Raw genomic sequence first — 115,343 nt, 5'->3', positions numbered from 1 at the left:
ATGGATCTATAGTCGGCAGAACGCTTCATCTGCGCATGCATCCTTGCGGATCCATTCGTTAGTGAACATGAGATTGTTCGGATTTGCGCCTTCTGATTTCTTGTCGAACATGATGGTGTCGAATGCATTCGACATGGAATTCCATCTCACATCGAATTTTCAACCAAATTCTGAATATGATCAAGGTCATGTGGCTAACGAAGCAGAAATGCCGGTTAGTGGAGTTGTTATGGCCTTAAAAAAAGCCCAGTGAGCTTCACTGGGCTTTTTTGTATGGATTTTGGAGATGTGTGACGGACAAACTCGGGTCATGACAGGATTTGTCTTTCTTTTCTCAGAGTCAAATCATACGCTGGAGCTATCTATTGTGACTTGGATTAGCGGCACCGTTTCCTTGGTTGTTCGGTTGTCTGGTTCCAGCGCCGTTATTCATGGGCTGAACATTACCGTTACGAGGCGTGACATCCCTCGGCAGTTGGGGGATGATGCGGCCTACGATGTCGGCAAGTTCACTGGCTAGTCCCGAAATTGGATGACCCTCCTGTATATGCCGACCAAGATCTGCAATCCGGTTGGAAACATCCATATCCGCTGTAACAAGTGCATTAGCACCTGCAGGATCAGTTTTGAGGGCTTCTGCGACTGTGTACTTAATGGTTCCTACTTCTGCACGATCTAAATTTCCATCTACATTTAACCCGACAACAGCGGTCTTGCCCATGACGACACAATTCGCATTGTTAACGCCAGGCACTCGTTCTGCAAGTGCTTTTAGGTGATCGGCGGTTGTGGCATCGACTTGACCGTCATTCGCATTTCGGTTGTTGACAAGGCCGGTATTGGTATTATCCAGATCGGTATTGCCCACATTGTTTGTGGTATAACCTCTGTCCCCATTCATACCCGGGACATTGTTAGCTTTAGCTCCATTCGTTTGATTACGAGGAGAGGGTGATGCATTCTGATTGGCGTTTCCGCAGCCTGCGAGCAAAATCATCACTAGCATAATGGATAGAGCAGCTCTCATGGATTGATCTGTCCTTTCGTAGTAGAATTCTCTAAATGACTCCATTTTTCGCTACGCTTATTATGTCCGGGACGGAAAGGTTTATGTGTGTACCTGATGAAGAAGCAGTGGAGGGATAAGATGAAAAAAATATTTGTGCTGGATACGAACGTATTGCTGCATGATCCTCAATCGATCTATGCATTCGAGGAGCATGAAGTCATTATTCCTGCTGTGGTTCTTGAAGAGATTGATTCCAAGAAGCGCAATGCCGATGAAATTGGCCGAAATGCTCGGATGGTCTCAAGGCTGCTCGATGGGCTAAGGGAACAAGGTCATCTCCATGACGGAGTTCTTCTTGAGAATGGCGGAACATTGAAGGTCGAACTTAATCATCGCAGCTTCGTCAAGGTGCAAGAGTTATTTAGTGAAGCCTCCAACGACAACCGGATTTTGGCTGTCGCGTTAAACTATAAATTGGAAGAGGAGCCGAAGGATGGTGGAAGGGCTGTCGTTCTGGTCAGCAAGGATGTGCTTGTACGAGTTAAAGCTGATGTGCTGGGATTAACGACACAAGATTATTTGTCAGATCGGACAGCTGACCCAAGCGAATTATTCTCTGGTTTTTCCACTGTTCAAGTACATCCTTCGGTGATCGACGAGTTTTATAATTATCGTTATTTGCCGATAAAGCCACTTCAGCTAAGTTACACTTTATATCCCCATGAATTCGTTATACTCAAGGATGAGATGGGATCGGGGAAATCAGCTCTCCTTCATGTAAATGGAGATGGAACCCGCTTGGAGCCTCTTCATTTAAGCAATGAACCTGTATGGGGCATCCATGCCAGGAACGCTCAACAGCGTATGGCGATCGAGCTGCTGCTCAATGATGATATTCCTCTGGTCACCATTACAGGCAAAGCCGGAACAGGTAAAACTTTGCTTGCTTTGGCAGCAGGCTTATCCAAGGTGGAAGATGAACATAAATATAAAAAACTGCTCATTGCAAGGCCGGTCGTGCCGATGGGTAAGGATATCGGTTATTTGCCTGGCGAAAAGGATGAGAAATTAAGACCCTGGATGCAGCCGATCTATGACAATCTGGAGTATTTGTTTGATACAAAAAAAGCAGGTGACATCGATAAAATCTTGATGGGTCTCGGCAGTATTCAGGTTGAAGCACTGACGTATATCCGTGGTCGTTCCATACCTGGTCAATTTATCATTGTAGACGAAGCGCAGAACCTCTCTCGGCATGAGGTAAAAACCATTGTTTCCCGAGCAGGAGAAGGTAGCAAGGTGATTTTGATGGGAGACCCCGAACAAATCGATCATCCTTATCTTGATGCTGTAAGCAACGGTTTGACTTATGTGGTTGAGCGTTTCAAGCAAGAAAACTTGAGTGGACATATTACACTGACAAAAGGGGAGCGTTCTAAATTGGCTCAGCTGGCAGCTGACTTGTTATAAGCTTATTTCCCGAGAAATGATAGTAAGGCAATAATAATAATTGATCATGTATGCGATAGGGACTGTCCGGTAGTTGGGCAGTCTCTTTTGTACTGGCAATACTTTAGTAAAATATGGACAAGACAACAAAAAAAGATAGGACAAGAGCACTAGGAGTTTGGTAAAATAAGGGCATGCGATTAAGGAAGGAGCGGAGATGGGATTTGAAGCGTAAGAAGTATTGGTTCTTGTTTGCCATTTTACTATTATCTTTATCCAGTTTATCTCCCAGCTTTGACTTCACTCATCATACCAGACGAGAACCGCCAGGAGATGAACCCGTTCCTCCACAACAGAGGCCGGAGTTACCGGAGAGTGATCAAGGTCCGATTAAGATCGGAGTCCAATTGAATCCGGATGAGCTTGGTCAACTCCAAATGTTGAACGAAAGATTTATGCAAGAGACCGGTGCCGATATCGAAATAACACCCCTGGAAGCGGGGGAGACACAAACTAAATCGTTGCTGCTCCATATGTCCCTCGGCGAAGGGCCAGATGTTATACTTATGGATTCGCATTATATTAAAGCGCTTGCAATGAGTGGATATCTGCTGCCGATCGATGCTTCACAAGCAGCCATACCGAATGGAGATTTGTTGAATGGCCTTTTGGCGCCGCTGCAGTGGAACGGATATCAATGGGGAATGCCGTTTGATGTCGATCCATATATCCTGACCTGGCAGAATAAAGGGGAGGAAGGTTCACCATTTAAGATGCCTGATAACCCGGTCCTCTCATTCGACCCGGGGGATCCCTATGCTTTTGGTGCGGCGGTTCATGTGCTTGAAGGAGATCCGACCAAACCAGAGGAAGAGGTGCTTGAGAGGTTGATCCGTCATTTCCATGGATCTACTGATAACGAGCAGCAGAGTGGGGATACAAAGGATACGGATCCATCTGCTTCAGAGACAGAGCCACTCCCAATGGTAATTGAACCATATTCGAGCTTTACGGGGAAAGATAGCGAGGGAGTATCTGCTATATTGGGAATGGGAAAAACTCATCTGAATACACCTATCGTCCGTTCCCGAAGCTTTGCAGTAGCAGCAAACACAGAGTCACCTGCCTTGGCCATGGAATGGGTTACGTATATGACATCCAAAGCGGCAGAGGTAGAGTGGAGCAAGGCCGTAGGCACGTTACCTGTTGCTTCCGAAATGTATACCATGAGTACGAACCTCAGGGATCGCGGAATCTGGCAAAAGGTTGCGGTTCCGGTTCAGGTGCTGCTTTCACGAAATGAAGCTGCAGCCTTGGATTTTGGAGAACCAGATGGATTTCACGCTTACACCCAAGCTTCATATCAGTTGTTGATGGGTGAAATCACTATAGAAGAATATATGAACTTGTATACATCTGATTAGTAATAAACATAGTCCAAAAAAGCTGCCTAACGAAGGCAGCTTTTTTGTAACTTTATAAATCCAGCTCCATTTGTACCACTAATCTCTGATTCTCGCTGGATACTTCTGTTGCCTTCAAGAAAGACACAAGCTGCTTCGGATAGAAGCTCATGTCGAATTCTTCCTGCAGCGCTGTACGTGTCGTGTCGGGCAATTCCAACCGATTAAACACGAGTTTATCCACTTGGAACATGATCGCATTCTCGGGATCATTGATTACCGTGTACTTTCCTTCAATCAACAGTGACAGATTGCCGCTCTCACCCGAAGCTATAACTTTTCCGTTCTCGAAATGGAAAGCAAAACTGTTGAAAATCTCATTCTCTTTTCTCAAAAAAGTGTTAAGTTCATCTTCATGGATATCGATGGTGTATACTTTGCCATTCGTCTTCAGGATATTCTTGCTCCCTTGTACGAATTGAGGCAGATTCTCCATGGCATTGGCCAGTGCCTGGAAATGCCGTTTTACTTCATATAGTCCGACATTCTCCCAGTATAATGTGAATTCCTCGATCAGCTTCTTCATGGCTTCAGGATTACTGCTGGCACTTAGCGCTCCGTCAACCTGCTGTTCAAGCGCTAGCACCCGTTCACGCTGCTTTACGAGGCGATCCTTGACGTCGATGAGCTGGTCTGCGTTACGGGCTGCTTCAGCCTTTGCAGAAGCTAGGGAGCGGTATTGATTGTTGTATGCTTTAAGCGTATCCCGGTCATTCTGAATAATGATATCGTAAAAGTCCATGATTCGAAAAAAGCCGGCTAAGTTCTTGGCTGACAACAACATGTAGAATAGTTGACTTCGTTCTCCCATGTAATAGGAGCGAAGCACAGCTCCGGCTCGATTACGCCTGTCCTCGATGCGCAAGCCCATCTCCTGAATTCGAACTTGCAGCTCGCTCTGCAGCAGCTCCAGTTCTTTCATCCGTTTCGTTATCCGTTCGATTTCATAATCAATCTCGACGATGGAGAGACTGTCCTCCAGAAGCTTGCGAGCTTCTTCCGAGTCGGGAGCCATGGGGCTGAGATCTTGTTGCGAATAAACTGCTGTCGGTGCAGTCATAAAGGAAAATAACAAGACCATGCACAGCAAGAACGGGAGGATTGGGTATTTTACTCGTACATTCAAATGGGAGTCCTCCTTGAATGGTTGTTAGTCGAAAGGAATCCATCCGCTGCTTGCCTTGTCCCTTCATTTTAAACAATATATGATGTGTTCGACTCAATTATCAACCTTTAGGACATTAAAAAAGCGATCCGGCAGTGAAAGCACCTGATCGCTCTTTTAAGATACACTTCTCTAATCGCAAGGAAAATCCGCCAGCGTTATATCTGACCTTGGGTTGTCCAAGGTAACACTGGTGGACTTTATTAAATCGCTTGCATGGCTTCTTGATTAGAGTGGTTTGCCCATAATGAAGACCGTCCAATAGCTAAAGCCCGTGAAGGTCACGATCATATAAGCCCAGAAGAGAAGAATATAGGTTCTCTCCGTGAATTTCAAATAACCCAGGATCACGAAAAAAGCAGTCTGCAGGAAGAAGAGCAGCGCCATTTCAATATGATCTCCGGCAAAGGCCATCAACCCGATCGTTAAGGTAAAAAAGCCAAGGACCCGAAACATCCGTGCCACGATTATATCCTCCTCTCGTATGTACGCACATAATGCTGCTATGACCATTATAGCCTTATGGCAAAATCGTGTAAACGCCTAACTCAAGAAAACATTCATTTTTTATATATTAACCCGAAGTATGTCATTGAATTCGTAAACAATTTGTGTTATTCACCGCATTTGCCCAGTAAGAGTATGTTCTGCAATAAAAATGGAAATACATTTTAGTATCAAATAGATTCTATGAACTCTATGAGAGGCATAGAAATGAACTAAGCAGTTTTTATACCCTATTCAGCAGCCGATTACGGTATTGAAGACGGTTATTTTAAGGATGTCGTTAGGAGGGTTTTATGGTATGTCAGCAGTGAGACAGGATGCATGGAGTGCAGAAGACGACTTGATATTGGCTGAAGTGACCTTACGCCATATTCGTGAGGGTAGTACCCAATTGGCCGCTTTTGAAGAAGTCGGAGAAAGAATTGGCCGGACATCGGCGGCTTGCGGATTTCGTTGGAACAGCTGCGTTCGCAAGAAATATGAGGATGCTATCAGCTTGGCGAAATCTCAGCGTCAAAAAAGAAGTTATTATAAAAAACAGCCTGTGCTCAGCGGACCGCAGGTTGCCGGTTTGACTGCTCCAGAAATGGAGCAGGAAGTTTACAAGAATGATGGTGTAAGTGAAGAAACACTGTCCATTGATGCGGTTATCCGTTTTCTGCGCCAGTGGAAAGGTGGACTGCAAGAAAGCTCACGGCAGTATAAATTGCTTGAGAAGAACCTGCGTGAAAAAGAGGATGAACTGTCAAGGCTTCGCAGCGAGAATCAGCGTTTATTGAAGGAAGTAAGCGAAGTGAAAACAGATTATCATGTAGTCAATGATGATTATAAGGCACTGATTCAAATAATGGATCGTGCACGCAGACTGGCTTTTTTAAACGAAGAGGACGAGGAGCTTAAGACTCGTTTCAAAATGGATGCAAACGGTAATCTGGAACGCATCGAGTAATAAAGGTTCCTTTGCTTTCGCCGTAACCCGCATTAGTGCATTTCATGCGCTTTGGCGGGTTATTTGTGCGTATAAGAGATTATTCTGATATATACTAGGACTAGTATTCGATGCTGATGGATTACAGTTATAGTAAATTGGAGGATCTACATGAACATACATATCATTGGAGCAGGCTCTTTGGGATTATTATATGCGGGTAAACTTGCTGATTCAGGCTGCAGTGTCAGCTTATGGTGCCGCAGCGAGGAACAAGCGGATAAGCTCCGAAGCACCGATATCACCATCGAAGACATGGATGGGCAGCAAATGAAGATTAATTCTGAAGGCTTCTCAGTGAGCTCGTGGGCTTCCTTCACCGGGTCCAGTGCCGTAGCCGATGCTGATTATATATTCTTAATGATTAAGCAACAAGGGATTGAAAAAATGGCTGCGGAGTTGCTGGAACCTCTTGGCCAGGATCATCACAGACTAATATGTTTTCAGAATGGTACAGGCCATTTGGAACGCCTTCATGAACTGCTGCCCAATTGGTCCCTCTATGCAGCGATCACCACGGAAGGAGCCAGACGTACGAGTGATGTTTCTGTGCTGCATGCCGGTCATGGAACGACGACAATCGGCAAAATGATACCTGATGAAAACTCCCTGCAGGAGGATGCCGAAATTGAGCTAGTTAGACAGCTGAACAGAGCAGGATTTGAAGCTTTTTTGTCGAAAGAAATGAAGGGGATCATCTACCGCAAACTGCTGATGAATGCAGTTATTAATCCTTTGACTGCCTTGTGGCGAATAACGAACGGAGAGCTGTTATTATCCCCGGAACGGGTTGATTTGATGAAGCAATTATATGATGAAGGGCTAGCCGTATACGAAGCGGGAAGCATACCCTATGGCAGCAATCTGTGGGATGCAATAATACAAGTCTGTCGGTCAACTTCGGGTAACACGTCCTCCATGCTGAAGGATGTTTTGGAGAATAGGACGACGGAGGTTGCTTGGATTAACGGCAGTATAGCCCGTATGGGGCATAAATTTGGTGTATCCGTACCGACGCATGAACTTATAGAGCAATTAATCAGGGGGATGAAAATCTAGGGAGGTCATAACATGGGGTTTTTACAGGGGATATTTCACACATTAAGTCTTTTTCCGCCTATTCCGTTTTTAATTGTTTACTTCGTCGTGTTGTATAGAAATAAAAATCGAAAACAAGCGATGGAGCTCGCTATGGATGTTACCACTTTTTTTCTGCTGTTTTCGGTTTCCGCCTTGTTTAATAATACATTCCAAAACAAATTCGGTTTTTATCTCATCCTGCTTCTGCTGCTCATCGCAGCGGGATTGATCGGAAGCGCACAGAACCGCTGGAAAGGTAAGGTTAATGGAAAACGGCTGGTGCGAGCCGTCTGGCGGCTAGGGTTCGTTTCCATGGCTCTCGGCTACATAGTTTTAACATTTTTTGGCATGGTCTCCTACATAATTAAGATGATGTAAGAACAATATAATAGTTAGAATTTATTGATAAATCTGTTTGATCACTGGATCAGGCAGATTTTTCAATTTGCTGATTTCTGGATTTTTTTGACCACTGGTTGTATAATTGCTAAGCATATACCTAAAATCTATGAGGGGGATACCGCAAGATGAAGAAACAAAAGAAATTAATGCTTCTCATGACGCTGATTCTTGCCTTCAGTTCAGTGTTGGCCGCGTGCGGAGCTGACAAGAAAGATCAAAGTGCCAACAATGGGGAAGCCGGTAACAAGCCGAAAGAACAAGTCTTTCGTCTAAACCTTGCTTCCGACCCTCCAACATTGGATCCAGGATTGTCTCAGGACAATAACTCCAATACAGTCATCAATGCTGTATTTGAAGGTCTGGTTCGTAAAGGTGAAGACGGCACTGAAAAACCAGGTGTTGCCGAAAAATGGGATATTTCTGAGGATGGATTGAAATATATCTTCACGCTTCGCAAGGATGCCAAGTGGAGCAATGGCGATCCAGTAACGGCTAAAGATTTTGAATTCGCGTGGAAACGCGTACTTGATCCAAACTTCACACCAGCTTCTCCGTATACTTATCAGCTGTACTACATCAAGAATGCTGAAAAGTACAACCTTGGTGAGATCAAGGATGCTAATGAAGTGGGGATCAAAGCAACCGATGATTATACGCTGGAAGTTACACTGGAAAATCCAACACCGTACTTCCTTAGCTTGATGTCATTCCAAACCTACTATCCGGTTCATAGCTCCGTTGAAGGTAATGCTTCCTGGGCTACCAAACCAGAAACTTTGATCAGCAATGGTCCGTTCAAAGTTTCACAAATGACAAAAGGTCAAAAGATTGAGCTAGTGAAGAACGACCAGTACTGGGACAAGGACTCCATCAAACTTGAAAAAGTTCAAATGAGTATTGTAAACAGCTCTGCTACTGAGCTTTCGAGCTATCGTAATGATGAATTGGATTATGCAGGTCATCCAACAGGCAACATTCCGACAGATCAGCTGAATGCGATCAAAAAGGAACTTGGCGATGAGTTGATGATCAAAGGCATTTCATCAACTTATTTCTATATCTTTAACACAACGCAAGAACCATTTGACAATGTGAACATCCGCAAAGCGTTCGCCATGGCGATTGACCGTAAGGCCATCGTAGAGAAAATCACACAAGGCGGACAAATTCCAGCATTCGGATTTGTGCCTCCAGGTATCAAAGGTGAGTCTGATGAGTACCGTAAAGAAGTGCCAGACACTTATTTCCAAGAGAATCTTGAAGAAGCTAAGAAATTGCTCGAGCAAGGTATGAAGGAAAAAGGCTACACTACTTTGCCTGAAGTGACTTTGATCCACAACTCCGATGATAATCATAAGAAAATTGCCCTAGCAATTGCAGATATGTGGAAGAATAACCTCGGCGTTTCGGTAAAAGTTCAAAACCAAGAGTGGGGCGTGTTCCTTAAGAACCGTTCGGGTTTGAACTTCCAGATTGCACGTTCCGGTTGGGGCGCGGATTATAACGACCCGATGACTTATATTGACATGTGGACATCTAAGAGTGGAAACAACGATACCGGCTTCAAGAGCGAAGAATACGACAAACTTGTGAAAGATGCTTATGCAACTAGCGATAACGCTAAACGTATGGAGTACATGTCTCAAGCTGAGAAGATTCTCGTGGAAGACAACCAGGTTGTAATGCCGATCTATTACTACTCCAGTGTCTCCCTGGTTAAGCCATGGGTGAAGAATCTTCATCTGGATTATAAAGGTGATCTTGATTTCACACGTGCCTATATCGAGTAGTCCTTTGTACAATATTTAAAGGATTGCGTTTCGGGATATATATGTGGGGTGTTTCAACCTCATATATATCCCGATTTTTTATATGAGCGCAAGGTTTCCAAATCTTGTGTCCATTGGTGGAAGTTAAGGGATGCCAGGTTCGTCCTGAAAATAATACAATGAAATGGACGGGCTTGGCTTAGAACAACTGATCAGGAGGCTAGCGAAATGCTGAGGTATGTGGCGAATAAGTTTTTTTATATGCTTGTATCGTTGTTCATACTGATCTCAGCCACTTTTTTTCTTATGAAAGCCATACCGGGCGATCCGTTTATGGGAGAGAAAAAGCCATCGCCTGAAATTTTGGCGAGGCTGATGGAACAGTATGATTTGGATAAACCGGTGTTTCAGCAATATACGAAATACTTGGGCAATATAGTCCAGGGTGACTTTGGTTTGTCGATGAAGAAACAGGGAGAATCCGTAACTGGTATTATTGTAGACACATTTGGTCCTTCACTCCGTTTGGGGCTGATCGCGATTGTGGTATCCGTCATCGTGGGTGTGCTACTGGGGATGCTTGCAGCTTTGTATCACCGCAAGCTGATTGACAACATCGCCATGATTATCTCGGTTTTGGGTATCGCGGTACCGAGTTTTGTACTTGCGTCATTGCTGCAATATGTGTTGGCCGAAAAAGCGCATATTTTTAATGTTATGGGCTTTGAAGGTCCGCTAGATTATGTGCTGCCAGTAATGGCACTATCTGCACAACCGATTGCATTTATCGCTCGTTTAACAAGGTCCAGCATGCTGGAAGTTCTGCATGCGGATTATATCAAGACGGCTAAGGCAAAAGGTCTTAACTGGATTGCGATTATGTTCCGCCATGTTATTCGAAACGGGATTCTTCCGGTCGTCACATATGTTGGCCCAATGACAGCGAATATTATTACTGGTTCGGTCGTTATTGAGCAGATTTTCGGTATCGGCGGCATTGGTAAGCAGTTTGTTGAGAGTATTACAAATCGTGATTACACAGTAATTATGGGAATCACCATATTCTACGGAATCTTGTTGATGCTGGCTCGTTTTCTCACGGATATCGTTTATGTATTTGTGGATCCACGCATTAAATTGACCGGCGGGAAGGAGAGGTAGACATGGAGAATGAACAACGTATGCCTCATCCCGCGGCACTAAACTTGACGCCTGAAGATTTTCAGAAGATTGGTCCAGACGAGAAGCAATCTGAGGTTATACAGCGCGAAAGTTTATCCTCTTGGAGAGATTCATGGGAGAGACTGCGCAAGAACAAGCTTGCTATGACAGGCTTGATTATTATGATCCTTATTGTCATTATGGCCATCATTGGCCCGATGATCTCGAATTACGACTATGAAACGAATGATTTGATGAATACGAATATGCCGCCTTCATCAGAACATTGGTTTGGAACCGACGATCTGGGTCGCGATGTATTTGTCCGCACCTGGATGGGAGCTCGGATTTCCTTGACCGTTGGTCTCGCAGCAGCTGCGATTGACTTGATGATTGGTGTTATATATGGCGGCATCATGGGATATTTTGGTGGCCGCGTCGATGAGTTCATGAATAAGTTTGCAGAGATTTTGTACTCTATTCCTTACCTGCTTGTGACGATTCTCCTGTTGGTTGTATTCGAACCGAGCTTGGGAACCATCATACTCGCTTTAACGATCACGGGCTGGATTAACATGTCCTGGATTGTAAGGGGCGAGATTATGCAACTTAAGAACAGAGAATACGTGCTCGCATCGCGTTCGATGGGTGCAGGCACAGGGCGTCTGTTGTTCCGTCACTTAATCCCGAACGCCATGGGTCCGATTATCGTTACATTGACTCTGTCGGTACCAAGCGCGATTTTTGCCGAGGCATTCTTAAGCTTCCTTGGTCTTGGAGTTCAAGCGCCTGTCGCTTCGTGGGGTTCCATGATTAACGATGCTTTGTCCGGATGGATGTATTATCCATGGCGGATGTTATTCCCTGCTCTATTTATCAGCTTGACGATGTTGGCATTTAACATTTTCGGTGATGGACTTCGCGACGCGCTTGATCCGAAATTGAAAAAATAGGAGGTGGGAAGGTATGGAACCGATCTTGCAGGTGAAGGACCTCAACGTATCGTTTCATGTGCGCGGAGGAGAAGTGAAAGCCGTCCGCGGCATGAATTTTGAAGTCGGCAAGGGGGAGACGGTTGCCATCGTCGGTGAGTCCGGAAGCGGTAAAAGTGTTACTGCCCAGACCATTATGCGATTGATTCCGTCCCCACCCTCGGAGATAAAAAAGGGAGAAGTCATTTTTCAAGGACAGGATCTTCTCAAGAAAACGAATAAACAAATGGAAGCGATTCGGGGAAAGGACATCGGTATGATCTTCCAAGATCCGATGACTTCGCTGAATCCTACTATTAAAATAGGCAAGCAAATCACAGAGGTGCTGATTAAGCACCAAGGGATGTCATTCTCGGAAGCCAAGAAGCATGGAATCGAAATGCTGAAGCTAGTGGGCATCAAGAATGCGGAGGAACGCTTTGATCAATATCCGCATGAGTTCTCCGGTGGTATGCGTCAGCGTGCGATGATTGCCATCGCCCTTGCGTGCAAGCCGACTCTGCTGATTGCTGATGAACCAACGACTGCACTCGACGTAACGATCCAAGCACAGATTATGGACGTCATGAAGGAAATGCAAGAGCGTCTTGGCACTTCTATCATTCTGATTACGCATGACCTCGGCGTTGTTGCCGGCATGTGCGACCGTGTCATCGTCATGTATGCAGGTGAAGTCGTGGAAACGGGAACGAAGTGGGAGATTTTCAAAAATCCACAGCATCCTTACACCAAAGGTTTGCTACGTTCCATGCCGCGCCTGGATCAGAAGAAGGATGAGCCGCTGATTCCGATCGTGGGTACTCCTCCGGATCTGATTAAACCGCCTGTGGGCTGTCCCTTTGCTGCTCGCTGTGACGAGGCCATGCGAATTTGTGAACGGGTTGACCCGGGTGCAACGGAATTCAGCGACACGCATATGGCGCGCTGCTGGAATCTGCATCCGATGGCGAAGGAGGCACAGGGCTCATGAAGGATAACCACTTGATTGAGGTAAAGGGTCTCAAGAAGTATTTTAATGTCGGCAAGGGACAGATTCTTAAAGCGGTTGATGACCTGAACTTCTATATACGTGAAGGTGAAACGCTTGGTATGGTAGGAGAATCCGGCTGCGGCAAATCTACGGCTGGACGGACAATTCTACGGCTCTATGAACCTACGGCTGGCAGTGTTAATTTTAATGGCACGGACATCTACAAGCTGTCCCCCGGCAAAATGAAAGCGATGCGCCGCGATATGCAGATGATATTCCAGGACCCGTACGCTTCGTTGAACCCAAGATTCACGGTGTCGGACATTATCGGAGAAGCTTTGGACATTCACGGCATGACTAGCAGCCGCGCCGAGCGCAAGAAGCGGATAGAAGAACTGCTGGATATGGTCGGCTTGAACAGTGACCATGCGACCCGGTACCCTCATGAATTCTCGGGCGGTCAGCGCCAGCGGATCGGAATTGCCCGTGCACTTGCTGTTAATCCGAAGTTCATCATTTGTGATGAGCCGATATCGGCTCTGGATGTTTCGATACAAGCACAGGTTGTCAATCTATTGAAGGATCTGCAGGATCGCCTTGGCTTAACCTATCTGTTTATTGCACATGACCTGTCCATGGTCAAGCATATCAGTGACCGGGTAGCCGTTATGTATTTGGGCAAAATGGTAGAACTTGCAGATAGTGAAGAACTGTATGCGAATCCAATCCATCCGTACACGAAAACCTTACTATCCGCAATTCCAATTCCGGATCCGGAGATTGAAGCGAATAAAAAACGCCTTAAATTGGAAAATGATATGCAAGGACCAATTTCAGCTGCCAAAGGGGAAGATGGAACGGTTCAATTGGATGTCAAGGATTCTGAATTGGTGGAAGTGTCTAAAGGCCACTGGGTTGCCAGGGCCTACGCTTAAGATAACCCAGTTAAAATTAGCAAGCTGCTTTAAGAATAGCCGCAGGCCTTGTGCCGGCGGCTATTCTTTTCCTTTGACGGAGAATACCAACATTCGGTACAATCAAGAAAGGCAAAATGATAAGCAAAGATAGAATTTGCACACAATTTGATTTGGTTGCGACGTAGAATAGGAGGCATACCTCATGAATATCGTTCCGGAACCATTATCCCTCGCTTCGCAGCTCGCCCATGATTATATTCATCATTTTGAGCGGGTAAGCGGGTTCTACGGTGAAGATTACCGCGGTGAGCAGGGTTATGCCGAGCGGGCAAGATGGCTGGATCTTTCGGAAGACAAACGAGTTTCGCGCAAAGCGCTGACAGACTGTCTTCGAATGTACAATACTAAACACAACGATCATCCTGCTGTACATAAATCTCTCCAGCTTTTGGAGCAGCCAGGAACTTTAACTATGGTGGGCGGGCAACAAAGCGGTTTGTTCACTGGACCTCTGCTTGTGGTCTATAAAGCAATGACGGTGATTCAAGCAGCACGAGACGCAGAGGAACGTCTAAACCGCGCTGTCGTACCCGTCTTTTGGATCGCTGGGGAAGATCATGACTGGGATGAAGCGAACCATACGTACTTCCTGGGTCAGGATCAGAAGCTTTCCAAAATCAAGCTTGAAGCCAAAGATGGACTTAGGACATCGGTTAGTTATACTGACGTTGCTGAAGAAGACTGGAGCGAGATGTTGAAAGAGCTCCAGAATCAACTGGCTGATAGTGAATTCAAGGCCGACCTGCTGAAGCTTGCACGGGAAACGTTTAACGAATCGGCCAATTTAAGCGAAGCGTTCGCTAAATTCATGAGCAGGATGTTTGGTAAATATGGATTGATTCTGCTTGATTCTGCTGATCCAGCTCTTCGGGCGCTTGAAGTACCTGTCTTCAAATCACTCATCACTCGAAATGAGTCACTAGGACTTTCGTACCAGCAGGCTGCGAGGGATATTGCAGGATTAGGTTATGAAGTACAAGCTGATGTGTCCGAGAATGGGGCCAACTTGTTCTATTTGCATGAAGGCAGACGCCTGCTTCTATATCGGGAAGGCAGGATGTTCACAGACCGCAAAGGCCTTGTGTCATTAACCGACGAAGAGCTGCTTCGTGACTTAGATCAGCATCCAGAACGGTTCAGCAACAATGTGCTGACACGCCCGATCATGCAGGACTCATTGCTCCCCGTGCTTGGAACGATCCTTGGGCCTGGCGAGATTTCCTATTGGGCGATTACGCGTTACGCCTTTACGGATCTGGGTTTACAGATGCCGCTGATCATTCCGAGGATGTCATTCACCATGGTCGACGACACCATTCATAAGCTAATGGAGAGATATGGATTATCCTTCAACGATGTTCAGTATCGCTTATCGGAGAAACGGGAGGCTTGGCTTGCCAGTAAGGATGAGTTGAATTTAGAGGCGAGATTCGACGAGACGCGAAAGCAGTTTGAAGAATTATATCAGCCTTTAATAGAAGATCTTGGCAGAATGCAGTCGGGGCTGTTAAAATTAGGCCAGACCAATAAAGATAAAATATTGGGACAAATGGATTATTTATTAACAAAATCCCGTAATGCTTTAGAACTACAACATGAAGCTGCCTTGGCACAGTGGAACCGGATTGAACAGACATTGCTGCCAGAAGGTAAACATCAGGAGAGGGTATACAACATTCTGGAATACATGAATCATTACGGAATGAATCTGGTAGACCGACTGATGGAGATCCCTTATGAAGCTTCGGGCATTCACAGAGTCGTTTACGTATAATGATCAGGAAGACAATCATCAGATCATAGGAGGCTGTAAAATGAGCTCATCTTCAATCCAAACCAGCAGTATTACCGATTTGAAACTGGCACCAGAAGGTCATTTAAAAATTGATTGGGTGCAGGCGCATATGCCGGTGTTGAACCGGGTTCGTGAGCAATTCGAGAAAGAACAGCCGTTTAAAGGCTTGAAGGTAGCCATTTCATTGCATTTGGAAGCCAAGACAGCTTATCTGGCTAAGGTCATCCAAGCAGGCGGAGCTGAAGTAACTATTACTGGAAGCAATCCGCTGTCTACTCAAGATGATGTGTGTGCGGCTTTGGTAGAAGACGGAATCACCGTGTTTGCGAAATATAATCCGGAACCGGAGGAATACAAGCAGCACCTCATTTCAACGCTTGAAACTCGGCCGGATCTGATCATCGACGATGGCGGCGATCTAGTAACGATTCTGCATTCCGAGCGGACAGATCTCCTTGAAGGAGTTCGCGGCGGTGCCGAAGAAACGACGACAGGTATTCTGCGGCTGAAGGCTTTGGAAAAAGAAGGGGCCTTGAAATTTCCGATGGTTGCTGTGAATGATGCGTATTGTAAATACTTATTTGATAATCGATATGGTACAGGACAGTCGGTATGGGACGGCATTAATCGGACGACGAACCTGGTGGTTGCAGGCAAAACCGTTGTTGTTGTGGGATATGGCTGGTGCGGCAAGGGCGTGGCCATGCGTGCCAAGGGTCTCGGCGCCAACGTCATTGTGACCGAGATCGATGCTATTAAGGCGGTTGAGGCTTATATGGACGGCTTCCACGTCATGCCGATGCGTGAAGCGGCTAAACTGGGAGACTTCTTCGTAACCGTCACAGGCAACCGCGATGTTATTAGCGGCGAAGACTTTGATGTCATGAAGGATGGCGCTATTCTGTCCAATGCCGGACATTTTGACGTTGAAGTCAACAAGCCGGATCTGACAGAACGTTCCCAGTCAATCCGAACGGTTCGCCGTAATATTGAAGAATATCATATGAAGGATGGCCGTAAGATCTATCTGCTGGCAGAAGGCCGATTAGTAAATCTCGCCGCAGGAGACGGGCATCCGGCTGAAATTATGGATATGACATTTGCGCTTCAGGCTTTGTCGCTCAAATATGTGAATGACCAGTATCAGTCCATCGGTAACCGTGTATTGAACGTTCCATACGATTTAGACCAACAGGTGGCTTTATACAAACTGGAAAGTCTAGGTATCGCCATTGACAGTCTGAGTGACGAGCAGAAATCGTACTTGGACAGCTGGGCTCAACACTAAACCCGCAGCAGCTTTAGACCATATTCAGACCTCCTTTCCATCCCCTTGCGGGAGGAAAGGAGGTTTTTTGTGCCGTCATTCTGAGAGAAAGTTCCAAAAAAACAAATGCTGCCTAGAAGGAATTTGATTCTTCACGCCGAATCTATTATCCTAAAGTGGTGGAAAGTGGTGCAAAGTGGGGAATCGGGGTTAAGGGGTGGAGTGCCTGATGTTTATGGGGGAGTTTCAGCATAGCATCGACGATAAGGGGAGAATCATCATCCCTGCTAAATTTCGTGATCTCCTGGGCACCTCATTTGTTGTAACCCGTGGTTTGGACAATTGCCTCTTTGTATACCCCAAAGATGAATGGGCCATCATGGAGCAGAAGCTCAAATCCCTATCCCTCATGAAGTCGGATGCGCGTGCATTCACCCGGTTTTTTTTCTCCGGTGCGACGGAATGTGAATGGGATAAACAGGGAAGGGTAAATTTGCCGGGCAATTTGCGCGAGTTCGCCAAGCTCGAGAAGGAATGCGTCGTGATCGGCGTATCGAGCCGTGTGGAGATCTGGAGCAAGGAGCAATGGCAGAATTACTATCAGCAATCAGAAGAAGCGTTTAATGACATTGCTGAGAAACTGGTAGACTTTGATTTTGATTTGTAATACAAATCATGATCAACATCATCGCAAATGAACAAGCAACTTAAAACAAAAATTTGAATCAGACACAATGGAGGGCTGCAGCTTTGTTTCATCACATCACAGTGCTTAAGCAAGAGGCGACAGAAGGGCTGCGCATCAAACCAGACGGTATATATGTTGACTGTACGCTCGGGGGAGCGGGCCACAGTTCGCTTATAGCTTCCCAACTAAGTTCGAATGGCCGGTTAATCGCACTGGATCAGGACGACTGGGCTTTGAATAATGCCCGGGAAGTGATGAAGCCTTACGCAGACCGGATAACTCTTGTCAAAACCAATTTTCGTGATTTGGAGGATGTGCTCCGTAGCGAAGTCGGCGTTGACGATAACGGGCAGCCACAGGTTGACGGTATACTGTTCGATTTGGGCGTATCTTCTCCGCAATTTGATGAGGGAGAGAGAGGTTTTAGCTACAATCATGATGCGCCGCTGGATATGCGGATGGATCAGTCTGCCGAGCTGACCGCAGCGAAGATTGTAAATGAATGGCCGGAGCAGGAAATTGCTAGGATATTGTACCAATACGGCGAAGAGAAGTTTTCAAGACGAATTGCCAAAGTCATTGTTGAAAAAAGGGAACAGAGTCCTATTCAGACAACTGGAGAGCTTGTCGAAATGATTAAGGAAGGGATACCGGCCGCAGCTCGGAGAACGGGCGGCCACCCAGCAAAGCGAAGTTTTCAAGCATTTCGGATTGCAGTTAATGATGAGCTTGGCGCATTTGAAGACGCGCTTCACCAAGCGGTGAGATGTCTGGCGCCAGGGGGCAGAGTTTCGGTGATTACCTTTCACTCGTTGGAAGATCGAATATGTAAGCAGATTTTTAACAGTTATATTCCTAAGTGCACTTGTCCTCCTGATTTTCCAATGTGTGTATGTGGAGGCGGCCAAGGTGATCTGAAGCTGGTAAACCGTAAACCGCTTATTCCCTCAACAGAGGAAATTGAGAGTAATCCTAGGGCACGATCGGCGAAGTTGCGGATCGCGGAAAAATTGTAGCAACGTATAAATCCCTGAAGAAGGAGAATCAGCCATGGCTTACACGCGCGGCAATCTAGCCGTACAGGAGAGACAGAAGGAAACGCAGCAGTCCGCCTATCTCGAGAAGACGAAGGTCATTAAACGTCGTTCCCAGCTTCCGCAAAAAGAAAAGCTGCTGTATTTGTTGTCCGTGGTGTTTGTGGTAGCCGTCATGGGCGTAATCGGCATGAGCCATGTTCATTCTTATGACTTGAACCGGCAAATCCATGATACGGACAATAGGATACTCCAAGCTAAACGAAGTATTGATCAGCTTCAGGTTGAGAAGCAAACGTTAGAGATGCAGGTGCTGGAGAAGGCGAAACAGTTGGGATATGTGCCTATCGAGGACAACAATATGATCCATCTATCACCCGTCTCGGGGGCATCCGGGACACAGAATTCGGACTCGGGACAAAATGATTGAAGTGCGAGGTTTTGACCGATGGTTAAAAAAATCAAACTGCGTACCGTGCTAATAGGGGGATGTATAACCCTCTTTTTTGCTTTATTGGTTGGTCGGGTATTTTATCTGCAGGTAATCGATAACGACTTTTGGCAGGAAGAAGCCTTGAAGAGGTGGTCACGGTCCCAAACTCTGCCTTCTTCTCGAGGTACGATTATGGACCGGGATGGTGATATCCTGGCGATGGACGCTCCTGCCTTTACGGTCATTCTGAATCCAGCCGTCATTCAGGCTAACGGCTTGGGAGATGAGATCGTGAAAGGATTGCACGAGATTCTCGGCAAGGCTGAGAGCGAGCTACGGGAGATGGTTGAAGCTAAAGATAGCAAGGGGGAATACCGCAAAGGCGTCGAGGTCCGTTATGAAGGCTGGAAGATTGACCAGGAGAAGAAGGAAGAGGTCGAGAAATTCAGTGAGAGCCTGAATCAAAAATTGAGGGACGCCCGCAAGGTGCCCGATTCGGGCATTGGCTTTCAGCGAGAGCAAAAACGCTTCTACCCCCAAGGGACATTAGCTGCGCACATACTGGGCTACACCGACAGACAGGGCATTGGAATTGGAGGCATTGAGCAAAGGTACGATGAAGAACTGAAGGGTACAGATGGATTTGCTTCTTACAAGAGTGATAAGAAGGGAGTCAAGCTGCCCAGCAAAGATGATTTGTACCAGCCTGCAATAAATGGGAAAAATTTAGTGCTGACGACCGACGATACAATCCAGTATTATATCGAGGAAGCGATGCGGGATACGTATAACAAATATAAACCAGTCAGTATGACCGTGATCGCAGCCGATCCGAATACGATGGAAATACTGGGGATGGCCAATATGCCGACTTTTGATCCCAATACATATGGGAAATGGAAGCCGAAGAATTTTACCAATCATGCCGTAAGTTCAATCTATGAGCCGGGGTCTACCTTTAAAATTGTAACGCTTGCCAGCGCGGTGCAGGAAAAGCTGTTTAAACCGGGGGATGCTTACCAATCCGGTTCCATCCGTGCAGGCGGAAGAACCCACCGAGATATTAATAGTGTAGGGTGGGGCCCTATTACTTACTTGGAAGGTGTCAAAAAGTCCAGTAACGTTGCATTTGTAAAATTGGGGTATGAAATGCTGGGCAAGGAAAGGTTTACCAATTATATCCGTGAGTTTGGATTTACAGAAAAAACAAATATTGATCTTCCGGGCGAAACCCTCGGTGTATTAAATATGACGAATGACTCCGATATTTCAACAATGACCTATGGTTATGCCGTTTCGGTAACTCCAATCCAGCAGCTGGCCGCTATCTCAGCAGTGGCCAACGGTGGTAAGTTGATGAAACCGCATATGGTGAAGGAAATCGTGGATCCGAACACAGGTAAGTCCGAGAAGATCGAGCCCGAAGTTATTCGGCAGATCATATCACCCGAAGCTGCAAAAGAGACCGGATTATATCTCGAACAAGTCGTAGCTGACCAAGTAGAAGGTACAGGGAGATACGCATATATTGATGGCTACAGAGTTGCAGGGAAAACGGGAACAGCTATTAAATTTACTGGCGGTTATTCGGATCGTTCCAAACAATTGGCTTCATTTATCGGTTATGCTCCAGTAAATGATCCGAAAATTGCCGTATTGGTCATCATTGATGAGCCGAATGAGGAAATCGGTGGCGGTAAGTTGGCAGCGCCAATATTTAAAGAGATTGTCTCCAAGACGCTGAATTATTGGGGCGTCCCAAAAGCGAATGCGACACAGCAGTCAGACAAGTCCTCCAAAAAAACTGCTGCAAATTCGGAGAATGCCCGCATCTCTCCTGACTTGAAAGGCATGAAAGTCAGCGAAGTGAAAACCAAACTGCTTAACGAGGGAATGACCTTTGAAACGCTGGGCAGCGGCAGTACGGTTAAGCAGCAGTATCCTCCAGCTGGAGTGGCTATGAGTGCCGGTCAGAACATCTATCTGCTTACCGAGGATAATGCGTCGATGGGAATACCACATTTGCAGGGCGAATCCCTTAGGGATGCCATGGAAGTACTTACCTTAATGAAGGTGAAAGTGACTGTGCAAGGCGAAGGCTATGTTACCGAGCAATTGGAAACCAGCAAGAATGGCCAGCGAACCGTGCACTTAACATTGAAATCAGCGGAGGAGTTGGTCACTGGTAGAAGTACCGATGATGGCGCTGCTTCAGAAGACGATGATAAAGGCGCTTCTGCTGACGATTCATCCTCTGAAGAAGGCATAGACGCTGAGCCAGAAGGCAAGGCCGAAGGAGAATAGCTTGTTCTAACCCACGTTTGTCCCGAATACTCATGTGAAGAACGCATTTCATGAGCTTACGGGTTCAAACAGGGAGGGACGCTGAGGTGAAAGTATCCAAGGTATCGCAGCGGAGAAGATTGCTCTGGAGCCTGCTGCTGCTGCTCTTGCTATTCTCCGCATTGATCATCAGGCTGGGTTATGTACAGATCGGGAAAGGCGCGGAGTTATCCGCGAAAGCGGAGGATTTATGGCGGCGCGATATTCCTTTTGCCGCACAGCGCGGTGAAATATTAGACCGTAATGGAACCGCTCTGGTTACGAATATAACAACACCAACCATTTGGGCGATTCCTGTACAGATTAAAGATCCGGATCATACTGCCGAGACATTGGCAGGATTTATCGGCATGGATAAAGCCGATATCCAAAAGATCATTACGAAACGTTCAAGGTTGGAGCGGATAAATCCCGGTGGACGAAAAATTACGATGGAGCTGGCTCAGAAAATTCGTGATTTGAAGCTGCCGGGTATCGTTGTTGCTGAGGATAACAAGCGTTATTATCCTTATGGGGAACTGGCTGCCCATATCTTCGGTTTCACGGGAGCATATAGTCAGGGACTGACCGGACTAGAAGCGATGCACGACGATAAGCTGAAAGGCTTCGAAGGCGGGGTGTCTTACCTGTCTGATGCAGGCGGAAGAATTATGCCAGGCTCTTCGGAGAAATATGTGGAGCCCCGGGATGGTCTGAACCTGGAATTAACGATTGATAAGTCCATCCAGTCCATTATGGAAAGAGAGCTTGATCAGGCTATGGTGAAGTATCAGGCGAATGGGGCCTGGTCGATCGCCATGGATCCCAAGACTGGCGAGATTTTGGCGATGGCCAGCCGGCCTACATACTCACCGGCACGTTATCAGGAATATTCGGCGGAAACATACAATCGCAACCTGCCGATCTGGATGACCTATGAACCGGGCTCGACATTCAAGATCATTACACTTGCTGCCGCACTCGAAGAGGACAAGGTGGATTTGAAGAACGACCATTTCTTTGATGGTGGAGCGGTAGAGGTCGGTGGAGCGAGATTACGCTGCTGGAAAAGAGGCGGCCATGGCAGCCAAACTTTCATGGAGGTTGTACAGAACTCCTGCAACCCGGGTTTTGTGGCACTAGGACAGAAATTGGGTAAAGAAAGTCTGTTTCAGTATATTCGTGATTTTGGCTTCGGGACGAAGACAGGCATCGATTTGAATGGGGAAGCGACCGGAATTCTGTTTAAGCTTGATAAAGTCGGTCCTGTTGAACTGGCCACGACAGCATTTGGACAAGGGGTATCGGTCACGCCGATCCAGCAGGTGGCCGCAGTCTCGGCAGCAATCAATGGTGGTAAATTGTTCAAGCCGCATGTGGCCAAGGCATGGATCAACCCCGAAACAGGTGAGAAAGTCGAGGAAATCAAGCCTGAACTTATAAGACAAGTAATCTCAGAAGAGACATCCAAGCAAGTCCGTGAGGCGCTGGAAAGTGTTGTAGCTAAGGGTACGGGACGTCCGGCTTTTATCGATGGTTATCGGGTTGGCGGGAAGACGGGAACTGCCCAAAAGGTTATTAATGGCAGATACTCCTCAACCGAGCATATTGTATCCTTCATTGGATTCGCGCCTGCAGATGATCCACAGATTGTAGTTTACACGGCTGTAGATAATCCCAAGGGCATCCAGTTCGGCGGAGTCGTAGCAGCACCGATCGTTCAAAACATCCTGGAGGATGCGCTGCATTATATGAATGTTCCTCCTCGTAAGGATCAGCTCGCCCGCGAGTATAAATATGGCGAGACACCGACCGTGACCGTACCTGATCTGGTCGGAGCAACCGTACAAGATTTATATGAGGATCTTAATATGAATTTTATGCTGGCCAAGTCCGGAACCGGGAATACGGTGGTTTCTCAAGCACCTAAGCCGGGAAGCCGGGTGGAGCGTGGTTCAACCATTCGAATTTATATGGGGCAAGATCCGGAGGAATCCAAACATGAACATTAAGGGCATCGTCCGAGCTATGAAGATGATGCTGATATATAGAGAGAGGGATAACCATGAAATTGATGCAATTAACGTCCGTATTGACCGCGGCAGTTATCGATGGGGATGGAGATGTTGAAATCGGGGGGATTGAAACAGACTCCAGAGAGGTAAAACCAGGAGATTTGTTCATTTGCTTGCCTGGTCATACCCAGGATGGACACCTGTTTGCGGCTCAAGCCGCGGAGAAAGGCGCGGTCGCTCTCGTTGTTGAACGTAAGCTTGAGACGGATCTGCCACAGGTCATTGTGAAAGACAGTCGCTTTGCAATGGCGGCGTTGGCGAGTACCTTCTTCAATCAGCCTAGCGAACGCATGAGGATGATCGGTGTTACCGGCACAAACGGCAAGACGACGACCACCTATCTGATTGAACAGATACTGAATGATCATGGCCTGAAGACAGGATTAATCGGTACGATTCAGATGAAATACGATGGCCAGTCATTTCCGATGCCGAGAACGACTCCCGAGGCGCTGGAGCTTCAACGCTATTTGAATGACATGGCTAACGCCGGGACAGAATGCTGTGTGATGGAAGTATCCTCGCATGCACTAGAGCAGGGACGGGTCAAAGGGACGGATTTCCGGACGGCCATATTTACTAATTTGTCGCAGGATCATCTGGACTACCATCACACTATGGAAGAATATCGCGGGGCAAAAGGGTTATTTTTCTCTAGGCTGGGCAACGCTTTTGCCAAGGATGAACGTTCTCGCAAATATGCCGTTTTGAATGCGGATGATGATGCTGCGGCTTACTTTGCGAAACAGACCGCCGCAGAAGTGATAACTTACGGGCTTGGCGATGACGCCGATGTGCGGGCAAGTAATATATCGATCACTGCCCAAGGAACATCGTTCCATGTAGATACGTTCCGCGGTCAGGCTGATATATCGATTCGTATGGTAGGCAAATTCAATGTGTATAACGCCATGGCTGCTATTGCTGCCACCCTATTGGAGGGTATACCACTCGAAGATATCAAGAACAGTCTGGAATCCGTACCGGGTGTTGCCGGGCGCGTCGAGGCTGTTGATGAAGGTCAGCCGTATGCTGTCATCGTGGATTATGCGCATACGCCGGACGGGCTGGAAAATGTACTCCGTACCGTTAATGAATTTGCGGTAGGTAGGGTATTTACGGTATTTGGCTGCGGGGGGGACCGCGATCGAACCAAACGGCCAATCATGGGTAAAATTGCCGCGAATTACAGTGATGTCGTGTTTGTAACCTCTGATAATCCCCGCACGGAGGATCCGGAGCTTATTCTGAAGGACATTGAAGCTGGCTTAATTGAAGAGGGAGTGGCAGCGGAAAGCTACAAGCTCATCGTCGATCGCAGAAAAGCGATCGAAAAGGCTATTGAAATGGCAAGCCCGGGCGATGTAGTATTGATTGCGGGGAAAGGTCATGAGACCTACCAGCTGATTGCGGGCGAAGTTCTTGATTTTGATGACCGCATCGTAGCTAAAGACGCGATAAGGGGCAGACAATAGTGATCCATATATCATTACAGAGCATCGCCGATATGTGTGGCGGTACGCTCTTACGTAACCAAGACAATCAAATTCTTATTCAAGGGGTCAGCACTGATTCCAGAACGATACAGCCGGGCAATCTGTTTGTTCCGCTTGTCGGTGATCATTTTGACGGGCATGCGTTTGCCGAAAGTGTGCTTGCAGCCGGAGCCGGAGCAGCTCTCTGGCAGAGAGATCATGAGCCGATTCCGGATTTGCCGCTCATCCTTGTTGATGATACATTAGCGGCACTCCAAGCGCTTGCTGCAGCCTATTTGTCGAAGAGCAGTGCAAAGGTGATTGGCATTACGGGCAGCAACGGGAAGACCACGGTGAAGGACATGGTATCGGCACTGCTCGAAACTACGTATAAGGTTCATAAAACGCAGGGGAATTTTAACAACCATATCGGACTTCCATTAACGGTATTGGCCATGAAGGAAGATACGGATATTATCGTGCTTGAGATGGGTATGAGTGGACGGCATGAGATTGAATTGCTCTCAAGCATAGCTCGTCCTGATGTAACTGTGATTACGAATATCGGAGAAGCACATATGCTCCAGCTCGGTTCCCGGGAAGAAATAGCCCGTGCCAAGCTTGAAATTATCAGCAGCATGAAACCGGGCGGTATGCTGATTTACCATGGAGACGAACCTCTGATCCGGCAAGTGCTGGCCGAAGAGTCAACCGTGAAGCCAGAGAAGCTGCAGATATTTACATTTGGTAATCAAGACACCAATGATGATTATCCGACAGGCCTCATGTTCCATGCCAGAGGAGTTATATTTACCTCCAAGCGGCATGCTGGCGAAGGCTTTAACTTGCCGCTTCTGGGCCGTCATAATGTGGTGAATGCGCTGGCAGCTATGGCCGTTGCAGACCATTTGGGAATCGGCGATGAAGCCATTCGCAGCGGGTTTGCGAGCCTCAAGCTGTCCAGCATGCGTATCGAAGCCGTGGAGACCGACTTCGGTGTAACTGTGCTAAACGATGCGTATAATTCCAGTCCTACGGCCGTGAAGGCGGCTATAGATGTGCTTGGAGATATGAAAGGCTATAATAGACGGATTGCTGTTCTCGGGGACATGCTTGAACTGGGGCAGCAGGAAGCGGATTTTCATGCCGAGATTGGAGATTATTTGTCTCCAGAACATGCCGATATTGTGTTCACATACGGACCTTTGTCCTTGCATACGGCGAGAAAGGCAGAAGAGAAGTTTCCTGAAGGCACCGTGTTTTCATTTACAGATAAAGAGCAGTTGATCGAAGCCGTCCTGAAGCAGGTGACAGCAAAGGATATCGTATTGGTTAAAGCCTCGCGCGGTATGAGGCTGGAGAATGTGGTCGATGCCCTGAAGTCCCTGCCTGGCGGCCATAACGGAGTGAGGGGGTGAGCTGATGGACTTTCAATTGCTGTTATTGACAATCGGTGTTGCGTTTGTGCTTGCAGTCATATCGGCTCCGCTGCTCATTCCCTTGCTGCGGCGGATGAAGTTCGGTCAGCAGGTTCGTAACGATGGACCGCAAAGCCATTTGAAAAAGGCAGGAACACCAACGATGGGCGGAGTAGTCATTCTGCTCGCTTTTACATTGACTTATATTAAATTTTCACCTGTAGATACGGACTTTTACGTGATGATCGTAGCGACACTCGGATTCGGATTGATCGGATTTCTTGATGACTATATTAAGATCGTATTCCGGAGATCCTTGGGACTCACGGCTAGGCAAAAGCTGTTTGGACAGCTTCTGTTCTCGGGAATCATGTGCTGGCTGTTGATCTCGAACGGTCACAGCACGGCTATCGGCGTTCCGGGAATCGACTGGTCCTTTGATTGGGGGCCTTGGTTCTACTATCCGTTCATCGTCATTATGATGCTTGCAATCAGTAATGCGGTCAATTTCACCGACGGGTTGGACGGTTTGCTGTCAGGTGTTAGTGCTATTGCTTTGGGAGCTTATGCCATAGTCGCCATCCAGTCCACCTCGTTTGCTGCAGCTTTCTGTGCGGCTGCGATGATTGGTGCGGTTCTTGGATTTCTCGTATTTAACGCACACCCTGCTAAGGTATTTATGGGGGATACGGGGTCGCTGGGTATCGGGGGTGCCATTGGTGCCATAGCAATTGTAACGAAGAGCGAGCTGTTGTTCCTTATCATCGGCGGAGTCTTTGTCATTGAAATGCTATCTGTTGTCCTTCAGGTCCTCTCGTTCAAAACAAGAGGTAAACGTATATTCAAGATGAGCCCAATCCATCACCATTACGAGTTATCCGGGTGGTCGGAGTGGCGGGTAGTCATCACATTTTGGACCGTGGGTCTGATACTTGCGGGACTTGGACTCTATATCAACAAGGGGTTGTAGCATATGAGACAGCTAGATGATTATCGAGATAAGAATATCGTGGTACTGGGACTTGCCAGAAGCGGAGTGCAGGTAGCTAAGGTGCTTCATCAAGCCGGAGCTACTGTAATTGTCAATGATAGAAAGGAACGGGAACAGTGTCCTGAAGCTTCGGAGCTCGAGGCTTTGGGCATTTCTGTTATTTGTGGAGGTCATCCGGATGACCTCATTCATTCCGGTGTAGCGCTGCTAGTCAAAAATCCAGGTATCCCATATTCCGTCCCGCCCGTGCAGAAGGCGCTTGAACTCAACATACCTGTTGTGACCGAAGTCGAAATCGCCTATCACTTATGTGTTGCACCCATTATCGGCATCACAGGCTCCAACGGCAAAACAACGACGACAACATGGGTAGGCAATCTGCTGGAAAGCGCAGGTCTGTCCCCAATTGTCGCTGGTAACATCGGCACGCCTCTATCCGAGGCTGCAGCCGAAGCGACGGAGAATGACTGGATGGTCGTTGAGCTGAGCAGCTTTCAGTTAAAAGGTACAGAGAAGTTCAGGCCGCGCATTGCCGCACTTCTCAACATTGCGGAAACGCATCTTGACTACCATGGCGGAATGGATGATTACATTGCATCTAAGGCGAAGCTGTTCGCCAATCAGACAGCCGAGGATATCGCTGTGCTCAATTGGGATGATCCCGTGTGCAGGAACCTTGTCCCGTATATCAAGGCGCGCATTGTGCCTTTTTCTATGAACGAGAGTCTTCGTGAAGGGGTTCACATAATCCCGCCATATGCTGCCGACGGTTCGGATTCGGATGAAGGCGATCAGGGACGAACGATGGTTTATACAGACGGCGACGGATTTACGCATGAGATCATCCGTGTGGAGAACATCGGGCTGCCTGGAAGATTCAATGTGGGGAATGCAATGGCCGCTTGTGCGATTGCCATCTCGGCAGGCGTAACTCCAGACAAACTCGAAGAAGCCCTGACTCATTTTCGCGGCGTGGAGCATCGTTTGGAATTTGTATCTGAACTTCAGGGAGTTTCCTATTACAACAACTCGAAAGCGACAAACTCCAAGGCAACGCATATGGCTCTGACTTCTTTCAAGGAACCGATCATCCTCATCGCAGGCGGGCTTGATCGAGGCTCGGATTATGAGGAGTTGATCCCCTCCTTGCAAGGTAGGGTAAAGGCAATTGTTCTTCTTGGCGAAACCAGGGAGAAGCTGGCGAAAGCCGCTATCAAAGCCGGATTAAAGGATATCATCCTCGTCGATAATGAGAAGGACGCCGCTGCAACTTTAACCTCAGCTGTGCAGAAAGCTGCAAGTCTCGCGGAAAAAGGGGACATTGTTCTCTTATCTCCTGCGTGCGCGAGTTGGGACATGTTTCCTTCCTATGAAGTACGAGGAGACATTTTTAAAGAGGCGGTGCATAACCTTTAAGTAGGGGGGTGGATAAGCCCCTACTAAGGATGTACGAGGTGGCCTATCCATGAACAAGAACCGCCAGGCGCCCGATTTGTGGCTGCTTATCTGTATTTTGGCCCTGCTGGCCATCGGAATCGTTATGGTGTATAGTGCAGGATCTGTACTCGCCTTTCATGATTATGGAGACAAATTTTATTTTGTGAAGCGTCAGCTGTTTTTTGCCTGCCTTGGGCTGGCTGCAATGTACTTCACATCGAAAATTGATTTTCGGGTTTGGAAGAAATACAGCAAGCTTGTGTTATTGGTCTGCTTTTTTATGCTCGTTATCGTACTTATTCCTGGTATCGGTGTTGTTCGCGGCGGAGCCAGAAGCTGGCTTGGCATCAGCTCGTTTGGCATTCAGCCCTCCGAGTTTATGAAGCTGGGCATGATTCTGTTTCTATCACGCTGGCTTAGTAAACAAGACTATGATATAACGTCTTTTACCAGAGGACTTTTGCCACCGTTAGGATTGATCGGACTAGCATTTGGATTGATTATGCTGCAGCCCGATTTGGGTACAGGAGCCGTCATGCTTGGCGCCGCGATGATGATCGTATTTACTGCAGGAGCACAGATGAAGCATCTGGGCTTTCTCGCCTTAGGCGGAGTCGCCGGATTTGTCGGTTTGATTCTGACAGCTCCTTACCGGCTAAAGCGGATTACGGGATTTTTGGATCCCTGGTCCGATCCGCTCGGCACAGGCTACCAAATCATTCAATCTCTCTATGCGATTGGTCCAGGCGGACTAGGGGGACTCGGACTCGGTATGAGCCGGCAGAAGTACGCTTATGTACCTGAACCGCAGACTGATTTTATCTTTTCGATTTTAGCCGAAGAGCTGGGTTTCATCGGCGGCTTGATTGTACTGCTCCTGTTCGCCGCGCTCGTGTGGAGAGGCATGAGAGTCGCTATGACAGTCTCCGATAGCTTTGGCAGCCTGTTGGCCGTCGGAGTTGTAGGCATGGTCGCCATACAGGTCGTGATCAATATCGGCGTCGTTATCGGTATGATGCCGGTAACAGGGATTACGCTGCCACTTATTAGTTATGGAGGCAGTTCTCTGACACTGATGCTGACGGCGCTGGGCATTCTATTAAATATTTCCCGTTATGCGAGGTGAAGGGTATGCGTGTCGTATTGAGCGGCGGCGGAACGGGGGGACATATCTACCCCGCTGTTGCCATTGCAAGACAATGTGAAAAAGAAGATCCTAAAACGGAGTTTTTATATATAGGGGGAGAACGAGGCCTCGAAAGCAAGCTGGTACCCCAGGAGAAGCTGCCTTTTGAAAGCATCGATATCACCGGCTTCCGGCGCAAGCTGTCCTTGGATAACGTGAAAACGGTCCTGCGTTTTTTCAAAGGCGTGAAGCGGTCGAAGGCACTGCTTAAAGAGTTTAAACCCGATGTTGTGATCGGTACTGGCGGATATGTGTGCGGACCGGTGGTTTATGCAGCCGCCAAGCTCGGGATACCGACCGTGATCCATGAGCAGAATGCGATACCGGGTCTGACCAACCAATTTCTCAGCAGATACGCAGATACAGTCGCTGTCAGCTTTGAAGGATCGGAAACCTCGTTTCCCAAAGCCAAGAGATCGGTATACACAGGCAATCCACGCGCGACAACGGTTTTATCCGCTAACCGCGAACGTGGATTTGCTACGCTTGGCATTCCCATGGAAGCCCAGGTGGTGCTGATCGTCGGCGGAAGCCGGGGAGCCAAGGCGATCAATGATGCAATGATTGGGATGGCACCGTTTATTCATAAGCTATCCGGCGTTCATTTTGTGTTTGTAACAGGTGAAACGTATTTTGAAAATACAAGGGAAGCGATTCTGTCCCAACTAGGGACAATGCCGAATCATCTTCATATTATGCCTTACGTTCATAATATGCCGGAAGTGCTTGCGGCTACTTCTCTGATTGTAAACCGGGCAGGGGCGTCGTTCCTGGCCGAGATTACATCACTTGGCATTCCGTCTGTTCTTATTCCTTCTCCCAACGTCACCAATAACCATCAGGAGGCGAATGCAAGGCAATTGGAGGAAGCAGGGGCTTCCAGGATGATCCTCGAGAAAGATTTGACAGCCGAATCGCTGTTTCAAAAACTGGAGGAAATCATGACCAATGACGCTGCCAGGGAGAGAATGTCAGCAGCTTCGAAAAAACTGGGCAAACCGGATTCAGCTGCCGTAATTGTGCAGGAAATTCGCCGTTTAACCGGTGGACATTAAAACGGCTGGGCGATTGTCACACACCAATGGAGCCTGACATAAGATACTCTATAATCGTGACACACCCATGAGGCCGGCATTACTGACAGCGGCCATCTCTTCAACGGGTTGAAGGAATGGCCATTTGGTTTTGAAAGTCAAGGGAGGTTAATTTTAAAATGCAGCAGTGGAAATCGCTATTATCTGAAGCCAATGTCGGAGCCGTGTTATGGAATGAACCGCTGGCAAAGTATACGACATGGAAAATAGGCGGACCAGCCGATTGCTTGATTATTCCAGAGAATAAGGAGCAGCTCAAAGAACTGGTCACCCTTCTCCATGCCCATCGTATACCCTGGACACAACTGGGACGCGGTTCCAACATGTTAGTTGCCGATAAAGGCATTCGGGGAGCGGTCATCAAGCTGGGGCAGGGATTTGAGGGACTTCATTTTGACGGAGAGACGGTAACTGCAGGCGGCAGTCTGTCATTTGTCAAACTCAGTGTTCTGGCCGGAAAACAAGGATTATCCGGTCTGGAATTCGCCGGAGGCATTCCTGGTTCAGTTGGAGGGGCTGTTTACATGAATGCAGGTGCCCATGGGTCTGATGTGTCACGCATATTCAAGTCCGCTGACATTGTACTGGAAACAGGGGAATTGGTTACGTATGCTGCGAAAGATATGGCGTTTGATTACCGGCATTCCATTCTGCATGAACGAAAAGGGATTGTGACTGAAGCGGTATTTGAGCTCCGGGAAGGGGACCGCCAAGAAATTTCAGCTGTTATGGCTTCCTATAAGGACCGTCGCCGACGTACTCAGCCGCTCCAATCCGCAACGGCAGGTAGTGTATTCCGCAACCCGCCAGGCGATCATGCCGCAAGATTGATCGAGGCTGCCGGTCTTAAAGGACTGCGGATCGGGGGCGCAGAAATTTCTTTACAGCATGCCAATTTCATTGAGAACACCGGTCAAGCGACAGCAGAGGACGTGCTCGCACTGATAGAACGCATTAAGGAGACCATCTCGGAGAAGAACGGAATCCATATGGTGCCTGAGGTGTATGTACTGGGCGAGCGGTAAACTCGGAGGTGATACATTGGACAAATTGGTGATTGAGGGCGGAAGGCCCCTATCTGGAACCATACGTATCCATGGAGCAAAAAACGCAGCTTTACCCATTCTGGCAGCAAGTCTTCTTGCTGAAGGGACTGTAAGACTAAGCAATGTCCCGCATCTGCTGGATATTGAAGTGATGCTCAGCATTCTCAGCCGGCTTGGCTCAAAGTGCAAGCATGAGCTGGAAACCGTTACCGTGGATACCTCATCTGCCAATTCGTTTCATGTCCCGGAAGATTTAATGAAGCAGATGCGCTCCTCCATCTTCTTGATGGGACCTCTGCTGGCTCGTTTTGGTGAAGTGACGATCTACCAGCCGGGAGGCTGCGCAATCGGTGAGCGTAAGATTGATCTTCATCTGCATGGATTGCAGGCACTAGGTGCGGAAATTGAGGAGAGCGACGACAAAATTCATTGCAGGGCTAGTCGATTGATCGGCACCGATATTCATTTGGACTTTGCAAGCGTTGGAGCGACAGAAAATATCATGATGGCGGCGGCAACCGCGTATGGCACAACTGTGATTACCAACGCTGCCAGAGAGCCTGAGATTCAGGATCTGCAGCAGTTTCTGAATAAAATGGGAGCTAACATTATCGGTGCAGGAACAGACACCATTACAATCCAGGGCGTAGAGCGTCTGGAGCCATGTGAATATGAGATTATACCTGACCGGATCGTTACCGGTACCGTTATGATTGCAGCTGCTGTGACCCGCGGAAGTGTAACGCTTACGAAGACCAATCCGTCCCATTTAACTTCCCTTATACATGTGCTGAAGCGCTCCGGTGTTCAAACCAGTATATGCAATGATATAATAAACATAAGCTGTATGAGCCGTCCTAAAGCAGTCGAACGAATTGTAACTTCACCGTATCCTTCTTTTCCGACGGATTTGCAATCCCAGGTCATGGTTTTGCTGTCCTTGGCGGACGGATTTAGTGTGATGAAAGAAACAGTGTTCGAAGGGCGATTCAAACATGTGGAGGAGCTTTCCCGCATGGGAGCAGACATTTCGACGGATATGAATTATGCGTTTATACGAGGGGTTCAGAGAATTTACGGTGCCACTGTGGAGGCAACCGACCTTCGGGCTGGAGCGGCGCTTGTCATTGCCGGTTTGGCCGCGCAGGGAACGACAGTGGTGGAGCAGGTCCACCATATTGACCGCGGTTATGATCGTATTGAAAACATGTTCCAAGGTTTAGGCGCACAGATGTTTCGTCAATCACCGGTGCCCAAACCGCTTGATTTAGCCAATTGAGGTCCTGAGCATCCCCTCCCGATCCAGGAGGGGATAGCAGGTCTTTATGGAGAGATTGAATATGTCCAAGACACATATGCCTGTTCTGAAGCAGGACAAGCCCAAACCGAAGACAGCCAAAAAGATCATTTGGATATTGCTGCTGCTTTTCGTAGCCCTGCTGACAATCCTTTTCTTTAGGTCATCGATCAGCCAAGTGACCGAGATTCAAATTAAGGGCAATACGTTTAATACAAGTGAGCAGCTTACCAAGCAAAGCGGGCTTCGTATCGGAGACCAGTATTTTGGCGTTGATCCTAAGGTGGTACAGGAACGTCTGGTGAAGCTCGGAACTATCAAGTCGGCCGAAATAACCAAAACCTTTCCTGGTCAAATCAGTATCGTGGTTACAGAGCATCCTACGGTAGCCTATGAACTGTCTGAGGACGGAGAACTTCAGGCGATTCTGGCCAGCGGCGCCTCCGTCCCTGTTACAGCGAGTGGTATTGCCGTGGAGAAGCCTATCTTGACCAAGTGGGATGCGTCCGATCCGAACAAGGCCGAGCTGAGCAAGGCTTTGGCCGAAATACCAAATAATCTTACTTCTGATATTTCGGAGATCATGCCGTCACCAACCCTTTCTTTTCCCGACCGGATCAAGCTGTACACACGTTCCAAATTTGAAGTGATTACTTCGGTATCTCTGCTGCGCGACAAGGTAGAGTATCTGAATCAGGTCACTGAAATGGAGCGTCCGGGCCTGATTACAATGCTGGAAGCGGACTCTTATGTGCCGTTTGAAGAAGAAGTTGTTGAAGAGGCGGAGTAAAGGCAATAACCCCCTACTCAGGAGTATGAATAAATGGTACACTTGAAAGGATTGACTACTTGTCTCTGGTCTTCTTTTTTGAATGACTTTTACGGCCTGTCATAGCAAAAGTTGGCAGTAAAAAAATTGTTGAAAAAAGAGGGAAAGACCTGCGAGTGTGGAATAAGTAGAAATGTATTCTATATTATCAAATTATATTAGTTAAGAAATAGGAGGTGCCAGAGCTTGAGCAACAATGACATCATTGTTAGTTTGGACATCGGTACATCCAAAGTTCGTGCTATTATTGGTGAAGTTAACAATGGAGCCTTTAATATTATTGGAGTTGGATCTGCCGACTCGGAGGGAATTCGTAAGGGTGCAATTGTAGATATCGACCAGACCGTACAATCCATTCGCAGCGCTGTTGATCATGCGGAGCGTATGGTCGGTATTCAAATATCCGAAGTATATGTCGGCATTTCAGGTAATCATATTGGACTTCAATCCAGCCATGGTGTTGTGGCAGTATCGAACGAGGATCGCGAAATTGGTGAAGAAGACATCGACCGCGTGCTGAAAGCAGCAGAAGTCGTGGCACTTCCACCAGATCGAGAAATTATCGATGTGGTTGCTAGACAATTTGTAGTTGACGGTTTGGAAGGAATCTCGGATCCGCGAGGAATGATCGGTGTAAGGCTGGAAGTTGAAGCTACGATTATAACTGGCGCCAAAACGGCAATACATAATCTTTTGCGATGTGTTGAGAAATCAGATTTGAAAGTGAAGGATCTGGTGCTGATCCCGCTTGGTGCAGGACAGCTCGCATTGTCTAAGGATGAGAAAACGATGGGCTCGGTATTGGTGGACGTCGGAGCGGGTTCAACCACATTGGCTGTGTTTGAAGGCGGCAGCATTGCTGCGACCTCAACGCTTCCGGTTGGCGGAGATTTCGTTACGAATGATATCGCCTACGGTCTCCGTACTCTGACGGATCAAGCCGAGAAGGTGAAATTGAAATATGGGTGCGCACTGATCGAGAGTGCGGCTCCTGAAGTAACATTTAAAGTAACGAGGATCGGAAGTAATGTGGACAAGGAGTTTTCACAAGAAGATCTGGCAGCCATCATAGAACCTCGCATTCAGGAGATTTTCCAATTGGTGCGCCAAGAAATTAAACGCTTGGGTTACAGTGAGCTTCCGGGTGGTTATATACTTACTGGGGGCACTATGTCCATGCCTGGTGTGCTGCAGGTGGCACAGAATGAGCTGGCGACTTCCGTGCGAATTGCGGTTCCCGATTTTATCGGTGTCCGTGATCCGGGATACTGCAGCGGAGTCGGCATCCTCCACAATGCAATCCGGAACGTACGTGTTCGCAATACGGGAGGAAGCAATAACAGCAGCGGAAATAGCAAGAAACCGGTGAACCGCGCTAAGCAGCAAAATCCTGTCGCAGTAACTCAGGAAACCAGCCAAAAGCCGGGATTTATTGAACGCTTGAAGAAGATGTTCAGCGAGTTTATATAGCGGATTCATTCGACTGTGGACGTGCCATCCACGCACATTGAGGGGGAGATGGGTTAGATGTTGGAATTTGATTTTGAAATGGAGAGCTTAGCTCAAATTAAAGTAATCGGAGTCGGCGGTGGCGGAAGCAACGCTGTTAACCGTATGATTGAGAATGGTGTGCAAGGTGTTGAATTTATTACTGTAAATACGGATGCCCAGGCACTCCATCTTGCTAAATCCGAACATAAACTGCAAATCGGGGATAAGTTAACTCGCGGTCTTGGCGCTGGCGCTAATCCTGAAGTGGGTAAGAAGGCTGCTGAGGAATCCCGCGATTTGATTATGAACACCCTGAAGGGTGCCGATATGGTATTTGTCACCGCCGGCATGGGCGGGGGTACCGGAACGGGAGCAGCTCCTGTCATTGCCGAAATCGCCAAGGAATGCGGTGCATTGACAGTAGGCGTGGTAACTCGACCGTTTACCTTCGAAGGCCGCAAGCGTGCTTCCCAAGCGGAGCTTGGCATTGAAGCATTGAAAGAGAAAGTGGACACACTCATCGTCATTCCGAATGATCGCTTGCTGGAGATCGTGGATAAGAAGACACCGATGTTGGAAGCGTTCCGAGAAGCTGATAACGTGTTGCGTCAGGCCGTTCAAGGCATTTCTGATCTAATCCAAGTGCCGGGTCTGATCAACCTTGACTTTGCCGACGTGAAAACGATCATGACAGAGCGCGGTTCGGCCCTGATGGGTATTGGACTGGCTACTGGGGAGAACCGTGCCTCCGAGGCTGCCCGCAAGGCGATTATGAGCCCGCTGCTCGAAACCTCAATCGAAGGTGCGCGCGGTGTGATCATGAATATTACGGGAGGAGCCAATCTCTCCTTGTATGAAGTGAATGAAGCGGCCGAGATTGTAACCTCCGCTTCCGATCCGGAAGTGAACATGATTTTCGGTGCGATCATCGAGGAGAGCATGAAGGATGAAATCAAGGTCACGGTTATCGCTACCGGATTCGAGAGCAAACCTCTAGTCCCTCCAGGACGTCGTCCTGCAATGCCGCAAGGGGAACAGCAACAGCAACAGCCGGCAACGGACAAGAGCAACGTGAATCTGAAGCCGTTTGGCAATCAGGGCAGCAATGATCAATTGGATATTCCGACGTTCCTTCGCAATCGTTCTCGTAATAATGATTAAATCAATTTGTATAAATAAACGAGCCTATGTTTCATCATCATGGTGAAACATAGGCTCGTTTTTATTCAAGATGGTCTAACTTCCCCTAATCTCCCGAGCTTATTTTCCCATATGTGACCTCTGTATGACGACAAGGGCTGTTCTTGGCTCCGGCCTCTATAAATTGCCCTCCATCGACAAAAAAAGTCTGTAATCCGCCCACAGGTTTAGACAGACTTTGAACTCTATTCTTCTTATACTAGTAACATCTCCCAATTGCCCCAAATACAACAGAAACGGATGTCGGACTAGGCAGGTGAACAACCTGGTTGTTTATATTGATCTCATATTTCTGGCAAACCTTTTCATTGATGGTATTTTGCTAGCTTTAACCGCTTGGATGCGCAAGGCCAAGCTCAAATGGTGGAGACTAGCTCTGTCTTCTATGGTAGGCGCATTGTATGTTGTCATGATGTTCGTCCCACAACTATCATTTTTGTTTACCTTTCTCATCAAGTTTAGCCTATCATTGATCATGCTTTGGATTGCTTTCGGTTTTACCAGCCTACAGAGTTATCTGCATCATTTGGGAGCTTTTTATATGGTGAATTTTGCCGCAGCCGGAGGGATTATCGGATTTCACTATCTGATCCAGAATTCGGGAGAATTGTTCAGGGGGATATGGTATACGACATCGGGGGGCTTATCCTTCGAATTAAAGGTAGGATTCTGGTTTGCGTGTATTGTTTTTTTTGGAGTTGTGCTCATATTTAAAGCTGTTCAAACTACAAAACGCATTACGGAGAAGCGGGAGTCTTTATTAGGAGAGGTAACGGTATGGATCGGCAGCGTCAAAATATCCTGCGTAGGACTGCTTGATACCGGAAACCAATTAAGTGATCCGTTGACCCGAACACCTGTTATGGTCATGGAAGCTGCCCTATGGGAGTCTTACCTGCCCTCAGGATGGAGTAAACGGTTGATGGAGGGGCAGCCCGATCAACTAATTATGGGTCTTGCGGTGGATGAATTTGAATGGCGAGATCGTTTGCGGCTAGTTCCGTATCGTGGCGTCAACCGAGGGGCGGCTTTTATGCTGGCCTTAAAGCCCGATCAGGTACGGATTGAGCTGGGGGGACTGGAATATACGGCATCCAAAGTGTTAATTGGTCTTGACGGCGGCACGCTTTCGGGTGACCGGGCGTACAGAGCGATCATTCATCCATCCTTAACGGACGGGGAAGGGCAGCCAAGGACGAGCAACAGCGCTGATCCAATGAATGTGCCTGATCCTGCTGCTACGACAAGTATGGACCCCAAAGACGCAACATCCGCTGGCTGAGTAAATTGTGTGGATCTTAATGCTTCAAACATACGAGTCTTTGAAAAAAACGATGTTGGGCCACCGCCGTGTTCGACAGAGCAACGGCAACCAAAAGAATGAAGGTTGAGATCCCTTCGGGAAAACGTTTTAGGAGGATAAGAGATGCCTGTGAAATGGAGATTAGCATTCCAGCTGCAATATTACCGCGTACTATTTTTGCTAGGCCTGAAGAGTCAGGAAATCTACTATATCGGTGGTAGTGAGGCGCTCCCGCCTCCGCTTACGAAAGAAGAAGAGGAGTACTTGCTCAAAAAGCTGCCTACTGGCGATGCGGCCACCCGTGCGATGCTGATCGAACGTAACCTGCGTCTGGTTGTATACATTGCCCGCAAATTCGAAAACACCGGCATCAACATTGAGGACTTGGTGTCGATTGGTGCGATCGGCTTGATTAAGGCTGTGAATACCTTTGATCCCGAGAAAAAAATCAAGTTGGCCACGTATGCTTCGCGCTGTATTGAGAATGAAATTTTGATGTATCTCCGCCGGAATAACAAAACGCGCAGCGAGGTTTCTTTTGATGAGCCACTGAATATCGATTGGGACGGCAATGAATTACTCTTGTCTGATGTGCTCGGTACAGAGAATGATACCATCTACCGTAATATTGAGGAGCAGGTCGATCGGAAGCTGCTGCAAAAAGCACTCGACAAATTAAGCGACCGGGAACGCATGATCATGGAGCTTCGTTTCGGCCTGCAGGACGGGGAAGAAAAGACGCAAAAGGATGTAGCAGATCTGCTCGGCATCTCACAATCCTATATTTCCCGATTGGAAAAAAGAATTATCAAGCGCCTCCGCAAAGAATTCAACAAGATGGTGTAACTGGAAAACACAAGGAATAAAATAACCCCCCTCGGAGATAATGTACAGTAATGTTTCTCCTTGGGAGGTTAGTCATCATGACGCGAAACAAAGTTGAAATATGTGGTGTGGATACATCCAAACTGCCTGTCCTGACGAATGTGGAAATGAGGGAACTATTCCATAATTTGCAGCAGAACAACGAACGATCTGCTCGAGAGAAATTGGTGAATGGCAATCTGAGACTGGTGCTCAGCGTCATCCAAAGGTTTAACAATCGGGGAGAGTTTGTTGACGATTTGTTTCAGGTAGGCTGTATTGGACTGATGAAAGCCATCGATAATTTTGATTTGTCGCAAAATGTTAAATTTTCCACGTACGCCGTACCGATGATTATCGGAGAAATACGCCGATATTTAAGGGATAACAACCCGATTCGCGTCTCCCGATCACTACGTGATATTGCTTACAAGGCACTACAGGTTAGAGATCAACTGACGAATACGAATTCGCGTGAACCAACGATTTTTGAAATTTCCGAAGCGCTGAATGTGCCCAAGGAAGATGTTGTATTTGCACTTGATGCTATTCAAGATCCCGTATCGTTGTTTGAGCCGATTTATCATGATGGAGGAGATCCGATTTATGTGATGGATCAAATCAGCGATGATAAGAACAAAGATGTGTCCTGGATTGAGGAAATAGCGCTCCGGGAAGCCATGCATAAGCTCGGACAACGTGAGAAAATGATTTTATCCATGCGGTTTTATGAGGGCAAAACCCAGATGGAGGTTGCCGATGAAATCGGCATCTCTCAGGCGCAGGTATCCCGTTTGGAGAAGTCAGCGATCAAGCAAATGCAGAAGTACGTCAAAACTTAGGAAGACCAGCAATCAAACGAACAGATAACGATCCCGTTTTATGGGGTCGTTTTTTTAAATTTATATAAGTTATTTTTGCCGTGCGGCTCATATATTGAATTGTGGGAGGTTTGAGGAAAAAGCTTCACAATCGGCCTCCTGAATACTTCTAAGGTGTGATGCTCGTGATACCTGATAATCAAATGGTGGGGAAAAAGATGAAAATATCCGATCTTCAAACGAAGGATGTTATTAATATCATTGATGGCAAGCGGCTTGGACAGGTCAGCGATTTGGAACTGGACCTGCGGCAGGGCAGGATCGAAGCGATTGTCGTGCCGAGTTATGGCAAATTCATGGGATTGTTTGGGGGCGGGAGTGACCTGATTATCCCCTGGCGAAATATCGTTAAGATCGGGTCCGATGTGGTTCTCGTCAAAATGGAGGAGCTGAGGAGAGCACCAGATGATCCTGAGCCTGTGGAGTATCTGGACCGCCCGGATCGCTCCGATCGGCGATCTTACTAAACGGACCGATCGGTTCATGTGTCTCCTGAGTAGATTTCTGGTACACTGGTCATAGAGGTGAAGTGTGGATGGAACCGTTTGTTAATCAAGATGAGCACACGGCGAGTCTGTTTGTGCTTGAAAAATGGGGCAAAGCGCCAGGAGGCACTTTGCTTACTGCCGGCTTCACAGGCAGAAAAGGCGGCGTAAGCCTGGCCCCTTATGACAGCTTGAATCTTGCTTTTCATGTTGGAGACAGGCCGGATGATATTGTAGAGAATCGTAGACGAACAGCTGCAACGCTTGGTTTTTCGCTGGATGATTGGACTTGCGGTGAGCAGGTGCATGGTGTTCGGATCGGTGTGGTTCGAGAAGAGGACAAGGGTAGAGGGAGCCAAGATCGGGCATCGGCTTTTCAGGATACGGACGGACTAGTAACGAATGTTCCCGGTATTCTGTTGGCTTCCTTTTATGCGGATTGTGTGCCGTTATATTTTTGGGATCCCGTTACTAGAGCAGTCGGTCTAGCTCATGCTGGCTGGAAGGGCACGCTTGGAGGTATAGCCGAGGAAATCGTCCGCAGCATGGCTGCCGAATACGGAAGCCAGCCACAGCATATCCATGCAGCGATCGGTCCATCAATCGGCGAATGTTGTTATGAGGTGGATGATCGGGTAATGGATCATGTCCGTGACAGCGGAAACGGCCTGGTTATATCCGATGAAGTTACAAAATCGGCTCTCTATCTCGACAAGGGAGACGGGAAATACATGCTGAACTTGAAAGAAATAAACAGACACATTATGATTAAAGCAGGAATATTGGCGGAACATATCGAATGTACATCATGGTGTACAAGCTGCAATCACGATCTTTTCTTTTCTTATCGTAAAGATGGAGGGACTACAGGTCGAATGGCAAGTTGGATCGGGATGAGAAAGAGGTGAGTCGTCCCTTGAGTTTGAAGGAACGTATCGATCAAGTAGAACAGCGAATAACGGAGGCATGCGCTAGAAGCGGCAGGGAGCGGAATGATGTGAATATCATTGCGGTTACTAAATATGTCTCTTTGGATATGACAGCTTCGGTATTGGACCAGGGACTGCAGCATATCGGCGAGAACCGCTGGCAGGATGCCCAGGCGAAGTGGAATGCGCTTGGGAACCGCGGGATATGGCATTTCATCGGTCATCTTCAGACTAATAAAGTCAGAGATGTCATTGATAAATTTCAATATATTCATTCGCTCGACCGCATATCCTTGGCCCGTGAGCTGGAGAAGAGGGCAGCTGCACTAAATCTTCAGGTTTCAGCCTTCATGCAGGTCAATATCTCAGGGGAAGAATCCAAGTATGGCCTCCCACCAGAGAAAGCAGCCGAGTTTTTGAAGGAAATCCACAGTCTCTCCCATGTGAAGGTAACGGGACTTATGACTATGGCTCCCTACGAATCATCTGCGGAGCAGACGCGTCCTGTTTTTCGCGGTTTAAGACAACTAAGAGATGAGCTGAACGAGCAGGCGCTTACGGCGGAGCCATTGACCGAATTGTCCATGGGTATGTCGAATGACTTTGAAGTAGCCATAGAGGAAGGGGCGACCTGGGTGCGCCTCGGCTCAATTTTAGTAGGAAAAGAGGAGGATTGACGATGGGCGTGATGAACCGGTTTATGAATTTCTTGGGACTGCAAGAGGAAGAAGAAGTTGTGGAACGCGAGGTGCTTACCTCGCAGGACGAGCCGGTGGAGGCAACGCCGTTTGATCATCGAAAAAACCAAAAAAACGGCAATATTGTGAGCATACATTCACAGAAGAATGTTAAGGTTGTGTTGGTGGAGCCCCGTTCATATGATGAAGCACAGGAGATTGCAGACCATTTGCGATCCTTCAGAACCGTTGTAGTTAACCTGCAGCGCGTGCGAAATGATCAGGCGCTGCGCATTATCGATTTTCTCAGCGGGACGGTTTATGCGCTTAGCGGCGGGATCTCGAAGGTGGGCGGTAATATCTTCTTATGCACGCCGGATACCGTGGAAATCCAAGGTACCATCTCAGAGATTTTAGCAGACGAGCATGAATATAACAGAACGAGGTGATCTAGGCTTTGACCTACGAAATTTACAAAATAGTGGATACACTTTTTCAAATTTATTTTTACATGATTTTAGTCTATGTCCTGATGTCATGGCTTCCGAATGTGAGAGAAAGCTTTATCGGAGAATTGCTGGGCAAATTGGTAGAACCGTATCTGGCACCCTTTCGCCGCTTTATTCCACCGATTATGGGCATGATAGATATATCGCCGATTATTGCATTGTTTGTGCTTCGGTTAGCGGAACAGGGCGTATTTGCGATTCTCAGATATCTATTGTAGCAGGTGAGTGAGCGATGAAACTGGACATTTATGATCATTTCCATAAGGATGAGCGGGAATTTGTGGACCGGGCTTGGGAATGGGTAGTGAATGCCGGGCAATACCATGAAGCCAAGCTGACGGATTTTCTGGATCCTCGTCAGCGGTTCATTCTGGAATCTCTTGTGAACCGTCATCCGGATGTGCATGCCATGCTCGATGGCGGACATGCCGATGCTGAACGTGTCCGTGCGTTGATCGCTCCAGATTACCGGGACCTGGAAGACGAGGACTTAAAGATGAAGGTGCTCAGCATTTCTTCAGGAGATCAGAAGCTTACGGAGCTGGAGCATGGCGACTACATGGGATCGATTCTGGGTCTTGGCATCAAGAGATCGAAGATCGGTGACATTCATGTAATCGAAGAGGGCTGCCACGCCGTCGTTGCGGAAGACATCAGCGCTTTCCTGCATTTGAATCTTAGTCAGGTTCACCGGGTGCATGTTATGACTGAATTATTGCCGCTAGACAAGCTACAGGTTGCTCGCACGAATTTTGAAACGATGGATATTACGGTATCTTCCATGAGACTGGACGGAATTGCCAGCGATGCATACCGAATCAGCCGCACCAAAATTGTGGTACCGATCAAGGCTGGTCGATGCCGTGTGAACTGGAAAGTGGAGGAAGATCCCTCGACGAATTTAAAAGAAGGCGATGTCGTCTCCATTCAAGGATTTGGACGGTTTAAGGTTTTGGAGACAGGCGGCCTGACGAAAAAAGGGCGGTACCGTATCAAGGTTGGGAAATATGCCTGACCTTTGAAGGAATTGCCGTTTTTTTGTCGAATGAAATAGTGGTGTAAGAAACAGGACTACAGTAGCATTCACAATAACAATGAAACTACCGATAAAACGTAAATGGTCATCATAGTCTTTGACGGCCCAGATGGCCTGGCTAACATTAGCGGATGAACCGTTCTGTAAGGACCCATATATTTAGGAGGTGCACACCATGCCATTGACACCGCTTGATATACATAACAAGGAATTTGCCCGTCGAATTCGGGGTTATGATGAGGACGAGGTCAACGAGTTTTTGGATCAGATTATTAAAGATTATGAAAGCGTGATCCGCGAGAACAAAGAATTAGGGAACCAGCTTTTGACAATGCAAGAAAGACTGGATCACTTTTCGAATATTGAGGAAACCTTATCTAAGACCATCATTGTCGCCCAAGAGGCAGCGGATGAGCTGAAGAACAATGCGAAGAAGGAAGCTCAGCTGATTATTAAGGAATCCGAGAAGAATGCGGATCGCATTATTAACGATGCACTCGGGAAATCCCGGAAGATCGCGCTTGAGGTCGAAGAGCTGAAGAAGCAGGCTTCCATCTATCGTACCCGCTTCCGTTCGTTGGTTGAAGCACAGCTCGAGCTTCTGAAACAGGAAGGCTGGGAGACGCTGGAGAGCCGTGAACCAAGTCTTGAGCCCAAAGAGGTATACTAGGCGACTAGCAGGTTGACTTTTTTCTCGAAACGTTCTATAACTAATAACATATTGTGATTCATACGAGAATTCGTTGATGGGAATAGTATGCGAAGGATCTGTCCTTCAGAGAGCCGGCATTTGCTGAAAGCCCGGCGTTCAGGCCAAGCAGAAGATCATCCCGGAGAAGTGAAGCTGAAGCGTTTAAACCGCGTGTGTAAGCTGAGCCGTCAGCCGAACGTTATATCGGACCTTGCCTTGAAGTAACAGGCATGGACATTGAGGTGTCGCTTGAACAGACTTCTACTGTAGAGGTTGGTCACAAGCGAAATTAGGGTGGTAACGCGAGAACAGGTTCTCGTCCCTTTGGGGATGAGGCCTTTTTTTATTTTCACAGAAACATTTACAAAAAAGGGCGAGTTCAAAAAGGTCGGTTTTCAGCACCGAGAAGGTTGAATGAAGCTAGGGAGTGAGGAGCGGAGCGTACGTAGTTTGTACGTGAGCACCGGAAGGCCCGGCTGAATTCAAGATTCGATGCCGAGTTGCTTCTTGATTCACTATGTGATCAAAATCGGACTTTTTGAACAACCTCGAAAAAGGTGAAAGGAAGATCTGCATGAATAGAGTAGACGTCAAGGAAAAGGCGCGGGCAAGAGAGCTGCGCATCTTGAACAAATGGAATAAGGAGAATACGTTCAAGAAATCAATCGAACAGCGGGCTGGCAAGCCGAACTATGTATTCTATGAGGGCCCCCCAACCGCAAACGGTGCTCCCCATATCGGTCACGTGCTTGGACGGGTGATCAAGGATTTTGTCGGTCGTTATCAGACGATGAAGGGCTATCACGTTGTTCGGAAAGCGGGCTGGGATACGCACGGGCTTCCGGTGGAGCTTGGCGTTGAGAAGCAGCTGGGTATCTCGGGCAAGCAAGAAATTGAAAATTACGGCGTGGAGGCCTTTATCAAGAAGTGTAAAGCCAGCGTATTTGAATATGAGCATAAATGGCGCGAGCTGACCGAAGCGATTGCGTATTGGACCGACCTAGACCATCCGTATATCACGCTTGAGAATAACTACATTGAGAGTGTATGGAACATTTTGGCGACGATTCATGACAAAGGCCTTCTGTACCGTGGTCACCGCGTGAGCCCGTATTGCCCTTGTTGTCAGACGACGCTGAGCTCCCACGAAGTGGCACAGGGTTATGAGGATGTTAAAGACCTGAGTGCAACGGCGAAGTTTAAGCTGCATGATAGCGGAGAGTATGTACTGGCTTGGACGACGACGCCTTGGACGCTACCATCCCACGTAGCGCTCGCTGTTAATCCGGATATGGAATACGCACGCGTTGAGCAGGAGGACGGCATCTACATCGTGGCTAAGAATCTGGTAGAGGATGTCATGAAAGGCGACTTTACCGTTCTGTCAACGCTGAAAGGTTCCGAGCTGGTCGGCAAGACGTACGACCCTCCGTTCCCTTATGTAAAAGCGGAGAAGGCAAATATTATCGTTGGCGCGTCCTTTGTTACCGATGCAAGCGGTACGGGGATTGTACACATGGCTCCTGCGCATGGTGAGGATGACTACCGTGTATGTCGCGAGAATGGCATTAGCTTCGTGAGCGTTGTTAACGGTCAAGGCCGTTATACTGATGAAGTGACGGATTTTGCCGGACGCTTCGTGAAGGATTGCGATCTGGACATTGTGAAGGCATTGTCTGAAAAAGGACTCCTGTACAGCAAGGAGAAATACGAGCACAGCTATCCATTCTGCTGGCGTTGTAAATCTCCGCTGCTCTATTATGCAATGGAGAGCTGGTTTATCGAAACGACAGCGGTAAAGGATCAGCTGATTGCGAACAACAATGAAGTGACCTGGTATCCGGGCCATGTGCGCGAAGGTCGCTTCGGTAAGTTCCTGGAAGATTTGGTGGATTGGAATATCAGCCGGAACCGTTATTGGGGCACACCGCTCAACGTCTGGGTCTGCGATTCTTGTGAAGGACAGTTTGCACCGCACAGCATTGCAGAGCTTCGTGCCAACGCAGTAGGCGAGGTAGCGGAGGATCTGGAGCTGCACAAGCCTTATGTGGATGAAGTGAAAGTGAAGTGTCCACATTGTGAAGGCGGCGTGATGGAACGGACGTCGGAAGTCATCGACGTGTGGTTTGACAGCGGATCGATGCCGTTTGCGCAGTACCATTATCCATTCGAGGATAAGGAGAAATTTGAACAGCAGTATCCTGCCGATATGATCTGTGAAGGGATCGACCAGACGCGCGGATGGTTCTACAGCCTGCTGGCCGTATCGACGCTCTTTACAGGTAAAGCACCTTATAAAGCGGTCATGGCTACGGGTCATATTCTTGATGAGAACGGACAGAAGATGTCCAAATCCAAAGGTAATGTTATCGATCCTTGGGAGATCATTGAGGAATACGGCACGGATGCGTTCCGTTGGGCGCTTCTCGCTGATAGTGCGCCTTGGAACAGCAAACGCTTCTCCAAAGGTATTGTAGGCGAAGCCAAATCCAAGGTTGTGGATACGCTCGTTAATACTCATGCGTTCCTGACCTTGTATGCCGGCATCGACGGCTATGATCCGAAGGAACATGAGTTCAAGGGATCGGCTCACAAGCTGGACCGCTGGATTCTATCCCGCCTGAATAGTTTGATTCAAGTGGTTGATAAGGGACTGGCCGTTAATGATTTCCTAAACGCTGCCAAAGCGATCGAAGCGTATGTGGATGAGCTGAGCAACTGGTATATCCGCCGTTCGCGCGACCGTTTCTGGGGCAGCGGTCTTGGGGAAGATAAGCTGGCTGCATACGGAACGCTAAAGCATGTGCTCCTCACCCTCTCCAAGCTGATGGCTCCATTCACACCGATGCTGTCCGAAGATATTTTCGTGAATTTGGGCGGAGGAGAGAGCGTGCATCTGGCTGACTTCCCTCAAGCAGACGAAGCATTGATCGACAAAGCGCTTGAGCAGGACATGGAGACGGCAAGACAGATCGTAGAGCTTGCACGCAACGTCCGCAACGAGACAGGGATCAAGACCCGTCAGCCGTTGTCTGAGCTGATCGTATCCATGGATCGAGAGTTCGATCTCGCTGGGTATGAAGAGATCATCAAGGATGAGATCAACGTCAAAGCAATAGAGGTAGAGACCAGTGATAGTGGCTTCGTTGACTTTACGCTTAAAATGAACTTGAAGGTGGCAGGTAAGAAATACGGTAAAAATATCGGATTCTTGCAAGGCTTCCTGAAGGGCATGAGCAGTGACGAAACCCGCAAAGTGGTTCAGACAGGCGGCGTGAACGTAACTTCGCCGGAAGGAGAAGAATTGCAGATCACGTCCGAGGAGCTGCTGGTGGAGAAGAAGGCGAAGGAAGGCTTCGCATCAGCTTCAGGTTATGGGGTTACCGTTGCGCTTCATACGGAGATCACGCCTGAGCTGGAGCAAGAAGGCTGGGTTCGTGAAGTGGTCCGCGCCGTTCAGGATACGCGGAAGAAACTGGATCTCCCAATCGAGAAGCGGGTAAACCTTACTTTTGACATGGATGATGAGCTTAAAGCGGCAATCACGGCATTTGAAGGGGTTCTGCGAGAGAATGTCCTCGTTAATGAAGTACAATTTGGACAAATTCAAGGCATGGAGCGCGTTGAGCTTGGTGACAAGATGATTGGCATCCATATAGCCTAAGGATAAGAAGACCACGGTTCTGAGTATCAGGACCGTGGTTTTTTGTGTTCTACAGAAGTGACATCCGTTTTCAGACTTCCCGCGCGCATGAGATTTTACCAGTAGATGCATAATAAACAACGATCCTGTGGAAATTCAGCTGGTTCAAGCAACGAAGACGTGTGTTTCCACTCAAGTTAAATTTTTGCTGAGTTTGATGTTGTACAGGGGGAAAGGAGCATTATGCATGGCGGATAAACCGGAGGATGGGGCAATCATAGGAGATAGCAAGTCATTGGGGGAAGAGAGAGAGCATATCAGTGCTATTTACCGCATGACTTCAGACATCGCACATCAGCTGGAGAAAGCGCGGATCGCTGAATATGCTCAATTGCTGACCCGCCCCTGGAAGCTGATATGGACCAATCTGCTTGCCGGGTTAGCCCGAGGTGTGGGGATCGCGATTGGTTTTACATTTTTTGCAGCGACTATTATCTACTTCCTTCAGGCCCTTGGGGCTTTGAATTTACCTATTATCGGCGATTATATTGCGGATATTGTCCGTATCGTTCAGCGACAGCTGGAATTATCCTGATTGACTGGCAAGGGTATGTAGATGCCGGCAGCTGCTGCAATTTTCGTATGCTGCCGGCTAGGGAGACTTAACTAAAAGATTCATCATCTGGATCGCCATAGGGATCAAGCAGATAGCTTCCTTCGCCGCGGTTCAGATAATCGATATATTGGGGACTTCTTACAACAAAGACTTCAGAGCCGTCAATATTGGTGGCCACGAAGTTTTCATACACTTCAACAAATCCACCGTGGTCATCGCCGTTCTCGATATCCATCTCGTTATAACTGTCTATTTCGTTATTCTCTGCCATAGCAGGGGAGTTGGAGCTGCCCCAGCTTTCAACGATCTGCCAGGCATCTTCGCCGTCAAACGCGGCATAATCATGCTCATCCATGCTGGATTTACCAAAAGCGGGAGCGAGCACCTCCTCTTCAACCGGGCGGTCGCGGGAAACTCGTTCACGAGGCGTGTCCTTCACGCAATACTGTGTATCAGGAAGAACCTCTAAGCGCTCATACGGTATTGGCTGGCCGCAGGTAACGCAGATACCGTACCGATCATGATGAATGGATTCAAGTGAGAAAATAACGCGCTGAAGCTCTTGATCTACCCTGTCTTGAAGCGCAAGGTCTTTTCCTCTCTCAAACACCTCGGTTCCGACATCGCCGGGATGGTTATCGATATGGGATAGCTCGCCTGTCATATCTCTTTCGGATTCCCCAAGCCCATGCTGGTCGTTATATACCATGCGCCGTTCAAGCTCAACTTTTCGTTCCATCAGCTTCTGTTGCAAATGATTGAGTTGTTCCTGAGTTAGATGCGACAATGTCAGGCTCCTTTCACGGTCCGAAGTTGACCTCTTGGTTCATATGTATAGAGTGCACCCTTTGTGAATGTTTTACTGACGGAAAATGTTCTCGCCACTGGGCAGGAATGGACGATTTCTGAGCCGCTGTGCTACAATAAGACGAGTTATGACCGATCAGTGCAGGATCGACTGATTGGAGAAGACAGGAACGGAGTGACATAAACAAGTGGTGTATTATGTGATTGCATTTGTTTTATTTCTAATCGATCAGGGAACCAAGTACTTGATTGCAACGAAGCTCGAACTTTATGAGCAAATTCCGGTCATCGGAGATTTTTTCCTGATTACGTCCAGCCGAAATCGGGGAGCAGCCTTTGGTATTCTGCAGGATCAGTTATGGTTTTTCATTGTTGTGACGTTAATTGTTGTCGGTGGAATCGTATGGTATTTGCAGAAGGTATCGAAGGAAGGCCGAAAACTGCTGCCTGTCGCCCTAGCACTTGTTCTAGGCGGAGCAGTAGGGAACTTTATTGATCGCCTCGTGACGGGTGAGGTTGTTGACTTCTTGAAGTTTAATTTTGGCAGCTACACCTTTCCCATCTTCAATATCGCCGATTCTTGCATCGTCGTCGGTGTCGGATTGATTATATTGGATACGCTTCTGGAGGGAAGACGCGAGAAATTGAGAACAACAAGTGAAGTCTCTGGTTCAGAAGGGAATGAATAAGGTTGTCAGACAGCATAAATAGGGATATAGACCGAGAATGGGCAGATGACGAAGAAGCGGTGCAAGCGGAAACTCACGAGTGGATCGTGGATGCCGGCTCGGCGAAAGCCCGAATTGATAAATACATCACGGAGAACCTTGATGAAGAAGCCTCGCGCTCCCAGGTGCAATTATGGATCGCGGATGGGCATGTTAGCGTAAACGATGGCCCGGTAAAGTCCAATTATAAAGTAAGTTCGGGTGATCGCATCCTGCTTAAAGTTCCAGAACCTTCGAGAGTCGAGATCATTCCGGAGGATCTGCCGCTGGAAGTTGCATATGAAGATGCCGATGTCATTGTGGTAAACAAGCCGAGAGGGATGGTTGTCCATCCAGCTCCGGGTCATTCATCAGGTACTTTGGTGAATGCATTAATGTATCACTGCAAGGACTTATCCGGAATCAACGGGGAGCTTCGGCCTGGCATTGTTCATCGGATAGATAAAGATACCACGGGTTTGATCATGGCAGCGAAGAATGATAAAGCTCATGCTTCTCTTGCCGCGCAGCTCAAGGAGCATAGCGTCAATCGGCGTTATTTGGCCCTCGTTCACGGAAATATCAGTCATGATCAGGGAACCATTGATGCACCAATCGGCAGGGATCCGCATGATCGTAAATTGTATACCGTTACGGATCGAAACAGTAAGCGAGCGGTTACTCATTTTACAGTAGTTGAGCGTTTTGGTGATTACAGTCTTCTTGAATTAAAGCTGGAGACGGGACGTACTCATCAAATCCGTGTGCATATGAAGTATATCGGTTATCCTCTTGTAGGGGATCCTGTATACGGCAAAAGCAAAGGAATCAAATTAAACGGCCAGGCACTTCATGCCGCTGTTTTGGGCTTTGTGCATCCTTCCTCCGGAGAGTATATGGAGTTTTTAGCACCGATGCCTGATGATATGGAGGAACTGCTATCTATTTTAAGGGGCCGTTAACGGCTCTTTTTTTCTTGCTTACTAAACGATGCTATGTTATATTGGTGACAACTTTATTGAAGGAGGTGAGGTAGGTGAATATCGAGATGGTTAACAACCGTATTAGCCAGCTGCCTATGGCTATGGCTGGCATTGCACATGCATTTTTCCTAAACGGGAGAGGTCTGTCCAATTTTAATGATACGGTTTGTACCATCGCGAGAAGTCACCTGCCTGCCTGAACGAAAATAAGCCTATTTCACTTGGCTTACTATTCTTAGGGTCCGCGGAGCTTGCTCTGTGGGCCCTTTTTGCGTGCAGTCCGGTTCTTCTCCCTAATTCATATGTTGTCTGAACACTTATAGTTCGCAGCGTACAGGAGGAAATCTGGAATGAATATGATCAATGTACAAAAATTAAAGCAATACCACGGCGCTCATCTGGTCTTGGACCAGATATCGTTTGAAATACAAGAAGGCGAGAAGGTTGCGCTTATCGGAAGGAATGGAAGCGGAAAATCAACGCTGATGCGCCTGCTTGCAGGTCTGGATCAGCCAAGTGAAGGGCAGCTGGCTATAAAGAAAGGAACAAAAATCGGATATTTGGAGCAGATTCCAAGCTATATGAATAACTGGACAGTGCTGGATGTACTGGCACAGGGGTTGAGTCACTTGAAGGACTACCGGGCGGAAATGACGGAGCTTGAGCATAAGATGAGTGATCCGACCATCGCCGGAAATGCAAATCTGCTTGATCGAGTTCTGCGAAAATACTCAGCGCTTCAGGAACGGTTTGAAACCGAGGGTGGATATGAGCTGGAGGCAAGTATTGATAGAATTGCTACCGGACTGGAAATATCCAAAAGTGAGTACGGAATGACCTTCGGCTCGTTATCCGGTGGAGAACAGACTCGAGTTATGTTAGCTTCACAGCTGATCGTAAAGCCGGATTTGCTCCTGCTTGATGAACCGACCAATCATTTGGACTTAACGCGTACCGAATGGCTGGAAGGGTTCTTGCTTGAATATCCGGGAACCTGCATCATTATTTCCCATGACCGCTATTTTCTGGATCAGGTGGTGTCCAAAACGATTGAGCTTGAAGATGGCGAAGCTTTCTCTGCGTATGGCGGCTACTCCGCATTCATGAAAGAGAAGGAGGAACGCTTGCTGCAGCAGTTTGCCGACTATCAGGAACAGCAGAAAGTAATCAAGAAGATGAAGGAATCGATTAAGCAGCTGGAGGAATTCGGACGAATTGGCGGCAATGAGAAGTTTTTCAAGCGCGCGGCTTCCATGAGGCGGGCGCTGGAGCGAATGGAGCAGGTCAAGAGACCTGTCATGGAACGAAGACAAGCAGAATTTGAACTGGATCCTCACGATCGTTCCGGTCGCCGCGTGGCATCCTTTGAACAGGTTGAGGTTTCATATGGAAATCAGGCAGTGCTGAGAGGAGCTTCTGGCCTAATTGAATTCGGAGAAAAAATTGCGCTCATGGGTTCCAACGGCAGTGGGAAAACAACGCTGCTCAAAGTGTTGTTAGGTGAGCTTTCGCCCGCTTCCGGTTCGCTTGAATGGGGTGCGCGCGTCGATGTAGGTTACTTGGCTCAGCAGGAGGAACCGGACAATCCGCAGGAAACGGTGCTTCAATATTTTCGGGAAAACGCCGGAGTGGAAGAGGGAGAAGCTCGAGGGATCTTGGCAAGGTATCTATTCTATGGGGCGGCTGTCTATAGATCGGTAGGGCAGTTGTCCGGAGGAGAATGGACACGATTGAGACTCGCACTGCTTATCCACCAGAAGCCAAACCTGCTGCTACTGGATGAACCGACAAACCATCTGGATATACCCTCCCGCGAATCACTGGAGCATGCGCTGCAGGGGTACTCGGGAACTGTCCTCGCCATCTCGCATGATCGCTATTTTGTGAATCAAGTATCAGGTAAAGTGTGGGATTTGCACCAAGGCAAGCTGCAGGTCTATCACGGGAATTATGACGATTTCCGAGATAAGAAAGCTCAGTTAGAGGCGTCGTTGCAATCTATGGGCCAATTATTACAGGAGAGCGAGACTGTTCTCTTGCAGAAGGCCACGCACCAGCTGAGAACAAAAGACAAACCTGCCCAGCATGATAATCGGACTAGCAGGAACAAGCCTTCTACTGTCAGCGTCAAGTGGTTGGAGGAGGAGATTGCCCGTATAGAGACCCGAATACAGCAGCTTGACCTATGGCTTGAGTCGGATGGCGAAAGACATCAGGATACGGATATCTCGCTGCTTGAGCAGCGCTGGAATGAACGGGAGTCGCTCTCGGCCTCGCGTGACAAGCTTCTTGAGGAATGGATGGAGCTGTCTTGAAAAAGTACAAATCATTGAATATATAATACATGGTTACTCCCGCGATTTTACTGCATATTTAGGTTATACATGCAAGTTGGGGCAGGAGATGAATACAAATCATGAGTATAGACATTTACCAGAAATCGTACATTCAACAGAACTTTGCAAGTCGGATTGGCGGTGCTGATTACGGCAAAGATACAGCCATTTACAAATTTGAGAAGATCAAAAGGGCAAAGGCGGCTGCGAAGCTGGAACATCCTGATATGGAGCTGATCGATATGGGGGTTGGCGAGCCGGATGAGATGGCTGATGCACGAATCGTGGCTAAGCTTGCCCAGGAAGCAGCAAAGCGAGAGAATCGCGGTTATGCCGATAATGGAATAACTGAGTTCAAGCAAGCAGCTGCTCGTTATCTAAATAATGTGTTTGGTGTTGAGGGTCTTGATGCCGAGGCAGAAGTGCTGCACTCTATCGGCACCAAGCCGGCACTCGCGATGCTGCCGACCTGCTTCATTAACCCTGGTGATATAACCATTATGACGGTTCCCGGTTATCCGGTGCTTGGAACGCATACCAAATATCTAGGGGGAGAGGTCTTCACCGTAGAGTTAAAAAAAGAAAATGCATTCCTGCCGGATCTCAGCTCGATCCCTGATGACATAGCTCGTCGTGCTAAACTGCTCTACTTGAACTATCCAAACAACCCGACGGGAGCCAGCGCAACGGCCGAGTTCTTCGAAGAGGTAGTAGATTGGGCACGCAGGCATAGTGTGGTTGTTGTTCATGACGCTCCGTATGCCGCACTTACCTACGATGGATTGAAGCCGCTCAGCTTTCTATCCGTCCCTGGAGCTAAGGATGTCGGCGTGGAGCTTCACTCTTTATCCAAATCTTACAATATGACGGGATGGCGCATTGGTTTCCTAGCTGGAAATCCGCTTGTAGTAAAAGCGTTTGGCGACGTGAAGGATAATAACGATTCGGGGCAATTCATAGCCATTCAAAAAGCGGCAGCATATGGTCTGGATCATCCGCAGATAACAGAGAAGATCGCAGAGAAATACTCCCGCCGCCACAATATGCTGGTGGAAGTTCTGAATGAGCTTGGTTTTACGGCGGAGAAGCCAAAGGGCTCATTCTTCCTGTATGTTGAATCTCCCGTAGGTATCAAAGGCGGCCGCCGCTTCGAGTCAGGCGAAGATTTCTCCCAATATCTGATCCGCGAGAAAATGATTTCAACCGTTCCTTGGGATGACGCAGGACACTTTGTTCGTTTCTCCGTTACGTTTATCGCTGATGGTGAGGATGAGGAGAAACGCGTGATATCCGAAATTCGCCGTAGGCTTAGCGATACTGAATTCGAATTCTAATATCAAGAGATGGCATAAACCCTGCTCAGTATGGATTATTCGACACGATCACAGTTGACATCTTCTACTGTGTCTGTCATAATGAGATCAATTGAATAGCACCTTTAAATCAGTCCCGTGAGGCTGGCAAGGTAACGTGAACCGAGGTTCATTAACAGGAGGCACTAGCTCTATCTGCGGATAAATGCTGCGCTTTCCACACTAACTCTATGAGACCAACTCCTTGTCCAGCCGGGCAAGGAGTTTTTTGTGTGTAATGAACTCACGGATCGACTGGAACAATGAAGAGGGCTAATTAAACGTTATCAAGGAGGGCTTATTGGATGAGCAATGAACAGCATGTGATTATGGACGAGACGGCCATCCGCCGCGCACTTACGAGGATTGCCCACGAAATATTGGAAAAAAATAAAGGGATCGAGGATTGCGTACTGGTTGGCATTCGCACAAGAGGCGTGTTTTTGGCTCAGAGAATTGCTGAACGTATGAATGAGATTGAGGGTACCCCGATTCCTTGGGGGGAGATTGATGTGACTTCTTACCGGGATGACAGGGACAGCAAGGAAGTCTCCGAAGAGAGGGTGAAGGGAGCAAAGCTCAGTCTTGAACACCTGAACATCCATGATAAGAAGGTCATTCTGTTTGATGACGTGCTCTACACCGGACGTACGATCCGGGCAGCCATGGATGCTTTGATGGATTGCGGAAGACCTCGAATGATACAGCTTGCGGTATTGGCAGACCGTGGACATCGTGAACTGCCGATTCGACCCGATTATATTGGTAAGAATGTTCCTACTTCGAAACAAGAGGAAATTACAGTGGCGCTAACAGAAATCGACGGCAAGGACGAAGTGACGATTAGCTCAAGAGAGGATCGATAATCATGACAACGGCCATTTCATTGAAACAACGCAGCCTCTTAGGATTGAAGGATATTAGCAGAGATGAGATTGGAGCGATCCTGGATCGGGCGGCTTATTGGGAAGCGCAGCCCGAAAAAGTAGTTCCGGTACTTAAATCGAAATTTGCAGTGAATATGTTCTTCGAGAACAGCACCAGGACAAGATTTTCGTTTGAAATGGCCGAAAAAAGACTAGGAGCCGAGGTCATGAACTTTGCGGCGGCAGCATCCAGCGTGGAGAAGGGAGAGTCGATCTATGACACCGTGAAGACGCTGGAATCCATGGGAGTGGATGCAGGTGTCATCCGGCTGAAGCCAGCCGGTGTACTTCAGGAGCTGGCGAAGCGGATCTCGATTCCCCTGGTCAATGCAGGAGACGGCAATAATGAACATCCTACGCAAGCGTTGCTTGATCTCTATACGATGAAGAAAAAATTCGGCGAACTTAAAGGATTAACGGTTTCGATCATTGGAGATGTCAAACATAGCCGGGTTGCAAGATCAAACTTGTGGGCATTGCAGAAGTTTGGGGCCCATGTGCAATTCTGCGCACCGGAAACGATGCAGGCGCCGGAGTTAGCACAATATGCACCCTATGTGTCAATGGAGAAAGCATTGAAGGCAGATGTAGTGATGATGTTGAGGGTTCAGCTGGAACGTCATAACGAAGGTGTATTTAAATCCAGCGTGGAGTACAGGCAGCATTATGGTCTGACGGAAGAACGGGCGGCCAAGCTGTCGGAGCACACGATGATTATGCACCCGGCACCGGTGAATCGGAATGTTGAAATCGACGATGCAGTTGTAGAAAGTCCTAAATCGGTGATATTCAAGCAGATGGCGAACGGAGTGCCAATTCGCATGGCTGTTATGGAGCGAGCAATGGGCTGATGAGGCTGGATAACGTGAATGTCAGGACAGATGAATAAATTATCAATATTTATACACAAATATGAATTTTTATTATACAATATACAAAGAAGCTGAAGCGGTGCTTCTTTTCGCGGAGGGGAACCAAGATGCAAATGCAAGTGATAAAGAATGCCAAAGTGATCAATGAACAAGGACAGCTCGACGTTAAACATATCGTCATAGCAGAAGGGTTGATTCAATCGGTTGTCAGTGATGTGGCAGCCCTGCCGGAACTGGGCGATAACGTTAAGATAATCGATGCCGAGGGCAAACTGGTCACTCCGGGATTCATCGATATGCATGTGCACTTGAGAGAGCCGGGTTACGAGCATAAGGAAACGATTGAAAGCGGCAGCCGTTCGGCAGTCAAAGGCGGCTTTACAACCATCGCCTGTATGCCGAACACCAGACCGGTGACCGATTCACCGGAAACCGTGAAGCTGGTGCTGGATAAGGCTAGCGAAGCAGGTCTGGCCAAGGTTCTGCCTTACGCAGCCATTACCAAAAATGAACTCGGCCGCGAGCTGACGGATTTTGAGGCACTCAAGGCTGCAGGTGCGATCGGGTTTACGGATGACGGCGTTGGTGTGCAGAATGCACAGATGATGAAAGATGCCATGAAGAAAGCCAAAGCGCTCGGTATGCCGGTCATTGCTCACTGTGAGGATGACTCGCTGGTGAAAGGAGCTTGCGTAACGGAAGGCAAGTTCGCACAGCAACATGGCTTGAAGGGAATACCTAATGAATCGGAAGCGATCCATGTCGGTCGGGACATATTGCTTACAGAGGCAACAGGCGTACATTACCACGTATGCCATGTGAGCACAGAGCAGTCCGTCCGCTTGATCCGCCAGGCCAAGGCGATTGGCATCTCGGTAACTGCTGAGGTGTGTCCGCACCATCTGGTTCTCTCCGACGAAGATATTCCCGGCCTGGATGCCAACTGGAAGATGAATCCGCCACTGCGCTCCCCGCGTGATGTGGAGGCATGTATAGAAGGACTGCTCGATGGCACGCTGGACATGATCGTAACCGATCATGCACCCCATAGCGCTGAAGAAAAAGCAAAAGGTATGGAGCTTGCCCCATTTGGTATCGTGGGATTCGAAACAGCGTTCCCGCTGCTCTATACGAAGTTTGTTGCCACAGGCAAATGGGATCTCGACCTGCTGGTGAAACGAATGACAAGCGATCCGGCAAGAGTATTCGGACTTGCAACGGGGATGCTGGAAGCGGGTAAGCCAGCGGACCTGACCATGATTGATCTTGAAGCAGAGAAAGAGGTGAATCCGGAAGAGTTCGCGACTAAAGGCCGCAACACGCCATTCACTGGCTGGAAGCTGAAGGGCTGGCCTGTGATGACTTGGGTGGACGGCGAAGTGAAATGGTCCGAGCAGCACGGATTTTAAGTAACACTTAGGCAAAAGACTTATAAAATAAATTACACATAGATGACAGGAGTGATCGGGATGCAGGCAAGATTGTTACTGGAGGACGGGACGCTTTTCACCGGAAAATCTTTTGGCGCAGAAGCTGAAATGACCGGAGAGGTTGTATTTAATACAGGGATTACAGGATATCAAGAGGTGCTGAGCGACCCGTCTTACTGTGGACAGATCGTGACGATGACGTACCCATTGATTGGCAATTACGGTATTACGCGAGATGATTTCGAATCGATACGACCATTCGTCCACGGGTTTGTCGTTCGCCGACATGAGCCTGTTCCTAGTAATTGGCGTGCCGAATATAGCGTTGACAGTTTATTGAAGGAATACGGAATCCCTGGTATAAGCGAAGTTGATACGCGGATGCTAACCCGTATCATTCGTCACTACGGTACGATGAAGGGCATTCTGACCACTTCCAACAAGCCCGTAGAAGAACTTAAAGAGATGCTCGGAGATACGACCATCGCTGAATTGCGTAATCAGGTGGCAAAAACCTCAACTCCGCAAATGTTCTCAAGCCCAGGCACCAAAGAGCGAATTGTTCTGGTTGACTTCGGTGCAAAAAGCGGCATTCTGCGTGAGCTGACATCTCGCGGCTGCGATGTTGTGGTCGTTCCGCATGATACGACGGCAGAGGAAATCCGCAGGCTTCATCCGGATGGAATTCAGTTGTCTAACGGTCCTGGGGACCCGAAAGATGTTCCATATGCTGTCGACATGATTAAAGAAATCCTGGGCGAGTATCCGATCTTTGGCATCTGTCTCGGTCACCAACTGTTTGCACTGGCTGCCGGTGCTGATACTGAGAAGCTGAAGTTTGGTCATCGTGGTGGTAATCATCCAGTAAAAGAGCTTGCCAGCGGCCGCTGTTATATCACTTCCCAGAATCATAGTTTTGCAGTTAGAGAAGATTCCATCAAGAACACGAATTTGGAAGTTACACATATCAACAATAACGACAAGACAATTGAAGGTTTGAAACACTCGAAATATCCGGCCTTCTCCGTGCAATATCACCCTGAAGCTGCACCTGGCCCGCTCGACAGCAGCTACCTGTTTGATCAATTTCTCGATATGATCAGAAACCATAAACAGAATGAAATTCGGAAACCGCGCCAGGCGGTTCTGGCCGCAGCCGTGAAGGGAGCTCATTAATATGCCTAAGAATGAAACTTTAAAAAAGATACTTGTCATCGGCTCCGGTCCGATCGTTATCGGCCAAGCTGCGGAATTTGACTACGCCGGAACACAAGCTTGCCAAGCACTGAAAGAAGAGGGCATCGAGGTTGTGCTCATCAACAGCAACCCGGCGACCATCATGACAGATACCAATATGGCGGACAAAGTATATATCGAGCCGATTACACTGGACTTTGTAACACAGATCATTCGTCAAGAGCGTCCGGACGGACTGCTCCCAACACTCGGTGGGCAAACCGGTCTGAACATGGCCGTTGAGCTTGCTCGTGCGGGGATTTTGGAACAGGAGAACGTTAAGCTGCTCGGAACGCAGTTAGAGTCGATTGAGAAAGCGGAAGACCGCGACTTGTTCCGTGAACTCATGCGAGAACTTGAGCAGCCTGTGCCAGAGAGCACCATCGTTACGACATTGGAAGAGGCACTTGATTTCGCAAGCGAGATTGGCTATCCGCTGATCGTTCGTCCGGCGTATACGCTTGGCGGCACCGGCGGCGGTATCTGCGCAACTGAAGAGGAACTGCGCGAAACCGTCAGCTCCGGCCTTCGTTACAGCCCGATTACCCAGTGTCTGATTGAGAAGAGTATCGCAGGCATGAAAGAAGTCGAGTACGAAGTAATGCGTGACGCGAACGATAACTGCATTGTGGTATGTAATATGGAGAACTTCGATCCGGTCGGTGTTCATACTGGCGACAGTATCGTTGTGGCCCCGAGTCAGACGCTGTCCGACCGTGAATATCAAATGCTCAGATCCGCATCGCTCAAAATCATCCGCGCTCTGAATATCGAAGGCGGTTGTAACGTGCAATTCGCACTGGATCCGGACAGCTACCAATATTATGTTATCGAGGTTAACCCTCGGGTCAGCCGCTCTTCTGCCCTGGCTTCCAAGGCAACAGGTTATCCAATCGCGAAGATGGCAGCAAAAATCGCAATGGGTTACACGCTGGATGAGATCGTTAACCCGGTTACGGGCCAGACTTATGCATGCTTTGAGCCTACGCTGGATTACATCGTCAGCAAAATTCCGCGTTGGCCATTCGACAAGTTCATTCACGCGAATCGGAAGCTGGGTACCCAGATGAAGGCAACGGGCGAAGTGATGGCGATTGGCCGCACATTTGAGGAATCCATCCATAAAGCGGTTCGCTCCCTGGAGATCGGCGTGCACCGCCTGTACCTGAAAGGCGCTAACGAGCTGAGTGATGAAGTGCTCCAGCAGCGTCTGATCAAGGCCGATGATGAACGGATCTTCCTGATCGCCGAAGCATTCCGCCGGGGATATGAACTGCAGCAGATTCAAGATCTCACCAAGATCGATTGGTGGTTCCTGGATAAGATCGAGCGCCTGATCCAATATGAAGATCATATTCGCAGCGAAGCGTCACTGACTTACGAAACGCTGTATGAAGCGAAGCGCCTTGGCTTTACGGATCGCGCCATTGCTGAACTGCGCGCCGAAGGTAAGGCCAGCACGCACACAACCGAGGAGTCGATCAAATTCCTGCGCAGTGAGCATGGATTGCGTCCAGTTTACAAAATGGTGGACACTTGTGCTGCGGAGTTCGAAGCAACGACACCGTATTATTACTCGACTTACGAAACAGAGAATGAAGTTATCGAATCAGCCAAGGAGAAGGTCGTTGTGCTGGGGTCCGGACCGATCCGGATCGGTCAAGGGATTGAGTTCGATTACTCTACGGTACATGCTGTATGGGCGATCCAGAAGGCGGGATACGAAGCGGTTATCATTAACAACAACCCGGAGACCGTCTCCACTGACTTTAATACATCAGATCGTCTCTACTTCGAGCCGCTCTTCCTGGAAGATGTCATGAACGTCATCGAGCAGGAGAAACCAATTGGCGTTATCGTACAGTTTGGCGGACAGACAGCGATTAACCTGGCTGAGCCGCTCAGCAAAGCGGGCGTGAAGATTCTGGGTACCAGCCTGGAAAGCATTGACGAAGCCGAAGATCGTAAAAAGTTCGAAGCCCTTCTGTCCAGACTGCAGATTGCCCAGCCAAAAGGTAAAACCGTAATTTCAGTCGACGATGCGGTGGAAACAGCACAATCACTGGGATACCCGGTATTGGTAAGACCATCGTATGTACTTGGTGGACGTGCAATGGAAATTGTATACTCCGACAGCGAGCTGCTCAGCTATATGGAAGAAGCGGTTAAGATCAACCCGGAACATCCGGTTCTGATTGACCGTTACATGATGGGTGAAGAAGTGGAAGTAGACGCAATCTGCGATGGCGAAACTGTCTTGATTCCAGGGATTATGGAACATGTCGAACGCGCTGGGGTTCACTCCGGGGACTCGATCGCGGTATATCCGCCTCAGTATTTGTCCCAGGATTTGAAAGACAAGATCGTCGAAATTACGATCAAGATTGCCAAAGAGCTGAATACGCGCGGACTTGTCAACATCCAGTTCGTTATATATAAAAATGAAGTGTACGTAATCGAAGTGAATCCGCGTTCTTCCCGGACGGTTCCATTCTTGAGCAAGGTGACCGGCATTCCGATGGCGAACCTGGCAACTCAGGCTATTATGGGAGGCAAGCTGAAGGATCTGGGTTACGAGGAAGGCATGTGGCCGGAAAGCGAGCATGTATCGGTTAAAGTGCCGGTGTTCTCCTTTGCTAAGCTTCGCCGCGTCGAGCCAACGCTTGGACCGGAAATGAAATCCACCGGTGAGGTTATGGGCCGTGACGTGAAGTATGCCAAAGCTTTGTACAAAGGTCTGATCGGTGCAGGCATGAAGATTCCTTCAACAGGCGCGATCATCGCCACGATTGCTGATAAGGACAAGGCGGAAGCTGCTGCACTGTTGAAAGGCTTCCACAAGCTTGGATATAAAATCATTGCAACAGGCGGCACGGCAGCAGCGCTGAAGGAAGCGGGCCTTGACGTGACGACTATCAACAAGCTGTCCGAAGGAACACCGAACATTCTGGATATGATCCGTACAGGTGAAGCGAACTTCGTCTTTAACACATTGACCAAGGGCAAAACCCCGCAGCGTGACGGATTCCGAATCCGCCGTGAAGCGGTAGAGAATGGTGTAGTATGTATGACCTCGCTCGATACGGTTCGTGAACTTCTCACGATGCTGGAGACCATCAACTTCTCCTCTGAAGCGATGCCGGTTTAATCGAGAAGGAGGGGTATAGATGAACGCCAGCTACAATGAAATGGCGGGCCGCCTGATGGTGGCCCTGGATTACCCGGATGCCGAGCATGCAAAGGCTTTGGTACAGAAGCTGGAGGGAATCCCGTGTTATATGAAGGTCGGCATGCAGCTGTTCTATGCTGCAGGTCCTGACTTTGTAAAAGAATTAAAATCAAAAGGCTACTCCGTGTTCCTGGATGTGAAGATGCATGATATTCCAAACACGGTAAAAGGCGGCTCGCATAGCGTAACGCGGCTCGGTGTGGACATGTTCAATGTCCATGCCAGCGGCGGCATGCTGATGATGCAGGCGGCAAAAGCCGGGGCGGAGGCCGCAGTGGCGGACACCCCGGGTCTTGCCATGCCTACAATCATTGCTGTAACACAGTTGACCAGCACGAGTCAGGATGTCATGAATCACGAAATTGGTATTCCGGGTTTGGTAGAAGATGCGGTCGTACGGTACGCTAAGCTTGCTCAGCAAGCCGGACTGCATGGTGTTGTCGCTTCGTCGCTTGAAGTGGAGGCCATTTCACATGCCTGCGGAAATTCGTTTAAAACCGTGATACCAGGCATCCGCCCGGCTGGCGCGGATATCGGTGACCAGTCCCGGGTCCTTACCCCTGGAGAAGCGATTCGCAAGGGCAGTCATTATCTGGTCGTCGGTCGTCCGATTACGGCGTCACCTGATCCGAGACAAGCTGCTGTACAAATTATAGAGGAGATGGTTCAAGCATGAGTACACTCGCGAATATTCCACAACAGATCGCATCCTATTTGCTGAAGATTGAGGCAGTATCCCTTCGGCCTCACCAGCCGTTTACATGGACTTCGGGTATCAAATCCCCGATCTACTGTGATAATCGCCTGACCATGTCCTATCCTGAAATTCGCGACTACATTGCTGAATCGTTTGCTGCCGTTATTCGGGAGCAATATCCGGAGGCAGAGGCAATTGCCGGAACGGCCACAGCCGGGATTCCGCATGCGGCTTTTGTATCTCAGAAAATGAACCTGCCGATGTCGTATATTAGGGACAAAGCAAAGGGACACGGCAAGGAGAACCTGATCGAGGGTTTGATTAAACCCGGACAGAAGGTGGTCGTAATTGAGGATCTGATCTCCACTGGCGGCAGCTCTTTAAAGGCTGCACAGGCAGTAAAGGATGCAGGTGCAGAGCCGCTGGCCGTACTGGCTATTTTCAGCTATCAGCTGGATAAAGCGGTACAAGCTTTCTCCGATGCCGGGATTCCTCTGCAGAGTTTGTCTAATTACAGTGCACTCATTGAGGTAGCATTATCTGAGAATCGGATTCAGAAAGAGGATGTAGAGCTACTTCAATCCTGGAGAGCAAATCCTGCATCATTTGGTGTGTAAATAAATCTTCGTTTCAAGAGCGGCCGCCGTCTCTGGCATTATCCAGAGCGGCGTCTTTTTTTGTTTAGACGATAGCTCCAAGCATCTCATAAACCGATGAATCTATCCTAGAAAATGACATTTTCCGCTCCTTGTTTTATTATCGTCTGATTTGGGTATATCTTCCTATAAATTTAGGGCCAGGACTTGGTAGAGGGGAAGAAGATGTTTCACCTATAATGGTAATGATACCTGCGAATTGGAAATAGACAGAAGAAAATGTAAGGAGGAGAGACCTTTTGGATCGTGCATCGAGGATCAAACTGACCGGCAAACAATTTTTTGTGTTAACCGGCATTGTTGGTGCGAGGGCTGTGATTGGACTGGAGGATCCTTTTCGCGGAACATTGGCTGAGGAGATGCCAGGTGAAATTGCCAAGGTGGAACAAGAGTTGTCCGAACAGGGTTTGATTGATACAAGCAGCAGTGAGCCTGTTCTTCTCCAGAAATTACTCGAATACATAGAAGTATGCAGCAGGACACTGCTGACGATTCATATAAGAGTATCTGGCTTCGAAGACGAACAGAAGGAATGTTTCATTTATTATAGTTCAAGTCTTGTTGTAAAAGCGGAAATTGAAAGCGACTCAGACGGTACTAGAGCCTATGTGCTGCAAGAACTGGGAACTCCTTCGCAAGCTTGGCTGAAGATTATGAGCTACTTGCAGCTGGAGGATAGGAAAAACCGGGATACAGGTCAACTGACACTGCCTAAAGGTTGGTTACAACAGTGGATCCATGCCGGACAGGGTGATGGGGAGCCTCAGAAACACCTGCTCGCTCAAGGCTATTCGAAATCAGTTGTTTCTTCCCTGGTTGACAGCGTCAGCCATCCGGAGCGATATGCTGCATTTACAGCGTATTATTGTCCGAATCTCAACTGCAGAGTTCAGGGAATCGAGCTGTTGAGGGGCAAAGATGCCAACTGGCTGATTCGCAGCGAAGGTGACCAAGATCAGATATGGGGTGCCACGGTAACGGAAATCATCCGTGAACTTGGTGCAGTCATTGAACGTGTAAAGTAAGAATTCTGGTTCCCTCTGTGAACACCTTCCCGATTAAACACATGGAGGATTGTTACTTATGACCAAAATACGTGTGGTGCCCGAAATGCTGAGCCAGCAAGGAGCAGCGGTATCTGATATTGCACGGGAAGTCCAGCAGCTTCAAGAGCGGATGCAGCAGCGCATTCAGAGCATGGCTTGGGAATCGCGTCATCGTGCCCAGGTCGAGCAGCGTCTCGCCCAATGCCGTGCCGCTTGCCAGTCCGTGGTAAGCCGTCTGGAGCAAAACCGCGGGCAGCTTGTGAAGAAGGCGGGGGATTTTTCGGAGACAGATCAATCACTTGGGAACCAGTTGTCCTTCGGCAAGCAAGCGGTCGCACAGGTTTGCCCGCATCTGCTGCTTCAGACGAGTCTGGCACAGAACGGGAATAAAAAGGCAGATCCACCGGTGACGGCGGCAGGTGTTGAATTCAATGCACTTGCGCCATTTGGCGGATCAACGGATCAATGGATGAACAATCCGCTAACATCAGCAGGGGTATTGTTCGGAACAGCAACCGCATCGGGTACGATGTACAAATACTGGGATATGTACCGGAACGGTTTTGGCGTGTGGCTTGAGAAGGACAAGCGCGGCAACATGCGCGCTAACGTCACCAACGGTATGCTGGCTAATATCCGAAAGAAATCCTACGCTGAATATAACTGGAGAAGTCATCCGAGGATTCCTAAATATGTTCTGCCCGGTGCGGCCGTAAAGGATTCGCTTAGCTTGAAAGGCGGCAAGCTCGGTTATGCAGGCATCGCCTTGCAGACGGTAGGTAATTTGGTAACCAATATCAACGAGCACAAGAGCGGCGCTAAAATCGCGGGAGATGCTGTCGTCGATGTGGGGGTCGGAGTCGGTACGGTGGTCGCATCAGCAGCTGCTGGAGCGAAAGCGGGTGCGCTTATTGGGACAGCTGTAGGTGGCCCAATCGGTACTCTTGCAGGTGCAGCCATCGGTTTCGGTGTGTCGGTAGGCGCTTCCTATGTGATGGATGGCATCAAGTTCGCAGATTTTGACGGGGATGGTAAGAAGGATACCATCACCGAAGGTTTGAAAATGGGGGCACAGAAGATAGGCTCTACGATAGCAGGCTGGTTTAAATAAGGGGAGTGTCGAGGATGAGTACGAAGGTTTCCGAGGAAGAGCAGTTTCATTTCCGGCTTATCCCCGCCGAGCAGATTCGGGGCGGCATTGTATGCTTTTTGTTTATAATGCTGATCCCTGTATTGGTTACGCTGGCAGCACCGATGATGTCGGTGTATTTCTATGTGGCCGCGGGGGTGTGGGTGGCTATGCTGCTATGGGGCCTGGGGCTGAGTACAGACCCGTATCGGGCCGAGGTTAGTTTTGTCCTGTATTTAGGAATATACGGCTTGGCACTAGCTACTGCTTGTCAGGCCGCCATATTAAAAATGATGTATGACATGGCTGGTGTGGATTCCATCGGATACGGGCTTAGCTCTGTAGGGGTTATGCTGGTGCTACTCGTTGCTTTTTACTTGTTGCATGTAAGAGCTCTGCAGCAAAGGTCTTACCAGTCCATGGAGCGAAACGGAAGCATAGGAAAAGCAGGTAAAGCAGCTTTCCTGTTGGCCGGGATCGGCTATACAGGATATTACATCATTGTTGCTGTTGCTGGGGATCTTGGTGGATTTGTAATGGGAATGGCGGCTTTTTCCGTGCTGCTGCTACTCGGTTTGTACATGGCCGTCGTGTTTATTCATCGGTATATCTTTATTCTGAATCATATGGATCATTTGAAGGCGCATTATCCTGTTCTGGGATTACCGAAAGAGAAACGGAATGCGGCTTATTTAAACAAAATGAATCAAGGCAATAAGGCTCCGGCATCGCAAAGAAAGAGTAAGAAAAGGAGAGGATCGTTATGACGCAACAATTACTGCCTAATGGATCGATTGTCATTTTGAAGGAAGGCGAGAAGAAGCTGGTGATTTACGGTCGCAAGCAGATTTTGGCGCTTGAAGAGTCGCAGATGTTCGACTATTTGGCATGCCCATATCCCGAAGGGTATGTCAGTCCGGAGTTTGCTTATGTTTTTAATCATGAAGATATCCGGGATATTATCTTTACCGGTTACCAGGATGAAGAGGAAGAAGAATTTCAAGCTGTTCTGGCAGAGGTCAAGCCAGAGTAAATAATTCATTCACAATCATACTGGGAGGAGGGGAGCTATGTCTGGACGAATTGAAGTGTCCCCTGAAGAGCTGCGTCGTGCCGCGGCAGATATTCGAAGCGGGAGCGAGCATGGTGGCGAATTGGTTGCAAGGCTGTCGCATGTCATTGAAACGTTAAATGCGGAATGGGAGGGAGTTTCCCAGCAGCGATTCCGTACTGAAGCGGAGGAGACGAAGGCACAGCTTATGAATTTCATCCAGATGATGAATACGATGGAGCAGGAGCTAATGAGCATCGCTGCACGGTTTGTAGAGGCTGACGGCCAGTAAACTTAATAATGTGCGCTGCAAGGGGAATAACCAGTTGGATTCCGATAACGATGTGATTGCAGGACGGCTGGTTATCGTCTTTTTAACGGAGGAATAGGTATGAATTTCATGGGGAGGTGGATTTTTTCTGGGAGCTTGGACATACTAGGGTGACAGCATAATATTATGATCTCTCGGTAAGGAGTCGCATAGAATGAACTGGGTATATTATGGAAAGCTTTATACAACCAAGTTTCAGGCGGGGTGTTTTGCTAAGAGGCTGGAACAGGATGGATGGCTGTTTGGGTTTCATGATCCGCGGCTTGTTGAGATTTACCGTTCCAAAAAAGGTCGTTATGGTGTCCGATTTATACCTTAACGAAAATTCCATCAAAACAGTACTTGACTTCAACTAGGTAAATGGTGTATATTTATTCTTGTCGCTGTTTCATACAGCATTGCCGCGGGGTGGAGCAGTTCGGTAGCTCGTCGGGCTCATAACCCGAAGGTCGTAGGTTCAAATCCTGCCCCCGCAACCAATTTAATTTCATTGTATGTATGACGTCCTTATGTTTATGTGTACTTGTATGTTCAGGGCCCTTAGCTCAGTTGGTTAGAGCGGTCGGCTCATAACCGATTGGTCACAGGTTCGAGTCCTGTAGGGCCCACTCACAGAAAAACCCTTGCGATGCAAGGGTTTTTTGCTATTTGTAAGGTTAATTATTTGATGGTATATCAGACGATAATAGGTTGCGCTCAATGAATTGCTAACGCATTTGCTAACGGGAGCTTAGTAATCAACAGGACTAAGGTCTGTTTGAGCGAGTTTAAGGAGCGTGACAACAAGTGTCGAAGATTCTTGGCTTTTTAATAGTGGAGGAAGGATCACTACTCAATAACAACGGAAAGTATAGTTTGGAATTTATTGATTACGCACCTTAGGGTGCTTTTTTTATTGGGGCTAATCATGGAGATCAGGGTCATACCAATAGTTCGAATCAACCAAGTGGCATACAATCCAAGAGTGGATTTACAGCCCGGAGATCCGGAGTATGAATAGCTAAAGCGAAGCATAGAAGAGTTCGGCGATGTGGAGTCGATAGTTCGCGTAGGGGTTTCAGTTGAGAAAATTGAGCGATTTGACCTATCATTTGTCCATATCCATTAAATTCAAGGACTCATATATATGTTAAGGATTCGTTGATAAAAAAGGAGGAGGCATGAAATGGGCAAAAGAACAGGACTAGGAAAGGCAAATAATACGCTCAAACAGCTACAAGCACCTAGAAGACAGAAAGGAATCTGGGCGGGTAGCGTTGCAAAGGCAATGAGAACGATAATTGCCGCACAAAGATCATTGAATGCACAAAATCCGGTTGTTATTAATCAAAGAACCCGGAGAATAAGTACGAATCGAAATTGGGTAAACGCACTGGAAATCGAGCGAAATCCAGCATGGGTAGCGCCGCAAGCTGGTGAATCGTACGTTTGGGGAAGAAATGACCCTAACGGTCCTGCTGCTGTGGTCGCCAGAAGATTTACGATTAGAGACAATATTCAAAGAGCTAGTTTATTCCTGGCCGTTGATAACTTTGCCATTGTTTTAATAAATGGCCGGTCGGTAGTTATCGACAATCCGCAAGGCAATGTTTCATTCTTTAATCCGGGAAGATCGTTTAATATTAGGCGTTTCCTTCGGAGAGGTACAAATGATATCGTGATCGCCGCTTTTAACTTCCCATCAAATGCAAACAGAAGCGGAGATAATCCAGCTGGTGTCCTTGCACGTATCGAAATTGAACTAGAAGATTAGTCCCTTAGTATCTCTTAGTTCAACCGGTTGCGAACGCGATAACGTTGCTGAAGTCGTGATCAGCGCCATGTTCGAGTTTTATTCGCCGCAACTGATTAAGCTAACGGGACCAGTGTATAGAACAAACCGTCTAATGATTGGGCGGTTTTTCTTATGCCAAGATATATAGAAAGGGGAACGACCATGAGAACATCGCAGGATAAAGGCATCTTGATGCAGCATGAGCCCACGGTGCTGGAATGAATCATTGAGTCAAAGGAACAATACCGGAAGATTGTTAAGGAAGCTATCGCCCAATGGGTTAAGGACCTCCAGGCTGAACATATAATGATGAAGGCGGTCGCTGACTTGGAGCGGCTGATGGAATTGGATATTAAGCTTCAGAAGGATGATGAGTTCTGATTTCCTTCATCGTGTTAGACAAGTCTTAAAAATCCTTATAGTGTAGATAGCCACCTTGTGAAGGTGGACTACACCACAAATTAAGTGACCTGGCGTGTGCTTAGTTATATAAGAAAATATCAGAGTCTATATCTATGAGTAGTTAAGATTCCTGAATATCTGACTCTATATTGAAAACCACATGAAGGTGATCGGTTGTAAGCAAAGAAAAAGGCGAGTATGACACGCACGGCTGCATGAATGCGTCATAAGACCGGGCGTGACTCTTCTCGCCTTATTGTTATCATTTTCAAATATTAATCTTCGTCTCTCCTCATTTGGTAGTGGTGGTGAAAATGGTGATGATGGTGATGATGATGATGGATCATATGCTGGCCTGACGGTTGACTATATGGATGAAAATGTGGGTGATGGGCATGCTCATGGCCATAATGATAAGGCTGTGGCTCCCGTTGTTGATTTTCTTGAACGCTATAGCTTTGTTGATTCATCGATCTTCTCCCTTTCGTCATGAGATAGTGCATATTATGTATGCAAATGAATAGTGACACTTGACCTAAATAAATTGGGCTCCCAAGATAATTACTAAACCCAATGGATGCCAACTTTCTAGCAATTATCATCGGGTCTCTACTGACTCTACATGGATCGTAAGGGGATGATTACACAACGTAAGATTGAGGTGCTGGCGGTGAAGGATGGGCGAGTTCGAGCGAAGTGTTTGCAGATAGGAGCGCCGCGCGTATTTTTGGAAAGCAATATTCTCTCGATGAAGATCTGTAGGGGTAACCGGTGCGCATCCTGATCTGGGTATAGAAGCAATATTTGCCCGAAATCCCTGAATTTTAGACGGTGGACATGATTCCTAACTTCAAATCGGGAATAGAATGTTATGAAACAAATCGGGAGGTGAAAAAATGCCCATGAATAACATACCGCTTTATTATCCCTTTAGTTCAGAGTCAACTTGTTATCCTGGTTATCCATATTATCGTGGTGAATCTCAAGAAGCTACTTACAAATCGTTAGAAGAGGCACTGACATTAATTGAACAAGCAGTTTCCGGTGAGCGAGAAGATGAGCTGTTTTATGATTATTTAATTTCCGTAGCACCTACCCAGCAGGAGAAAGATATTATTAGCAGTATCAGGGATGATGAGCGTAGACATAATAAGATGTTTCGTATGATTTATGAGGCATTTACCGGAAGAGCGATCCAGACTCCAACGGAAGTACAGTTCGAAAAACCTCAATCCTTTATTGAGGGTGTTGAAAAAGCTTTAATGGGTGAGTTAAAAGCAGTTGAAAAGTACCGTAATATCAGGGCAGGCCTGCCAAACCAATACTATCGGGATATGATTTTTGAGATTTTGACTGATGAACTTAAGCATGCAAGTAAGTATAATTTTATCATGAACTTGGATCTCAGAAGAAAAGTAAAGGATCTAACGAGTTAATATCCCTCTTACTATATGTTCTAAACGGAGTGATGTAATGGATCAGGATGAGGGTAAGCGCATTATTACGTTTATTGTTATAGTTATAATCATTTATTCATTTATCACGGGGCCGCCAGAAGCTGATGGAGGGGTTGAACCAGTAATAGTGGGTTAGTTTGGGGGTAAGAGCAGTGAGAAAAATTGGAAATAACGGTAATGAAAAAAACAAGAGAAACGGTAAAAACAAAAAAAACTCACTGCCTAAATTATCCCCTGCTCAGATTGCAGTTGTTGTCGGTATACTTACCAATGCTTTGAAAGTTAACTCTGTCCTAGTCGATAAAGACCAGAGGGTGGAAATTTTATTAGAAGGTTCACTTAGAAAGAAAACAAAAGCTGATAAACTTGCGGAAGACCTTGATGATATTAGCGTAAGTGATTTAATTGAAGCATTTATCTTACGACAAGGGTAGCAGTTGAACATTTCACCTTTGTCGTTTTATTTTTATATAATTACCTGTAGCTATTTTTCATTTTTGCGCGATTCTTGGGCATTATCAAACATGAATTCTCCGGCGGTTGTTAGGTCAGTCCTATATCTCTTACAAATAGAAAAACCCTTGCTCTGCAAGGGTTTTTCTGCTATTTATCATGATACGCCTTATGATCGAAAGAACAATCAACAGGCAGCTTCAGACGCAGAACCTCTTCTACTGACGCTCTGGCGAGCGTCGTTTAAGACCTGCCAAGCCGACGAGGCCAAGCAATCCAAGCCATCCCCAGTCTGTACGTTTATCCTGAGTCGTAGCATTGGTGTGGTAACTGTTGGTGTTCACATTGTTTGTGTTCATATCGTTTCTGTTCATGTTGTTATATTCTGCAAAAGCAGGAACAACAAGAACCAAGGCAATACTCCATGCAGCCAAGAAAGACACGCAGATTTTCTTCATCGTTTTACCTCCCTCCAGGTCGATTTAGACTGATGTTGGTTCAGGTGCCAAAATTATCGTGCCCAGAAGGTTCTATAATATTCTAATTAACCAGAACTATAAGGGGTGTGCAAGCACTTTAGGGGAATATTGGAGTCGATATAATATACTGTGTATTGCAACATGCTGTTTAATTGAAATTACGGGCGACTTCAGGTACATTTTAGATGGAGTCGGAAGAATCCATGAGTAAATGATGAGAGCTGGTTAAGCAGCGAGCAACGGATTCGTACATAGGATGGGGGATCATCGATGTCAGGATGGATTTTAGATCAATCATGGGGTTTACCTGTGTTAATGGCCTTTTTAGTGATCGTATTCGTATTTGAAACAAGGAAAGCTTTCAAGGCATACAAGGAACAAAAACGATTTGAGTTAGGATGGGCTTTATTATTTGCACTTGTGGCGTTACTGGCGATTGTGATCCTGGCCACGAATGGAAGATAACGACAGAGTATAAACAAGACCCCACCGAGAACAGGTGGGGTCTTGTCATGTTGTTAAGGCTGAGCTGTTAATGTTCATTCATGACAGCTTCAGTAGCTTCCCAGGCCCTCCCTGCACGCATGGCCAGGAAGAAGCAGAGGATGAGGACGATGGAGGCGGAGATATATGGAAAGTTGATATTTAAATCAAACAAATAGCCTGCCAGGAGCGGCCCAGCAATATTACCCAGGCTGGTATAAGCTGAGTTCAGGCCGGCGACGTAGCCTTGCTCATCTTTCGCCAGCTTGGACATTTGCGTACCGATGGCGGGACGCAGGATGTCGATGGACAGGAACACCAGGAAGGTTACCAGGAAGATGAGCCAGTATTTATGGACAAACAGCGTTAATAGAATGCACACGCCTGCAGTCAGCAAACTGAGTGTAATGACTCTTTTCTCACCGAATCGATTCAGGATCCAGCCAAAGATCGTCGCTTGCACGACAGCACCCGCGATCGAACCAAAGGTAATGATCATGGCTATATCTTTCGGCGTGAAACCGAACTTATGATCCACGAAGAGACCAAACACGGTCTCATAATTAGCAAGACCGAATGAGAGAACAAACACGATAATCAAACTCAGGAAATAAGGTTCCTTAAATGAACGGACCAGCTGTACAGCCAAACTTTCCTTCCTTTGCCCGAGCACGGTAGGGGCTTCTCGTTTAGCGGAGGACTCTGGAAGCAGCAATAACGTAATTAATGCGGCTACTGCTCCTGCAATGGCTGCAGCGTAGAAGGGCACACGAATACCGAACTCCGCAATAAAGCCCCCAATGCCAGGTCCAATAATAAAGCCGGTCGTAATCGCAGCATTGATGAAGCCCATTCCTCTGGCGCGTTCTTCATTCGAAGTCACGTCAGCCGTGTAAGCCATAATAGCGGGCATAATAAGAGCAGCGCCGACGCCACCCAGCATCCTGGACGCAAAGAGCAGAACTGGCGTACTGGCAGCTCCGAACATCCATTCCGAGAAGGCGAACACGATCATACCGGAGATGATAATTTTCTTCCGTCCTACGGTATCAGATAATCTTCCCGCTAGAGGCGAGAACAATAGCTGTGTTAATGAAAAGGCAGCAACGAGCATGCCTACCGTACTGCCGCTGATATGCAGTTCGGTCATATAGGTTGGCATAATAGGTATGACGAGCCCGATGCCGGTGAACACTAAAAATATGTTGAACATAAGGAGCAGGATCGCTCCCTTATTTCGCACTAGTAGTGACATGATGATATCCTCCAAAAATATAAGGCCATTTATTCCGAGATAAAGAATGAGTAAGGCTTACCCAATCCGTTATACTGAACGTTCGGTTTGTAATGGGACGAAAGAGATTCTCCATGAATTGGAGGCTAAATAAAAAGGCAGCAAATGATCAAGATTTCTTTTCGATGCCATACAGAAATACTTTAATGGCAGCATGATAAAGGGAAAGTGCATTTTCCACCTTCGTAATTCGCGACATCTGGCTTAAGCCTACAATGAGGCTCTCAAAGATGATGGACAGCTGCTCTACGTTATGATTCTCAAATTCCCCGCGGTCTATCCCTTGCTGTAGTAACTTCTGGTTGAACTCCAAATGACTCCGAATGATCTGAACGATTCGTTGCTCCACGTCTTCGGTCATGTTGTCATTGCTGTTCATAAATTCATCCAGCGCTTTGGAAAAAGGGTGATTCAGGTCATCAAACACCAATTGATCAGCAATTCCGTACAGCTTATCAATGGTGGTAGTGTACTGCTGTTCTTTGCAACTCCATTTCTGTTCCCATTCAAGGTCCCACTCCTCGATCAAGTACAGAAACAGCCCTTCCTTGCTCTTAAAGTGATAATAAATATTTCCTTTGCTGCTGCCGGTGGCATCCACAATTTCTTCAATAGAAGTTGATTTGTAACCTTTTTGCATAAACAGTGTTTTGGCGGCGTCAGCAATGCGTCGCTTGGTATCTTCTGTCTGTTGCTGTTTTTTATTCACGCATGTTCCACGTCCCTCCTAATTCCCTTACCTATCCTAATCTTATATACTGAACGTTCGTTCTGTATCTTATCAAATGAAATTACGATGTTCAAGTGGAAATTAACATGATAATGAGTACGACTCAAAAGATCTGCAAGAAAACCGTTACCAGAGTGGCAACGGGTAGCTGGATCCTATGATTCAATGGTTCACTTCCATGAATTTATTCGTTTTTTCCTGATATGACATTAGCTCTGAGACTGTAACAAATTCAAACCCTCTTTTTTGAAGCTCTGGCAAAATGATAGCAAGTGCTTCTACCGTCTGTGTACTGCTTGGCACAAAGTCATGCATTAATACGATGTCTCCGTTGCGAGCGTTATCGAGAACTTTTTTCACTATCCGGTTGACACCGGGCTTCCGCCAGTCCAGCGTATCCTGATGCCATGACCATAACACGGTTAGCATACCGAAATCTTTGCTTGTTCTCACTATCGAATCATTGTAGCTGCCACCAGGTGGGCGGAATAATACACTTTTTACTCCGGTTGCATCAAAGATTGCTTCCTGGGTCTGGTTCAATTCACTTAATAATTTTTTGCTGCTGATATTGTGAAAGGGCGGGTGGGTGTAGGAATGATTGCCGATTTCATGTCCTTCCTGCAGTTCCCTGGATACGATGCCTGGATGCTGCTTAACCCGGTTGCCGACAACAAAGAAGGTGGCTTTGGCGTCGTACTGCTTTAATAAATCCAAAATTTTCATCGTGCTTTGATTATCGGGCCCGTCATCAAACGTAAGAGCAATTACTTTGCTGTGCGTAGGTACCTCCCACAATATTTCGCCGCGTTCCTCATAATAGTCTCGGCCCCTTGAAGCGGAAGGCCCTTGACCTGCATTCGCATTCATTGGATAGCAAAGGGAGAGGGAGAGGGCAACCCACAGAATGATAAGACATTTTTTCATGATGATCTATCCTTTTCTCTATAGTTCCTGTCTTAATGAAACATGCAAGCTTTATTATCATTTGCAGACTCGGACATATTATTCTGAACATGATACAATTCAGGTTATTTGTAAATCAGTGATTACCTTAAGATCAAATGCAAAAAATATATTGACATCATATGGATAGACATGTTATTATCGATTTTGTCGCCAGAACGAAATATGCTTGGTTGCTGTCGTAAGATATTCCACTAGTTAGCTCGGAATCCCATGCGACGTGACGAATTAAGCGTAGTGTAAAACGCGGGAATACCGTATCAATATGCCGGGGTGGCGGAATTGGCAGACGCACAGGACTTAAAATCCTGCGGTAGGTGACTACCGTACGGGTTCGACCCCCGTCCTCGGCATTATAATTACTAAGCGAAAACCCTTGATCCCAAAGGGTTTTTCTTATATCAGGATCATAATTTTTATGACCGGTCTTTTTCATTATCAGCTGCCTTTTTTATTGTTGGGGACGGATTGGGGACGAATTTTTGGATCAAATGAATCCCAATGCGATGCTGTCCTGTGACTCATTTTTTTAGTTACATGTGTGTAGGTTTGCGTTGTGATCTGCGGGGTGGAGTGACGAAGCTGCTGCTGGATCTCCTTGATCGAGGCGCCCTGGCTCAATAAGTACGTTGCGTTTGTATGTCGAAGGCCATGTAAGGAGACATTCCTGAAACCATTCTTCTTACACCATTCAGTCCATCGCTGGGAAGGAGTGGTGTGATAGTATGGTTTGCCAGATCCTGAATGAAAGACATAATTCTTTTCGCCACCAAGCCATTTATCCTTAGCTTTCATTTCCAGTTTAAGGCGCCGCATTTTTTTTACATGGGTTTTTAAGTCAGCCATGTACCAACCGGGCATGTATACATAATCATCTGAAGCCTCGTTTTTGGCATCAGTCACCACAGCCTGTCCACCTTCGGTGTGTGATATATTTTCGTCAACACGGATCCGATTTTCAGTAAAGTCAATATCATCCTCAGTAAGCGCGATCAACTCGCCTCGGCGGAACCCTCCAAGGATAGCACCGAGAAAGTAAAGCCTCCATGGCGTGTCTGATTTAAGTAACGCTCCAATTACGTGCTCAGCTTCTTCATCTTCGAAAAAGTTTTTTCGATCCTTCCACGCTTTTTTATCCTCTTTGCTCACTTGTGGCCGCTTTATGCCTTCTAACGGGTTACGTGAGATAACACGCCATTCTACCGCTCGTTTAAATATGCTATTAGTTACATCAAAGGTATATTGGATCGTTCTCGATTTGATTGGTTCATCTTTTTTACCATCGGCTCGACTGCCTGGTTTTCTCATTTTGGCAAATAAATCAACCATCATCATCGTTGTGATTTCATCCAGTCGGAGATGACCTACTGTTGGTAATACATGGTGTGTAATCTTCGAACAATGAGATAGGTATGTCGTCCGTTTAAGGGTCAGAGCAGCAAATTTAGGTTGCCACTCATTGACAAAGAAATCTTTAAAAGTCATTCCGGATGGAGTAATATAGTTTCCGCTCAAAACTTCTTGTTTGAATTGAGCCAATTCGTCATTCAAATAGTCCCTTAACCGCTTGGTCGTCTTCAATAAAGAATCGTCCTCGACTGTGATCGTTTTCCTTTGGCGATTACGAGTACCATCTGCATGCGTTCCAAGATCTATGGTCAGTCGCCATGTTCGCTCGCCACGTTTTTCAATACTTCCCTTTGCCATTTCTTACATCACTCCAAACATATGTTCTTTTTTTATGTATAGTAAACAGCCTTGCGGCCGGTAAGCGTGAAGGTTGAAAAAATACTATTCTACTTTAACAACCCATAACGGGTCTAAAAAGATAACGTAATTTTGGTAACCTGCGATTAATCCGTACTTATCGCGATACCTATCTATAGTGGCTTGTAAAAATTCTTCTGTAACACCAAGGAAATCGGCGATTTCATGTCTTCCGTTTACTTTTGCTTGGCGGACTTCGACGATCGCCGATAATGGAATGAGTTTTTCGTAGGCCCATTGTCTTGCTCGGAGTTCCTGCTTCCGGTTGCGAACATCCTGCTGATTGAGTATATCTCCTGTTGAAGTATGGTGATGGCCAATTTCCTCAGCTAAGATGCAAACCTTCTCGATACAATTCTCAAGATCTTTATCAATGCAAATAATGTTATCCGAATAAAGGCCTTTTAATGTTCCAATGAGGGGTCGCTCGAAAACCTCGATCCCCTCGCTTTGCGCCTCAATAAGCAGGCTTTCATATGACATACTCACGATGGCGTCACTCCTAGCTGTCTTTTCTCCGCATTTTAACGAATTCTTTGAAACGTTCGATTTCTTCTAATTCTTCTTTGGTAAATTCATCACCATCGTGGTGAGCTGCTATCGTCTCAAGTTCATAGGTTTCAGACGAATCGCGTTCTTTCGCATCGTTAAATGCAAGGTATGAGTTAACATCACCTTTGAACTGTGAAGGGATCTCCATATCAAAAAGACCATACTTATCAAGAAATTCAGGAAATGTTATTCCGAAAATACCCATCATCTTATCTACTAAGTCTTCGGTGATGGGTATTTCTTGTTCCTCATATTTGACCAATTCAGTCACATCAATATCTAAAAGAGTGCTAAATTCTTCGGCGGACAACCCCTGTTCAAGCCGTTCTTCTTCGATATAAGGCCCTAAATCAAAAATGGTCCCTCTGTCCAGCAAATAATCTACGGATACTTTCAGGTAATTAGCGACTCGCTCCAATTTATCTATCGACGGTGAGTTTTTATCCCAGTTGTATACAGAACCTCTGCTCAAACCCAGTGTCGCCTCTAATTTAGGGATTGAGATGCCTATTTCAGAACACAACGACTTGATATTTTCGACCAACGACATAACTCTTGCTCACTCCTAAATCCAAATTAACAAAAAATATTCAGTCATTTTATTGACTAACAGAAAATATTCAGTTATTATAGTCTCAACAGCTTAATTCAAGGCAAAAAAGGCAACAAAAAACCAGAGGGACCTTTGTCCCCTTATTAAAAATCGTTCCCCAACGACGTTTATTTGGTTATGCCTTCTTTACTGATATTAGAATATTTTCAGTCGCGTGTCAACAATTAAGCTGTAAATTTTACAACATTTAGGAGGGAGGGTCTTAAAATGCCTCATTACACCGAATTTGGAGCTGAATGCAGAAAGGTAATGTTTCAGAAAAATATCAAAATGAAAGATGTAGCTAAGGAGCTTGGAGTTTCTGTAACCTACATTTCAGAGATTTTCAAAGGGACGCGTCCTGGCGAAAAACAGAAGCCGATTATTGCTAAAATGCTTGGCCTGGAGAGCGAGGTAATTAAATGATCGCGAGAGGTATCCTCCCAATGATTGAGAGGGATGGTGAGGCTTCATGACAGCTATCGAAAAAGCGATCGCTGATATTGTAGCGGTCCATGTGGCTCAAGCCGAGAAACGAATCATGGAAAGATTATCGGCCACTTCGGATAGGGACTTAACTTTCACCGAAGCTTGCAAACATCTCAATATGTCATCTTATACGCTCCGAAAGTTATGTTTGGCAAAGCGTGTTCCTCACCGGACTGTAGGGGCTGAGGGCAGTAAAAATCCCAGATATGTTTTTAGTTCCATCAGTTTAGATCGTTGGAAAAAAGAACAAGAAATGATGAATTACAGAAGGGAGAGTTCCAATGAGTAAGGTTCTAAACTTGGCAGCGGAAGAAGAAGTCATTGACTACTGCGCTAATGAGACATGCGGCAAGGAGATCCACTTTGGGCAACTGGCATGGAAAATCGATTTCGAACTCGTATGTTCAAGCAACTGCTTGCTCAAAAAGCTTGGTATAGTGTCGGTGACTGCTGGGGAGGGAGGAGTCTAGTAAGTGGAAACCCTTAGTTTTACTTACGATCCGCTTGCCCTTATACGTATCGTCTTACAGCGCTTCATCGAAGAGAACATTCAAGGGCGATATTATCGTGCGAAACAATATGCTTGCTATGAGTATTTGAATGAAAACTTGAATGACGATCTACTAAACGAAATTCTTTCTGAGTTCGTCAAGCGTCACAACCTTGAAGCGATAACGCTACTGGATTGGCGTGAAGATGCTCGTTTGATCTTCGACATCATTTTTGAACGTAACGATTATAAGTCCGTTGAAGTGTCGTTCAAGCGGATGGGGTTTGGTAATACCGGTTTGGGTGTTTATGATCGCCAAGCAGGATTGTTTTACGAATGCGGCATGGCCCATCATTGGCGGACAATACGTGACATTGTGAGGGACAGTTATCCTGAAAAGCATGAGGCATTAGAGAAATTATATTGCTATAGCAGGTTAACAGAATACGGTGGATTCAGTAGAGAGGAAATCGAAAATTTCGTGATGGACAATTTCGAACTGGTTGGCGGTATGAAGTCAATTAACGAGTACTTGTAAATTCGTACCGAAACAATTGAAAGGAGGTGAAACAGGAAGGTGAACAAGAGGCTAAGGGTCTGGACTTGTGGGAATCTGCAGCAGCTGATCGAGATGACCAAGTCAAAAGAGCTTCGCGAGATTTACCGCAAGCAATATATCAGCTTGGCATCAAGGATGAAAAAGAAAAATGCAGCTTGAACGGGGTAGGAGCCGTCAAACTGCTGCACTTGAAAAACTACTTATATTAAGGCCAGTTTAACACCAACAGAAGGGAGATGGCAATATGAATGTTTCTCGTTGCTTCATTTGCGGAGAACAGAAGTATATGAAGCTTTCGACCTTTTATGGTAAATCGATTTGCAAGACCTGCATTAAATCTATCGTTGATGACTATGACAATTTGTTCAAACCCATTAATTCTTAGGAGGACTTATACATGCCGGTACAAATCACGATCAACGGCGATAACGCCGCTCAAGCTATAGAAGAATTTGCTACACTGTCAGCCGCATTCGGTGGTACTGCAGCTCCGGCTACGCCTGCAAAAGAAGAAGTTAAGCCACGTCAGCGAAAGGTTCTCGAAAATAAGAAAGAAGAATCGAAGGTTGAGGCAGACCAAGACTCCTCTCCAGATGAGGGGGTTGAGGAGATCCAACCGAATGAAGATGAGGAGATTCCAACTGTCGTTGAGCTTCGAGCTAAGGCTCAGGAAGTGGGCAAAGACCCAAAGAAGAAGCCGGAAATCAAGAAACTGCTTGGCGAGTTTGAAAGCGCGTCGATCTCGGATGTCCCAGAAGAGAAACGGATAGCCTTCATGGCAGCATTGGAGGCTCTATGACACAGCCAGCACATGCTGAACGGGCTCATGCCTTATTGGGTGCGTCCAAGGCGGACCAGTGGATAAACTGTCCGCCCAGCGCCCGGCTACAGGAGAGTATTCCGGATAAGCGTAGCGAGTTTGCAGATGAGGGGACCTCAGCGCATGAACTGTCCGAGCTGATCCTTCGCCGGAGGCTAACACCTTGTAATGCAGCTGAGCGAAAAAAACTTGATAAGGCAATCGCAGATTTCAAGAAAACCAACTCTTATTACGGTCCGGAAATGGAAGACGCTGTGGCTGCCTATGTCGATGTGGTTGAGGAGCGATTCATGGCGGCCAAGGCTCGATCGAAGGATGCCGTGATACTTTTCGAAGAGCGAGTGGATTTCTCAGAATGGGTCCCTGATGGTTATGGGACCGGAGACGTTGTAATCATCTCGGACTGGATGCTTGATGTCATTGATCTAAAGTACGGCAAAGGTGTGCCTGTCAGCGCGATCGGTAACCCTCAGCTCCGGTTATATGGCCTGGGAGCTTGGGCTAACTGGAATTACCTCTACTCGATCAATGAAGTCAGCATGACAATCGTACAGCCCCGATTGGAAAGCGTCAGTACCGATACGCTTCTGCTTGGTGAGCTACTCGAATGGGCTGCGGACGTTGTTACACCTGCAGCTGCACTGGCAGACGCTGGTGAAGGTGAATTTAAACCTGGCAGCCATTGCCGATGGTGCAAAGTTAAAGGGAACTGTCGTGCTCGGGCTGATGAGAATATGAAGGCCCTGGCGTATGAATTTCAGGATCCTGCTCTGCTTTCTATTGATGAGATTGGTTCAGTTCTATTCGTAGCAGAGCAGTTGAAAGTCTGGGCCAAGGACGTTGAAGAATATGCCTTCGACCAGGCTAAATCAGGTGCAAGGATCCCATCGTGGAAACTTGTAGAGGGTCGAAGCAATCGGACCATTACCGATAAGGCTGCCGCTCGTAAAGCCTTGGAGTTAGCTGATCTTGAAGCAGAAAAGTATCTCAAGCCGCAGGAGCTGCTTGGCATTGGCGATCTGGAGAAGAAGATCGGCAAAAAGGAGCTTGCTTCCTTGTTGGACGGTCTGATCGTGAAGCCGCCGGGTAAACCTGTGCTGGTCCCGGAGACGGACAAGCGGTCGGAGTTGAATAGCGTGGATCAGGACTTCGCTGGAGAGGAATTTGAGGTGTAGTCATGGGTGAAATAGCTGATTACCACGTAGACAGAATGACGTCCGGTGCTTGGTCAGTTGGAAGAACTAATTCAAATAAAAGGAGAAATGATCAAATGGCAATCGATAATCAATCAACAAAAGTAATCACAGGAAAAGTACGTCTTAGCTACGCCAATGTATGGGAGCCTACTCCCGATGATAATGGAGTCCTCTGGTACAATTCGTCCATTCTGATTCCTAAGGATGATAAAGATACCCTACGCAAGATTAAAGGCGCGGTTGATATCTTGAAAGAGCAGGCGAAGGCAAAGTATGGCGGGAAGATTCCACCTAAGTTCCATACCCCTCTGCGAGATGGTGATGAAGAAAGACCGGATGATGAAGCCTATGAGGGTCACTATTTCTTCAATGCCAAAAGCAAAAACAGACCTGGTATCGCGAAGCCGATCGGTAAGGACAGCAACGGAAAAACCAAATTTCAAGAGATCACAGACACAACTGAAGTATATTCCGGCTGCTATGCCAAAGTCAGCATTAACTTCTATCTATTTGACACTAAAGGAAATAAAGGTATTGCAGCCGGCCTTAATAACATCGTTAAAGTACAGGATGGCGATTTCCTGGGTGGCCGTAGCAGCCTGAACGACGATTTCGCTAGTGAAGATTTCGACGACATTGTAGACATCAGTGACGATGACGATTACTTGAACTAATCAATTTACTTCTTTGGAGGGGCTTGGTATCAGGCCCCTTTTTATAACCGCAAAATCTCAATATGGAGGGGACGTTTTGGATCTTCAAGTGAAATATCAGACTGAGTATGGTAAGTGGTTGTGTTTTAAACATGCCGTAAAAAGAGCTTTAGCTGACGAAGATATTCACACCGTGGTCGATGATTTTGGATCTGAGTATGACATGCGTGATACAAGCTGTGTCGATTGTAACGAGGGCGAGTGATATGACTCTACTGCAGATCGACCTTGAAACATACAGCAGTGTAGACATCAAAAAATCGGGCGTCTACCCCTACGTTGAGGCTCCTGACTTTGAAATTCTTCTTTTCGGTTTTGCTTTTGATGATGATCCAGTGACTGTCATCGATCTGATGGATTATGAAGCCCTGCCTGGAGATGTAATCAAGGCCCTCAAAATGGACGTCATCAAGACAGCTTTCAACGCCAATTTTGAACGAACTGCGCTGGCGAAACACTTAGGCGTGCCGATGCCGCCGGAGCAGTGGCGCTGCTCAAGCGTTCATGCTCTGACGCTGGGCCTTCCGGGGGACCTGGCCGGAGTTGCCAAGGTGCTGAAAGTGGATGAACAGAAAGACAGCTCTGGTAAGGCGCTGATTAAATACTTTTCAACGCCATGCAAGCCGACCAAGGTCAACGGTGGGCGCACACGGAACCTTCCGTACCATGATCCTGAGAAGTGGCAGCAGTACAAGGAATACAACCGACAGGACGTGGAGGCAGAACGAGCTGTTCGAAAGAAGATCGAGAAATACGAGATATCCGATTTTGAACATAAGCTCTGGGCTTTAGATCAAAAGATCAACGACAACGGGATTTTGCTTCATCCAGACTTACCAGCTCGGGCCATTGAGTGCGACAACGCTTTTAAGGAGCGAACGATTAAGGAGGCCAAGGAGTTAACTGGACTGGAAAACCCCAACAGTGTTGCACAGTTAAAGGCCTGGGTGGAGGAAGAGGAAGGGATCCAGATCGAAGGCTTAACTAAAGACACGATACCTATTCTGATCAAGGAAGCGAAGAGCGAAAAAGTTAAAACGATGTTAAAGCTTCGACAGCAGCTGTCTAAAACATCTGTGAAGAAATACGAAGCTATGCAGCGTGCACGCTGCCAGGATGGTCGAGTTAGGGGGCTATTTCAGTTCTACGGAGCTAACCGGACGGGGCGCTGGGCGGGAAGGCTTGTGCAGGTGCAGAACCTACCGCAGAACAAAATACCAGACCTGGAGCTTGCGAGAGATCTCCTGCTGGCCGGGGATTATGAACTGCTGGAAATGCTGTTTGGCCCTCCTCCATTTGTCCTTTCTCAGCTGATTCGGACGGCCTTCATACCTTCGTCCAACTGCGCCTTAAATGTCTCAGACTTCGCAGCCATTGAGGCGCGGGTAATAGCCTGGCTGGCGGGTGAGACGTGGCGGCTGGAGGTATTCAAGACCCATGGCAAGATCTATGAAGCCTCTGCGGCGCAGATGTTCAACCTTAGTCTTGAAGAGATCACCAAGGACCTACGCCAAAAAGGGAAGATCGCGGAGCTTGCGCTGGGCTACGGTGGCGCTGTTGGCGCGCTGGAGCAGATGGGGGCCCTCAAAATGGGGCTTTCTCAAGATGAGCTGCCGCCACTCGTTAAGACATGGCGGGCAGCTAATCCGAAGATTACACAGCTTTGGTGGGACGTAGACAGGGCAGCCATGACGGCCGTCCAGGAGCGAAGAACAATCAAGCTGCAGTACGGTCTGACATTTTACTGTGAAGGCGGCTATCTGTTTATCCGGTTACCATCCGGACGGCGTTTGTCCTACGTAAACCCACGGATCGTTGACGGGAAGTTTGATAAACCGGCATTGGTTTATGACGGCGTGGACCAGACAAAGAAGACATGGGGCAAGATCGACACTTACGGCCCTAAGCTGGTCGAGAACATTGTACAGGCCATCAGCCGGGACTGCCTGGCCGTGAGCATGCTTCGTCTGGACGCTGCCGGCTTTGAGACTAGAATGCACGTCCACGATGAGGTCATTGTCGATGAGCCTTACGACAATGGTAGGGATTCCTTAAACGAGATAACTGAAATTATGGGGCAGCCGATCGAATGGGCGCCGAGGCTTCCACTTTGTGCCGAAGCATTCGAGACGGACTTTTATAAGAAGGACTAGGAGCTGTGGATGATTGAGTTCAAGTTTTTAACTTTTAAATGTTTTTCCACATATGCACGTACTTGATATAGCGGTAATGGAAAACCAGCATCTCTAAGTTCATCCTTCACTATGGCAACAAGATCATTAATTTCTGGAGTAGTATTGTAGTTCGAGAAGTAATTATCAAGAATTTCTTTTACCACATTATCCAATCTTGATTCTTTTGCAAATTGTTTAATAGTTTTTTCGAGATTTGAAGGCAATTTTTTGGAGATGGCAGAGGCTTTTAACTCAGCAATATCCATTTGAATATCTTGAACTGCTCTGATAAAAAACTCATTTGCTGATACTTCATCCTCTTTTAAAGTTGAAACCTTGAATGTTCCAAAGCTCTTTAAAAAAGGGGAATGCTCAGGGTCTTTAATTGATTCTTCATAGGTTGCTTTTACCTTTTCGGCAAGCTTTTCTTTAAAATCTACAATGTCTTTATATCTAAGATCTCTCGGATATTGGAGGTGTTCAATGACCCCAGTATCAAACGAATATCCAGTCTGATCATCTTTTATAATTACAGTTGGTTTGTCGAAAGCGAGTCGCATACCGAGCTCAAACATAACGTTAGGGTTCTTGCAACTAACATCACACACAACTATGTCAGAGGTATAGAGCCCTTCTACAATACGTTTATGAATAAGTCCGGTGCTATCTCCTTCACTTACAATTTTGGGGTTTGTATCATATTCTGGGATGCTGGCTAGCGATTCTGTAATGATTCTTTTTACATCAAGCCAGTGTTCAGTAGTGCAGCCATCGATTGGAGCAATTGGCATTACAAGTCCAACGTTAAGGAACTTTTTTTCTTCCGTCATAGTACCCTCCTGGTTTATAAGAACTAGGAATATTATACCATTATTGGAGTCTAATAATCTCTGAGAAAACAATTTTACTAATTAATATTTTTGAAGTTAGTTGAGGTGGCATCATGCAGGAACTGGACATTAGCTTTGGCAAGCACCGGGCTGATACGAACTGGAAAACTGAATATTTGACCTGGAATGAGTTCGTGGACCGGCTGAAGAAGGTCCGGCGGACAGCAGAGACGATGGCCCAGTACGACAAAATGAACAACAATGCCCGCGGTAAATTGAAGGATGGGCCTGCTTTTGTTGGCGGGCTTGTCCGCACAGGGCGGCGGAAAAAAGAAAATGTCGATAGTCGGAGCTTGATCACCCTGGATGTCGATCGCGGAGACAATGATTTCCTATTCTCAGCTGAGCTTGTGCTGGGTGGAACGGCTTACGTTATCTACTCCACCCATAGCCACAGACCGGAGAAGCCGAAATACCGCCTGCTCATTCCAGTGGATCGTAATATGAGCCCAGACGAGTATGCAGCCGTTAGCCGTAAACTCTCGGAGCATATCGGGATGGAGTATTTCGATAAGACCACGTTTGACGTCCACCGGCTTATGTACCTGCCAAGCTGCAGCAAGGACGCGGATCCGGTCCTGGAAGTTTTCGAAGGGGAACCGCTCTCTGTGGATAGGATCCTGGACGAGTATGCGGATTGGCATGACGTCATGGCCTGGCCGCGACACCCGGAAGATAAATCCCCTGCTCAGCTGGCAGCCAAGAGAGCGCAGGATCCTCGGGAGAAGTTCGGGACGATCGGCCTCTTCTGTAGGGCATTCACCATTGAAGAAGGGATAGAAACCTTCTTATCGGATGTTTACGAAAAGGGCTCAATGCCGGATCGGTACACATACACCAAGGGGTCCAGCGGTAATGGCCTGGAAGTCTATCCGGATCAGGATCTTGCATTCTCACATCAAGACAGTGATCCGATCGCAGATGGTCGCACTTATAATCTTTTTGATCTAGTACGAGTTCATAAATTTGGTCATCTGGACGAACGGGTGAAAGAGCACACTCCGGATGCGAAGAAGCCGAGTCACCTGGCTATGGAGCAGTGGGCGGCGCAGCGGCCGGAGGTAAAGAAGCTTGTCTTCGCTGAGCGCCAGGCGGATTTCGCCGAGATGGCAGACGAGTTTCCCGATGATGAGGACGATCCGGATGAAGTGGATTGGGAGGATCAAATGGAGATCCATCATAAGACAGGGGAGCCACTGCCCACGGCGGGAAACGTAGAGCTCATGTTGTCACACGGGCCGTGGAAGAACGTCCTGGCTTATGACGCTTTTGGGAACACGGAGGTTATCCGGCGGTCGTTGCCATGGCGTGACCAAGAACGTCTTGGACGGTCCTATGAGCCGTGGCTGGGTGCCGATGATAAACGGCTTCAGCATTGGTTTGCCAAGGTGCATGGTATCAATTCGGCTAAGACGATTCAAAACGCCTTCACAGAGGTCGTTCATAGGAATACGTTTCATCCGATCAAGTCTTATGTCGAGAGTGCCGATTGGGACGGCCAGCCACGGGCAGAACGCATATTTATTGATTACCTGGGCGCCTCAGACATCCATTACACCAGGCAGGCGACTCGGAAGATGCTGCTGGCTGCCGTTGCTAGGCTATATCATCCAGGGTGTAAGTTTGACCAAATGCTGGTCCTTGTTGGGCCACAGGGTGCTGGGAAGAGCTCTCTACTGGCGAAGCTAGGACGTGAATGGTTCTCCGATTCCTTACGGACATTTGAGAACAAAGAGGCCGGAGAACACCTGCAGAGTGGCTGGATCTTCGAGATCGGTGAGCTGTCGGCCATGAAAAAGACCGAGGTTGAAGAGGTCAAGGCGTTTTTATCCAAGACCGAAGACCGCTATCGGGTGGCCTATGATCGCCAGGTATCTGAGTTCCCACGGAAGTGTGTGTTCTTCGGGACAACGAATACCCGTGATTTTCTTCGGGACGCAACTGGTAACCGGCGCTTCTGGCCTATCGAGATTTTCCCAGATCGAGCAATAAAGAGTCACTGGGAGGAATTGACCGAGGAAGAAGTGAGCCAAATATGGGCTGAGGTTTTGAGCTGGTTTAAGGCGGGGGAAACCTTGGAGCTTGACAGCGAAGCCCGCATGGAGGCGGAGCGACAACAAGCTGCACACATGGAGATGGACCCAAGAGAAGGCATCATACAGGAATGGCTTGATATGCCTTTAGAGGATGAGATGGGTCGGCCTACCGATGACCTTCGGGATCGAGTGTGTGCAGCCCAAATATGGACTGAATGCCTCGGAAAGAAGCGAGGCGATATGCGTACCTGGGAGTCAAAAGAGATTATGGACATTATGCGACGCTTCCCTGAGTGGAAGGAGCGAAAAAGCAAAGCTAAAGTGCCAGGCTATGGAGTTCAACGAGTGTTTGAACGAATCTAGATAAGGTTGCCTTAAAAGGTTGCCGTAAGATTAATTCACGGCAACCACGGCAACCGAAAAGTTGCCGCAATTGCCGTGAGGTTGCCGTAAAAATCGTTTTAAGGCAACCGGATAAAACCGCATAACATCAAGCCTTAAGGGGTGCTGGTTGCCGTGGTTGCCGTGAAATCTACTATTTTAGTAAAAATATAAATTAACCCGTATACGACATACGCAAATATAACTTAAACGCGTAAAAACTCAGTACGTGCGCGTACAAGGCAAATCGGCAACCTGATGAAAGGAGCAAATATGAGAGAGTCTGCACTGGAACGCCGTCTGGTCCGTGAAGTCAAAAAGATCGGTGGCGAAGCACCTAAGTGGGTTAGCCCCGGAGAGCGAGGAGTCCCTGATCGGATCGTGCTTCTCCCTAACGGCCAAACAGTTTACGTGGAAATGAAGGCACCAGGGGAGCAGCTAACCCCATTACAGGAACGTTGGAAGAGAAAGCTGCTAAAGCTGGGACACCGGCATTATAAACTTGATTCGAACGAAGATATTGAGCGGTTCATAGACGAGGTGAGCGCCAAATGAAGTTTAAACCGCATCAGTATCAGGAGTATGCTACTCAGCGGATCCTGGACACACCTTACATTGCGTTGCTACTTGAGATGGGATTAGGCAAAACCGTTAGTACCCTGACAGCCATGGATTTATTGCTGAACGATTACTTTGAAGCAGGAAAGGTATTAGTGATTGCCCCCTTACGAGTAGCAGATGACACTTGGGCCCGAGAGATTGAGAAGTGGGACCACCTGAGACATCTCCGGATCAGTAAGGTTTTGGGCAGTGCAGCTGTACGTCGGAAAGCCTTGAAAGCAGAGGCGGACATATACGTGATCAATCGTGAAAATGTCGAGTGGCTGGTCAGCGAGTACGGCAGCCAGTGGCCGTTTGATACCGTGGTGATCGATGAGCTATCCAGCTTCAAAAACCCACAGGCCAAACGCTTCAAGGCCCTTCGCAGGGTTCGGCCCATGATGAAGCGTGTGATCGGTCTGACCGGCACGCCAGCCCCCAACAGCCTTATGGATCTATGGGCGCCGATGTATCTGATCGATCAAGGGGATCGCCTTGGTAAGACGATAACGGGATATCGCGATCGTTACTTTACACCAGGTAGCCGTAGCGGTCATGTTGTTTATGAGTGGAAAGCCAAGCAGGAAGCAGAGGAAAGGGTATACGAGGCCATTTCCGATATTGCCGTTAGCATGAAAGCCGAGGATTGGCTTGAGCTGCCTGAACGGATTGATCGGACGATCCAGATTCCTTTAAGCCCTAAAGCAAGAGAGCAATACATCAAACTAGAGAAGGAGCTGCTGCTTCCGTTTTTGGACGCTGATGTCGTGGCTAATACTGCAGCTGTCCTGTCGAACAAGCTTCTGCAGATGGCCAGTGGCGCAGTGTATGACGAGGAAAAGGGCGTTAAGTTGATCCATGAGGCAAAACTGGATGCCTTGGAGGATGTGATCGAGGCAGCAAACGGTAAACCGGTTATGGTGTTTTACAATTTCAAGCATAGCCTGTCGCGGATCCAAGAGCGATTCCCACAAGCACGGATCCTGCGAAAAGGTAAGGACGGCAATGAAGATATCCGAGCTTGGAATAATGACGAGATCCCGCTATTGCTTTTGCATCCGAAGTCAGCAGGCCATGGCCTTAATCTTCAAGATTCAAGCTGCCGGACGGTTGTCTGGTTTGATCAGATATGGAGCCTGGAGGAAGATCAGCAGGCTAATGCAAGGGTACACCGCCAAGGAGTAAGGCATAACATCGTGGTTATCCGCCTGGTAGCTGAGGGGACTATGGACGAAGACGCTGTGGCAGCATTGGAGCGTAAAGCTGCAGGGCAAGATGCTTTGATGGAAGCTGTTAAAGCCAGGATAGAGAGGATGAAAACCTAAATGATAAGAGTCGACCAAGCTGACAAGAGTTATTCACGGTGCAATTCTTGCTTTACGAGCAGTGATGAAGGCGGCGAAGTGAAATCCATAACGGTTGGATTAGATGAATATGATACACGTTCCATTCGCTTGTGCAAGAAATGCAGAGAAGAATTAAAGGACAAGCTTTAGGAAGGAGTGGAGGTAACATGACAACAGAACAACACGTGATTGAACAGCTTTCCCAGTACCGGCAAAAGAAGGCCCGCATACAGGCACTATCGACGTATAGCGTTGGTGCCGGAATCACCGTTTCCCGATTGAATGAGGATGACCAACTGCAGGAGCTGCACGGGAGGTTACGCGGGTTGCCGACATACATGTATTTGTCGAAACAAGAACAGGAGCTAGAAACAGTGGCTCACGCCTACATGTCCAGTTACCCAGCTGGGGTTAAAGCCCAGAAGCAAGCTGTCCCAGCCCAAGTGATGGATCCGGAAGACACGGGGCTGCTGCAGGAGCTGCGGAGAAAGGTTCAGAAGGTGATCGCTGCGAGAGGATATGACGTACGGGATGGAATAGAAGCGATCATTGAGCGACTAACTGAGTTGCAGGATCTGCAGGCTGAGGTTGATCGGATCGATTTTCTTTTAACTACACTTGAAGAGTACCGGCCTAATGATGCAGAGCTGTTAAGATTGATATACGCAGATGGCGTTGAGATCCCAGTTATCGCGGATAAATTACAGCTAACTGAACGCACAATTAGCCGTAGACGAAGAGTCGCAGAAAGCGAGTACATTAATTTGGCACGATAATGTCAGTAAAATGACTTTAAAATGTCGAACGTTTGTTCTTGTTTTCCGTGTCAACCCCTGCTAAAATGATATTGTGCCCTTCATGTAAGGAGACGGTCGGCAATGGACCAAACGAGCCGTTAGGCGGCCGTCTCTTTTTATAACCGGATGTAGTGTAGCTGGGTAGCACGCTTGCCTTGGGCGCAAGTAGTGTGGGTTCAAATCCTGCCGTTCGGATTATTCGTAGCTTTTTCATCTCCCCCTTTTGCCGTCTCGGATCGAGGCGGTATTTTCTTTGAAGGAAAACGCCTTTTCAAATTTACCTGAAAAGGCGTAAAAGAGCAGTAAGAAAGAGCAACTAGTTTAGACAATAAGCAATGAACTTTTTACCAAATGGGGTTAATTCGACACCATCCCGTAAAGAGTTGTCTTCTCTACCACCGAACGACATACCCGTAGTAAATGTTCTTATAAATCCGTAGCCCTTCAGTCTACCGATTGCACCAACGATGGCGTACTGTTCGACTCCATCTTTTCGAATGGAGCCGACTTCTAATGCATCGAGCGCCTTTCTAAGAAGAGCTAAAATATCACACTCTAGAAAAGTCATGTCGCTAACAGCATCAAGAAAGAAACGTTGTTCGTCGAAATTACCTTTTGGTTGAGACAGTGTTGATAATAAGAACTGCTTAAGGAAGTCTCTTTTTGCTTCTGTATGTTCTCTTTCGACCTTTTCGTTTAGCTCTTCAATTAAAAAGACTAATTCATCTTTGTTAAATTCATCAATTCCACGAAATTGATGGCCGGATTTTGAAATGTATTCTGAGAATTCTTGATAAAAGGATTCTAGCCTTTTAAATCGCTTTTCTTGCTTTGTCCCGTAATATAACGTGGCAAGTGAACCACCTATGTACGGGATTAATTGTAGCCCAGCTTGTATTGCGATATCTTGTTCTTCTTTAAGTGATAACTTAATTTCAGCACTCATTGAATCGCCCCCTTGTTGGGACTATTATACTATGAACCAGGAATATATTGGTATAGGAGTTGATAGAAATGGCATTGACGGCCAAACAGCACCTATTCGTCCAAGAGTACCTGATAGACCTCAATGCCACTCGTGCTTATAAGGCCGCTGGCTATAGCGTGAAGAGCGATAACGCAGCCGGCGTGGAGGGTCATCGGCTACTAAGGAACCCTAAGATTGCCGCCGCTGTAAAAGAGGCCATGGATAAACGGTCTGAGCGTACGGAGATTACCGCAGATATGGTCCTGGAGCGATGGTGGACGATTGCAAATGCGGATCCGAACGATCTTATCTACCATCGCCGGGTCTGCTGCAGATATTGTTTCGGCCAGGATCATGCGTATCAATGGGTTGATAAGGAAGAGTATCTAAATGCGGTACAGATCGCCCGTCAAATGGAGAAGCCGCTTCCTGTCAACAACGGAGGGTACGGATTTGATTCGACACTTCGCCCGCATCCTAAATGCCCTCGCTGTCATGGTGAAGGATTCGGAGAGATCCACGCAACGGATACCCGAGACCTTAGCCCTCAGGCACGAATGTTGTATGCCGGTGTCAAACAGACTCAATCTGGTTTTGAGATCAAGATGAGAGACCAGGATAAGGCCTTGGAGAATGTGGCTAGGCATCTTGGTATGTTTAACGACAAGATGGAGCTTACAGGCAAAGACGGCGGCGCTCTGCAGGTGATTTTCGATAAGGGGATGACGAACGATGAGTAATCAGGTTGTTATTCCCTATAAGCCCCAGCCCCGGCAGCAGGTGTATCACCAGACTGAGGCGGATGAGATCCTGTATGGCGGTGCTGCTGGCGGAGGTAAGTCTGAGGCGACGATCTGGGACGCGTTGAAATATGCTATGCAGTATGCAGGCAGCCGTCAGATCATCTTCCGGCGTACATATCCCGATCTGCAGCGCTCTATCATTTCCCGTACGATGCAGGTATACCCGAAAGAGCTTGGTAAATACAACAAGGCCAAGCATGAATGGGTATTCGTGAATGGCTCCATAATCGAATTAGCGTACTGGGACAATGATGCCAACTATACGAATTACCAGGGCGCGGAGTACGATGTCATCCGGTGGGAAGAACTGACCCAGTTCGAAGAGAAGTGGTATCTATATATGCTGTCTCGTCTGCGTGGTAGCAAGCCCTTCCCTCGTTCGGTAAAGAGCACAACGAACCCTGGGGGCGTGGGCCATACCTGGGTGAAGAAGCGTTTCGTATCGATTGGACCAGCTGAGACTGTCCACCGGATCATGGAGACGGATGACGATGGAAACACATTGTACTGGCCGGAAGGAACACCCAATGCCGGCGAACCTATCATCCGCAGCCGGATCTTCATTCCCGCTAACGTTCACGACAATCAGGCTCTGGTCCAAACGGATCCGGGCTATTTGGCGCGTCTGTTGGCTCTTCCCGATATCGAGAGAAAGCAACTACTCGAAGGGGATTGGGATGTATTTGCAGGCCAGTACTTCAGCGAATTTACCCGGTCTATTCATGTTGTTGAGCCGTTTGACATTCCGAGGGATTGGAAAAGGTACCGGGCGTTTGATGAAGGGTATACGGATCCGTTCGTTTGTATCTGGTTGGCTTTGGCTCCTGATGGTACAGGGTACCTGTATCGGGAACTGGCACAGAGTAAACTGCTCACTTCAGAACAGGTGGAGCTCACGAAGCTGAACAGTCCTGTATCTGAACGGTACGAATACAACGTGGCTGATACGTCATTCTGGAATAAGTCCAAAACGGAGAACATCACTCCGGCTGAGATATTCGCCCAGAAGGGTGTACATCTGATCCAGGCTAAGAAGGAACGCGTAAACGGATGGAAACGGCTGAGGGAATGGCTTCATGTATACGATGCGATTGATCATGTGACGGGCAATCTTTACAAAGATACGAAGCTTAAGATCTTCAGCACATGTGTAAAAGCTATGGAAGCCATCCCGGCCTTGATGCATGATCCTCATAAAGTAGAGGACGTAGCCCCTCATGCGCTGGATCATATACCGGATGCGTTGCGCTATTGGGTAATGAGCCGACCAACTGCAGGCAGGGTAAAGGATGCTTGGTCAGCTAATCCGGACGAGATCCGCGAATCCCAGGACGACTTTGACCAGGACGATGACGATGATGACATACCAATAGTGCAAGGGTTCTGGTAAGTCCGATTATTCACTGTTTATGCAAGACATGTGCACAAAACACAAGGTTTTGTGAAATAGTCTGTTAGCGCAAACCCTTGATACATAAGGGTTTATTTGTTTTGTGTTGAAAATGGTTTATGCATAGCGTATGCAAGAAGCCGGGAAGCCGCATGGTTGAGGGATTTTGGTTTAATCGTATTCGTTACGAAATACATCATTTATACATGAAGGAGAGTGCGGAAATGGATGCGCAGGATAGCGACTTAATCGGAGAATGGATTAATGAACGATGTCCCAGATGCGGTGCAGCTCTCCTGGGAAACAAGCGAGGAAATAAGTGGTGTTCAAATGCAGGAGGAACCAGTATAGCTACATGCAGTTATGGACTGGACCCAGAAGAGGAGGAATAGATAATGTTCTACTTTTGTGCATTTATTTTGTTAATGGTGATCACTTACCAGGGTGTGCAGCTGACCGTTCAGCAGAGAACTATCAAGGATCTAACCGATCGGCTCATGGCTAGGAATTATACCGAGTATGCGGCCGGTCGTGCAAGAGAAGACCCGCCTCCAGAGGTAAAGAGTCGAAAGCCCCTCAGCTGGTACGATGATCCGGATATTCCGGAAGATGATTATAACGATGATATGAATAAAGGATTTATTCCTGGTTTTAGGCGGTGATGACGAATGACGCTACTTGGTAAGGTGAAAGGCATCTTCGGCAGCTCATCTGGTGATGATCAAACGGATAACCCCAATACACCTGATGAGCAACGGATCGTGGATGAGGTCATGACAGACTTCAATGTATTCAAAGAGCCGCGCCAGAAGATGGATGACATCTGGCGGAAAGAGCAACGTATTTATATGGGCGATCATTGGTATGGGCTGCGCACGGAAGCTGTGTCCAAGCTCCGGCCAGATGCCGTTGAGAATGTGGCTTTCTCGCAGATCGAGAGCATTGTCGGCAAGCTGACGGGCTGGATGCCTTATCCGGATTACGATGCTCAGGAGGAAAATGACGAGCAGAAGGCTCGGGATCTCAACGACTTCATGCCGTATGAGCTAAGGCAGATCAAGTTCAAGCAGAAACATTCAAGGGCAATTCGCCGGATGGTTATTCATGGACCGCTGATCTATAAGACCGTGTTTGATCCAACGGTGGAAGGTGGAAGAGGTCAGAACAGATATACGGGCCGGAATGATATCTTGCCGGTGGATCTATTCAGCTTTTATCCGGATCCGCGAATATCAGATTTCATTCATCTTCAGGAGATGGGTGCAATCATCATGAAATATCCTAAGACCCTGGAGTATTTCAAAAAGCGTTGGCCGAAGCAAGGTGAGAAGGTCCAGCCGGATTCCTCAGCTGGTAATGAGGGGATTGATGGCGACTCTACCGACAGCATTTCAGGACTAACGGAAATTAACACCAGACAGAAGTCGTCCGGATTGATCGAATACTGGTATCGTGGACTGCCTAAGGTCGTTACCCGAGAGGATCGGGAACTCTTTCGGGATCTGGCCGAGGAAAAGCTGCTGCAGGGAGTTGATCCTTCCGAGCTGATCGCAAAGGCAGAAGGCAATATGGAAGGTGTGCACTGCATCTACATTTCATCGGATGGCGTGTTCCTGGAGCATAAGGCATATGTGTATGATCATGGTCAATACCCGTTCACCGCAAGGACGTTGTATCCTGATGAGGGCAACGTGTGGGGTAAGGGCTTCATGCGCGACATGATCAAGCCTCAGATTATTAAAAACAAGTATGCCGAGATTGCAATTGAAACCATGGCCAAACAAGGTAACGGCGGGATCATGTATGAGGAAGGAGCAATCACCAGACCAAATACATGGCAGGAGCGTCGTAGTCTCCCTGGGGCTATGCTTCCAGTTGCGCACGGTCGAATGAATGACGTTAAGGAGCTTCAGGGGATCAACATCCCAGGGAGCTTATTTAACATGCTGTCTTATTATGATGAGATGCTGCAAAAGATTCCGGGTCAGTTTGATAGTTCGAACGGCCAAGCGAATAGCAACGTCACATCGGGAGAGCAGGCCAAAGCACTCATGGCCGCTGCCGGTACGAGGCTGAATACAACATCTGATCTTATACAGGATGCGCTGGAAGAAGTGTTTGGCCAGTATGTTGAACTGATTGCACAGTTCTATACAACGGAACGCATTGCCCGTATCACAGGCCGCAAGTTGAGTATCAGTCGGGATACGATCGTCTCTCAGGTCCCATCTGAATATGATACCGGTGAGCAAATCCCGGATCCTGATACTGGTGAGCCTGTGCCAGACATAAGACCGGTCCAGGAAGAGTATGTGCCTGAATTCGATATCCTTGTTCACATTGGGGTAGACAAGCCGCAGGATCGGGAGTACTGGCTACAGCTTGCCTTCAACCTACTTCAAACAATCGATCCAGTTACGCAGCTGCCTATGATTGATGCTGAGGGCGTCCGGTACGTCATTAGCACAGGACGTATGGAACCGATGGATGTCATCAAGCGCCGGATTGAGCAAGAGGCTGGTACTCAGCAACAGATGCAGCAACTTCAAATGCAGATCCAGCAGCTCACACAGCAGAATCAGGAACTCCAGCAAACTACGGCCCAGCTCACGGACCAGAGTGTACAGCAGGAGACGCAACAGCGTGAATTTGAACAATCATTGAAACAACAGAAGATTAATCTTGAAGCAGCGAAGACGGCAAATGAGATCATGAAGAGTCAGCAGCCGGCTTCACCTGTTTTACCTGGCCAGTGGTGAGAATCCATCTGGCCTTTTATTATCTGCCGCCACCCATAGCGGAATAGGAGGAACTAACATGTTTGATGTAAATGACCCATCCACCAACCCAGGTGAGCAAGTCGAGTCAACCCACCCACAGGCTGACGAGCAACAACAGGAAATGAGAAGTGTTTATGAGGCGTTCGATCTTCAATATCCAGAGACCGAATCAGACGATGACGACCATAAGGATCCCGAAGATGAACTGGACGATAGGACAGCCGCTCCACCCAAAGACGGCGAACCGGACGATCCTGAACAACGAAAAGGGATAACGGTCAAGTATAACGGTCAGGATGTCTTCATCCCGGAAACAGAAGTCGAGGCCCATGCCCGTAAAGGTCTGAATTACGACAAGATCGAAGGCCGGGCAAAACAGTACGAAACCGCACTGGATCGACTAGCCCGCCAGCAAGGGTATAAGGATCACGCTGATCTGATTGCGAACCTGGATAAGATCGAACAGGAAGCCGTACAGCAACAGCAAAATCAATTCGATCAGCTTAAGGCGCATTTACGTCAAGAGGCTGAGGATGCCGGAATCGATCCAGATTCTATGGAGAGATACCTGGATAATCATCCTCTGATCAAACAGGCCAAGGATGTCATTCAGCGCAGTGAGCAAGAGCAGCAGATCAAGCAGCAAGAACAAAGCCAGCAGCAGCTTCTGCAGGGGTGGGAAGACCTCTTTCGCAAATACCCGCATCTGGCCGATCAGGTGAACCCGGATGGTGGATCAGCTCCGTGGTTGACGCCCGAAATGCATGCCAGGCTTGAGCGTGGCTATGATCCGATTGATGCCTATGAGCTTGTCCACCGTGATAGCATAATGGCTGATGAACGCAAGCGAACAGAGCAGTCCGTACTGAAGAATCAGCGGCTGAATAAGCGAGCGCAGGTAGTTGGTCAGGGTAACGGGGAACGGCAGCCGGAAGTTCCGGCGGAGCTGTCTTCTGCTTTTGCGGCCTTCGGTATCGACCCGAAAAATGCCCAGAAGTACGCTAAAAATTTTGAGAATAAATAGGAGGGGTTAGCATGCCTCAAGGATTTAAGTATGTATACAACGATTACGGTAAGGATCCGACACGGATTACTGAGCAATTGATGACTGATGGCGAGGCGGGTTTTGCCAATCAAGCTATTAAAATTGTTGGCGGTCGAATTACTAAAGCTGAGCCTACAGATCCGATTGCTGGCTTCTTGACGGCTAATATTGAGGCGGGGAAAGACAAGCCTGCAGAGTACATTCTAGCTCGTGAGGGCGATTGGTACGATGCGGCTTACACGGGAACCGCAGATGCTGGCTTTGTTTCAGGTGCAACTGAAGTCGCACTGGATGCAGATGGACTCTCGGCTGATGCAGCCGCTATTGTTGGAGGCCCCTTGGCTGTGTTTGAGGTAAACACCGAGCGTAAGACGGCTCGTGTCAAAGTAAAGAACCGTCAGTTCTCATAATTCTAAAGGGTATTCAGAGAGGAGATATAAAATATGCAAACAGCACTTCGTTGGGATCCGCGAGTATTGGAGCCTGTATTTAAGGAACTCTATTCGCTTGAAATGAAAAATAAAAAGGACTATATTCCGCTCCTGTATAACGTAACGACCTCCACTAAGCCATTGGAATCCTATGAAGGGATCGGCGGCGAGGGTCTGATGGAAGATTGGAAACATTCGAATAACCAGGTTTACTATGAGGACATCGATGAACTCTGGCAGAAGATCATCAAGAACCGCAAGTTCTCCGATGGTCGTATCATCGAACGCGACTTCATTGATGATCTTCAGTTGACCGAAATTAAACGCCGTATTGCTTCTCTTGCAGATTCTGTTTACAAAACCCAGCAGCTTCAAGCTGTTGAGTTCTTGGTGAACGCCTTTTCGGCAACAGGGCCAAACTGGCGGGGGCGTATTGACAGTTATGTCGGGCCAGATGGTAAGCCGCTTTGCGCAGCGGATCATCCGTACAGTCCAACGAACAGCACCGATGTGCAATCTAACCTAGGTGATAAGCCTCTGAATATCGACTCTTGGGATGAGACGGCAGTCGCTATGCAAGAGTGGGTCGATGATAAGGGTAACACCATGGCCGTCATCCCGGATACGCTTATTGTTGCACCTTACAATGCTCGCGCAGCATTCAAAATTGCAGGCTTGCCAGATTCGGATCTGCCGAAGTATGAACCTGGAAGCAATAACTTCGACGCCAACATGTACATGGGAGATATCAATGTTATTGTTGATCCATTTATCAAAGCTAGCCATCGTAAAAACTGGTTCGCCGCTGATTCTGCACGGTTGAAGCAGTTCAATATCTGGCAGTGGAGACGGAAGGTCGAGAATGGTACGATGACAGATTTCGACACCGAAGCCACTAAACACAAGGCAATCGGACGCTGGGGATATGCTTTCCTCAACTATTCCTTCATCTACGGTCATAACGTCAAGTAGATCATAGCGACAAGCAGAGGGGGCTTTGGCTCCCTTTCCTTGTTTTAAGCATTCGTACCCGAGTTTTTAAAAGAAGGAAAGGAGATGCTTATGTATCGGGATGAACTTGATGCACTGAATGCAATTCACTTGGAACAAAAAAGGACGAATGAGCTCTTAGAGAAATTGGTATCTGAGATGCTGGAGCCGAAGGTAGATCCAGCGCCAGCAGAACCACTAGAGCCAGTAGAATCACCAGCACCGTCAGCACCAGAACCAGCAACAATTGAGCCTATCAATGGGGAGGAGGCTGCCGACAATGCTGCTAAAGGACGTGGTCGAGGAAATCGCGGAAAAGGTTCCTAATTACCTGTCTCCCGCTTCCATTGTCCGGAAGGTGACGCAGGTCCGGGATCGGCTGCTAAGGCAATCAGGCGGAGCTCAGCAGCAGGCTGATACGGTGTGTACCGCTATTGACTTAACTGCGGGTCAATCGCTGTATACACTTCCTTGTCCTCCAGGCAATGTGGTGGATGTAGATATGATGTGGGACGAAGAGTGGCGGAGGATCCCGCTTCGACAGTTCCATCAGCGATCAATGAAGCCATATTACTATTTCCAGGCAGGGACGATCGGACTGGTGCCAACTCCGGAACAAGACTGTGTAACGGGCTTGAAAATATTTCATATCCCTGTGCTGCCTGAATTGAGATTAACGGATATGAACGGGCCAACCGGCTTCGATCCTGATTACGACATGGTGCTGGTATATGGCGTCTTGCGTGAGATTACTAATGGCAGAGATGCACAGGAATATGACGCTAAGTATCAGGAGCTCCTGAGTGGTTACCAATCAGCTAATTCAGGCTGGGAGCGATACGAGGTAAAGGAAAGATGGTGAGATCATGAGTAGTAGATTTCCTTGGCGTGATACGAGTGAAGATATTGCTAAGCAAGGTCATCCACAATGGGAAACACCAGGCGGGGCACAGCAAAAGGCAGATAAGGCAGAGAAGAATGCGAAGGATTATTCTGATTCTAAGTTATCGGCTCACATCGGAACTGGTGGATCAGCACACGCGCTTGCAGTTCCAAGCGGCAAGGCTGGATTTATTTCTGGTTCTGATCAGGCAAAGTTGAATGGGATCAAGCCAGGGGCCGAAGTGAATCAAAATGCCTTTTCGAAAATAAACGGCATACTCGCTTCAGTAAAGGAAGACACCCTAGATATTGAAGCCGGTGTAGGCATCACGATCACACCGGATCCAGCTAATAAAAATGTAAGGATTACAGCAACCGGAACTTCTACTCCTGGACCACATGGCATTGAACATGCGGGTGATGGGACAGATCCAATTCCTGAAGCGACGGAGACGGTGAGTGGGTTGATGAGTGCAGCCGATAAGGTTGAACTCAGAGAAACAGCCAAAGGTCTTGAAGAAGTTACTGTGCAGTTGGCGGATATTGCGATTAATGTTAAGCAATACGGAGCTAAAGGAGACTGGAATGGTGCAACAGGGACTGATGATGCCTCTGTAATTCAATCAGTTTTAGATATGTGTTCTAATGATGGTGGGGGGCTTGTATCTTTACCCGATGGTCGTTACTTCGTAGCAACTAAAATAACCGTGCCTTCCAATGTTACGTTAGCCGGATGGTCATTGGGCTCAAATGTAAATAATGCAAATGTTGAAATTATCGGGGCTGCTTCGCTCCCGATTGTTGTTGAATTGAATGGTGGGGTAGTGAGTGCCCAAACATCTCTCAGAAATATATCAGTTACAAGAGAACCAGGGGCGATACCTCCAGGGTCGATAGGAGTTAAGGTGGCATCGACAGACTATTCATCGTTGGTAGATGTTAATATACACCAACATGCCATTGGTTTGGAAATCACTGGGCAACTATCATGTAATGCTGAACGTGTTGTGATTTACTCTGTAACAGAAGCTTACACTTCACTTGAGAACACACCGCAAATAACATTTAAGGATTGTTCATTTGGTCGCAATGGTGGGGAAAATGGGATTGGCCCGGCGATTGATATGATCCGTATATTAAACGGAATAGATACATTGTCGTTTATAAGATGCCAAATAAACCCGACAATAACCGGAGTCCAAAATGCAATACATTTTAAAGGTTATAATAATCCGAATGGCTACTTTTATTTTACATCGTGTCATATTGAAAATATGCATACGATCATCTCGAGCGACTCACTGACTAGCGTAATACCGAGGGTCATTTTATTAGGTTGCACAGTAAGTAATTTTGTCAATAATCCTTTTATAGATTTAGATCCGGCCACTGATGTTTACGAATGGAATATATCAAGTTGTATTATCACAGGCACCACAACATTTACAAAAGGAAGTGCCGTAAACATAACAGGGAATCGTTTTTCAGGTGCTGTGTTACTAGATATGGAATCCGCAAACATTACAGGTAATACTTTCAACACTGGAGTTACTTTGAAGGGTGTATGGGAAAATCTAGTGTTTGCGAATAATGTTTTTGACGGTCCGGGTCAAAAAATAATAGATATGTCTACTGGAAACAAGAGCATCTTTGGTAACAGTTCGGGAAATGGGTACATCAACAACAATATACTTCCAGGTGATTTTTTACGGGTTGGTTCAGGGTTATCATTCGCAATTAAACGCTATACAGGCACATTAGATGCATCTGGTGCAGTTAGCATTCCCCATGAGATCATAAGCGGACACCATTCTATAGTTATTGCTCAAGCGTTTTATAAGGGTGGGGCTGGTGGAGAGATGCGACAAATGAACATCAATTATATAGATGGCGCAAACGTAGTCATCTCTGGAGGTTCAGTAAATGCTCCTTATCGATTGACGCTTATATTCAGCGACAATAAATCGGAATGGTAGTTATGAAATCAACAATTGGACGATATAGTACTCAGATGTTTAAAGTCACTGCTGAATATTTGCTGTCAATGGATGGAGGAGCCACAATATACCTGAAAGGTGCTTGTCGGTTAGATAGTACGGTAGAACTATATAGGGTGTATTCTCTCATAAACTATGGTAGCGATATTGCGGTTATTATTTTCTTTTTATCGATGTCGGGGTAGAATGGTCCCAGTATAGATAAAAAGGGGCTGAAGCCAATATGAGCGTGAAAAAATTCGGGTGGATCGATTTTCTTAAAGGGCTTTCTATTTTAGCTGTTGTTTTTGATCACTTGTTTGGGATAGTCTATCATAATCAATCTGTTCATCTACTGACAGAGTTTTCAGTAACAGCCTTCATTTTCTTGGCTGGGGTAACATCGGTGATATCAATTGAACGTAATAAGATGTCTTTACGGGATTATCAAATAAGAAGAGTCAAAGGAGTATTGATCCCATATCTTATCGCGACAGCTATATATGTATTTGTCAATCTTCATTATAATTTTGATTTGAAGGTGTATTGGAACGCGTTACTGAATTTCAATGCATCCGCACCATTTTATTTCATAGCTTTTTTTATTCAGTTAGTAATAATTGCTCCTTATCTTTATAAATTGCTGGTAAATAAAAGGATATGGTTTCAATTACTAAGTTTAATTATTGTTTACCTTATTGCTAGATTATTCACGCATAACAGTGTAATAGGTGAAATATACGGCGGGGGAGGTAAATTATTAGGGGGATCATATCTTTTTGTTTTTTTCTTGGGGATGTTGACATATATGCTATATAAAAAACACTCGGATATTTTCAACAAGAATTACGTAAATGTTTTATTAATGATTGTTTCGATAATTGCACTCGGGGTTGTATATTTTACTGGATGGTTAAATTTAGGGTGGACCAACCCTCCGAACAAATATACTATTATTTATTCTTTGAGTGTAATGGTTTTTGGCTTTTCATTGTTTATGCTTCTAGCAAAATGGAGAGTGTCCAAAACATTCTTGTCCATGTTTGAAACCTTGGGGAAGTATTCGTTATATATATTCCTCTATCATTGGCTGGGTATTGACTATGCTAAGGAATTGATTGGAGTTGCAGAAATTAATTTCTTCAATACGATCTGCCTCTTTGTATTTGCTGTTGTTTTCCCTACCATTATAGGTATGTTAGTTAAATACCGTTGGAAAATCGTCAACAACAAAAAAATATTAGGGTGGGTTTTAGACACCAACATATCCAAATGACATATTTAATTTGGATATGTTGGACGAAAACTGTGCAATAAGTAAGAACATAATGCAAGTGTTAATTGCTATGAAAGGAGGCCTGTTATGAACATTGCAGAGATCATCACCCAGGCAGATATTCTTGTCCCGAATGAAGTCATGTCAGCTGATAAGGTTATCCATCTGAATGCGATCAACCAAGACTTCTTCAATGTTGTAAAGATACCAAAGATATCTTGGTTCATCTGTTCGCCTGATCAAGTCGAATATGATTTGCCTCAGGATGTCCGCCAGAAGAATATCGATAAGGTGATCATAGGGATGTTTCAATATCTCAGCCTTAATTCAGATGATGTGACGCCCACCCAAAATGTATATTCTTTTGATGACCAATCTCATACGCTTTCCTTGTTCCCTGCACCCTATACGGACCTGCAGGGATTTTTGCGCTATCGTCGGATCGGGACAACGGTATTCACAGCAAACAACCTGAACGCCGTACCGGATGCCCCAGAGGAATACCACTGGACGTACATCCCAGCGCTAGCAGCTTATCTGGCTCATACCCAGGACGATAGTGTAAAGGCAGCCAACTATGAGAGCCAGTACAAGGCAGCGTGGAATGTGGCAGCACAGAATTATCAAGCAGGTGATTCAGGATGAAGCCAGTCCAATATTATCAGCCTAATTACCAGGCGCTTCCCGGAATATCGCAACCGATCCCCATCCGTGATTTTAAGGGCTTGAATTCGTTTGATGCTCTATCTATTCCGGATAGCTTTTTCACCGATATGCAGAATATGACGAGTGATGATTACCCGGCCGTTTCGACACGACCGGGTTATTCTATTCTAGGAACCTTTGGATCAAGAGTTCTAGGGATGGGAGTGTGGAAAGACCGTGAGCTGCATGCCGTATTCAATGACGGAACTTGGAGACGATGGAACGGGTCATCCTGGTCTACCTTGGCAACTGGCCTGAGTACTTTGGCCGATTGGTCCTTCACAAACTTCCAGGGGGACCTGCCAGATGTGAACCTGATTGCCTGTAACGGAGTGGATCCAGTGAAGAAGTATGACGGAAGCAGCGTGTCAAACTTGAGCGGCGCACCTTCTAACGGGAAGTACATGACCACATACCAGAACCGGCTTTGGTGTGCGGTGGATAATGAGTTATGGGCTTGTGCGCTGGATCAGCCCGATCGATGGGATAAGTTCACTGGAAACAAGGATGACAGCTACCGACGTCAAATGGAATCCACGCGAGGCGAGCAAATTAATATGTTGACTGGGAGTCTGACCAAATTGACGATTGGCATGCCGAACAGCCTGCATGAGCTCTATGGCGCCTTGCCAGAAGACTTTACTACCAAGCTGATCACCGAGGACATGGGCGTATCTAACCATAAGAGTGCGGTCACACAAGAAGGTTTTATGCGCTTCATGCACAAGGTTGGAATCTTCGAATACGGTGGCGGCGTGTTACCGAACAAATCGTTTTCGGATGTTATCGGGAAATTCGTGACAGGGGTAACGGATACGAGTGTCGCCGGCTCTGACGGTACGAAGCTGTATTTCAACCTAACCCCTGACAGAATGCTAGTCTATGATCCTCGGCCTGGTGTACAAGCTTGGAGTTTATGGAGAGGCATACACGCCGCGCAGTTTGCGTCCATGCAAAATCAACTCTATATCGGTGATGCATACGGTCGTATTTTACGAATGGAGGGCTCTACAGACGGAGGCGATTCTATTCGCTGGTCGGCTACTACGAAGCCTTTCAATGGTGGCTCCATTGCTCAAAAGATGCGTTGGTATAAACTTTGGATGGTCGTGGAGCTTACTGGCAGCATGGAAATTCATCTTTCATCCTCGATCAGCGGAGGAGATTGGACGCTGGTCCAGTCGATTGCTGGTAGCAGCTCGCCACAAGTGCGCAGGGTCATCATACCGGTATCCAAGTTCGCACGTGAAAATTGGATCCGTGTAAGATTCTCTGGTACTGGCTGGGCTAGGATACATGAATTCACAAGACAAACGCGGCAACTGCCGCTTTATTAGGAGGTTGATGTCATGGCCTTATGGAGCGATACTCCTCGGATCAGTGCACCGCCCAATACACAAGATATCGGCCAGGTACTGTCTTATGTAAAAGACTTGGCGAATACAGTCGCAAAGATGGCGAAGGACTTGGAGTTCCTTGTGAATGGTAATCTGGATGCGAACAATATCCGAGCTAATAGTATTGAGACGAAGAATCTTAAAGCAAACTCCATTACTGCTGATAAGATCCAAGCTGGTGCTATCACAGCTGAAAAGATTGATGTTAACGAACTCTCTGCCATCTCAGCGAACCTAGGGCATATTACAGCAGGGTTGATAGAGGCAGTACAGATATTTGGGTCTTATATATCTACGAATCGTTACGGGTATCCTCGTGCAGTAATGAGTTCGGATAATGATGTGTTCGGAGTCTATAAGGATGCTAATAACAATATCACTATGGAAGCTGACTATGGTGGAGCACCAGCACAAATATATACTTCTCAAGGGATGACCAAAGCACGTATTAGCACTCTTCTAGGTACGATGTTAATTGATGCAATTAACCAAATGGAGATTAATGTAACTAATAACGGTTACTTGATACTACCTTCATTCTCAAGAATTCTAGGTAATGGCCGTAATTTAGGCGCTGAGTTAGAAGACAAAGCCTTAGCAGGAATATCAACTAATCCTTCTGGTAGCCACAACCACGGGATTCCAGACTTCACTCAGTTTAAAGATGTAAATGGTGTAATCCATACTTTCAGAGCTGCAGGAACTCATACTCACGAGCAAACTAATTAAGTATTACTAAAGATCGATATAAATGGTATAATCACACCAAATTATGACATTGAGGTGTGGTCATGAAAAAACACTTAAAAAATATAGGACTATTGTTTATCGGTTTTGTAGTCGGTGTAACAATTGCATTTGCTTCTGATATTCAAGCAGCTGCATCAAAACTATTAGGTGGAAAAGTAGCCAAAGTTATTACAGTGAAAAAAGATGGGAGGGTGATCGGGGAAGGTGGAATTATTAACGGGACTACCTATCTTCCGATTAGAACTATTGTTAATTCATTGGATGGAGTTGAGGTGGGAAGTGTGAATTCGAATGAAGTGAACTTGGTTACGAGTGAAACGGATAATGGCGAAAGTGAAGCTTCAGTGACTAGTCCAGAAGTAGATGGAAAAGAAATCGCGGATCAAGAACAAGCCGAATTAAATAGATTAACTCAGGAGAAAAACAAGAAAATTAATGAAGTGCGTACTGAAATAAGATCAATTAATAAGCAAATTGAAGACGCTCAGTTTAAGATTAAAATAGAAGAAACCACTGCTTATAAGTCAGCAAAAATGATGGTCGAAAATTATGAGAATGGTCTCGGTGGATCAGCATCAGAGAATGATTACAAAATCTACAAAGCAGAATACGATAGAATGAACAAAGAAAAACAAGAGGCAGAAACATCGCTTTCTGGTTTGAAAAGCAAACTCGCCGACCTCGAATCACAATTGGCTAAATTGCAGAATTAAATAATACTATACGAAGGACCTTCATCTGAGGGTCCTTTTCTCATGCAAAGAAATGGAGGTGTGTTATGGCAACCTATGATTACGGCATTAGGCAAGGGCTGAATAGCAAAGGCGTGGATAACGGTCGGATCGGCTATTCCAATGGTTACGTCACAGTAGATGGTAAGAATTTCATGAAAGCTGATTACAACAACAAGGGTACGACATACTCCAATCAGCAGAATTTCAATAACGCCTGGAACAGCTTCAACCCTGGTAGCTCTATGAGTATGCAAAAGACAACAAGTCCGTTTGTTCAGGCAGCTACGAATGTAAAGAGCAACCCGCAGCCTGCTTATACGCCATACACCAGCCCGACCGAAAACACATTAAACCGGATGAACGATTTCATCAATAATATGAGCGGCTTTCAGTTCAAAGCACCAGACCCCTTCGAATATAATCCGCAGTCTGATCCGGCATATCTATCTCAGTTGGCAGAGGCCAAGCGGAATATCGCAGACCAGCAGGTGGACACAAATGCTGTTCTCCGGGCGCAGGGACAAGGTAAGTCGTCGTACAGTGAGCTTGTTCAGAATCAGATTGGAGATAAGACGCTGGCTAGCTTAGCGGATACACTTGTCCCGCAGCTTATGAACCAGGCATATCAGCGTTATAACGATGATGCTAACCGGTCCCTACAGGTCCAACAAATGAATTATGGTACCCAGCAGGATACACTAGCTAACCTTGGCAGTCTATATGGCTTGCAGCACCAAGAGTACTTCCAGAATCCGATCCAGGAGGCGCAGCTTACCGGAAACTATTTACCGAATGAAGCGAAGCAGGCGATCAGCAACCTACTGGATCTGAAGCGTCAGGCGGAGACAAAGGGGATGTCCCGTGAAGATCGAGCGGCTCTCAGCCAACAAGCGGATGGTATACGATCACAGCTTCAGGCATTAGGCATTGACCCAAGCTTCTATGGGGCCGATGTCCACTCCTCGAAAGCTAGTCAGAATAACCCAGCGCTTCGGACCCTACAGGGACAACAGGTAGACTTGCAACGCCAAACAGCGAATTGGGACGCAGCCCGTAACGTTTGGGATGCATCAGGACAAATGGTTAGTCCACAAACGGACTGGTCTGGTCTTATTCGCCAGACACAGAAGGGCAATGCTCCTTTGACCATGGCGGCTCAGCAGCAAGCGTTTAGTAACCAATTCACACTGGAACAGTTTGCATATCAGAAAGCACGAGACGCCATCAGTGACCAGCAGTGGAAATTGAAGTTTGATCAGGATGTAAATCAATTCGGTCTGAACTATGCTCTCCAAACGTTGTCTGAGCAGAACCAACAAGCATACCGAGAAGCACAGATCGGTCTGAGTCAGGATGATAGCGCACGTGCTTGGGCACAGCTTGATTATCAAATGGCGAATCCGTCCTCGGAAAGCTACAGAGGTCTGTCTGCTAATCAAGTATTACAGAGTATGCAGAGCTTATACACTGAACCTATTTACTCTACTGATGAGTTCGGTAATCAAACCAAGTCAGGGACTCAAATCACCAGCAGCCCCGCTAAGCGTGAACAGATGTTTCTGAATGTAGTTGACTCAGGCCTTAGTGATTTGGAAACGAACCAGATACTGAATTCACTTGGCATGACCAAGGCTGAGATCGATAAGTATATGAAAAAGTTTGGGGCTTCCTCGGGAAACTGAGTAGCCCCACCACCGCATCGAATGGTGTTGGGGCATACAAGAATTACTACAAGGCCGAGCGCGATGCCAAAGCCAACCCGAAGAACTACAATACGGCCAGTACAGCTGTTAGCAAGGCGATTCGTGATTTAGGCCTTCCGAATAGCTGGCTGCAGCCAACGCTAGAGCTCATTGCTCGTGAGTCTAGCTTTAACCCAGCCGCGAAGAATCCTAAATCATCCGCTGCTGGGTTATTTCAATTTTTGGACATGACTAGGAAGGATTACGGGGGAAGCAGTGTGAACTGGGATGATCCATACGAGCAGGCTGTGGCAGGACTGAAATATATTAAGAACCGATACAAAGATCCGGTTAAAGCGCTTGAGCATTGGGATAAGAAGAAATGGTATTAAGGCGGTGGAATGATGGCAAGCCAATTTGATTCAATACGTAACCGGACAAGGCAAGGTGAGGAGGCTAAGCAGCGTGTCTTAGATCGAGTGTATTCCCCAAGTACAGAAGAACAGGAATCCTCAACGTCTGTCTTTGACGTTATTCGCAATCGTTCCCTTGAGACCGACATGTCGGAATCCGCGGTACCTATGCTTGATATCAAACCTTCGGATCTTAATCCGTTAAACTCCTCTCTCACAAGGGGGGTCTTAGGAGATAAGGTTGCCCAGAAGACATGGGAGCAGAACAGCGGCATGGAATTCAAGCCGGTCCAAGGTCCGCCAGTACCTCCTCAGTTATCGGAATATGAGAAGGGTCTGCAGGAGATTGAAGCGAAGCGTCCAGACGGATTCTGGGGCGGTGTCTATGACTTCACTGTGTCGCCATTTGCCAAAGCGAATAACTGGATATGGTATGGCAATACCCCTGGGCAGTTTACAACTCGGGCAGTTGGAGCTGGCGGCAGTATGATTCTCGGCACTCCTTCGGCTCGTCAGGCTACTACAGGCAATCCAGTAGCAGATAAAGCAGCGGACATTACTGGTACGATCGGCGGGGTGGCTGGGTTAGCGTTTAACCCGGCCGCTGCGGGAGTTAAAGGGCAGGGCCTAATAAGTGGTCCGCTTGAAGTGGCCCGTAAAGTCATGGGCACGAATGCTGGGCAAAAGGTACAGAGAGCGGCTTCTGGAGCAATTAATTCGGCAGCTCCTCGGATGTCGGTCGCCACTGCTGACCGTCTAGCCCGAACAGGAATGGAAGGTGCGATTACAGGCGGTATTGGCGGCGTTGCGGCCGGTCTTGTCCAAGGACAGGACAGTGGCGGGGAAATCGTTCGGAATGCTGCTCTTGGTGTCGGACTGGGCGCTGTGGGAGATATGGCAATAGGCTCTTTATCCAGCCTGTTCAAGCGAAACGGGATCCCTGAAAAAGAAGTGGCCGAGATCCTTGCCCTTCCAGAGCCGCGGTCGCAGACCAGAATGCGGGAAGCTGAAGCGCGGTCACAGAATACCTATGGGGCTGATCCGATTGTCAATCCATACTCGTTTGATCTTCCAGAGGCTTCGCCAGGGCTTAGATCCCAAATGGCTAATGCTCAAACTGGACGGGCTGAGATTAAGCAGATTAACCAGACTCTGAATGAGCTGGAAAGCCAGTATGAACAGCGAGTCATTGAAGAATACAAGTACCTGAAGGAATCTCGGGACTCACGTAAAGGCGTTGAGCAGGGATCTTTGCATAGGGACGCAGCAGGAGACGTGGTCGGCAGAACCGGACGCATGTCCAATAACCCTCTTTGGTATCAAGAGTTCTATAAAGCAAATGGCAAAGTCCCGAGCAACAAGGATTTATACCAATTGGCCAGAGATCGAGTGGATAACGGTTTCCAGGATGAAAGTGGCTTTGTCCCTTCCTGGAAGCAAGAGTTTGGGTACAATGAACAGTTACAAGCCTATCAAGGTGTAAAGGATAACCTGCAGAGTAGTCTCAGGGAGATTGACCCAGCTTTGAATGTAACTGACGGACCGATTGTGGCAGAACGCTTAAAGGACTTACGGCGTGAAGGAACTCCTACTAAACCCAAGAGAGCCGTTCAAGAACCCGCACCATCGGGAGGCAAAGGGATTATTGACACTTCGGACATTCCGGAGTTCCTGCTCAGAAGGCAAGCTGCTAAGCGGCCAACTGTACCTGCAGAACCTACTCCGGTTAAAGTTGATCCGAATGCGGATCCGATTCTGCGGCCAAGTCAGTTTGAAGAGAATAGCGGTCTAGGAATATCCGCTTTCGCTAAAACCAAGCCTTACGAATCTCTGAGCAATGATACCCGCTCCCAACTGGTGACTCGACTGGATCGGGAGCCAGTTAACTTAGCTGGTGCAGCGGACCGTCTCTATACGAACCTGGTGGATGATCTTCATCCACTGAACCAGTTTGACAAGCTAGTTGAGGATGTTTTAGAGAAGCCGCTCAGCGCTGCCGAAAGTATCCATAAGCGGGCTTTGGCTACTCGTGGATCAGATATGACAGCGCGCCAAATTGTAACGGATGCTTTGGTGGATAGTGATGGAAAGGTGGTAGGCGAATCCCTGAAGGAGATTCTTTCGGGGTTGCCGAAGACGGTTCGTGGAGGCGTGAACAGCTCAACAAAATCGCAGATCCGAAAAGTAAGCAGTGACATCTATGTGGATTTTGAAGACTATCTGATAAACAAGCATGCTGTTACTCGTGCCGATCGGGGAGAAGTGGTTTTTGATCAAAAGCTAAATTGGACACCTGAATATGGTGCACAAAAGGCAGCCGAATACGAAGCTATGTTTCCGGAGTTTAAGGAGACGGCAGAGAAACTGTATGCCTTTAATAAGCAGATGGTGAACAGTTGGCTTGTCGATACCGGAATCATTTCACCGGAGCAGGCCAAAGCTTGGTTTGACGCTAACCCTTTCTATGTTCCAAATAAGCGTTATTTCACACCGCTGGAGAAGCGAAGTGGCGGGACAGGGCGTGCCAAGAAAGGTTTTGGTAACCAATCAAATCCTGTTAAAAAATATGAGAAGGCGGGATCACAGCGGAAGATCATATCCCCGATCGAGTCCATTATTGAGAACGTAGATTCGTTCGTGAAGACAGCCAAACGGAATCAGGTAATGCAGCAGGCTGTTAAACATATCGAAAAAGATCCGAAAGCGTTCGCAGATTATTTGGAGATCGTTAAACAACCCGAACGGGTGGATGATCTGACTAAGCTGTCATTGGACGGTGACGGGCTTGATGAAGTGTTGGCCCGGTTCTCAGATGACTTTGATAAAGCGATGCGCAAGACGGCACTTGATAAGGACAACATCGTTCGAGTGTTGATTGATGGTGAGCAGACGCACCTGAAGGTAAATGATCCACAGCTGCTGGAAGCCATTACAGCACTCGGTCCTAAAGCCGGAAATCTTGTGATGGATGCCATCGGATGGGTGACAAACAAAATGAAAACACTGACCACGGGTGCAAACCCTGTGTTTAGTATCACCCGGAACCTGTTTCGGGATATTCCGCATGCCTACGTTGCGTCCAAGACAACCAATAACCCGCTGCGCTTTGTAGCAGATATGGCTGATGCGGCATTCCAGATCATGCGCGATGGAGAGCTATACAAGCAATACAAGCGGATTGGTGGCGGTCACTCATCCTCAATCGCGGCAAACCGAAATCTTTTGGCTCAGAGTAAGCGGTCGGTCCTACCTAAAAGTTTACTGAAGGATCTAGGTCCACGGTTGTTCTATGGCTTGGAAAACGCGATGAATGCGGTGGAATCTGCTCCGCGATTGGCTGAGTTTAAGCGAGCATCCAAGAGTGGGTTATCTGACGATCTGAGAAGTGCCTTGTTTGAAGCACAGGATTTAACCGTCAACTTTAAGCGGCGAGGGAAAATGATTCATGAGCTCGATAAGATTTTTCCTTATATGAACGCGGCAATACAGGGATTGGATCAATTCGTCCGGCTGTATAAAAACAACCCGAAAAAAGCTGTAACAAAAGCTTTCTTAGCTCTGACGGTGCCTGGTGCTGTGATGTACGCCGTCAATCACGATGACCCCAATTATCAGAAGGTGAGCAACCGAGTAAAGGACAATTTCCTGTTAATCCCTAAAGGTGACGGTACGTTCTTCCGTATTGCCAAACCAATGGAACTCGGAACACTATTCATCGATCTGCCTGAGCGCTTGATGCAGAAATTCGCTAAGGATGATCCCGCTGCGTTCCGGGATTTTGCAGAACAGCTTCGAACCCGATTTGTTCCGCCCGGCATTTCTGGCGCGCTTAAAGAGCCTAGCTTGGACGGGTTGCTTACTGGGGTTTTAGGAGACACCATTCTTGGACCGATTGCAGACCTCTCGTCCAATACTACATTCTCAGGTGCTCCAATCGTACCAGGTTATCTGAACAATTTGTCTCCTGGCTTACAGGCTGACACAAAGACCACAGATATCGCTCGATGGATTGGTGATAAGACGTATGGGACGCCATTTGAACAGAGTCCTAAAAAGCTCGATTATCTTGTGAAGCAGTACACTGGGGTCCTTGGTCAACTTGGCCAGCCGTTGTTGTCTCCAGGCGGGGATGTCGGAAGTACGTTAACTCAACAGATAACGGCAGATCCTGTGTTCAGCAATGACATTTCCACAGAGTTTTATCGCTACAAGGAGAAACTAGATCAGGCATACACAGACCGGGATTTAAGAGAAGTGCCTGAATGGTATAGTGACCCGCTCCGGAAAGAAATGGGCAGGCTCAGCAAGAGTATGTCTGAGGTTCGCAAAGAGATCCGAGCTGTCCAGGAGGATAAGAGCTTGGGTAACAAGGCGAAGCGTGATAAGTTGCGAGAGCTCCAGGAGAAGATTAATGCCTTGGCTGAGATAGGGAACGAGTTTGCTCGTGGGAAGGTTCCGTACAAATAGGAGGTGGTGACCCGTGTAACTCTCTGACATGATTTGCATCGCGCCGTAAGGCATTTTTATTTTGCCCTCGGTTATCCGGGGGATTTTTACAGTAAGGAATATAAAAACGCCCATATGTCATGGGCGTTTTGAAAAAGTTAACTAAAGGTCAATTGTTCCAAATGAAGTATTATTACTAGGATTTCTGAATGTTATGGAACTAATCATTAGATCACTTGGAACAGAGACAGCGATTTGAACACTTTTGATTTCACCTGATCTTACATTGTTAGGTACAAAAGATGAAGATCTATGTATGGTTTTACCATTAATAATTGCACTTTCGAAAAATTCTATAGGCCACCAATCGAATTTATCCTTAGGTTCGGCATTAATTTGAACATCAAAATTTATAACAGCAAATTTATAACCTGGTTCAGGGTATGTACCCGCAGATGCTCCGGGTTCGTAAGGAATGAAATCTGCATAGCTTACACTGCTGACTTTTAAAGTCATATCACCCTTAGTAGCAGTTTCATTAAGTTTTAAGTTCAGTGTTTCTGGTTGTGCTGGTTTAATAGGTTCGAATTGAGTTGTTGACTGCTGCTGTGCTTCATTAGTTTTCAGTTCAATTATTTTCGCCTTGTTATCAAATGAGGTTACTTCAGCATTCAACATGCCAGCAACTTCACGAACTGGAAGGTAGGTGGTGCCGTTATAAACGAGAGGATCTGATTTAAGTTTTTGTTCTTTACCATCAACGGTTATGTTGAATTTGGATAGTACAGCTTGTACCGTAGTGGGTGATGCAACTGCCATAGTTGCTGAACCAATCATCATGCCTATTGCTAAAGTGGCTACAGTTTTGACAAAAGATTTTTTCAAAATGAACACATCCTTTTTCTCCGATTATATCATTTGTTCCGGAAGATATTGGATATAGTTTAGATTTTAAGCCCTTGGAGTGGTCCGAGGGCTTTTCTTATTCAAATTCAGATAGGGGGAAGAAGGGTGGACTGGACCGTGCTCACAGCAATCATTTCTGTCACTGCAGCTATCAGCGGCATTGTACTGGGCTGGGTCGGAAAGACCAAAGCTTATAAGGCTGAGGTGGTACAAGAAGCCACAGCGGATGCATCGCTTCATACCGATGTGTCTTATATCAAGACAGGGATTCTAGATATTCGTGTGGATCTAAGGGATCTCGGTAGGCGAATGGACGATTTTTCTGAGCGCTTGACTCGGGTTGAAGAGTCGGCTAAGCAAGCGCACAAACGAATTGATGAGATGAAAGAATAGGAGATGATTATATATGCCAAGTAAATGGTTTAAAGCAGCAGGTATCCGAGCAGTTAAGACGGCAGCACAAACAGCGATCGGCGTAATCGGAGCTACATCAGTTTTCAATGAAGTTGATTGGTATGTTGTAGGGGGTACGGTTTTATTGGCCACTCTCACTAGCTTTTTGACGAGCTTGGCAGGTTTGCCTGAGGTTGCGTCGAGTCAGGAGGAGGTCCGAAAATGAAGAAGATATGGATTGATGCGGGTCATGGCGGTAAGGATCCAGGAGCTGTCGGGAACGGGTTGCAGGAAAAGGATATTGTCTTATCGATCTCCCAAGGCATCAAGCAACGTCTGGAGTCAGATTATGAGGGTGCACAGGTTTTGCTATCCAGAAGCACGGATGTGTTCCACGAGTTGAGGGATCGAACAGCTGCAGCAAACAAAGCCGGTGCGGATCTCCTAGTTTCCATCCATTGCAATGCAGGAGGTGGGGCTGGAGGGTTTGAGTCGTTCCGGTATA

At 47.2% G+C, this 115,343-nt stretch carries 114 protein-coding genes, 4 tRNA genes and 1 other annotated feature (2 of these 119 only partly in view); of the genes, 104 read left to right on the top strand and 14 right to left on the bottom strand.

All coding sequences use genetic code 11. The features are described 5' to 3' along the window. On the top strand, positions 1 to 253 hold the 3' portion of the coding sequence (locus tag ABEQ74_RS21085; protein ID WP_430124092.1) for a hypothetical protein. It extends 32 nt beyond the left edge of the window; the window shows 253 of its 285 coding nt (coding positions 33-285); its start codon lies beyond the left edge, outside the window; the stop codon is at positions 251 to 253. A 105-nt stretch (positions 254 to 358) separates the two neighbouring features. On the opposite strand, the gene ABEQ74_RS21080 is transcribed toward ABEQ74_RS21085, so the two are convergent. Next, complete coding sequence (locus tag ABEQ74_RS21080) at positions 359 to 1,027, bottom strand: YhcN/YlaJ family sporulation lipoprotein (protein ID WP_430124091.1); 669 nt, start codon at positions 1,025 to 1,027, stop codon at positions 359 to 361. Positions 1,028 to 1,147: 120 nt separating this feature from the next. Between ABEQ74_RS21080 and ABEQ74_RS21075 the strand changes: the two genes are divergently transcribed. Both ABEQ74_RS21075 and ABEQ74_RS21070 read left to right on the top strand, forming a co-directional pair. Further along, positions 1,148 to 2,479 (top strand): PhoH family protein, encoded by a 1,332-nt coding sequence (locus tag ABEQ74_RS21075; protein WP_430124090.1) that lies wholly within the window; start codon positions 1,148 to 1,150, stop codon positions 2,477 to 2,479. A gap of 203 nt (positions 2,480 to 2,682) precedes the next feature. After that, on the top strand, positions 2,683 to 3,882 hold the full coding sequence (locus ABEQ74_RS21070; protein ID WP_430124089.1) for an extracellular solute-binding protein: 1,200 nt from the start codon (positions 2,683 to 2,685) through the stop codon (positions 3,880 to 3,882). A gap of 52 nt (positions 3,883 to 3,934) precedes the next feature. Here the strand turns inward: ABEQ74_RS21070 and ABEQ74_RS21065 are convergent, their stop codons facing one another. Continuing rightward, a complete protein-coding gene (locus ABEQ74_RS21065; RefSeq protein WP_430124088.1) occupies positions 3,935 to 5,047 on the bottom strand; it encodes a coiled-coil domain-containing protein in 1,113 nt (370 codons plus the stop codon). 267 nt (positions 5,048 to 5,314) lie between these two features. Continuing rightward, a complete protein-coding gene (locus tag ABEQ74_RS21060; RefSeq protein WP_006209059.1) occupies positions 5,315 to 5,551 on the bottom strand; it encodes a DUF2626 domain-containing protein in 237 nt (78 codons plus the stop codon). Positions 5,552 to 5,891: 340 nt separating this feature from the next. Between ABEQ74_RS21060 and ABEQ74_RS21055 the strand changes: the two genes are divergently transcribed. The 38 genes from ABEQ74_RS21055 (at position 5,892) to ABEQ74_RS20870 (ending at position 48,623) form a co-directional block, all read left to right on the top strand. Continuing rightward, complete coding sequence (locus ABEQ74_RS21055; RefSeq protein WP_430124087.1) at positions 5,892 to 6,542, top strand: RsfA family transcriptional regulator; 651 nt, start codon at positions 5,892 to 5,894, stop codon at positions 6,540 to 6,542. 150 nt (positions 6,543 to 6,692) lie between these two features. Next, the gene (locus tag ABEQ74_RS21050) at positions 6,693 to 7,640 is read left to right on the top strand and encodes a ketopantoate reductase family protein (RefSeq protein WP_430124086.1); all 948 of its coding nucleotides are present in this window, start codon (positions 6,693 to 6,695) and stop codon (positions 7,638 to 7,640) included. A 12-nt stretch (positions 7,641 to 7,652) separates the two neighbouring features. Beyond that, positions 7,653 to 8,039: a DUF3397 domain-containing protein gene (locus ABEQ74_RS21045; RefSeq protein ID WP_430124085.1), complete on the top strand. Its 387-nt coding sequence runs from the start codon at positions 7,653 to 7,655 to the stop codon at positions 8,037 to 8,039. A 149-nt stretch (positions 8,040 to 8,188) separates the two neighbouring features. Continuing rightward, positions 8,189 to 9,853 carry a peptide ABC transporter substrate-binding protein gene (locus ABEQ74_RS21040; RefSeq protein WP_430124084.1) on the top strand — a complete coding sequence of 555 codons (1,665 nt, stop codon included), beginning with the start codon at positions 8,189 to 8,191 and terminating at the stop codon, positions 9,851 to 9,853. 207 nt (positions 9,854 to 10,060) lie between these two features. Further along, on the top strand, positions 10,061 to 10,993 hold the full coding sequence (locus ABEQ74_RS21035; RefSeq protein WP_430124083.1) for an ABC transporter permease: 933 nt from the start codon (positions 10,061 to 10,063) through the stop codon (positions 10,991 to 10,993). Positions 10,994 to 10,995: 2 nt separating this feature from the next. Continuing rightward, entirely contained in the window at positions 10,996 to 11,946 is a 951-nt protein-coding gene (locus tag ABEQ74_RS21030) for an ABC transporter permease (RefSeq protein ID WP_430124081.1), read from the top strand. Positions 11,947 to 11,959: 13 nt separating this feature from the next. Next, a complete protein-coding gene (locus tag ABEQ74_RS21025; protein WP_430124080.1) occupies positions 11,960 to 12,955 on the top strand; it encodes an ABC transporter ATP-binding protein in 996 nt (331 codons plus the stop codon). Then, on the top strand, positions 12,952 to 13,890 hold the full coding sequence (locus ABEQ74_RS21020; protein ID WP_430124079.1) for an ABC transporter ATP-binding protein: 939 nt from the start codon (positions 12,952 to 12,954) through the stop codon (positions 13,888 to 13,890). The genes ABEQ74_RS21025 and ABEQ74_RS21020 overlap by 4 nt, the downstream gene beginning before the upstream one ends. Before the next feature lie 184 nt (positions 13,891 to 14,074). Next, positions 14,075 to 15,706 carry a bacillithiol biosynthesis cysteine-adding enzyme BshC gene (gene bshC / locus ABEQ74_RS21015; protein WP_430124077.1) on the top strand — a complete coding sequence of 544 codons (1,632 nt, stop codon included), beginning with the start codon at positions 14,075 to 14,077 and terminating at the stop codon, positions 15,704 to 15,706. A gap of 40 nt (positions 15,707 to 15,746) precedes the next feature. Next, a complete protein-coding gene (locus tag ABEQ74_RS21010; protein ID WP_054401439.1) occupies positions 15,747 to 17,015 on the top strand; it encodes an adenosylhomocysteinase in 1,269 nt (422 codons plus the stop codon). A gap of 208 nt (positions 17,016 to 17,223) precedes the next feature. Continuing rightward, positions 17,224 to 17,661, top strand: coding sequence for a division/cell wall cluster transcriptional repressor MraZ (mraZ, locus tag ABEQ74_RS21005; protein WP_053489102.1), 438 nt, complete (start codon positions 17,224 to 17,226; stop codon positions 17,659 to 17,661). A gap of 83 nt (positions 17,662 to 17,744) precedes the next feature. Next, positions 17,745 to 18,698 (top strand): 16S rRNA (cytosine(1402)-N(4))-methyltransferase RsmH, encoded by a 954-nt coding sequence (rsmH, locus tag ABEQ74_RS21000; protein WP_430124076.1) that lies wholly within the window; start codon positions 17,745 to 17,747, stop codon positions 18,696 to 18,698. Positions 18,699 to 18,732: 34 nt separating this feature from the next. Then, positions 18,733 to 19,146, top strand: a complete 414-nt coding sequence (locus ABEQ74_RS20995) for a cell division protein FtsL (protein WP_430124075.1) — start codon at positions 18,733 to 18,735, stop codon at positions 19,144 to 19,146. A gap of 18 nt (positions 19,147 to 19,164) precedes the next feature. Beyond that, a complete protein-coding gene (locus tag ABEQ74_RS20990; RefSeq protein ID WP_430124073.1) occupies positions 19,165 to 21,453 on the top strand; it encodes a penicillin-binding transpeptidase domain-containing protein in 2,289 nt (762 codons plus the stop codon). Between the two features lie 86 nt (positions 21,454 to 21,539). Then, a complete protein-coding gene (locus tag ABEQ74_RS20985) occupies positions 21,540 to 23,483 on the top strand; it encodes a stage V sporulation protein D (RefSeq protein ID WP_430124072.1) in 1,944 nt (647 codons plus the stop codon). Between the two features lie 53 nt (positions 23,484 to 23,536). Beyond that, positions 23,537 to 25,021 (top strand): UDP-N-acetylmuramoyl-L-alanyl-D-glutamate--2,6-diaminopimelate ligase, encoded by a 1,485-nt coding sequence (locus ABEQ74_RS20980; protein ID WP_430124071.1) that lies wholly within the window; start codon positions 23,537 to 23,539, stop codon positions 25,019 to 25,021. Then, positions 25,021 to 26,439, top strand: coding sequence for a UDP-N-acetylmuramoyl-tripeptide--D-alanyl-D-alanine ligase (locus ABEQ74_RS20975; protein ID WP_430124070.1), 1,419 nt, complete (start codon positions 25,021 to 25,023; stop codon positions 26,437 to 26,439). Before ABEQ74_RS20980 ends, ABEQ74_RS20975 begins: the two co-directional genes overlap by 1 nt. Positions 26,440 to 26,443: 4 nt before the next feature. Next, the gene (gene mraY, locus ABEQ74_RS20970) at positions 26,444 to 27,409 is read left to right on the top strand and encodes a phospho-N-acetylmuramoyl-pentapeptide-transferase (RefSeq protein ID WP_430124069.1); all 966 of its coding nucleotides are present in this window, start codon (positions 26,444 to 26,446) and stop codon (positions 27,407 to 27,409) included. A 3-nt stretch (positions 27,410 to 27,412) separates the two neighbouring features. After that, on the top strand, positions 27,413 to 28,846 hold the full coding sequence (gene murD, locus ABEQ74_RS20965) for a UDP-N-acetylmuramoyl-L-alanine--D-glutamate ligase (RefSeq protein ID WP_430124068.1): 1,434 nt from the start codon (positions 27,413 to 27,415) through the stop codon (positions 28,844 to 28,846). A 49-nt stretch (positions 28,847 to 28,895) separates the two neighbouring features. Continuing rightward, positions 28,896 to 29,993: a stage V sporulation protein E gene (gene spoVE / locus ABEQ74_RS20960; RefSeq protein ID WP_430124067.1), complete on the top strand. Its 1,098-nt coding sequence runs from the start codon at positions 28,896 to 28,898 to the stop codon at positions 29,991 to 29,993. A 5-nt stretch (positions 29,994 to 29,998) separates the two neighbouring features. Continuing rightward, the gene (gene murG / locus ABEQ74_RS20955) at positions 29,999 to 31,108 is read left to right on the top strand and encodes an undecaprenyldiphospho-muramoylpentapeptide beta-N-acetylglucosaminyltransferase (RefSeq protein WP_430124066.1); all 1,110 of its coding nucleotides are present in this window, start codon (positions 29,999 to 30,001) and stop codon (positions 31,106 to 31,108) included. A gap of 158 nt (positions 31,109 to 31,266) precedes the next feature. Further along, positions 31,267 to 32,172 (top strand): UDP-N-acetylmuramate dehydrogenase, encoded by a 906-nt coding sequence (gene murB / locus ABEQ74_RS20950; protein WP_430124065.1) that lies wholly within the window; start codon positions 31,267 to 31,269, stop codon positions 32,170 to 32,172. Positions 32,173 to 32,188: 16 nt separating this feature from the next. After that, complete coding sequence (murA, locus tag ABEQ74_RS20945; protein WP_430124064.1) at positions 32,189 to 33,472, top strand: UDP-N-acetylglucosamine 1-carboxyvinyltransferase; 1,284 nt, start codon at positions 32,189 to 32,191, stop codon at positions 33,470 to 33,472. A 61-nt stretch (positions 33,473 to 33,533) separates the two neighbouring features. Next, positions 33,534 to 34,280 carry a cell division protein FtsQ/DivIB gene (locus ABEQ74_RS20940; RefSeq protein WP_430124063.1) on the top strand — a complete coding sequence of 249 codons (747 nt, stop codon included), beginning with the start codon at positions 33,534 to 33,536 and terminating at the stop codon, positions 34,278 to 34,280. 225 nt (positions 34,281 to 34,505) lie between these two features. Then, positions 34,506 to 35,789, top strand: coding sequence for a cell division protein FtsA (gene ftsA / locus ABEQ74_RS20935; protein ID WP_430124062.1), 1,284 nt, complete (start codon positions 34,506 to 34,508; stop codon positions 35,787 to 35,789). Positions 35,790 to 35,846: 57 nt separating this feature from the next. Further along, a complete protein-coding gene (ftsZ, locus tag ABEQ74_RS20930) occupies positions 35,847 to 36,971 on the top strand; it encodes a cell division protein FtsZ (RefSeq protein ID WP_430124061.1) in 1,125 nt (374 codons plus the stop codon). Positions 36,972 to 37,275: 304 nt separating this feature from the next. Further along, a complete protein-coding gene (gene spoIIGA, locus ABEQ74_RS20925) occupies positions 37,276 to 38,292 on the top strand; it encodes a sigma-E processing peptidase SpoIIGA (protein ID WP_430124256.1) in 1,017 nt (338 codons plus the stop codon). 144 nt (positions 38,293 to 38,436) lie between these two features. Beyond that, entirely contained in the window at positions 38,437 to 39,159 is a 723-nt protein-coding gene (gene sigE / locus ABEQ74_RS20920; protein WP_053489087.1) for an RNA polymerase sporulation sigma factor SigE, read from the top strand. 77 nt (positions 39,160 to 39,236) lie between these two features. After that, positions 39,237 to 40,019: an RNA polymerase sporulation sigma factor SigG gene (sigG, locus tag ABEQ74_RS20915; RefSeq protein WP_430124060.1), complete on the top strand. Its 783-nt coding sequence runs from the start codon at positions 39,237 to 39,239 to the stop codon at positions 40,017 to 40,019. 197 nt (positions 40,020 to 40,216) lie between these two features. Beyond that, complete coding sequence (locus ABEQ74_RS20910) at positions 40,217 to 40,525, top strand: YlmC/YmxH family sporulation protein (RefSeq protein ID WP_430124059.1); 309 nt, start codon at positions 40,217 to 40,219, stop codon at positions 40,523 to 40,525. A gap of 68 nt (positions 40,526 to 40,593) precedes the next feature. Beyond that, a complete protein-coding gene (gene pgeF / locus ABEQ74_RS20905; protein ID WP_430124057.1) occupies positions 40,594 to 41,451 on the top strand; it encodes a peptidoglycan editing factor PgeF in 858 nt (285 codons plus the stop codon). Between the two features lie 8 nt (positions 41,452 to 41,459). Continuing rightward, the gene (locus ABEQ74_RS20900) at positions 41,460 to 42,149 is read left to right on the top strand and encodes a YggS family pyridoxal phosphate-dependent enzyme (RefSeq protein ID WP_430124056.1); all 690 of its coding nucleotides are present in this window, start codon (positions 41,460 to 41,462) and stop codon (positions 42,147 to 42,149) included. A 2-nt stretch (positions 42,150 to 42,151) separates the two neighbouring features. Beyond that, positions 42,152 to 42,598, top strand: a complete 447-nt coding sequence (locus ABEQ74_RS20895) for a cell division protein SepF (RefSeq protein WP_053489082.1) — start codon at positions 42,152 to 42,154, stop codon at positions 42,596 to 42,598. An 8-nt stretch (positions 42,599 to 42,606) separates the two neighbouring features. Next, entirely contained in the window at positions 42,607 to 42,876 is a 270-nt protein-coding gene (locus ABEQ74_RS20890; RefSeq protein ID WP_430124055.1) for a YggT family protein, read from the top strand. Between the two features lie 14 nt (positions 42,877 to 42,890). Further along, positions 42,891 to 43,673, top strand: a complete 783-nt coding sequence (locus tag ABEQ74_RS20885; protein ID WP_430124054.1) for an RNA-binding protein — start codon at positions 42,891 to 42,893, stop codon at positions 43,671 to 43,673. 196 nt (positions 43,674 to 43,869) lie between these two features. Continuing rightward, on the top strand, positions 43,870 to 44,364 hold the full coding sequence (locus tag ABEQ74_RS20880; protein ID WP_430124053.1) for a DivIVA domain-containing protein: 495 nt from the start codon (positions 43,870 to 43,872) through the stop codon (positions 44,362 to 44,364). Positions 44,365 to 44,428: 64 nt separating this feature from the next. Continuing rightward, positions 44,429 to 44,712 (top strand) — a binding site (T-box leader). A 247-nt stretch (positions 44,713 to 44,959) separates the two neighbouring features. Continuing rightward, on the top strand, positions 44,960 to 48,049 hold the full coding sequence (ileS, locus tag ABEQ74_RS20875; protein ID WP_430124051.1) for an isoleucine--tRNA ligase: 3,090 nt from the start codon (positions 44,960 to 44,962) through the stop codon (positions 48,047 to 48,049). Positions 48,050 to 48,275: 226 nt separating this feature from the next. Continuing rightward, positions 48,276 to 48,623, top strand: coding sequence for a DUF5665 domain-containing protein (locus ABEQ74_RS20870; protein WP_430124050.1), 348 nt, complete (start codon positions 48,276 to 48,278; stop codon positions 48,621 to 48,623). A 67-nt stretch (positions 48,624 to 48,690) separates the two neighbouring features. On the opposite strand, the gene ABEQ74_RS20865 is transcribed toward ABEQ74_RS20870, so the two are convergent. After that, positions 48,691 to 49,431, bottom strand: coding sequence for a TraR/DksA C4-type zinc finger protein (locus tag ABEQ74_RS20865; RefSeq protein ID WP_430124049.1), 741 nt, complete (start codon positions 49,429 to 49,431; stop codon positions 48,691 to 48,693). A gap of 208 nt (positions 49,432 to 49,639) precedes the next feature. On the opposite strand from ABEQ74_RS20865, the gene lspA reads away from it, so the two are divergent. The 24 genes from lspA to ABEQ74_RS20745 all read left to right on the top strand — a co-directional run bounded on the left by lspA (position 49,640) and on the right by ABEQ74_RS20745 (position 71,499). Then, positions 49,640 to 50,140 (top strand): signal peptidase II, encoded by a 501-nt coding sequence (lspA, locus tag ABEQ74_RS20860; RefSeq protein ID WP_430124047.1) that lies wholly within the window; start codon positions 49,640 to 49,642, stop codon positions 50,138 to 50,140. 59 nt (positions 50,141 to 50,199) lie between these two features. After that, positions 50,200 to 51,120 (top strand): RluA family pseudouridine synthase, encoded by a 921-nt coding sequence (locus ABEQ74_RS20855; RefSeq protein WP_430124255.1) that lies wholly within the window; start codon positions 50,200 to 50,202, stop codon positions 51,118 to 51,120. Between the two features lie 74 nt (positions 51,121 to 51,194). Further along, a complete protein-coding gene (locus ABEQ74_RS20850; protein ID WP_165593371.1) occupies positions 51,195 to 51,341 on the top strand; it encodes a hypothetical protein in 147 nt (48 codons plus the stop codon). Between the two features lie 150 nt (positions 51,342 to 51,491). Continuing rightward, positions 51,492 to 53,456: a ribosomal protection-like ABC-F family protein gene (abc-f, locus tag ABEQ74_RS20845; RefSeq protein ID WP_430124046.1), complete on the top strand. Its 1,965-nt coding sequence runs from the start codon at positions 51,492 to 51,494 to the stop codon at positions 53,454 to 53,456. Positions 53,457 to 53,557: 101 nt separating this feature from the next. Continuing rightward, entirely contained in the window at positions 53,558 to 54,811 is a 1,254-nt protein-coding gene (locus ABEQ74_RS20840; protein WP_430124045.1) for an LL-diaminopimelate aminotransferase, read from the top strand. Between the two features lie 323 nt (positions 54,812 to 55,134). Beyond that, positions 55,135 to 55,695, top strand: coding sequence for a bifunctional pyr operon transcriptional regulator/uracil phosphoribosyltransferase PyrR (gene pyrR / locus ABEQ74_RS20835; RefSeq protein WP_430124044.1), 561 nt, complete (start codon positions 55,135 to 55,137; stop codon positions 55,693 to 55,695). Continuing rightward, positions 55,695 to 56,606 (top strand): aspartate carbamoyltransferase catalytic subunit, encoded by a 912-nt coding sequence (locus ABEQ74_RS20830; RefSeq protein WP_430124254.1) that lies wholly within the window; start codon positions 55,695 to 55,697, stop codon positions 56,604 to 56,606. The genes pyrR and ABEQ74_RS20830 overlap by 1 nt, the downstream gene beginning before the upstream one ends. 128 nt (positions 56,607 to 56,734) lie before the next feature. Beyond that, positions 56,735 to 58,036: a dihydroorotase gene (locus tag ABEQ74_RS20825; RefSeq protein WP_430124043.1), complete on the top strand. Its 1,302-nt coding sequence runs from the start codon at positions 56,735 to 56,737 to the stop codon at positions 58,034 to 58,036. Positions 58,037 to 58,096: 60 nt separating this feature from the next. Further along, a complete protein-coding gene (locus ABEQ74_RS20820; protein ID WP_430124042.1) occupies positions 58,097 to 59,233 on the top strand; it encodes a carbamoyl phosphate synthase small subunit in 1,137 nt (378 codons plus the stop codon). 1 nt (position 59,234) lies between these two features. Continuing rightward, positions 59,235 to 62,441: a carbamoyl-phosphate synthase large subunit gene (carB, locus tag ABEQ74_RS20815; RefSeq protein WP_430124040.1), complete on the top strand. Its 3,207-nt coding sequence runs from the start codon at positions 59,235 to 59,237 to the stop codon at positions 62,439 to 62,441. A 19-nt stretch (positions 62,442 to 62,460) separates the two neighbouring features. After that, positions 62,461 to 63,198 (top strand): orotidine-5'-phosphate decarboxylase, encoded by a 738-nt coding sequence (gene pyrF / locus ABEQ74_RS20810; protein ID WP_430124038.1) that lies wholly within the window; start codon positions 62,461 to 62,463, stop codon positions 63,196 to 63,198. Then, on the top strand, positions 63,195 to 63,836 hold the full coding sequence (gene pyrE, locus ABEQ74_RS20805; protein WP_430124037.1) for an orotate phosphoribosyltransferase: 642 nt from the start codon (positions 63,195 to 63,197) through the stop codon (positions 63,834 to 63,836). The genes pyrF and pyrE overlap by 4 nt, the downstream gene beginning before the upstream one ends. Positions 63,837 to 64,114: 278 nt before the next feature. Then, positions 64,115 to 64,900 (top strand): hypothetical protein, encoded by a 786-nt coding sequence (locus tag ABEQ74_RS20800; RefSeq protein ID WP_430124036.1) that lies wholly within the window; start codon positions 64,115 to 64,117, stop codon positions 64,898 to 64,900. 58 nt (positions 64,901 to 64,958) lie between these two features. Continuing rightward, the gene (locus ABEQ74_RS20795) at positions 64,959 to 66,032 is read left to right on the top strand and encodes a WXG100 family type VII secretion target (protein WP_430124034.1); all 1,074 of its coding nucleotides are present in this window, start codon (positions 64,959 to 64,961) and stop codon (positions 66,030 to 66,032) included. A 14-nt stretch (positions 66,033 to 66,046) separates the two neighbouring features. Beyond that, on the top strand, positions 66,047 to 66,817 hold the full coding sequence (locus ABEQ74_RS20790) for a hypothetical protein (RefSeq protein ID WP_430124033.1): 771 nt from the start codon (positions 66,047 to 66,049) through the stop codon (positions 66,815 to 66,817). Further along, entirely contained in the window at positions 66,814 to 67,083 is a 270-nt protein-coding gene (locus ABEQ74_RS20785; protein ID WP_430124032.1) for a DUF4176 domain-containing protein, read from the top strand. The genes ABEQ74_RS20790 and ABEQ74_RS20785 overlap by 4 nt, the downstream gene beginning before the upstream one ends. Before the next feature lie 37 nt (positions 67,084 to 67,120). Continuing rightward, positions 67,121 to 67,393, top strand: a complete 273-nt coding sequence (locus ABEQ74_RS20780) for a WXG100 family type VII secretion target (RefSeq protein WP_430124030.1) — start codon at positions 67,121 to 67,123, stop codon at positions 67,391 to 67,393. 193 nt (positions 67,394 to 67,586) lie between these two features. Beyond that, positions 67,587 to 67,751 (top strand): hypothetical protein, encoded by a 165-nt coding sequence (locus ABEQ74_RS20775; RefSeq protein WP_165593372.1) that lies wholly within the window; start codon positions 67,587 to 67,589, stop codon positions 67,749 to 67,751. Between the two features lie 83 nt (positions 67,752 to 67,834). After that, positions 67,835 to 67,911: transfer RNA gene (locus ABEQ74_RS20770), tRNA-Met, on the top strand. Between the two features lie 55 nt (positions 67,912 to 67,966). Continuing rightward, positions 67,967 to 68,040, top strand: a tRNA-Ile gene (locus tag ABEQ74_RS20765). A gap of 557 nt (positions 68,041 to 68,597) precedes the next feature. After that, on the top strand, positions 68,598 to 69,185 hold the full coding sequence (locus ABEQ74_RS20760; protein WP_430124029.1) for a hypothetical protein: 588 nt from the start codon (positions 68,598 to 68,600) through the stop codon (positions 69,183 to 69,185). A 661-nt stretch (positions 69,186 to 69,846) separates the two neighbouring features. Continuing rightward, on the top strand, positions 69,847 to 70,101 hold the full coding sequence (locus ABEQ74_RS20755) for a hypothetical protein (RefSeq protein WP_430124028.1): 255 nt from the start codon (positions 69,847 to 69,849) through the stop codon (positions 70,099 to 70,101). A gap of 409 nt (positions 70,102 to 70,510) precedes the next feature. Further along, positions 70,511 to 71,044, top strand: coding sequence for a ferritin family protein (locus ABEQ74_RS20750; protein ID WP_430124027.1), 534 nt, complete (start codon positions 70,511 to 70,513; stop codon positions 71,042 to 71,044). Positions 71,045 to 71,217: 173 nt separating this feature from the next. Then, complete coding sequence (locus ABEQ74_RS20745) at positions 71,218 to 71,499, top strand: hypothetical protein (RefSeq protein ID WP_430124026.1); 282 nt, start codon at positions 71,218 to 71,220, stop codon at positions 71,497 to 71,499. Positions 71,500 to 71,736: 237 nt separating this feature from the next. On the opposite strand, the gene ABEQ74_RS20740 is transcribed toward ABEQ74_RS20745, so the two are convergent. Then, positions 71,737 to 71,976 (bottom strand): WGxxGxxG family protein, encoded by a 240-nt coding sequence (locus ABEQ74_RS20740; protein WP_430124025.1) that lies wholly within the window; start codon positions 71,974 to 71,976, stop codon positions 71,737 to 71,739. A gap of 291 nt (positions 71,977 to 72,267) precedes the next feature. On the opposite strand from ABEQ74_RS20740, the gene ABEQ74_RS20735 reads away from it, so the two are divergent. Beyond that, on the top strand, positions 72,268 to 72,462 hold the full coding sequence (locus ABEQ74_RS20735; protein WP_430124024.1) for a hypothetical protein: 195 nt from the start codon (positions 72,268 to 72,270) through the stop codon (positions 72,460 to 72,462). A gap of 67 nt (positions 72,463 to 72,529) precedes the next feature. On the opposite strand, the gene ABEQ74_RS20730 is transcribed toward ABEQ74_RS20735, so the two are convergent. From ABEQ74_RS20730 to ABEQ74_RS20720, 3 genes are all read right to left on the bottom strand, one after another. Then, the gene (locus ABEQ74_RS20730) at positions 72,530 to 73,735 is read right to left on the bottom strand and encodes an MFS transporter (RefSeq protein WP_430124023.1); all 1,206 of its coding nucleotides are present in this window, start codon (positions 73,733 to 73,735) and stop codon (positions 72,530 to 72,532) included. A 148-nt stretch (positions 73,736 to 73,883) separates the two neighbouring features. Next, the gene (locus tag ABEQ74_RS20725) at positions 73,884 to 74,483 is read right to left on the bottom strand and encodes a TetR/AcrR family transcriptional regulator (protein ID WP_430124022.1); all 600 of its coding nucleotides are present in this window, start codon (positions 74,481 to 74,483) and stop codon (positions 73,884 to 73,886) included. A 183-nt stretch (positions 74,484 to 74,666) separates the two neighbouring features. Next, positions 74,667 to 75,431 carry a polysaccharide deacetylase family protein gene (locus ABEQ74_RS20720; protein WP_430124021.1) on the bottom strand — a complete coding sequence of 255 codons (765 nt, stop codon included), beginning with the start codon at positions 75,429 to 75,431 and terminating at the stop codon, positions 74,667 to 74,669. 306 nt (positions 75,432 to 75,737) lie between these two features. Here ABEQ74_RS20720 and ABEQ74_RS20715 point away from each other — a divergent pair. Next, positions 75,738 to 75,823: transfer RNA gene (locus ABEQ74_RS20715), tRNA-Leu, on the top strand. Positions 75,824 to 75,908: 85 nt separating this feature from the next. Here ABEQ74_RS20715 and ABEQ74_RS20710 read toward each other — a convergent pair. The 3 genes from ABEQ74_RS20710 to ABEQ74_RS20700 form a co-directional block, all read right to left on the bottom strand. Then, entirely contained in the window at positions 75,909 to 77,177 is a 1,269-nt protein-coding gene (locus ABEQ74_RS20710) for a tyrosine-type recombinase/integrase (protein WP_430124020.1), read from the bottom strand. A gap of 84 nt (positions 77,178 to 77,261) precedes the next feature. Then, complete coding sequence (locus ABEQ74_RS20705) at positions 77,262 to 77,720, bottom strand: ImmA/IrrE family metallo-endopeptidase (protein WP_430124253.1); 459 nt, start codon at positions 77,718 to 77,720, stop codon at positions 77,262 to 77,264. A 19-nt stretch (positions 77,721 to 77,739) separates the two neighbouring features. Continuing rightward, on the bottom strand, positions 77,740 to 78,339 hold the full coding sequence (locus ABEQ74_RS20700; RefSeq protein ID WP_430124019.1) for a helix-turn-helix domain-containing protein: 600 nt from the start codon (positions 78,337 to 78,339) through the stop codon (positions 77,740 to 77,742). Between the two features lie 270 nt (positions 78,340 to 78,609). On the opposite strand from ABEQ74_RS20700, the gene ABEQ74_RS20695 reads away from it, so the two are divergent. From ABEQ74_RS20695 to ABEQ74_RS20650, 10 genes are all read left to right on the top strand, one after another. After that, the gene (locus tag ABEQ74_RS20695) at positions 78,610 to 78,807 is read left to right on the top strand and encodes a helix-turn-helix domain-containing protein (RefSeq protein WP_430124018.1); all 198 of its coding nucleotides are present in this window, start codon (positions 78,610 to 78,612) and stop codon (positions 78,805 to 78,807) included. 46 nt (positions 78,808 to 78,853) lie between these two features. Then, positions 78,854 to 79,159 carry a helix-turn-helix domain-containing protein gene (locus ABEQ74_RS20690; protein ID WP_430124017.1) on the top strand — a complete coding sequence of 102 codons (306 nt, stop codon included), beginning with the start codon at positions 78,854 to 78,856 and terminating at the stop codon, positions 79,157 to 79,159. Next, complete coding sequence (locus ABEQ74_RS20685; RefSeq protein WP_430124016.1) at positions 79,152 to 79,340, top strand: hypothetical protein; 189 nt, start codon at positions 79,152 to 79,154, stop codon at positions 79,338 to 79,340. Before ABEQ74_RS20690 ends, ABEQ74_RS20685 begins: the two co-directional genes overlap by 8 nt. A gap of 3 nt (positions 79,341 to 79,343) precedes the next feature. Then, a complete protein-coding gene (locus ABEQ74_RS20680) occupies positions 79,344 to 79,898 on the top strand; it encodes a hypothetical protein (RefSeq protein WP_430124014.1) in 555 nt (184 codons plus the stop codon). 39 nt (positions 79,899 to 79,937) lie between these two features. Beyond that, complete coding sequence (locus tag ABEQ74_RS20675) at positions 79,938 to 80,078, top strand: hypothetical protein (RefSeq protein WP_430118433.1); 141 nt, start codon at positions 79,938 to 79,940, stop codon at positions 80,076 to 80,078. A gap of 238 nt (positions 80,079 to 80,316) precedes the next feature. Next, positions 80,317 to 80,718: a hypothetical protein gene (locus ABEQ74_RS20670; protein WP_430124013.1), complete on the top strand. Its 402-nt coding sequence runs from the start codon at positions 80,317 to 80,319 to the stop codon at positions 80,716 to 80,718. After that, entirely contained in the window at positions 80,715 to 81,914 is a 1,200-nt protein-coding gene (locus tag ABEQ74_RS20665; protein ID WP_430124012.1) for a DUF2800 domain-containing protein, read from the top strand. Before ABEQ74_RS20670 ends, ABEQ74_RS20665 begins: the two co-directional genes overlap by 4 nt. Positions 81,915 to 82,009: 95 nt before the next feature. Next, positions 82,010 to 82,609: a DUF2815 family protein gene (locus ABEQ74_RS20660; RefSeq protein WP_430124011.1), complete on the top strand. Its 600-nt coding sequence runs from the start codon at positions 82,010 to 82,012 to the stop codon at positions 82,607 to 82,609. Between the two features lie 76 nt (positions 82,610 to 82,685). Continuing rightward, the gene (locus tag ABEQ74_RS20655; protein WP_430124010.1) at positions 82,686 to 82,853 is read left to right on the top strand and encodes a hypothetical protein; all 168 of its coding nucleotides are present in this window, start codon (positions 82,686 to 82,688) and stop codon (positions 82,851 to 82,853) included. Between the two features lies 1 nt (position 82,854). Next, positions 82,855 to 84,801 carry a DNA polymerase gene (locus tag ABEQ74_RS20650; protein WP_430124009.1) on the top strand — a complete coding sequence of 649 codons (1,947 nt, stop codon included), beginning with the start codon at positions 82,855 to 82,857 and terminating at the stop codon, positions 84,799 to 84,801. Here the strand turns inward: ABEQ74_RS20650 and ABEQ74_RS20645 are convergent. After that, on the bottom strand, positions 84,798 to 85,652 hold the full coding sequence (locus tag ABEQ74_RS20645; protein WP_430124008.1) for a hypothetical protein: 855 nt from the start codon (positions 85,650 to 85,652) through the stop codon (positions 84,798 to 84,800). The genes ABEQ74_RS20650 and ABEQ74_RS20645 overlap by 4 nt on opposite strands. Before the next feature lie 113 nt (positions 85,653 to 85,765). Between ABEQ74_RS20645 and ABEQ74_RS20640 the strand changes: the two genes are divergently transcribed. From ABEQ74_RS20640 to ABEQ74_RS20615, 6 genes are all read left to right on the top strand, one after another. Continuing rightward, positions 85,766 to 88,111: a VapE domain-containing protein gene (locus tag ABEQ74_RS20640; RefSeq protein ID WP_430124007.1), complete on the top strand. Its 2,346-nt coding sequence runs from the start codon at positions 85,766 to 85,768 to the stop codon at positions 88,109 to 88,111. Positions 88,112 to 88,402: 291 nt separating this feature from the next. Further along, entirely contained in the window at positions 88,403 to 88,684 is a 282-nt protein-coding gene (locus ABEQ74_RS20635) for a VRR-NUC domain-containing protein (protein ID WP_430124006.1), read from the top strand. Continuing rightward, positions 88,681 to 90,054: an SNF2-related protein gene (locus ABEQ74_RS20630; protein ID WP_430124003.1), complete on the top strand. Its 1,374-nt coding sequence runs from the start codon at positions 88,681 to 88,683 to the stop codon at positions 90,052 to 90,054. Before ABEQ74_RS20635 ends, ABEQ74_RS20630 begins: the two co-directional genes overlap by 4 nt. Next, the gene (locus tag ABEQ74_RS20625; protein WP_430124002.1) at positions 90,055 to 90,225 is read left to right on the top strand and encodes a hypothetical protein; all 171 of its coding nucleotides are present in this window, start codon (positions 90,055 to 90,057) and stop codon (positions 90,223 to 90,225) included. A gap of 17 nt (positions 90,226 to 90,242) precedes the next feature. Next, positions 90,243 to 90,851, top strand: coding sequence for an RNA polymerase subunit sigma-24 (locus tag ABEQ74_RS20620; RefSeq protein WP_430124001.1), 609 nt, complete (start codon positions 90,243 to 90,245; stop codon positions 90,849 to 90,851). Between the two features lie 143 nt (positions 90,852 to 90,994). Then, positions 90,995 to 91,067: transfer RNA gene (locus tag ABEQ74_RS20615), tRNA-Pro, on the top strand. Between the two features lie 121 nt (positions 91,068 to 91,188). Here ABEQ74_RS20615 and ABEQ74_RS20610 read toward each other — a convergent pair. After that, entirely contained in the window at positions 91,189 to 91,818 is a 630-nt protein-coding gene (locus tag ABEQ74_RS20610; protein ID WP_430124000.1) for a hypothetical protein, read from the bottom strand. 68 nt (positions 91,819 to 91,886) lie between these two features. On the opposite strand from ABEQ74_RS20610, the gene ABEQ74_RS20605 reads away from it, so the two are divergent. From ABEQ74_RS20605 to ABEQ74_RS20520, 18 genes are all read left to right on the top strand, one after another. Beyond that, entirely contained in the window at positions 91,887 to 92,579 is a 693-nt protein-coding gene (locus ABEQ74_RS20605) for a terminase small subunit (protein ID WP_430123999.1), read from the top strand. After that, complete coding sequence (locus ABEQ74_RS20600) at positions 92,572 to 94,032, top strand: terminase large subunit domain-containing protein (protein WP_430123998.1); 1,461 nt, start codon at positions 92,572 to 92,574, stop codon at positions 94,030 to 94,032. The genes ABEQ74_RS20605 and ABEQ74_RS20600 overlap by 8 nt, the downstream gene beginning before the upstream one ends. 395 nt (positions 94,033 to 94,427) lie before the next feature. After that, positions 94,428 to 94,694 (top strand): hypothetical protein, encoded by a 267-nt coding sequence (locus ABEQ74_RS20595; RefSeq protein ID WP_430123997.1) that lies wholly within the window; start codon positions 94,428 to 94,430, stop codon positions 94,692 to 94,694. Positions 94,695 to 94,700: 6 nt separating this feature from the next. After that, the gene (locus tag ABEQ74_RS20590; protein WP_430123996.1) at positions 94,701 to 96,791 is read left to right on the top strand and encodes a hypothetical protein; all 2,091 of its coding nucleotides are present in this window, start codon (positions 94,701 to 94,703) and stop codon (positions 96,789 to 96,791) included. Between the two features lie 58 nt (positions 96,792 to 96,849). Continuing rightward, positions 96,850 to 97,836, top strand: a complete 987-nt coding sequence (locus ABEQ74_RS20585; RefSeq protein ID WP_430123995.1) for a hypothetical protein — start codon at positions 96,850 to 96,852, stop codon at positions 97,834 to 97,836. An 11-nt stretch (positions 97,837 to 97,847) separates the two neighbouring features. Continuing rightward, positions 97,848 to 98,267, top strand: coding sequence for a hypothetical protein (locus ABEQ74_RS20580; protein WP_430123994.1), 420 nt, complete (start codon positions 97,848 to 97,850; stop codon positions 98,265 to 98,267). 33 nt (positions 98,268 to 98,300) lie between these two features. Next, entirely contained in the window at positions 98,301 to 99,260 is a 960-nt protein-coding gene (locus ABEQ74_RS20575; RefSeq protein ID WP_430123993.1) for a Mu-like prophage major head subunit gpT family protein, read from the top strand. Between the two features lie 84 nt (positions 99,261 to 99,344). After that, the gene (locus ABEQ74_RS20570; protein WP_430123992.1) at positions 99,345 to 99,605 is read left to right on the top strand and encodes a hypothetical protein; all 261 of its coding nucleotides are present in this window, start codon (positions 99,345 to 99,347) and stop codon (positions 99,603 to 99,605) included. Then, positions 99,559 to 100,140 (top strand): hypothetical protein, encoded by a 582-nt coding sequence (locus tag ABEQ74_RS20565; RefSeq protein ID WP_430123991.1) that lies wholly within the window; start codon positions 99,559 to 99,561, stop codon positions 100,138 to 100,140. The genes ABEQ74_RS20570 and ABEQ74_RS20565 overlap by 47 nt, the downstream gene beginning before the upstream one ends. 4 nt (positions 100,141 to 100,144) lie before the next feature. Beyond that, positions 100,145 to 102,136, top strand: coding sequence for a glycosyl hydrolase family 28-related protein (locus tag ABEQ74_RS20560; protein WP_430123990.1), 1,992 nt, complete (start codon positions 100,145 to 100,147; stop codon positions 102,134 to 102,136). A gap of 244 nt (positions 102,137 to 102,380) precedes the next feature. Then, positions 102,381 to 103,412 (top strand): acyltransferase family protein, encoded by a 1,032-nt coding sequence (locus tag ABEQ74_RS20555; protein WP_430123989.1) that lies wholly within the window; start codon positions 102,381 to 102,383, stop codon positions 103,410 to 103,412. 87 nt (positions 103,413 to 103,499) lie between these two features. Further along, the gene (locus tag ABEQ74_RS20550) at positions 103,500 to 104,057 is read left to right on the top strand and encodes a hypothetical protein (RefSeq protein WP_430123988.1); all 558 of its coding nucleotides are present in this window, start codon (positions 103,500 to 103,502) and stop codon (positions 104,055 to 104,057) included. Beyond that, positions 104,054 to 105,454, top strand: coding sequence for a hypothetical protein (locus ABEQ74_RS20545; RefSeq protein WP_430123987.1), 1,401 nt, complete (start codon positions 104,054 to 104,056; stop codon positions 105,452 to 105,454). Before ABEQ74_RS20550 ends, ABEQ74_RS20545 begins: the two co-directional genes overlap by 4 nt. A 12-nt stretch (positions 105,455 to 105,466) precedes the next feature. Beyond that, complete coding sequence (locus tag ABEQ74_RS20540) at positions 105,467 to 106,243, top strand: hypothetical protein (RefSeq protein ID WP_430123986.1); 777 nt, start codon at positions 105,467 to 105,469, stop codon at positions 106,241 to 106,243. A 62-nt stretch (positions 106,244 to 106,305) separates the two neighbouring features. After that, the gene (locus ABEQ74_RS20535) at positions 106,306 to 106,977 is read left to right on the top strand and encodes a hypothetical protein (protein WP_430123985.1); all 672 of its coding nucleotides are present in this window, start codon (positions 106,306 to 106,308) and stop codon (positions 106,975 to 106,977) included. 65 nt (positions 106,978 to 107,042) lie between these two features. Beyond that, positions 107,043 to 108,680, top strand: a complete 1,638-nt coding sequence (locus ABEQ74_RS20530; protein WP_430123984.1) for a hypothetical protein — start codon at positions 107,043 to 107,045, stop codon at positions 108,678 to 108,680. Next, on the top strand, positions 108,677 to 109,072 hold the full coding sequence (locus ABEQ74_RS20525; RefSeq protein ID WP_430124252.1) for a transglycosylase SLT domain-containing protein: 396 nt from the start codon (positions 108,677 to 108,679) through the stop codon (positions 109,070 to 109,072). Before ABEQ74_RS20530 ends, ABEQ74_RS20525 begins: the two co-directional genes overlap by 4 nt. Positions 109,073 to 109,084: 12 nt before the next feature. Next, complete coding sequence (locus tag ABEQ74_RS20520) at positions 109,085 to 113,560, top strand: LPD38 domain-containing protein (protein WP_430123983.1); 4,476 nt, start codon at positions 109,085 to 109,087, stop codon at positions 113,558 to 113,560. A 141-nt stretch (positions 113,561 to 113,701) separates the two neighbouring features. Here the strand turns inward: ABEQ74_RS20520 and ABEQ74_RS20515 are convergent, their stop codons facing one another. Continuing rightward, complete coding sequence (locus tag ABEQ74_RS20515) at positions 113,702 to 114,424, bottom strand: stalk domain-containing protein (protein ID WP_430123982.1); 723 nt, start codon at positions 114,422 to 114,424, stop codon at positions 113,702 to 113,704. Between the two features lie 126 nt (positions 114,425 to 114,550). Here ABEQ74_RS20515 and ABEQ74_RS20510 point away from each other — a divergent pair, with 126 nt between their 5' ends. The 3 genes in view from ABEQ74_RS20510 to ABEQ74_RS20500 are tightly spaced (at most 13 nt apart) and all read left to right on the top strand, a layout consistent with a single transcriptional unit that may run on beyond the window. Continuing rightward, positions 114,551 to 114,838 (top strand): hypothetical protein, encoded by a 288-nt coding sequence (locus ABEQ74_RS20510; RefSeq protein ID WP_430123981.1) that lies wholly within the window; start codon positions 114,551 to 114,553, stop codon positions 114,836 to 114,838. Between the two features lie 13 nt (positions 114,839 to 114,851). After that, entirely contained in the window at positions 114,852 to 115,064 is a 213-nt protein-coding gene (locus ABEQ74_RS20505) for a holin (protein ID WP_430123980.1), read from the top strand. Beyond that, positions 115,061 to 115,343: the 5' portion of an N-acetylmuramoyl-L-alanine amidase gene (locus ABEQ74_RS20500; RefSeq protein WP_430123979.1), read on the top strand. Its footprint extends 446 nt past the window's final position; 283 of the gene's 729 nt are visible here — the first part of the coding sequence; it begins with the start codon at positions 115,061 to 115,063; its stop codon lies beyond the right edge, outside the window. Before ABEQ74_RS20505 ends, ABEQ74_RS20500 begins: the two co-directional genes overlap by 4 nt.

This window comes from Paenibacillus solani (assembly GCF_050475945.1).
GTDB classification, from domain to species: Bacteria; Bacillota; Bacilli; order Paenibacillales; family Paenibacillaceae; genus Paenibacillus_AQ; species Paenibacillus_AQ solani_A.
Note: the sequence above shows the minus strand (reverse complement) of the source record. Positions and strands in the feature narration are given on the sequence as shown.

Bases quoted from the DNA above. Each gene is read 5' to 3' on its own strand.
- ABEQ74_RS20605 (WP_430123999.1), top strand. From the start codon at position 91,887: ATGGCATTGACGGCCAAACAGCACCTATTCGTCCAAGAGTACCTGATA.
- ABEQ74_RS20840 (WP_430124045.1), top strand. From the start codon at position 53,558: ATGAGTATAGACATTTACCAGAAATCGTACATTCAACAGAACTTTGCA.
- ABEQ74_RS20735 (WP_430124024.1), top strand. From the start codon at position 72,268: ATGTCAGGATGGATTTTAGATCAATCATGGGGTTTACCTGTGTTAATG.
- pyrF (WP_430124038.1), top strand. From the start codon at position 62,461: ATGAACGCCAGCTACAATGAAATGGCGGGCCGCCTGATGGTGGCCCTG.
- ABEQ74_RS20570 (WP_430123992.1), top strand. From the start codon at position 99,345: ATGCTTATGTATCGGGATGAACTTGATGCACTGAATGCAATTCACTTG.
- ABEQ74_RS20665 (WP_430124012.1), top strand. From the start codon at position 80,715: ATGACACAGCCAGCACATGCTGAACGGGCTCATGCCTTATTGGGTGCG.
- ABEQ74_RS20565 (WP_430123991.1), top strand. From the start codon at position 99,559: ATGCTGCTAAAGGACGTGGTCGAGGAAATCGCGGAAAAGGTTCCTAAT.
- ABEQ74_RS21035 (WP_430124083.1), top strand. From the start codon at position 10,061: ATGCTGAGGTATGTGGCGAATAAGTTTTTTTATATGCTTGTATCGTTG.
- ABEQ74_RS20545 (WP_430123987.1), top strand. From the start codon at position 104,054: ATGAAGCCAGTCCAATATTATCAGCCTAATTACCAGGCGCTTCCCGGA.
- ABEQ74_RS20505 (WP_430123980.1), top strand. From the start codon at position 114,852: ATGCCAAGTAAATGGTTTAAAGCAGCAGGTATCCGAGCAGTTAAGACG.
- ABEQ74_RS20980 (WP_430124071.1), top strand. From the start codon at position 23,537: ATGAAATTGATGCAATTAACGTCCGTATTGACCGCGGCAGTTATCGAT.
- ABEQ74_RS20820 (WP_430124042.1), top strand. From the start codon at position 58,097: ATGCAGGCAAGATTGTTACTGGAGGACGGGACGCTTTTCACCGGAAAA.
- ABEQ74_RS20700 (WP_430124019.1), bottom strand. From the start codon at position 78,339: ATGTCGTTGGTCGAAAATATCAAGTCGTTGTGTTCTGAAATAGGCATC.
- ABEQ74_RS20685 (WP_430124016.1), top strand. From the start codon at position 79,152: ATGAGTAAGGTTCTAAACTTGGCAGCGGAAGAAGAAGTCATTGACTAC.
- ABEQ74_RS20630 (WP_430124003.1), top strand. From the start codon at position 88,681: ATGAAGTTTAAACCGCATCAGTATCAGGAGTATGCTACTCAGCGGATC.
- ABEQ74_RS20670 (WP_430124013.1), top strand. From the start codon at position 80,317: ATGCCGGTACAAATCACGATCAACGGCGATAACGCCGCTCAAGCTATA.
- ABEQ74_RS20610 (WP_430124000.1), bottom strand. From the start codon at position 91,818: ATGAGTGCTGAAATTAAGTTATCACTTAAAGAAGAACAAGATATCGCA.
- ABEQ74_RS20600 (WP_430123998.1), top strand. From the start codon at position 92,572: ATGAGTAATCAGGTTGTTATTCCCTATAAGCCCCAGCCCCGGCAGCAG.
- ABEQ74_RS20785 (WP_430124032.1), top strand. From the start codon at position 66,814: ATGACGCAACAATTACTGCCTAATGGATCGATTGTCATTTTGAAGGAA.
- mraY (WP_430124069.1), top strand. From the start codon at position 26,444: ATGGACTTTCAATTGCTGTTATTGACAATCGGTGTTGCGTTTGTGCTT.
- ABEQ74_RS20730 (WP_430124023.1), bottom strand. From the start codon at position 73,735: ATGTCACTACTAGTGCGAAATAAGGGAGCGATCCTGCTCCTTATGTTC.
- carB (WP_430124040.1), top strand. From the start codon at position 59,235: ATGCCTAAGAATGAAACTTTAAAAAAGATACTTGTCATCGGCTCCGGT.
- ABEQ74_RS20575 (WP_430123993.1), top strand. From the start codon at position 98,301: ATGCAAACAGCACTTCGTTGGGATCCGCGAGTATTGGAGCCTGTATTT.
- spoVE (WP_430124067.1), top strand. From the start codon at position 28,896: ATGAACAAGAACCGCCAGGCGCCCGATTTGTGGCTGCTTATCTGTATT.
- ABEQ74_RS20895 (WP_053489082.1), top strand. From the start codon at position 42,152: ATGGGCGTGATGAACCGGTTTATGAATTTCTTGGGACTGCAAGAGGAA.
- ABEQ74_RS21055 (WP_430124087.1), top strand. From the start codon at position 5,892: ATGTCAGCAGTGAGACAGGATGCATGGAGTGCAGAAGACGACTTGATA.
- ABEQ74_RS20705 (WP_430124253.1), bottom strand. From the start codon at position 77,720: ATGTCATATGAAAGCCTGCTTATTGAGGCGCAAAGCGAGGGGATCGAG.
- ABEQ74_RS20790 (WP_430124033.1), top strand. From the start codon at position 66,047: ATGAGTACGAAGGTTTCCGAGGAAGAGCAGTTTCATTTCCGGCTTATC.
- ABEQ74_RS20625 (WP_430124002.1), top strand. From the start codon at position 90,055: ATGATAAGAGTCGACCAAGCTGACAAGAGTTATTCACGGTGCAATTCT.
- ABEQ74_RS21010 (WP_054401439.1), top strand. From the start codon at position 15,747: ATGAGCTCATCTTCAATCCAAACCAGCAGTATTACCGATTTGAAACTG.
- ABEQ74_RS20540 (WP_430123986.1), top strand. From the start codon at position 105,467: ATGGCCTTATGGAGCGATACTCCTCGGATCAGTGCACCGCCCAATACA.
- ABEQ74_RS21025 (WP_430124080.1), top strand. From the start codon at position 11,960: ATGGAACCGATCTTGCAGGTGAAGGACCTCAACGTATCGTTTCATGTG.
- ABEQ74_RS20520 (WP_430123983.1), top strand. From the start codon at position 109,085: ATGGCAAGCCAATTTGATTCAATACGTAACCGGACAAGGCAAGGTGAG.
- ABEQ74_RS20650 (WP_430124009.1), top strand. From the start codon at position 82,855: ATGACTCTACTGCAGATCGACCTTGAAACATACAGCAGTGTAGACATC.
- ABEQ74_RS20590 (WP_430123996.1), top strand. From the start codon at position 94,701: ATGACGCTACTTGGTAAGGTGAAAGGCATCTTCGGCAGCTCATCTGGT.
- ABEQ74_RS20995 (WP_430124075.1), top strand. From the start codon at position 18,733: ATGGCTTACACGCGCGGCAATCTAGCCGTACAGGAGAGACAGAAGGAA.
- ABEQ74_RS21020 (WP_430124079.1), top strand. From the start codon at position 12,952: ATGAAGGATAACCACTTGATTGAGGTAAAGGGTCTCAAGAAGTATTTT.
- ABEQ74_RS21040 (WP_430124084.1), top strand. From the start codon at position 8,189: ATGAAGAAACAAAAGAAATTAATGCTTCTCATGACGCTGATTCTTGCC.
- murD (WP_430124068.1), top strand. From the start codon at position 27,413: ATGAGACAGCTAGATGATTATCGAGATAAGAATATCGTGGTACTGGGA.
- ileS (WP_430124051.1), top strand. From the start codon at position 44,960: ATGAATAGAGTAGACGTCAAGGAAAAGGCGCGGGCAAGAGAGCTGCGC.
- ABEQ74_RS20750 (WP_430124027.1), top strand. From the start codon at position 70,511: ATGAATAACATACCGCTTTATTATCCCTTTAGTTCAGAGTCAACTTGT.
- mraZ (WP_053489102.1), top strand. From the start codon at position 17,224: ATGTTTATGGGGGAGTTTCAGCATAGCATCGACGATAAGGGGAGAATC.
- ABEQ74_RS20780 (WP_430124030.1), top strand. From the start codon at position 67,121: ATGTCTGGACGAATTGAAGTGTCCCCTGAAGAGCTGCGTCGTGCCGCG.
- ABEQ74_RS21045 (WP_430124085.1), top strand. From the start codon at position 7,653: ATGGGGTTTTTACAGGGGATATTTCACACATTAAGTCTTTTTCCGCCT.
- ABEQ74_RS20740 (WP_430124025.1), bottom strand. From the start codon at position 71,976: ATGAAGAAAATCTGCGTGTCTTTCTTGGCTGCATGGAGTATTGCCTTG.
- ABEQ74_RS21050 (WP_430124086.1), top strand. From the start codon at position 6,693: ATGAACATACATATCATTGGAGCAGGCTCTTTGGGATTATTATATGCG.
- ABEQ74_RS20710 (WP_430124020.1), bottom strand. From the start codon at position 77,177: ATGGCAAAGGGAAGTATTGAAAAACGTGGCGAGCGAACATGGCGACTG.
- ABEQ74_RS20595 (WP_430123997.1), top strand. From the start codon at position 94,428: ATGTTCTACTTTTGTGCATTTATTTTGTTAATGGTGATCACTTACCAG.
- ABEQ74_RS21080 (WP_430124091.1), bottom strand. From the start codon at position 1,027: ATGAGAGCTGCTCTATCCATTATGCTAGTGATGATTTTGCTCGCAGGC.
- ABEQ74_RS21075 (WP_430124090.1), top strand. From the start codon at position 1,148: ATGAAAAAAATATTTGTGCTGGATACGAACGTATTGCTGCATGATCCT.
- ABEQ74_RS20885 (WP_430124054.1), top strand. From the start codon at position 42,891: ATGAAACTGGACATTTATGATCATTTCCATAAGGATGAGCGGGAATTT.
- ABEQ74_RS20775 (WP_165593372.1), top strand. From the start codon at position 67,587: ATGAACTGGGTATATTATGGAAAGCTTTATACAACCAAGTTTCAGGCG.
- sigE (WP_053489087.1), top strand. From the start codon at position 38,437: ATGCCTGTGAAATGGAGATTAGCATTCCAGCTGCAATATTACCGCGTA.
- ftsZ (WP_430124061.1), top strand. From the start codon at position 35,847: ATGTTGGAATTTGATTTTGAAATGGAGAGCTTAGCTCAAATTAAAGTA.
- ABEQ74_RS20645 (WP_430124008.1), bottom strand. From the start codon at position 85,652: ATGACGGAAGAAAAAAAGTTCCTTAACGTTGGACTTGTAATGCCAATT.
- ABEQ74_RS20880 (WP_430124053.1), top strand. From the start codon at position 43,870: ATGCCATTGACACCGCTTGATATACATAACAAGGAATTTGCCCGTCGA.
- ABEQ74_RS20640 (WP_430124007.1), top strand. From the start codon at position 85,766: ATGCAGGAACTGGACATTAGCTTTGGCAAGCACCGGGCTGATACGAAC.
- ABEQ74_RS21030 (WP_430124081.1), top strand. From the start codon at position 10,996: ATGGAGAATGAACAACGTATGCCTCATCCCGCGGCACTAAACTTGACG.
- murB (WP_430124065.1), top strand. From the start codon at position 31,267: ATGCAGCAGTGGAAATCGCTATTATCTGAAGCCAATGTCGGAGCCGTG.
- ABEQ74_RS20760 (WP_430124029.1), top strand. From the start codon at position 68,598: ATGGGCAAAAGAACAGGACTAGGAAAGGCAAATAATACGCTCAAACAG.
- ABEQ74_RS20660 (WP_430124011.1), top strand. From the start codon at position 82,010: ATGGCAATCGATAATCAATCAACAAAAGTAATCACAGGAAAAGTACGT.
- ABEQ74_RS20555 (WP_430123989.1), top strand. From the start codon at position 102,381: ATGAGCGTGAAAAAATTCGGGTGGATCGATTTTCTTAAAGGGCTTTCT.
- ABEQ74_RS20910 (WP_430124059.1), top strand. From the start codon at position 40,217: ATGAAAATATCCGATCTTCAAACGAAGGATGTTATTAATATCATTGAT.
- ABEQ74_RS20580 (WP_430123994.1), top strand. From the start codon at position 97,848: ATGCCTCAAGGATTTAAGTATGTATACAACGATTACGGTAAGGATCCG.
- ABEQ74_RS20535 (WP_430123985.1), top strand. From the start codon at position 106,306: ATGAAAAAACACTTAAAAAATATAGGACTATTGTTTATCGGTTTTGTA.
- ABEQ74_RS20620 (WP_430124001.1), top strand. From the start codon at position 90,243: ATGACAACAGAACAACACGTGATTGAACAGCTTTCCCAGTACCGGCAA.
- ABEQ74_RS20870 (WP_430124050.1), top strand. From the start codon at position 48,276: ATGGCGGATAAACCGGAGGATGGGGCAATCATAGGAGATAGCAAGTCA.
- ABEQ74_RS20550 (WP_430123988.1), top strand. From the start codon at position 103,500: ATGAACATTGCAGAGATCATCACCCAGGCAGATATTCTTGTCCCGAAT.
- murG (WP_430124066.1), top strand. From the start codon at position 29,999: ATGCGTGTCGTATTGAGCGGCGGCGGAACGGGGGGACATATCTACCCC.
- ABEQ74_RS20530 (WP_430123984.1), top strand. From the start codon at position 107,043: ATGGCAACCTATGATTACGGCATTAGGCAAGGGCTGAATAGCAAAGGC.
- ABEQ74_RS20585 (WP_430123995.1), top strand. From the start codon at position 96,850: ATGTTTGATGTAAATGACCCATCCACCAACCCAGGTGAGCAAGTCGAG.
- ABEQ74_RS20825 (WP_430124043.1), top strand. From the start codon at position 56,735: ATGCAAATGCAAGTGATAAAGAATGCCAAAGTGATCAATGAACAAGGA.
- ABEQ74_RS20795 (WP_430124034.1), top strand. From the start codon at position 64,959: ATGACCAAAATACGTGTGGTGCCCGAAATGCTGAGCCAGCAAGGAGCA.
- ABEQ74_RS20940 (WP_430124063.1), top strand. From the start codon at position 33,534: ATGTCCAAGACACATATGCCTGTTCTGAAGCAGGACAAGCCCAAACCG.
- bshC (WP_430124077.1), top strand. From the start codon at position 14,075: ATGAATATCGTTCCGGAACCATTATCCCTCGCTTCGCAGCTCGCCCAT.
- ABEQ74_RS20695 (WP_430124018.1), top strand. From the start codon at position 78,610: ATGCCTCATTACACCGAATTTGGAGCTGAATGCAGAAAGGTAATGTTT.
- sigG (WP_430124060.1), top strand. From the start codon at position 39,237: ATGACGCGAAACAAAGTTGAAATATGTGGTGTGGATACATCCAAACTG.
- pyrR (WP_430124044.1), top strand. From the start codon at position 55,135: ATGAGCAATGAACAGCATGTGATTATGGACGAGACGGCCATCCGCCGC.
- ABEQ74_RS20690 (WP_430124017.1), top strand. From the start codon at position 78,854: ATGACAGCTATCGAAAAAGCGATCGCTGATATTGTAGCGGTCCATGTG.
- ABEQ74_RS20635 (WP_430124006.1), top strand. From the start codon at position 88,403: ATGAGAGAGTCTGCACTGGAACGCCGTCTGGTCCGTGAAGTCAAAAAG.
- abc-f (WP_430124046.1), top strand. From the start codon at position 51,492: ATGAATATGATCAATGTACAAAAATTAAAGCAATACCACGGCGCTCAT.
- ABEQ74_RS20990 (WP_430124073.1), top strand. From the start codon at position 19,165: ATGGTTAAAAAAATCAAACTGCGTACCGTGCTAATAGGGGGATGTATA.
- pgeF (WP_430124057.1), top strand. From the start codon at position 40,594: ATGGAACCGTTTGTTAATCAAGATGAGCACACGGCGAGTCTGTTTGTG.
- pyrE (WP_430124037.1), top strand. From the start codon at position 63,195: ATGAGTACACTCGCGAATATTCCACAACAGATCGCATCCTATTTGCTG.
- ABEQ74_RS20560 (WP_430123990.1), top strand. From the start codon at position 100,145: ATGAGTAGTAGATTTCCTTGGCGTGATACGAGTGAAGATATTGCTAAG.
- ABEQ74_RS20720 (WP_430124021.1), bottom strand. From the start codon at position 75,431: ATGAAAAAATGTCTTATCATTCTGTGGGTTGCCCTCTCCCTCTCCCTT.